General features: G+C 60.2%; 84 protein-coding genes, 1 tRNA gene, 2 rRNA genes, 1 pseudogene and 1 riboswitch (2 of these 89 running past the window's edge). Of the genes and pseudogenes, 46 read left to right on the top strand and 42 right to left on the bottom strand.

Annotated elements, in window-relative coordinates; translation table 11 throughout:
• From WE862_RS02940 to WE862_RS02930, 3 genes are all read left to right on the top strand, one after another.
• Positions 1-2423 (top strand): 23S ribosomal RNA (locus WE862_RS02940) (it extends 467 nt beyond the left edge of the window).
• Between the two features lie 117 nt (positions 2424-2540).
• Positions 2541-2655 (top strand): 5S ribosomal RNA (gene rrf / locus WE862_RS02935).
• Between the two features lie 376 nt (positions 2656-3031).
• The gene (locus tag WE862_RS02930) at positions 3032-4984 is read left to right on the top strand and encodes a ligand-gated channel protein (protein WP_042030209.1); all 1953 of its coding nucleotides are present in this window, start codon (positions 3032-3034) and stop codon (positions 4982-4984) included.
• Positions 4985-5029: 45 nt separating this feature from the next.
• On the opposite strand, the gene WE862_RS02925 is transcribed toward WE862_RS02930, so the two are convergent.
• The 3 genes from WE862_RS02925 to WE862_RS02915 all read right to left on the bottom strand — a co-directional run bounded on the left by WE862_RS02925 (position 5030) and on the right by WE862_RS02915 (position 8699).
• Positions 5030-6442 (bottom strand): transporter substrate-binding domain-containing diguanylate cyclase, encoded by a 1413-nt coding sequence (locus WE862_RS02925; protein ID WP_042030207.1) that lies wholly within the window; start codon positions 6440-6442, stop codon positions 5030-5032.
• Between the two features lie 139 nt (positions 6443-6581).
• Complete coding sequence (locus WE862_RS02920) at positions 6582-7943, bottom strand: ATP-binding protein (RefSeq protein WP_042030205.1); 1362 nt, start codon at positions 7941-7943, stop codon at positions 6582-6584.
• Positions 7944-7976: 33 nt separating this feature from the next.
• The gene (locus tag WE862_RS02915) at positions 7977-8699 is read right to left on the bottom strand and encodes a response regulator (protein ID WP_041210048.1); all 723 of its coding nucleotides are present in this window, start codon (positions 8697-8699) and stop codon (positions 7977-7979) included.
• A 198-nt stretch (positions 8700-8897) separates the two neighbouring features.
• Between WE862_RS02915 and WE862_RS02910 the strand changes: the two genes are divergently transcribed.
• Together WE862_RS02910 and WE862_RS02905 are read left to right on the top strand one after the other, a co-directional pair.
• Positions 8898-9245, top strand: a complete 348-nt coding sequence (locus tag WE862_RS02910; RefSeq protein ID WP_042030204.1) for a hypothetical protein — start codon at positions 8898-8900, stop codon at positions 9243-9245.
• Positions 9246-9450: 205 nt separating this feature from the next.
• Positions 9451-11445 (top strand): methyl-accepting chemotaxis protein, encoded by a 1995-nt coding sequence (locus tag WE862_RS02905; RefSeq protein WP_042030202.1) that lies wholly within the window; start codon positions 9451-9453, stop codon positions 11443-11445.
• A 94-nt stretch (positions 11446-11539) separates the two neighbouring features.
• Here the strand turns inward: WE862_RS02905 and WE862_RS02900 are convergent, their stop codons facing one another.
• Complete coding sequence (locus tag WE862_RS02900) at positions 11540-11959, bottom strand: hypothetical protein (protein WP_042030200.1); 420 nt, start codon at positions 11957-11959, stop codon at positions 11540-11542.
• Between the two features lie 99 nt (positions 11960-12058).
• Entirely contained in the window at positions 12059-12973 is a 915-nt protein-coding gene (locus WE862_RS02895) for a LysR family transcriptional regulator (RefSeq protein ID WP_042030198.1), read from the bottom strand.
• A gap of 258 nt (positions 12974-13231) precedes the next feature.
• Between WE862_RS02895 and WE862_RS02890 the strand changes: the two genes are divergently transcribed.
• The 8 genes from WE862_RS02890 to WE862_RS02855 all read left to right on the top strand — a co-directional run bounded on the left by WE862_RS02890 (position 13232) and on the right by WE862_RS02855 (position 26932).
• The gene (locus WE862_RS02890; RefSeq protein ID WP_339058698.1) at positions 13232-13564 is read left to right on the top strand and encodes a hypothetical protein; all 333 of its coding nucleotides are present in this window, start codon (positions 13232-13234) and stop codon (positions 13562-13564) included.
• Positions 13565-13594: 30 nt separating this feature from the next.
• A complete protein-coding gene (locus tag WE862_RS02885; RefSeq protein ID WP_041210052.1) occupies positions 13595-14281 on the top strand; it encodes a pirin family protein in 687 nt (228 codons plus the stop codon).
• Positions 14282-14320: 39 nt separating this feature from the next.
• Positions 14321-14713 carry a DoxX family protein gene (locus WE862_RS02880; protein ID WP_041210053.1) on the top strand — a complete coding sequence of 131 codons (393 nt, stop codon included), beginning with the start codon at positions 14321-14323 and terminating at the stop codon, positions 14711-14713.
• Positions 14714-14970: 257 nt separating this feature from the next.
• Positions 14971-18324 carry an exodeoxyribonuclease V subunit gamma gene (gene recC, locus WE862_RS02875; RefSeq protein WP_042030197.1) on the top strand — a complete coding sequence of 1118 codons (3354 nt, stop codon included), beginning with the start codon at positions 14971-14973 and terminating at the stop codon, positions 18322-18324.
• A complete protein-coding gene (recB, locus tag WE862_RS02870; protein ID WP_042030195.1) occupies positions 18324-21932 on the top strand; it encodes an exodeoxyribonuclease V subunit beta in 3609 nt (1202 codons plus the stop codon). The genes recC and recB overlap by 1 nt, the downstream gene beginning before the upstream one ends.
• Positions 21929-23992 carry an exodeoxyribonuclease V subunit alpha gene (gene recD, locus WE862_RS02865; RefSeq protein ID WP_042030194.1) on the top strand — a complete coding sequence of 688 codons (2064 nt, stop codon included), beginning with the start codon at positions 21929-21931 and terminating at the stop codon, positions 23990-23992. Before recB ends, recD begins: the two co-directional genes overlap by 4 nt.
• A gap of 889 nt (positions 23993-24881) precedes the next feature.
• Positions 24882-25541 (top strand): pentapeptide repeat-containing protein, encoded by a 660-nt coding sequence (locus WE862_RS02860; protein WP_339058697.1) that lies wholly within the window; start codon positions 24882-24884, stop codon positions 25539-25541.
• A gap of 392 nt (positions 25542-25933) precedes the next feature.
• A complete protein-coding gene (locus WE862_RS02855; RefSeq protein ID WP_042030193.1) occupies positions 25934-26932 on the top strand; it encodes a sensor domain-containing diguanylate cyclase in 999 nt (332 codons plus the stop codon).
• Positions 26933-27003: 71 nt separating this feature from the next.
• On the opposite strand, the gene WE862_RS02850 is transcribed toward WE862_RS02855, so the two are convergent.
• Positions 27004-27630, bottom strand: coding sequence for a porin family protein (locus tag WE862_RS02850; RefSeq protein ID WP_042030191.1), 627 nt, complete (start codon positions 27628-27630; stop codon positions 27004-27006).
• An 899-nt stretch (positions 27631-28529) separates the two neighbouring features.
• On the opposite strand from WE862_RS02850, the gene dcuC reads away from it, so the two are divergent.
• Complete coding sequence (dcuC, locus tag WE862_RS02845; protein ID WP_033115529.1) at positions 28530-29900, top strand: C4-dicarboxylate transporter DcuC; 1371 nt, start codon at positions 28530-28532, stop codon at positions 29898-29900.
• 430 nt (positions 29901-30330) lie between these two features.
• Positions 30331-31095, top strand: coding sequence for a helix-turn-helix domain-containing protein (locus WE862_RS02840; RefSeq protein WP_042030190.1), 765 nt, complete (start codon positions 30331-30333; stop codon positions 31093-31095).
• Positions 31096-31135: 40 nt separating this feature from the next.
• Here the strand turns inward: WE862_RS02840 and WE862_RS02835 are convergent, their stop codons facing one another.
• Complete coding sequence (locus WE862_RS02835; protein WP_042030189.1) at positions 31136-31948, bottom strand: UTRA domain-containing protein; 813 nt, start codon at positions 31946-31948, stop codon at positions 31136-31138.
• Positions 31949-32160: 212 nt separating this feature from the next.
• Between WE862_RS02835 and WE862_RS02830 the strand changes: the two genes are divergently transcribed.
• The 6 genes from WE862_RS02830 to WE862_RS02805 are packed head-to-tail and all read left to right on the top strand — an operon-like array spanning position 32161 to position 37432.
• Positions 32161-33207 (top strand): ABC transporter substrate-binding protein, encoded by a 1047-nt coding sequence (locus tag WE862_RS02830; protein ID WP_033115526.1) that lies wholly within the window; start codon positions 32161-32163, stop codon positions 33205-33207.
• A gap of 10 nt (positions 33208-33217) precedes the next feature.
• Positions 33218-34051 carry an alkaline phosphatase family protein gene (locus tag WE862_RS02825; RefSeq protein ID WP_042030187.1) on the top strand — a complete coding sequence of 278 codons (834 nt, stop codon included), beginning with the start codon at positions 33218-33220 and terminating at the stop codon, positions 34049-34051.
• Complete coding sequence (locus tag WE862_RS02820; RefSeq protein WP_042030186.1) at positions 34051-34950, top strand: ABC transporter permease; 900 nt, start codon at positions 34051-34053, stop codon at positions 34948-34950. The genes WE862_RS02825 and WE862_RS02820 overlap by 1 nt, the downstream gene beginning before the upstream one ends.
• A complete protein-coding gene (locus WE862_RS02815; protein ID WP_042030185.1) occupies positions 34943-35719 on the top strand; it encodes an ABC transporter permease in 777 nt (258 codons plus the stop codon). Before WE862_RS02820 ends, WE862_RS02815 begins: the two co-directional genes overlap by 8 nt.
• Before the next feature lie 6 nt (positions 35720-35725).
• The gene (locus tag WE862_RS02810) at positions 35726-36733 is read left to right on the top strand and encodes an ABC transporter ATP-binding protein (protein WP_042030184.1); all 1008 of its coding nucleotides are present in this window, start codon (positions 35726-35728) and stop codon (positions 36731-36733) included.
• A gap of 39 nt (positions 36734-36772) precedes the next feature.
• The gene (locus WE862_RS02805) at positions 36773-37432 is read left to right on the top strand and encodes an HAD family hydrolase (protein WP_042030183.1); all 660 of its coding nucleotides are present in this window, start codon (positions 36773-36775) and stop codon (positions 37430-37432) included.
• 92 nt (positions 37433-37524) lie between these two features.
• On the opposite strand, the gene WE862_RS02800 is transcribed toward WE862_RS02805, so the two are convergent.
• Positions 37525-39123: a sensor domain-containing diguanylate cyclase gene (locus tag WE862_RS02800; protein WP_225628310.1), complete on the bottom strand. Its 1599-nt coding sequence runs from the start codon at positions 39121-39123 to the stop codon at positions 37525-37527.
• Positions 39124-39251: 128 nt separating this feature from the next.
• On the opposite strand from WE862_RS02800, the gene WE862_RS02795 reads away from it, so the two are divergent.
• Positions 39252-39692 (top strand): DUF2214 family protein, encoded by a 441-nt coding sequence (locus WE862_RS02795; protein ID WP_042030217.1) that lies wholly within the window; start codon positions 39252-39254, stop codon positions 39690-39692.
• 72 nt (positions 39693-39764) lie between these two features.
• Positions 39765-40664, top strand: a complete 900-nt coding sequence (locus tag WE862_RS02790; RefSeq protein ID WP_042030180.1) for a DMT family transporter — start codon at positions 39765-39767, stop codon at positions 40662-40664.
• A gap of 66 nt (positions 40665-40730) precedes the next feature.
• Here WE862_RS02790 and WE862_RS02785 read toward each other — a convergent pair whose 3' ends face one another.
• The 3 genes from WE862_RS02785 to WE862_RS02775 form a co-directional block, all read right to left on the bottom strand.
• Complete coding sequence (locus WE862_RS02785) at positions 40731-41357, bottom strand: glutathione S-transferase family protein (protein WP_042030179.1); 627 nt, start codon at positions 41355-41357, stop codon at positions 40731-40733.
• Between the two features lie 106 nt (positions 41358-41463).
• Positions 41464-42732, bottom strand: coding sequence for an O-acetylhomoserine aminocarboxypropyltransferase/cysteine synthase family protein (locus tag WE862_RS02780; RefSeq protein WP_042030177.1), 1269 nt, complete (start codon positions 42730-42732; stop codon positions 41464-41466).
• A gap of 151 nt (positions 42733-42883) precedes the next feature.
• On the bottom strand, positions 42884-43060 hold the full coding sequence (locus WE862_RS02775) for a hypothetical protein (RefSeq protein ID WP_104015927.1): 177 nt from the start codon (positions 43058-43060) through the stop codon (positions 42884-42886).
• Between the two features lie 99 nt (positions 43061-43159).
• Here WE862_RS02775 and sgrR point away from each other — a divergent pair, with 99 nt between their 5' ends.
• Genes sgrR through WE862_RS02760 form a run of 3 tightly spaced genes read left to right on the top strand, consistent with a single transcriptional unit; the run spans position 43160 to position 46070 of the window.
• Positions 43160-44878: an HTH-type transcriptional regulator SgrR gene (gene sgrR / locus WE862_RS02770; protein ID WP_042030176.1), complete on the top strand. Its 1719-nt coding sequence runs from the start codon at positions 43160-43162 to the stop codon at positions 44876-44878.
• A 50-nt stretch (positions 44879-44928) separates the two neighbouring features.
• Complete coding sequence (locus tag WE862_RS02765; protein ID WP_042030175.1) at positions 44929-45324, top strand: acyl-CoA thioesterase; 396 nt, start codon at positions 44929-44931, stop codon at positions 45322-45324.
• Positions 45325-45356: 32 nt separating this feature from the next.
• Positions 45357-46070, top strand: a complete 714-nt coding sequence (locus tag WE862_RS02760) for a hypothetical protein (RefSeq protein WP_042030174.1) — start codon at positions 45357-45359, stop codon at positions 46068-46070.
• Positions 46071-46117: 47 nt separating this feature from the next.
• Here the strand turns inward: WE862_RS02760 and WE862_RS02755 are convergent, their stop codons facing one another.
• From WE862_RS02755 to tyrS, 3 genes are all read right to left on the bottom strand, one after another.
• A complete protein-coding gene (locus tag WE862_RS02755; protein ID WP_042030172.1) occupies positions 46118-46855 on the bottom strand; it encodes a lipase secretion chaperone in 738 nt (245 codons plus the stop codon).
• A complete protein-coding gene (locus tag WE862_RS02750) occupies positions 46852-47763 on the bottom strand; it encodes a lipase family alpha/beta hydrolase (RefSeq protein ID WP_042030171.1) in 912 nt (303 codons plus the stop codon). Before WE862_RS02750 ends, WE862_RS02755 begins: the two co-directional genes overlap by 4 nt.
• 197 nt (positions 47764-47960) lie before the next feature.
• The gene (gene tyrS, locus WE862_RS02745; protein WP_042030170.1) at positions 47961-49226 is read right to left on the bottom strand and encodes a tyrosine--tRNA ligase; all 1266 of its coding nucleotides are present in this window, start codon (positions 49224-49226) and stop codon (positions 47961-47963) included.
• Positions 49227-49406: 180 nt separating this feature from the next.
• Here tyrS and WE862_RS02740 point away from each other — a divergent pair, with 180 nt between their 5' ends.
• Positions 49407-50228 carry a helix-turn-helix transcriptional regulator gene (locus WE862_RS02740; protein ID WP_042030169.1) on the top strand — a complete coding sequence of 274 codons (822 nt, stop codon included), beginning with the start codon at positions 49407-49409 and terminating at the stop codon, positions 50226-50228.
• 38 nt (positions 50229-50266) lie between these two features.
• Here WE862_RS02740 and WE862_RS02735 read toward each other — a convergent pair whose 3' ends face one another.
• Positions 50267-51043, bottom strand: coding sequence for a substrate-binding periplasmic protein (locus tag WE862_RS02735; RefSeq protein ID WP_042030168.1), 777 nt, complete (start codon positions 51041-51043; stop codon positions 50267-50269).
• A gap of 138 nt (positions 51044-51181) precedes the next feature.
• Positions 51182-52369, bottom strand: a complete 1188-nt coding sequence (locus WE862_RS02730; RefSeq protein ID WP_042030167.1) for a hypothetical protein — start codon at positions 52367-52369, stop codon at positions 51182-51184.
• Between the two features lie 223 nt (positions 52370-52592).
• On the opposite strand from WE862_RS02730, the gene WE862_RS02725 reads away from it, so the two are divergent.
• From WE862_RS02725 to WE862_RS02710, 4 genes are all read left to right on the top strand, one after another.
• The gene (locus WE862_RS02725) at positions 52593-52910 is read left to right on the top strand and encodes a DUF1496 domain-containing protein (protein WP_052448098.1); all 318 of its coding nucleotides are present in this window, start codon (positions 52593-52595) and stop codon (positions 52908-52910) included.
• 309 nt (positions 52911-53219) lie between these two features.
• The gene (locus WE862_RS02720) at positions 53220-53735 is read left to right on the top strand and encodes a GrpB family protein (RefSeq protein ID WP_042030166.1); all 516 of its coding nucleotides are present in this window, start codon (positions 53220-53222) and stop codon (positions 53733-53735) included.
• A gap of 105 nt (positions 53736-53840) precedes the next feature.
• The gene (locus WE862_RS02715; RefSeq protein ID WP_042030164.1) at positions 53841-54338 is read left to right on the top strand and encodes a GNAT family N-acetyltransferase; all 498 of its coding nucleotides are present in this window, start codon (positions 53841-53843) and stop codon (positions 54336-54338) included.
• 4 nt (positions 54339-54342) lie between these two features.
• Positions 54343-55203: an AraC family transcriptional regulator gene (locus WE862_RS02710; protein WP_042030162.1), complete on the top strand. Its 861-nt coding sequence runs from the start codon at positions 54343-54345 to the stop codon at positions 55201-55203.
• A gap of 92 nt (positions 55204-55295) precedes the next feature.
• Here the strand turns inward: WE862_RS02710 and WE862_RS02705 are convergent, their stop codons facing one another.
• On the bottom strand, positions 55296-55883 hold the full coding sequence (locus tag WE862_RS02705) for a superinfection exclusion B family protein (protein ID WP_041210085.1): 588 nt from the start codon (positions 55881-55883) through the stop codon (positions 55296-55298).
• A gap of 172 nt (positions 55884-56055) precedes the next feature.
• Positions 56056-56163, top strand: a riboswitch (yybP-ykoY riboswitch).
• Between the two features lie 87 nt (positions 56164-56250).
• Here WE862_RS02705 and WE862_RS02700 point away from each other — a divergent pair.
• A pseudogene (locus WE862_RS02700) lies at positions 56251-57237 on the top strand (sodium:calcium antiporter).
• A gap of 67 nt (positions 57238-57304) precedes the next feature.
• On the opposite strand, the gene WE862_RS02695 reads toward WE862_RS02700, so the two are convergent.
• The 3 genes from WE862_RS02695 to pepA all read right to left on the bottom strand — a co-directional run bounded on the left by WE862_RS02695 (position 57305) and on the right by pepA (position 62362).
• On the bottom strand, positions 57305-60157 hold the full coding sequence (locus tag WE862_RS02695; RefSeq protein ID WP_041210087.1) for a valine--tRNA ligase: 2853 nt from the start codon (positions 60155-60157) through the stop codon (positions 57305-57307).
• A gap of 65 nt (positions 60158-60222) precedes the next feature.
• Positions 60223-60678 (bottom strand): DNA polymerase III subunit chi, encoded by a 456-nt coding sequence (locus tag WE862_RS02690; protein WP_042030160.1) that lies wholly within the window; start codon positions 60676-60678, stop codon positions 60223-60225.
• 175 nt (positions 60679-60853) lie between these two features.
• Positions 60854-62362 carry a leucyl aminopeptidase gene (gene pepA, locus WE862_RS02685; RefSeq protein ID WP_033115499.1) on the bottom strand — a complete coding sequence of 503 codons (1509 nt, stop codon included), beginning with the start codon at positions 62360-62362 and terminating at the stop codon, positions 60854-60856.
• A 172-nt stretch (positions 62363-62534) separates the two neighbouring features.
• Between pepA and lptF the strand changes: the two genes are divergently transcribed.
• Together lptF and lptG are read left to right on the top strand one after the other, a co-directional pair.
• The gene (lptF, locus tag WE862_RS02680; RefSeq protein ID WP_042030159.1) at positions 62535-63647 is read left to right on the top strand and encodes an LPS export ABC transporter permease LptF; all 1113 of its coding nucleotides are present in this window, start codon (positions 62535-62537) and stop codon (positions 63645-63647) included.
• A gap of 25 nt (positions 63648-63672) precedes the next feature.
• On the top strand, positions 63673-64743 hold the full coding sequence (gene lptG / locus WE862_RS02675; RefSeq protein WP_042030158.1) for an LPS export ABC transporter permease LptG: 1071 nt from the start codon (positions 63673-63675) through the stop codon (positions 64741-64743).
• A gap of 61 nt (positions 64744-64804) precedes the next feature.
• Here lptG and WE862_RS02670 read toward each other — a convergent pair whose 3' ends face one another.
• Positions 64805-65338: an RDD family protein gene (locus tag WE862_RS02670; RefSeq protein WP_042030156.1), complete on the bottom strand. Its 534-nt coding sequence runs from the start codon at positions 65336-65338 to the stop codon at positions 64805-64807.
• 143 nt (positions 65339-65481) lie between these two features.
• Between WE862_RS02670 and WE862_RS02665 the strand changes: the two genes are divergently transcribed.
• Positions 65482-65567 (top strand) — tRNA-Leu (locus tag WE862_RS02665).
• A gap of 204 nt (positions 65568-65771) precedes the next feature.
• On the opposite strand, the gene WE862_RS02660 is transcribed toward WE862_RS02665, so the two are convergent.
• From WE862_RS02660 to WE862_RS02625, 8 genes are all read right to left on the bottom strand, one after another.
• Entirely contained in the window at positions 65772-66395 is a 624-nt protein-coding gene (locus tag WE862_RS02660; RefSeq protein ID WP_042030214.1) for a PepSY-associated TM helix domain-containing protein, read from the bottom strand.
• 64 nt (positions 66396-66459) lie between these two features.
• Positions 66460-68502 carry a TonB-dependent receptor gene (locus tag WE862_RS02655; RefSeq protein ID WP_042030155.1) on the bottom strand — a complete coding sequence of 681 codons (2043 nt, stop codon included), beginning with the start codon at positions 68500-68502 and terminating at the stop codon, positions 66460-66462.
• A 216-nt stretch (positions 68503-68718) separates the two neighbouring features.
• Positions 68719-69756 (bottom strand): acyltransferase, encoded by a 1038-nt coding sequence (locus tag WE862_RS02650; RefSeq protein WP_042030153.1) that lies wholly within the window; start codon positions 69754-69756, stop codon positions 68719-68721.
• 226 nt (positions 69757-69982) lie between these two features.
• On the bottom strand, positions 69983-70885 hold the full coding sequence (locus WE862_RS02645; RefSeq protein ID WP_042030151.1) for a serine hydrolase: 903 nt from the start codon (positions 70883-70885) through the stop codon (positions 69983-69985).
• Between the two features lie 235 nt (positions 70886-71120).
• Positions 71121-72587: a glutamate/gamma-aminobutyrate family transporter YjeM gene (yjeM, locus tag WE862_RS02640; protein ID WP_041210095.1), complete on the bottom strand. Its 1467-nt coding sequence runs from the start codon at positions 72585-72587 to the stop codon at positions 71121-71123.
• A gap of 414 nt (positions 72588-73001) precedes the next feature.
• The gene (locus WE862_RS02635; RefSeq protein WP_042030150.1) at positions 73002-73841 is read right to left on the bottom strand and encodes a DMT family transporter; all 840 of its coding nucleotides are present in this window, start codon (positions 73839-73841) and stop codon (positions 73002-73004) included.
• Positions 73842-73933: 92 nt separating this feature from the next.
• Complete coding sequence (locus tag WE862_RS02630; protein ID WP_042030148.1) at positions 73934-74836, bottom strand: ABC transporter substrate-binding protein; 903 nt, start codon at positions 74834-74836, stop codon at positions 73934-73936.
• 116 nt (positions 74837-74952) lie between these two features.
• Positions 74953-76014 carry a porin gene (locus WE862_RS02625; protein ID WP_042030146.1) on the bottom strand — a complete coding sequence of 354 codons (1062 nt, stop codon included), beginning with the start codon at positions 76012-76014 and terminating at the stop codon, positions 74953-74955.
• Between the two features lie 218 nt (positions 76015-76232).
• Between WE862_RS02625 and glpX the strand changes: the two genes are divergently transcribed.
• Together glpX and WE862_RS02615 are read left to right on the top strand one after the other, a co-directional pair.
• Positions 76233-77243, top strand: coding sequence for a class II fructose-bisphosphatase (gene glpX / locus WE862_RS02620; RefSeq protein WP_041210099.1), 1011 nt, complete (start codon positions 76233-76235; stop codon positions 77241-77243).
• 260 nt (positions 77244-77503) lie between these two features.
• On the top strand, positions 77504-77755 hold the full coding sequence (locus WE862_RS02615) for a YkgJ family cysteine cluster protein (RefSeq protein ID WP_033115487.1): 252 nt from the start codon (positions 77504-77506) through the stop codon (positions 77753-77755).
• Positions 77756-77831: 76 nt separating this feature from the next.
• Here the strand turns inward: WE862_RS02615 and WE862_RS02610 are convergent, their stop codons facing one another.
• Genes WE862_RS02610 through hemC form a run of 4 tightly spaced genes read right to left on the bottom strand, consistent with a single transcriptional unit; the run spans position 77832 to position 81711 of the window.
• Entirely contained in the window at positions 77832-78995 is a 1164-nt protein-coding gene (locus WE862_RS02610; RefSeq protein ID WP_042030144.1) for a heme biosynthesis HemY N-terminal domain-containing protein, read from the bottom strand.
• A 9-nt stretch (positions 78996-79004) separates the two neighbouring features.
• The gene (locus tag WE862_RS02605; protein WP_042030143.1) at positions 79005-80054 is read right to left on the bottom strand and encodes a uroporphyrinogen-III C-methyltransferase; all 1050 of its coding nucleotides are present in this window, start codon (positions 80052-80054) and stop codon (positions 79005-79007) included.
• On the bottom strand, positions 80051-80785 hold the full coding sequence (locus tag WE862_RS02600) for a uroporphyrinogen-III synthase (protein ID WP_042030142.1): 735 nt from the start codon (positions 80783-80785) through the stop codon (positions 80051-80053). The genes WE862_RS02605 and WE862_RS02600 overlap by 4 nt, the downstream gene beginning before the upstream one ends.
• Positions 80782-81711, bottom strand: coding sequence for a hydroxymethylbilane synthase (gene hemC / locus WE862_RS02595; protein WP_156128668.1), 930 nt, complete (start codon positions 81709-81711; stop codon positions 80782-80784). The genes WE862_RS02600 and hemC overlap by 4 nt, the downstream gene beginning before the upstream one ends.
• A gap of 323 nt (positions 81712-82034) precedes the next feature.
• Here hemC and WE862_RS02590 point away from each other — a divergent pair, with 323 nt between their 5' ends.
• The gene (locus WE862_RS02590) at positions 82035-84554 is read left to right on the top strand and encodes a class I adenylate cyclase (protein ID WP_043850949.1); all 2520 of its coding nucleotides are present in this window, start codon (positions 82035-82037) and stop codon (positions 84552-84554) included.
• Positions 84555-84630: 76 nt separating this feature from the next.
• On the opposite strand, the gene WE862_RS02585 is transcribed toward WE862_RS02590, so the two are convergent.
• Together WE862_RS02585 and cyaY are read right to left on the bottom strand one after the other, a co-directional pair.
• Positions 84631-85284: an alpha/beta hydrolase gene (locus tag WE862_RS02585; RefSeq protein WP_042030137.1), complete on the bottom strand. Its 654-nt coding sequence runs from the start codon at positions 85282-85284 to the stop codon at positions 84631-84633.
• Positions 85281-85595: an iron donor protein CyaY gene (cyaY, locus tag WE862_RS02580; RefSeq protein ID WP_033115480.1), complete on the bottom strand. Its 315-nt coding sequence runs from the start codon at positions 85593-85595 to the stop codon at positions 85281-85283. The genes WE862_RS02585 and cyaY overlap by 4 nt, the downstream gene beginning before the upstream one ends.
• 73 nt (positions 85596-85668) lie before the next feature.
• On the opposite strand from cyaY, the gene lptM reads away from it, so the two are divergent.
• From lptM to WE862_RS02550, 6 genes are all read left to right on the top strand, one after another.
• Positions 85669-85845: an LPS translocon maturation chaperone LptM gene (gene lptM, locus WE862_RS02575; RefSeq protein WP_082035419.1), complete on the top strand. Its 177-nt coding sequence runs from the start codon at positions 85669-85671 to the stop codon at positions 85843-85845.
• Between the two features lie 32 nt (positions 85846-85877).
• Positions 85878-87128 (top strand): diaminopimelate decarboxylase, encoded by a 1251-nt coding sequence (gene lysA, locus WE862_RS02570; protein ID WP_042030135.1) that lies wholly within the window; start codon positions 85878-85880, stop codon positions 87126-87128.
• A 49-nt stretch (positions 87129-87177) separates the two neighbouring features.
• On the top strand, positions 87178-88008 hold the full coding sequence (dapF, locus tag WE862_RS02565; RefSeq protein ID WP_033115478.1) for a diaminopimelate epimerase: 831 nt from the start codon (positions 87178-87180) through the stop codon (positions 88006-88008).
• Positions 88009-88108: 100 nt separating this feature from the next.
• Positions 88109-88789 (top strand): DUF484 family protein, encoded by a 681-nt coding sequence (locus tag WE862_RS02560; protein ID WP_033115477.1) that lies wholly within the window; start codon positions 88109-88111, stop codon positions 88787-88789.
• Positions 88782-89747, top strand: a complete 966-nt coding sequence (gene xerC, locus WE862_RS02555) for a tyrosine recombinase XerC (RefSeq protein ID WP_042030134.1) — start codon at positions 88782-88784, stop codon at positions 89745-89747. Before WE862_RS02560 ends, xerC begins: the two co-directional genes overlap by 8 nt.
• Before the next feature lie 33 nt (positions 89748-89780).
• The gene (locus tag WE862_RS02550) at positions 89781-90491 is read left to right on the top strand and encodes an HAD-IA family hydrolase (RefSeq protein WP_042030133.1); all 711 of its coding nucleotides are present in this window, start codon (positions 89781-89783) and stop codon (positions 90489-90491) included.
• 76 nt (positions 90492-90567) lie between these two features.
• Here the strand turns inward: WE862_RS02550 and WE862_RS02545 are convergent, their stop codons facing one another.
• A complete protein-coding gene (locus tag WE862_RS02545; protein WP_339058696.1) occupies positions 90568-92094 on the bottom strand; it encodes a cyclic nucleotide-binding domain-containing protein in 1527 nt (508 codons plus the stop codon).
• Between the two features lie 143 nt (positions 92095-92237).
• On the opposite strand from WE862_RS02545, the gene WE862_RS02540 reads away from it, so the two are divergent.
• Positions 92238-92621 carry a hypothetical protein gene (locus WE862_RS02540; RefSeq protein WP_041210163.1) on the top strand — a complete coding sequence of 128 codons (384 nt, stop codon included), beginning with the start codon at positions 92238-92240 and terminating at the stop codon, positions 92619-92621.
• Here WE862_RS02540 and WE862_RS02535 read toward each other — a convergent pair whose 3' ends face one another.
• Both WE862_RS02535 and yjgA read right to left on the bottom strand, forming a co-directional pair.
• A complete protein-coding gene (locus WE862_RS02535) occupies positions 92622-93404 on the bottom strand; it encodes a gamma-glutamyl-gamma-aminobutyrate hydrolase family protein (protein WP_042030131.1) in 783 nt (260 codons plus the stop codon).
• A gap of 397 nt (positions 93405-93801) precedes the next feature.
• The gene (gene yjgA / locus WE862_RS02530; RefSeq protein ID WP_041210114.1) at positions 93802-94326 is read right to left on the bottom strand and encodes a ribosome biogenesis factor YjgA; all 525 of its coding nucleotides are present in this window, start codon (positions 94324-94326) and stop codon (positions 93802-93804) included.
• Positions 94327-94439: 113 nt separating this feature from the next.
• On the opposite strand from yjgA, the gene pmbA reads away from it, so the two are divergent.
• Positions 94440-95783, top strand: coding sequence for a metalloprotease PmbA (pmbA, locus tag WE862_RS02525; RefSeq protein ID WP_042030129.1), 1344 nt, complete (start codon positions 94440-94442; stop codon positions 95781-95783).
• An 87-nt stretch (positions 95784-95870) separates the two neighbouring features.
• On the opposite strand, the gene murA is transcribed toward pmbA, so the two are convergent.
• The 4 genes in view from murA to mlaC are tightly spaced (at most 19 nt apart) and all read right to left on the bottom strand, a layout consistent with a single transcriptional unit that may run on beyond the window.
• Positions 95871-97127: a UDP-N-acetylglucosamine 1-carboxyvinyltransferase gene (gene murA / locus WE862_RS02520; protein WP_041210116.1), complete on the bottom strand. Its 1257-nt coding sequence runs from the start codon at positions 97125-97127 to the stop codon at positions 95871-95873.
• A 19-nt stretch (positions 97128-97146) separates the two neighbouring features.
• Positions 97147-97404, bottom strand: a complete 258-nt coding sequence (ibaG, locus tag WE862_RS02515) for a BolA family iron metabolism protein IbaG (RefSeq protein ID WP_033115468.1) — start codon at positions 97402-97404, stop codon at positions 97147-97149.
• Positions 97404-97676 (bottom strand): STAS domain-containing protein, encoded by a 273-nt coding sequence (locus WE862_RS02510; RefSeq protein ID WP_042030128.1) that lies wholly within the window; start codon positions 97674-97676, stop codon positions 97404-97406. The genes ibaG and WE862_RS02510 overlap by 1 nt, the downstream gene beginning before the upstream one ends.
• On the bottom strand, positions 97673-98107 hold the 3' portion of the coding sequence (gene mlaC, locus WE862_RS02505; RefSeq protein ID WP_033115466.1) for a phospholipid-binding protein MlaC. Its footprint extends 198 nt past the window's final position; only the last 435 of its 633 coding nucleotides appear in the window; its start codon lies off the right edge, out of view — the gene reads right to left on this strand; it ends in the stop codon at positions 97673-97675. Before mlaC ends, WE862_RS02510 begins: the two co-directional genes overlap by 4 nt.

Below are 98107 nucleotides of genomic sequence, written 5' to 3'. Positions count from 1 at the left end.
GCGAAAAGAACCCCTGTGAGGGGAGTGAAATAGAACCTGAAACCGTGTACGTACAAGCAGTGGGAGCCCTTCGGGGTGACTGCGTACCTTTTGTATAATGGGTCAGCGACTTACATTTTGTAGCGAGGTTAACCGTATAGGGGAGCCGTAGGGAAACCGAGTCTTAACTGGGCGTCTAGTTGCAAGGTGTAGACCCGAAACCGGGTGATCTAGCCATGGGCAGGTTGAAGGTTGAGTAACATCAACTGGAGGACCGAACCCACTAACGTTGCAAAGTTAGGGGATGACCTGTGGCTGGGGGTGAAAGGCCAATCAAACTCGGAGATAGCTGGTTCTCCCCGAAAGCTATTTAGGTAGCGCCTCGGACGAATACTACTGGGGGTAGAGCACTGTTTGGGCTAGGGGGTCATCCCGACTTACCAACCCCATGCAAACTCCGAATACCAGTAAGTACTATCCGGGAGACACACGGCGGGTGCTAACGTCCGTCGTGAAGAGGGAAACAACCCAGACCGCCGGCTAAGGTCCCAAAGTTCTGGTTAAGTGGGAAACGATGTGGGAAGGCTCAGACAGCTAGGATGTTGGCTTAGAAGCAGCCATCATTTAAAGAAAGCGTAATAGCTCACTAGTCGAGTCGGCCTGCGCGGAAGATGTAACGGGGCTCAAACCAGGCACCGAAGCCGCGGATTTGCACTTAGTGCAAGTGGTAGGGGAGCGTTCTGTAAGTCTGCGAAGGTGTATCGAGAGGTATGCTGGAGATATCAGAAGTGCGAATGCTGACGTAAGTAACGATAAAGGGGGTGAAAAGCCTCCTCGCCGGAAGACCAAGGGTTCCTGTCCAACGTTAATCGGGGCAGGGTGAGTCGACCCCTAAGGTGAGGCCGAAAGGCGTAATCGATGGGAAGCAGGTTAATATTCCTGCACGACTTGTAATTGCGATGGGGGGACGGAGAAGGCTAGGTGGGCCAGGCGACGGTTGTCCTGGTGAAAGTGCGTAGGCGGTACCTTTAGGTAAATCCGGAGGTGCAACGCTGAGACACGAGACGAACACACTACGGTGTGGAAGCCATTGATGCCCTGCTTCCAGGAAAAGCCTCTAAGCTTCAGATTACAAGTCATCGTACCCCAAACCGACACAGGTGGTCGGGTAGAGAATACCAAGGCGCTTGAGAGAACTCGGGTGAAGGAACTAGGCAAAATAGTACCGTAACTTCGGGAGAAGGTACGCTCTTGTTGGTGAAGTCCCTTGCGGATGGAGCTGACGGGAGTCGCAGTGACCAGATGGCTGGGACTGTTTATCAAAAACACAGCACTCTGCAAACACGAAAGTGGACGTATAGGGTGTGACACCTGCCCGGTGCCGGAAGGTTAATTGATGGGGTTAGCGCAAGCGAAGCTCTTGATCGAAGCCCCGGTAAACGGCGGCCGTAACTATAACGGTCCTAAGGTAGCGAAATTCCTTGTCGGGTAAGTTCCGACCTGCACGAATGGTGTAACCATGGCCATGCTGTCTCCACCCGAGACTCAGTGAAATCGAATTCGCCGTGAAGATGCGGTGTACCCGCGGCTAGACGGAAAGACCCCGTGAACCTTTACTACAGCTTGGCACTGAACATTGAACCTACATGTGTAGGATAGGTGGGAGGCTTTGAAGGCGTGACGCCAGTTGCGCTGGAGCCGTCCTTGAAATACCACCCTTGTATGTTTGATGTTCTAACGCAGGGCCCTGAATCGGGCTCGCGGACAGTGCCTGGTGGGTAGTTTGACTGGGGCGGTCTCCTCCCAAAGAGTAACGGAGGAGCACGAAGGTTGGCTAATCCTGGTCGGACATCAGGAGGTTAGTGCAATGGCATAAGCCAGCTTAACTGCGAGACGGACAGGTCGAGCAGGTACGAAAGTAGGTCATAGTGATCCGGTGGTTCTGAATGGAAGGGCCATCGCTCAACGGATAAAAGGTACTCCGGGGATAACAGGCTGATACCGCCCAAGAGTTCATATCGACGGCGGTGTTTGGCACCTCGATGTCGGCTCATCACATCCTGGGGCTGAAGTCGGTCCCAAGGGTATGGCTGTTCGCCATTTAAAGTGGTACGCGAGCTGGGTTCAGAACGTCGTGAGACAGTTCGGTCCCTATCTGCCGTGGGCGTTGGATGATTGAAGGGAGTTGCTCCTAGTACGAGAGGACCGGAGTGAACGAACCTCTGGTGTTCGGGTTGTCACGCCAGTGGCACTGCCCGGTAGCTAAGTTCGGAATCGATAACCGCTGAAAGCATCTAAGCGGGAAGCGAGCCCTGAGATGAGTCATCCCTGACCCCTTGAGGGTCCTAAAGGGCCGTTGGAGACCACAACGTTGATAGGCGGGGTGTGTAAGTGCAGCGATGCATTGAGCTAACCCGTACTAATTACCCGTGAGGCTTAACCATACAACACCCAAGAAGTGTTCTGGGCCTTGTAGCGAATGAACGAACTACTCAAATTCAGTGATAGCGAAGCCAACAGGCATTTCGTTATTCACGTCAGCTTTCTAGATTAAGAATTTGCCTGGCGGCAATAGCGCCGTGGAACCACCTGATCCCATGCCGAACTCAGAAGTGAAACGCGGTAGCGCCGATGGTAGTGTGGCATTCGCCATGCGAGAGTAGGACACTGCCAGGCTCCCAATTTAAGAACCCCGCTCATCGAGCGGGGTTTTTTATTGCCTGAAATCCAGGCATCTGGCTGTCGTTATCAGCACAGGTTTGCAACCTGCTCCTGCCAATCTCTCCTATAAGTAAACTTATCATTACAAATCATGATGTTATAAACCATCTCGCCTTATGCTTCGCGTCTGAGCAGGTTTAACTACTATAACTCAAATGATAATGATTATTGTTTGATTGAACGTGTCCTGGTCGTTACAATCCAGACCGATTAATAAGTTGCGTTTCAAATAAGCATTTATTAATCACCGTCCCCGGCAGGAGGCCGGGTCTTGTAACGAGTGAAGTAAGGGAATACGCCACTTTCCTACTTGAAACGTTCAGGCCAAATCATGACAACAATACAACCAAGCAAGCTTGCCTTGCTGATCGGTTCTCTTCTCTCTATTCACGCCGTAGCTTCCGAACAGGAAGTGATGGTTGTCACCGCCTCGGGTTTTCAGCAAAAAATCGAGGATTCCGCAGCCTCTATCTCCGTCATTACTCGCGAACAGCTGGAGAAGCGCGCCTATCGCGATGTGACTGACGCCCTGAAGGATGTCCCCGGTGTGGTAGTGACCGGTGGTGGCAGCAGCAGTGATATCAGCATTCGCGGTATGGGCTCGAAATACACCCTGATGCTGGTTGATGGCAAAAAGGTGGATAGCCGTGGTACCCGCCCCAATAGCGATGGACCCGGTATCGAGCAGGGCTGGTTACCGCCGCTACAGGCAATCGAGCGGATTGAGGTCGTGCGTGGCCCTATGTCATCCCGTTATGGTTCAGATGCCATGGGTGGCGTGATTAACGTGATTACCCGCAAGACTACCGCTCTGGCTTGGCAGGGCTCGGTTCACGCTGATTCGACCTTTCAGGAGAACAAAGATGCCGGCAACAGCTTCCAGACCGATGCCTATACCGCAGGTTCACTGATCGATGGCGTGTTGGGGCTGCGCTTCAATGGTCAGCTGGCCCATCGTGGCGAGGATAAGTTTACCCAGGGCTTTGCCGAGCAGGAGACCCGCAGCGGTACTGCCGTGCTCAGCTTCAAGCCTGACGAGCACAACCGCTTCGATCTGGAAGCCAGCCGCAGCTTGCAGGATCGGGATCGCACGGCAGGCAACTCGCTGGATGCCAAGGCGAAGGATAGCCTTAACCGCTATGAGCGCACCAACTATGCGCTGACCCATGATGGCCAGTATGATTTCGGCTCTTCCAGCAGCTATCTGCAGCAGGAGACCAACACCAACCCCGGCCGCAAGATGGAGCTCACCAACACCATCGCCGATACCCACACCCAGTTCATTCTGGGGGATCACTACCTGAGCGTCGGTGGTCAGTATCGCTATGAGGATCTGCATGATCAGGGTAATAACCTGAAAGTGGCCAATCCGGCCACACAGCTTACCCGCTGGAGCTGGGCGATGTTTGTCGAGGATGAGTGGTCACTCACTGACAGCTTTGCCCTGACAGGGGGCGCCCGCATGGATCGGGATCAGAACTACGGCTCTCACTGGAGCCCGCGCCTCTACGGTGTCTGGCATCTGGATGATAGCTGGACCCTGAAAGGGGGTGTATCGACCGGTTATCGCTCGCCGGACTTGCGGATGTCTGCGGCCAACTGGGGTCAGGTTACCGGTGGTGGCAGTCTTGATGGGATGCTGGTCGGCAACCCGGAGCTCAAACCCGAGACCAGCGTGAGTGAAGAGATTGGCCTGCTCTGGAATGGCCATCAGGGCTTCAATGCCGGGGTGACCCTGTTCAACACCGACTTCAAGAACAAGATCTCCGAAGTTCGTCGCTGCACCAGCAAGAGCGATCCGGTCTGTACTCTCAATGGCCACAGCTATGACTTCATCAGTGATCGGGTCAACGTCGACAAGGCGAACATGCGTGGCGTAGAGAGCATGATGGATTGGGTGATCAACGACAAGTGGTCGGTCAGCGGCAGCTATACCTTTACCCAGTCCGAGCAGAAGAGTGGCCCGCTGGCGGGGAATGCCCTCAACCAGATGCCACGCCACATGGTCAACGGCAGCGTAGACTGGCAGACCACCGAGGAGCTCAACCTCTGGTCGCGGGTCAACTTCCGTGGCGAGACTTCCGAGTACCTGAGCCGGGTCAAGATGGCGGAGGGGACTCCTTCCTACACCTTCTTTGACATGGGGCTGGTCTACAAGGCCAACAAGCATCTCGAGCTGACCGCCGGGGTCTACAACCTGTTCGACAAGACGGTGGATTACAGCAGCTATGGCACAGTGCTGGATGGCCGCCGCTACAATCTGGGTGTCACCTACAACTTCTGACAGACATAATGCCTCACGGCCGCCATCATCCGATGGCGGCCGTTTTTATTGGGCATCCATCGGGTTGGCCGTTGCCTGATATGGTGCTGCCTGCCAGGTGTTGCGACCATTGGCTTTGGCTTGATACATCAGCTGGTCTGCCTGTCGCAGCAGCTGATCGGTGTCGATACTCTCCCCGGCTGAAATCCAGACTGCTCCTGTGCTGATGGAGAGGGTGACCTCACCCAGTGTGGTCTCCAGCCGCTCTTTATTGGCTTCCTGACAGAGGCATGCCGCCCACAATCCGGTCGCCTGCAGGTTATCGCTCGGCAGCAGGACGCAAAACTCCTCACCACCAATGCGTGCAAACAGACTCTGCTCCGGCAAGATGATGGCTATGCATTCGGCCAGTTTTTCCAGCAGTTTGTCGCCCACGTTGTGGCCGAATTTATCGTTGGTCTCCTTGAAATGATCCACGTCGAACAGCAGCAGAGCGCAGGGTGTGCCGCTGGTCAGCTGCTGCTCCAGTGACGGGATAAAGGCGCGCCGGTTGAGGAGGCCCGTCAGCGGATCAGTGCTGGCCAGCTTTTCGAGGCGGGCATTGGCGCGGCTCAGCTCAGCCGTGCGATTGGCGACAGCCCGGCGCAGCTGCACGATATAAGCCACCATGATGAGGCCCGCCGCCAGCAGTAGCCAGGGGCCGAGATGGATGGGGTAGACGGTCTCGACATGCATCCATTTGCGGATGATCCGCTCCCGGTCACTCTCCTTTATCTTGGCGAATCCCTCTTCGAGCTTGGCCAGCAGGGCGAGATCCCCTTTCTTGACGGCAAAGCGGATCTGGTCGGTATAGAGGTGGCGCACCGGAATAAAGCGGGTCGGATCTGCCGAGGTATAGATATAGAAGTTGGCGACCTGCAGATCGGCGATAAAGGCCTTTATATCGCCCCGAAAGGCCGCTGCCAGCAGGGTGTCGTTGTCATCGAAGGTCTGCAGTTTGGTGCCCGGGAAGTAGCGCCTGGCGTAGTACTCTTCATAACCGCCAGCGACAACGCCGACGGTCTCATGGAGCAGGTAGTAGTGGACATCAGTGCCGCGTAGCTCGTTGGAAAAGAAGAGCTGGGAGTCGAGCTGGGCGAGGGGGAGGCCATAGTCGAACAGCTTGTCGCGCTCCGGTGACCAGAGCAGCCCGGCATGTACATCGGCCTTCCCTTCGTGCAGCAGGTCGAGAGAGTGTTGCCAATCGACCAGCCGGAACTCGATCTTCTGGCCGGTGACGCGAGCATATTCGCGCCAGAGGTCGATCAGCAGGCCATCGGGTTGGCCCGACTCATTGATATAGGAGAAGGGCTGCCACGCCTTGGAGTTGGTGATGACGAGGGGCTGTTCAGGCTCTTTTCCCGAGGCGTACAGGGCAATAATGAGCAGCAGAAAACCGCACCCTGCCCTGAACGCTTGTCCAATCCGAGAAGAAGCCATCCCTGCTCCAATCCATTGCCAGCCACTGTCTGTAGACGCCGATTATTACTGCCTTCAACGAGGAAGAACAAGCGATCTGGCGATGAAGTTTACATGATGGCAGCATTGCGGTAACGAGCAGGACTCATACCGTGACGGCTTACAGCGGCAGGCTGATTTTTGCCTCCAGTCCGCCCTCAGGCCGGTTGAGCAGGGTCAGCTCGCCGCCGTGTTGATGTACCAGGGTGCGGGCGATGGAGAGGCCCAGCCCCACGCTGCCGGACTCGGTATTGCGCGCCTCGTCGAGCCGCACGAACGGCTTGAAGACATCCTCCAGTCGCGCCGGATCGATCCCCGGGCCGCGGTCGCAGACCCGGATCAACAGCTCGCTGCGAGTTCGCTCCAGCGAGACCTCGGCGCTACCGGCGTATTTGATGGCATTGCCGATCAGGTTCTGCAGTACCCGGCGCAGGGTGTTGGCGCGGCAGGCGTAGACCTCTTTCCCTTCCGCCAGACAGGTAACCGGCTGGCCGGTATCGGCATAGTCATCGCAAAGACTGACCAACAGGCTGACCAGATCCAGTTCCCGCGTTGCCTCCTGTTGCCCCTCTTCGCGGGCAAAGCTGAGGGTGGCGGCCAGCATCTGCTCCATCTGTTGCAGGGTCTGCTGGATGCGATCCTTGTCCTCGCCATCGGCCAGAAACTCGCTGCGCAGGCGCAGGCTGGTGATGGGGGTGCGCAGATCGTGGGAGATGGCGGCCAGCATCCGGGTTCTGTCCTGCACGAAGCGGTCGAGCCGGGTGTGCATCCGGTTGAAGGCCTGGATTGATTCGCGGATCTCGGTCGGCCCCTCCTCTTTCAGGGGCTCGATATCCTCCCCGCGTCCCAATCGTTCGGCGTTGCCTGCCAGTTGCTTGAGGGGGCGGGTGGCGCGACGAAACAGCAGCACCATCAGCCCGATCACCAGACTGGCGACCAGCATCAGGTTGAAGGTGGTTTGCCATGACCAGCTGCCGGCCTCCTTGTCGACCAGCGAGCTGAACTGCAGCCAGCCACCCTGTGGCAGTTCGATGGAGCCGTAGAGCCGCATGTCCCGCGGTGGCGGCGGCCCCTTGCGATCCCGCATCATGCGGGCGTGGTGCTCCCACGCCTTGCTGCGCTGGGCATCCTCTTTCAGCTCGGCGCTGATCTCGATAGTGAGCGCGGGGGGATAGCCAAGGCGCGAGCGCACCAGCTGCTCGAAGCGGGGGCTGCGGTTGTCGGGTTGCATCGGCTCGTCTTCAATTCGCAGCAGCAGGGTTTCGCTGCGGCTCGCCTTGAGGATCTCGTCGTAGAGCGAGGGGGGAGAGAGGGAGAGCAGCCGCACCACCGAGATGATCCGCTGCATCGCGTTGCGGCTATTGACGAAGCCGAGAGCCTCCTCCCGATCCGAGCGGTAGATCTGGATGCTGAGCAGCTGGATCAGGATCAAGCCCGCCAGCGCCACCAGAATGATCTGGCCGGTCAGCCCCTTGGGCCACATGCGAGCCCATAGCCGTTTCAGTGCATTCACCGCTTATACCTGCGTCACATCAGCCGAGAACATATAACCGCCACCCCAGATGGTCTTGATCAGCTCCGGATTCTTGGGATCCCGCTCCAGCTTGCGGCGCAGCCGGCTCACCAGGGTGTCGATGGCGCGATCGAAGGCGACAGCCTCGCGACCACGGGCCAGATCCAGCAGTTGATCCCGGCTCAGCACCCGCTGCGGGCGTTCGAGAAATACCTTGAGCAGATCGAACTCGGCGGTGGAGAGGCTCAGGCCCACCCCATCCTCATCGACCAGCTCGCGGCGGTTGATATCGAGCAGCCAGCGATCGAAGCGCAGATCCCGGGTCAGGGTCTCGGCGGCGGGTTGGTTATCCGCCTGGGTGCGGCGCATCACCGCCTTGATCCGCGCCAACAATTCGCGCGGGTTGAAGGGTTTGGCCAGATAGTCATCGGCTCCCATCTCCAGCCCTATGATGCGGTCGGTCTCTTCCCCCATGGCGGTGAGCATGATGATGGGCAGGCTCGATTTGGCACGTAGTTCGCGGCAGAGAGTCAGGCCATCCTCGCCCGGCATCATCAGATCCAGTACCAGCAGATCGAACTCCCGCTCCTCCAGCAGCCGTTTCATCTCCTTGCCATCCCTGGCGCAGCTGACCCGCAGGCCGTGCTGTTCCAGAAAGCGCTTCAAGAGATCGCGGATCTCGCTGTGGTCGTCGACCACCAGAATGTGGGTGCTGCCCTGATTCATGAATACCTCCCCTGCTTGGCGTTGGCACGAGTATACGAAAATACGCTGCGCGGTTTGTGTCAAAGTGTGCCAGATCCGCCTGATGCCACACTCTGCTACAAAAAAGGGCGATGCTGGCAAAGTTCAGACACCGGTCGGGTGTTTACTTGAGGGCAAGGCGAGAGAGCCGAACCCGAATCATCCGACAGGAGATAGACCATGAAAAAGCTGACCAAAACTCTGATGACCGCCACCCTGATCCTTGGCCTGCCGCTGGGCGCCTATGCAGCCACTCAGGCAGCCCCGGCTCCCGAGCCCGGTGCCATGGTGGATTGCCCGATGGATGGCGGCATGATGGGCGGCAAACACCACGGTGGCCGTCACGACAAGATGGCGCGCATGAAGAACATGACGCCGGAACAGATCGAAGCCAACCTGAAGCAACGCTATGATCGCATTGAGGATCCGGCCAAAAAAGCGGAGTTCATCAAGAACCTCAACGAGCGTGCCGACGGCATGACCAAACACGCCGAGGTGATGAAGAAGTTTGCCGAAGCGAACCAGTAACTGCTCCTGCAGTTTCACACTACAGTGACAAACCAAAGGGTGGCCGAGGCCACCCTTTTTGTGATCATATCGATCCATTTTCGCTCGAATCCTTATCAGGTTGTCGCTTATGTGAGCGGTGGCAAACGCGCCGTGAGCGAATTGCAAGATAATGCCCGCTCATATAACAAGCTGCACCGAGCAGTGGCCGTAAACAGGAGAGGGTATGGGTTGGGATCTGGGGACAATCAAGGGGCGATATACCGCCGTTTTTCTGGGATTCATGGTAGCGGTCTGTGTGCTGACCGTTATCGGCATCCAGTTATGGGTCAAGCCCGAGCTGCAGCGGGCGGGTGAGCAGAATCTGGTGCTGCGGGTCAGCGAGATTGCAACCGACATTCGCGATCAGCTCAATGGGGTGCAGAGCCAGTCACGCAGTATCACCCAGCTGGTCGCCCAGCTGCCGAGCGAGCAGATCGATACCGTTCTGCCTGCTCTGATCGATCAATATGGCAATGCCATGGTGTTTGGTGGCGGTATCTGGCCGATGCCTGAGCAGCGGGAGGCCGGTCGTATCAAATTCAGTTCCTTCTTTCATCGGGATGGTGCCAACAAGCTGATCCCCAATACCTACTGGAACTCGGCCGAGGCACCCAACTATTTCGAGCAACCCTGGCACCGCGCCGGACAGCAGGCGGCGAAAGGCATGTGTGTCTGGGCGGCGGCTTACAAGGATGGGGCCAGCCAACAGCCGCGAACCAACTGTGCCATGGGGATCTATCGTGACGGTTCCCTCTACGGGGTTTCCACCATCGACGTGACGTTAGGTTTCTTCAATGATCTGGTTGCCAAGAAAGAGCAGGAGATCGGTGGTCAGGTGATGATCGTCGAGGCCGACGGCAAGATCCTCAGCAAGAATGGCCGCTTGGCCGGGGATGTGGTGCTGGGCAACCTCTCATCTCACGGGGACTATCCCTTTGCCAGCGCCATCGCCAGCCTGCTTGGGTCGGGTAATGGCACCGCGTTGCAGCGAACTACCTTTCAGGATCTGGGTGAAGAGCAGACATTGCTGATGCAACCCATCGAAGGAACCCCTTGGCTATTGGCGGCGGCATTGCCCACCAGCACCCTGACTCACGACAGTCAGGAGGTGCTCAAGACGCTGGCAGCGATTCAGCTACCGCTGGTGGTGCTGTTGTTTGCGCTGATGTTGATGGCTATCAAACAGCTGGGCAGTCGACTCGACACCCTCAAGCAGAACATCGATGCGCTCTCAGCTGGTGATGCGGATCTGACAGCACGGATCCGGGTCAAGGGGCGCGATGAGTTGGACCATATCGCCCAATCGGTGAACCGCTTTATCGCCTATCTGCAACAGATGATGTTGCAGGTGGCCGAAACCACCGAGTTGATTACCCGTGAATTGGCGCAGCTTGACCAACAGACGGGCCAGGCCAGACGCATTCTCGGTGAGCATGCCGCCGAGACCGATCAGGTGGTCACCGCTCTGACCGAACTCAGTTCCACTGCCGACAGTGTGGCGCACCATGCGAGCGATTCAGCCAGCTTTACCGAGTCGGCCAATGGTCAGGCGATTCAGTCCCGCAAGGTGGTGGGTCAGGCCTCTGCCAGTGTGGCTGCCCTGATCGATGAAGTGGATCTTGCCGCAACCAAGGTATTGGGGATGCAGGAAGATGCCCGCCAGATCAGCAGCGTACTCAGTGTGATCGGTGATATTGCTGCCCAGACCAACCTGTTGGCACTCAATGCGGCCATCGAGGCGGCACGAGCTGGTGAGCAGGGGCGTGGTTTTGCCGTGGTTGCCGATGAAGTGCGAGCGTTGGCGGCGAGAACCCAGAACAGCACTGCCGAGGTGGGGAGCATGCTCTCCCGGTTGACTCAGGGGGTAGCCGAGGCTGTGGTGGCCATGGAGCATACCAAGCAGAGCTGTCAGGCGGCGACCGAAAATACCGAACAAGTGACAGGCGGGCTCGACAAGATGGCTGATGCCGTGGTGCAGATCAACGATCTGGGTACCCAGATCGCGACTGCGGCAGAGGAGCAGAGCCGGGTGACCGAAGAGATTAACCGCAACATGGTCACCATCCGCGACATGGTCAATCTGCTGGTGGATAACGGGCAGAATACCGAACAGAGTTCGGCCACTCTGCTGGAATCCAATCGCCAGCTGGTGGCGCTGGTGCGTCGCTTCAAGGTGTAACAAACCGATAATGAAAGAGGGGGAGCCTGATGCTCCCCCTCTTGCTATCTGCGCCGGTGCGGGCGTGTCGTCCTTGTCCACCGGACGAGCGAATTTAGCCCTGAGCCTTATCAGTCAGGTCTACTTTCTTGACGGTTTCGCCTTCGAACTTGATAACAACGTTCTTCTTGGCGGCGTCGGTATCTTTCAGCAGGGTCTTGGTGGTCTCTGCCAGCATGGGAGAGGCCTTTTTCAGGGCTTCCAGGTCATAGGTCCACACTTCCAGACCGGCTTCGGTCTTAGTAGAGGCCGGAGCGCCCAGTTTCTCTTTGACCACTTGTTTGTTGGCACCGTCTTCCTTGATATCCAGTGCCTTCTTGATGGCTCCGCTGGATGCGTTGTCCACGGCACCGGATACGGCGGTATTGGCCGCATCTTTTACGCTGCTGGTGACGCTGTCGGTCAGCGAGTCCATCAGGCCAGCATTGGCAAACAGGGGCAGGGTGGTGAGTGCTACCAGCAAAGTCTTTTTCATTTTCTACAGCTTCCATGGGATCAATAAGGCGGCTATGAAATCAGCAAAGATATTGGGTGTCAAGTGAGGCATCAAATTGACATTTCTGTTAACTGGCTCTCATTTCTCACCAGCTGCAAACAGTTTTGGTATCTCCCGCACCAGCCAGCTCTTGGCCTTGCCCATGGTATCGCGGCGCCAGGCCAGCACCACCTGCAGCTGATGGCGGTACTCGGGGCTGATCACCTTGAGCCGACCGGCCCTGATGTCCTCCTCAATCCAGCTCTGCGGCATGGTGCCGATGCCTAGCCCGGCCAGCAGGGCATCGCGCTTTTCCGCCATGGTGCTGACGGTGAGGCGTGGCTGCTTGTCGAGCAGGCGGTAGGTGAGCACCGGCTTGCGCAGGGCGGTATCGGCGACGGCGATGGCGCGATAGCGGCGCAGGGTCTCGTCGGCGAGGGGCTCCGGCTCCTGATGGAGAGGGTGGTCGGGGTGGGCGACGTAGAGCATCACCTCCTCTTTCAGTACCTGATGCTTGATGCCGGTCATCACGATATCCGGGTTGAGGGAGGAGATGAGCAGGTCGGCGCGGCCATCCTCCAGACACTCCCAGCTGCCCGCCAGCACTTCGGCGCGCAGTCTGAGCCGGGTATCGGTCTGCTCGGCCAGCCGATCTACCAGCGGGTAGAGCGCCTGCAAGGGCACCAGCGCATCGACGGCGATGGTGATGTCGGTTTCCCAGCCGCGGGCCAGCGCCCGGGTCTCGCCTACCAGATGCTCGGCTGCCTCCAGCAGCACCCGCCCGCGCTCCAGCAGCATGCGCCCCGCCGGGGTGAACTTGGTGCGGTGGCCACTGCGGTCGAACAGCATGGCATCCAGTTCATCTTCCAGCTTTTGCACCGTGTAGCTCAATGCCGAAGGTACCTTGCCCAGCTCGTCGGCCGCCGCCGCGAAGCTGCCACGGCGGTCGATGGCATCCAGCACCCGGATTGCCTCCAGGGTGAGTGCGCGTTCCTTGTTCGACTCCTTGGCCATCTTTCACCTTCAATTTTTTTGAATATGTTCGCCAGATTATCTCGCTAACAAGTTAAGCCAAGCACCTTTAATATTCAATCATCGCTTAGGCAGGAACGTCTGGCGGCCAAATATGCGGGAAGTTTCGCACTGTGACAGGCCAAATCGGCATGTCTGATGTCGGTGAAAGAACAACACACTATTTGAATGACCTCTTGCATGGATGCATTGATTCTGGCCGAGCTGGCCTTGGCAATGACATATAAAACAAGAGAGTGAATGAACATGAAAAACGTAATCAAGATGCTGGCCGTTGCAGGCCTGATGACCACAGGTTTCGCCCACGCCGCCGTACCGGCTGACTTCAACGCCACCCCGGGTGTGCTGTTTGTGAAGTGGCACTCCACCGCAGCGCTGGATGGCAAAGCCAACCCTATGCTGGAAGTGCGCGACGAGTCTGGCGATCTGCTGGCATCGGCTCACGCCAACCTGATGGGTACCCAGCAGGTGAAGATCCCGGGTCGTACCCAGGGCAACCTGACTGTCAGCCTGGCTGGCGAGAGTAGCGAGTATCGCATTCCGTTCGGTCTCGGCGGTGGTAAAGATCGCTAAACCGAACCCCGGATAGATGAGGAGCACACCATGATGAAATTGAGAGCCGCAGAGGCGCGAGGCAAGGCCAACTTCGGCTGGCTGGACGCACGCCACAGCTTCTCCTTCGGTCACTACTACGACCCGGAGTGGATGGGACACTCGGTGCTGCGGGTGATCAATCAGGATCTGGTTGCGCCGGGTGGCGGATTCGCCACCCATCCTCACGCCAATATGGAGATCCTCACTTGCGTGCTGCAAGGCACCATAGAGCACAAGGACAGCCTCGGCCATGTCGAGCAGATCCCGGCAGGGGATTTCCAGCTGATGAGCGCAGGCAGCGGGATCCGTCACAGCGAGTACAACCCCTCGCAGACGGAACCCCTCTCCCTGTTGCAGATCTGGATCGAGCCGAATGAAGTCGGCACGCCACCCGGATATCAGCAGAAGAAAATTGAGTCCAGACCGGGTATGACGCTGGTGGCGTCACCGGATGGCGAGGCGGGATCCTTCGTGATCCGCCAGCAGGCCCGCGTATGGCGGCTGGAGCTGGCCCCGGGCGAAACGCTCGACTGGGCACTGGCTGGCCGACATGGTTACCTGCAGATGATTTCAGGGGAGCTGACCGCCAACGGTCTGGCTGCCCGACCCGGCGACGGGGTGCTCAGTCGTGATGAATACCGGTGGGAGCTGGTTGCGACCAGTGCCACCCAAGCCCTGTTATTTGACCTACCCTGAAGCAGTCAGCGGTGATGTGACACAAACGAGGAAGATGAAATGGACAAGATGAAAGATGTAGCGCTGCTGGCGGGTCGTGTACTGCTGGCGCTGATGTTCGTGATTGCGGGCTGGGGCAAGATCGGTGGTTACGCCGGCACCCAGGGCTATATGGAAGCGATGGGGGTGCCGGGTTTTATCCTGCCGTTGGTGATCCTGCTTGAGCTGGGTGGTGGCCTCGCCATCATGCTGGGTCTCTTTACCCGCAGCCTGTCGGTGCTGATGGCCGGTTTCACCCTGATGGCCGCCTTTATTTTCCACTATCAGCCTGCCGAACAGATGCAGATGCTGATGTTTATGAAGAACGTCTCCGTCGCCGGTGGTTTCCTGGCGCTGGCGGCAGCCGGAGCAGGGGCTTTCAGTGTGGATGCCCGTCTTGGCAAAAACTGGTAACAGCCAGTCAGTTTGAGTTTTCCAATGCCTTTTGGCCGGTGCCCTGCACCGGCTTTTTTCTGTCTGCGTTTTCCGGGTCGGTAAGGCAGCTGCACAAATCTGCGGCCCCCCTCATGGTTCGGCGGTTTGCCCGCCTGCTGGCCACAAGTGCCTTTTGCATCTTATCCCCCGATCCCCGACAATTCCCTCTCTTGTGAAGTGACGGAAATGGCTCGCCTTTTCCCTCGCCCCCTCTCATCCACAGGCGGGAATTGCTCATGTTTACCCTCTACCACTCCAATCAGCTGGATCTGCTCAAAGAGCTGCTGGTGAGCCGCATCCGGCAGGCCCCTCTCTCTCACCCCTTCGATCGGGAGCAGATCCTGGTGCAGAGCCCGGGCATGGCCCAGTGGCTCAAGCTGGAGCTGGCCAAAGCGTTCGGTATCGCCGCCAATATCGACTTTCCGCTGCCCGCCAGCTTTATCTGGGAGATGTTCACCCGGGTGCTGGCAGATGTGCCGCGCCAGAGCCCCTACAACAAGGGCTCCATGAGCTGGCAGCTGATGACCATTCTGCCTGCCTTGCTGGATCGCTCCGCCTTTGCCCCGCTCGCCGCCTATCTGGGCGGTGGAGAGGACGAGGATCCCGCCAGGGATCCCGAGCAGGTGCGGCTGTGGCAGCTCTGCCAGAAGGTGGCGGATCTCTTTGACCAGTATCTGGTCTATCGGCCGGACTGGATCGCCCGCTGGGAAGAGGGGGAAGGATTGAGTCAGGAGCTGGCCGGGGTGAGCGGTCAGGATTGGCAGCCCGAGCTGTGGCGCGAGCTGGTGGCCCGCACGCTGGCGCTCTCTCCGAGCGGCTACCACCGCGCCAACCTCTACGAGGAGTTTATCCACGAGCTGGAGCGTACCGCCGATCTGCCGGGCAAGCTGCCGCAGCGGGTATTCGTATTTGGCATCTCGGCGTTGCCGCCGCGCTATGTGGAGGCGCTGCTGGCCCTCGGCAGCCGACCGGAGGTGGAGGTGCACCTGTTCGTCACCAACCCCTGCCGCTACTACTGGGGGGATCTGCTGGATCGCAAGACCCTGGCGCGCCTCGAAAACAAGCTCAAACCCGGCACCGATATCGAGACATTGCAGGGCCCCGCCAACCCGCTGCTCGCCTCCATGGGCAAGCTGGGGCGCGACTACCTGCATCAGCTGATGGAGCTGGAGGTGCCGCAAATCGAGGCCTTCGTCGATATCGACGAGGTGGATGGCAAGGGCAATATCAAGCTGCTGCATGCCATCCAAAAGGATGTGCTGGAGCTGGCCGAGCGAGGCGCCGGTCAGTTCGATCTCGACAGCAGCCACCACAAGAGCCCCATCGATCCGGCGGATGGATCCTTGCAGATCCACGCCTGCCACGGCCCGATGCGCGAACTCGAGGTGCTGCACGATCGGCTGCTGGCGCTGTTCGAGCAGGATCCGACCCTCACCCCGAAAGATGTGGTGGTGATGATGCCGGATGTGAACAGCTACGGCCCCTACATTCAGGCGGTGTTTGGCGCGCGCGGCCAGATCCCGTTTGCGGTCTCGGATCGGGCTGCGAGTCAGGAGAGCCCGCTGCTGCAAAGCTTCCTCGCCCTGCTCCGACTGCCCAACGCCCGTTTCGGGGCAGGGGAGCTGCTCGCCATTCTCGAGGTGCCCGCCGTGCTGCGCCGTTTCGAGCTGGATGACGACGAGTTCAACCAGCTGCGGGTCTGGGTGCAGGAGACCGGTATCCGCTGGGGGCTGGACGACAGCTACCCTGTCCGTTTCGATCTGCCGCCCATGTCCGGTAACAGCTGGCTGTTCGGCCTGCGCCGCATGCTACTCGGGTTCGCCATGGGGGATGGCGAGCCGGTGGCGGGCATTCTGCCCTATGCCGATATCGAGGGTCAGCAGGGGCTGGCACTCGGCAAGCTCGCCTGGTTTGTCGATTCGCTGGCAGAATTCCTACCCCGCCTGCAACAGGCCCAGCCGCTAGCCGAGTGGAACGCCTGCCTGCTGGCGCTGCTGGAGCGCTTCTATCTGGCCGACGAGGATGAAGAGCGTCAGCTCCAGCTCATTCGCAGCCAGCTGGCCGAGTGGCAGACCCGGCTTGGCGAGGCCCGCTTCGAGCAGCCCATCACCGCCGATCTGTTGCAGGATTACCTCGGCAGCGTGCTGGGGGAGTCCCGCTCCAGCCAGCGATTCCTCGCCGGTCAGGTCAACTTCTGCACCCTGATGCCGATGCGCTCCATCCCCTTCAAGCAGGTCTGCCTGCTCGGCATGAACGACGGCGTCTACCCGCGCACTCTGGCCCCCATGGGGTTCGACCTGATGGCGGTGGCGGGCCGGCGTGGGGATCGCTCCCGTCGCGATGATGACCGCTACCTCTTCCTCGAGGCGCTGCTCAGCGCCCAGCAGGGGCTCTATATCAGCTATCAGGGCTTCAGCGCGCAGGACAACAGCGACAAGGTGCCGTCGGTGCTGCTGGCGGAGCTGATCGACTATGTGCGGCAGGGTTTTGTGCTGGCGGGGGATGAGGATCTCGATGACGAAACCTCCGGCAAGCGGCTGCTCAACCACCTGATGGTGGCGCATCCGCTCACCCCCTACAGCCGCAACTACTTCTACCCGGAGGCGGGTTCGCGCCTCTTTACCTATGCCGCCGACTGGCTGCCCGCCCTCAATCCGGTGCGCGGCGCGGCCAACTTCCAGAGCGGCGAGCTGCCTTTGCCCCCCGAATGGGGCAAGGAGCAGGGGCTGGAGCTGGCGGAGCTGCTGCGCTTCTATCGCCAGCCCACCAAATATTTCCTCAACCGCCGCCTCAAGGTGTGGTTTGAACTGAACGAGGCCAACATCGAGGACAGCGAGCCGTTCGAGCTGGATGGCCTGCAACATTATCAGCTGAAAGATCTGCTGCTTGATGCCCATCTGGCGGAAGGTGAAAGTACCGAGCGTCGCGAGCGGTTGCAGCTCACCGGCCTGCTGCCGCAAGGGTGGTTCGGCAGCCTGCTGCTGGACGATCTGGATGCCGAGATGGGCAAGCTGGCGGATCGGCTGCGGCCATGGGTTGTTGCCAATGAGTCAGAAAAGCAGGCGGTGGAGATCGATATCTCCCTCACTCAGGGCCAGCTGCAAGGGTGGATCGACACCCAGAAGGGGCGTTTGCTGGTGGTCAAACCCGGCAGCTTCAACGGCAAGGATCTGCTGCTGGGCTGGATCCAGCACCTCTGCCTCTCATTGAGCGGCGCCCCCGGCGACACTCTGCTGTTCGATGCCAAGCAGAGTCTGCGCCTGCCTGCGCTGTCGGCCGACGAGGCGCGGCCCAAGCTGGCGGCGCTGGTGGCGTGCTGGGCGCAGGGGATGAAGCGGCCGCTGCCCTTCTTCCCCAACACCGCATGGGATTGGCTCAAGGCGATCGAGAAGGATCCCGACAAGCCGGAGGCGGCCGACAAGGCGGCTCTCACCCGTTTCAACGGCGGCTGGATGATCAATGGGGAGGGGCAAGATCCTTACGTTGCCCGCTGCTTCCCCGAACTCGATGACGAGGTGCTTGGTCAGTTGCAGGCGCTGGCCCGCGAACACCTGACCCCGCTGCTCAAGACCCTGGAGGAGCTGAAATAATGGCTAACCCGCTCAATACATTGCGTTTTCCCCTCCATGGTGAACGACTGATCGAAGCCTCCGCCGGTACCGGCAAGACCTACACCATCGCTGGTCTCTACCTGCGCCTGCTGCTGGGCCATGGCCCGCTCATCGAAGAGGGCGCCGATGTGGGTCAGCCGAGCGCCCATGAACGGCCGCTCTCGGTGACCGAAATTCTGGTGGTGACCTTTACCGAAGCGGCCACCGCCGAGCTGCGCGGGCGGATCCGCGGTCGCATCCACGAGGCGCGGCTCGCCTTTATGCGCGGCCATAGCAATGATGCCCTGCTGGCCCAATTGCTGGCAGAGGTGGTGGATCACGAGCTGGCTGCCCGCCGCCTGCTGGCCGCCGAGCGCCAGATGGACGAGGCAGCGGTCTTTACCATCCACGGCTTCTGCCAGCGGATGCTCAAGCAGAACGCCTTCGAGTCGGGCGCACTCTTTGAAACCGAATTTCTTACCGACGACAGCCAGCTTCGGCTGCAGGCGGTGAGCGACTACTGGCGATCCGAGTTCTATCCGGTGGATAAAGCCCTCGCCAGCGCGGTGCGCGCGCTCTGGCCGAGCCCCGCCGCCCTGCTGCGGGAGATGGGCAGCTGGCTCGACAACAGCGAGCTGGAGATCCACCCCGCGCTGGGGGACGAGACCCTCGCCGCCCGCCATCAGGCGGCCATGAGTCGCATCGCGGCGGTGAAGAGCGAATGGCTGGCGCAGACGGACGAGATCCGCCGCCAGACCGACGGCCAGATCAGCCGCTACACCGGCAAGAACTACGAAGGCTGGCTTGCCAAGATAGCTGACTGGGCACAGGACGAAGGCAGTGGCTACGCCATTCCCAAGGAGCTGGAGCGCTTCGGCCAGACGGTGCTGGAGGAGAACCTCAAGAAGGGGGGCGTGGTGCCGACCCTGCCGCTGTTCAGCCAGATCGATGAACTGCTGGCGAGCCGTCCCGGTATTCGGGACCTTATCCTGCAACGGGCCGCCAAAGTAGTGCGCAGCCGGATGCAGGCGAGCAAGCGGCAGGCTCATCAGCTCTCGTTCGATGACCTGCTCAAAGACCTCGATGGGGCGCTTGGCTCAAACCTTGGCGAGCGGCTGTGCGAGCGCATTCGCGCCACCTATCGGGTGGCGATGATCGACGAATTTCAGGATACCGACCCCCAGCAGTACCGCATCTTCCATCGCCTTTACGGCGGTCACACCGACACGGCGCTATTGATGATCGGTGACCCCAAGCAGGCCATCTACGGCTTTCGCGGCGCCGACATCTTTACCTACATTCAGGCGCGGCGAAATGTGAGCGCCCACTACACCCTCGGGCGCAACTGGCGCTCCAGCAGTGCGCTGGTGGGGGCGGTCAACGGCCTGTTCGAGCGGGCGAAAGATCCTTTTATCTACGAGGCGGATATCCCCTTCCTGCCGGTGGAGGCGCAGGGCAAGAGCAAGGCGCTGCTGCTCGATGGCACCACCGCGCCCGTGCTCCAGTGCTGGCAGCTGACCGGCCAGCCCACCTTCAACCGGGGGGATTACCAGAGCAAGATGGCCCGCGCCACCGCCGCCGAGATCCACCGCCTGCTGACGCTGGCCCGCGAGGGCAAGGCAAAGATAGGTGATCAGGCGGTGAAGGCCGGAGATATCGCCGTGCTGGTGCGCACCGGCGCCGAGGGCAAGCTGGTGCAGCAGGAGCTGGCGCGCCTCGCCATCGCCTCCGTCTATCTGTCGAACCGCGAGAGCGTGCTGGAGCAGACGGAGGCGCGGGAGATTTTGCTGATTCTGCACGCCTGCCAGAACCCGAGCGAAGAGCGCAGCCTGCGGGCGGCGCTCGCCACCGGGCTGTTTGATCTCGACGCCAAGGCGCTCGATGGGCTGGCCAGCGATGAGCGGGCGTGGGAGAGCGCGGTGCAGGAGTTTATGGAGTACCGCAAGATCTGGCACCGCCGTGGCGTGCTGGCCATGCTGCGGGCCCTGCTGCACCGGCGCAATCTCGCCTCTTCGCTGTTGGCGAGCCCCTATGGCGAGCGGCGGCTGACCAACTTCCTCCATCTTGGCGAGCTGCTGCAACAGGTGAGCAGCGAGCTGGATGGCGAATATGCCCTGCTGCGCTGGCTGGGGGAGGCGGTGAGCCGCCCCAACGGCCAAGATGCGGAGCAGGTACTGCGCCTCGAATCCGAGCGCAAGCTGGTGCAGATCGTCACCATCCACAAATCCAAGGGACTGGAGTACCCGCTGGTATTCCTGCCCTTTATCTGCAGCCACAGAACCGCCGAGACCCCGCTCTATCACGAGGCCGACGAGGCGGGCAATCGCACCATTCTCGATCTCACCGGCGCCGACTCGTCGCTCGCCGAAGCGGACAGGGAGCGCCTTGCCGAAGATCTGCGACTGCTCTATGTGGCGCTGACCCGGGGCGTCTACGCCACCTGGCTGGGGTTGGCGCCGGTGCGGGCGGGAGCGGGCAAGTCGGAGAAGACTGACCTGCACCACACCGCCATCGGCTACCTGCTGCAAAAGGGCGAAGAGGGGGATGCGCAGACGCTGGCGACAGCTCTGACCGAGCTGGCACAGGCGCTGCCCGGAGTGGCCGTCGGTGAGCCCTCGCTCACCCGTCCGGCCCCGCTGCCACCAGAGGAGGAGCAGTTGGGCGAGCCGCAGGTGCGCCACTTTACAGGTTCCCTTGAGCGAGACTGGTGGATCAGCTCCTACTCCGGGCTGGCAGCGCAGGGTCACGGTCACAGCAAGGGGGTCTTGGCCAACCCCGGCTTCGATGACGAGGTCGTCACCGAGGCGGCCGCGCTGGCTTCCGAGCAACCGGAGGAGGCGCCCCAGCCCTCCATCTTCACCTTCCCGAAAGGGGCGCGCCCCGGCACCCTGCTGCACAGCCTGTTCGAGACCATCGACTTTCAGAGCGCCGCGGGCGAGCCGTTGGCAGAGCATATCGCCGCGCTGTTGGCGCAGGATGGCTTCGACGAGAGCTGGGCCCAAGTGCTGCAACAGCAGGTGGAGGCGGTGCTGGATACCCCGCTGGAAACAGGTTTTGGCGAGCCGGTGCGGCTGCGGGATCTGGCCCCCGACCGCAAGCAGGTGGAGCTGGAGTTCTTCCTGCCCATGGGACGGGTGACGGCACCGGCGCTGACCGCGCTCTGCCAACGGCACGACCCGCTGTCGCGGGGCAACAAGCCGCTCAGCTTTGCCACCGTGCAGGGGATGCTCAAGGGCTTTATCGACCTGGTGTTCGAGTGGCAGGGGCGCTGGTATCTGCTCGACTACAAATCGAACCACCTCGGCATGAGCCCCGCCGATTACAGCCGTCCGGCGCTGGAGCGGGCGATGGCCGAGCACCGTTACGACCTGCAATACCAGCTCTACTCGCTGGCGCTGCACCGGCTGCTCACCCTGCGCCTGCCGGGCTACGACTTCGAGCAGCATTTTGGCGGCGTTTTCTATCTGTTCCTGCGCGGCATGCCGCAGGGGGGCATTTTCCATACCCGCCCGAGCCGTGAACTGGTGTTGGGGTTGGATGAGTTGTTTAGAAATGGTGATCGCTCTGGCGGTGTTTCATCAGCAGAATTAAACGAGGTAGAGGCATGAGCGGCACCATGATCAGCACCGCAGCCAGCGCAATGATGGTTGAACGGTTGAAAACACTGGCGCTGGCTGGCCGCATCCGCCAGCTGGATCTGCAATTTGCCCGGCTGGTGGCAGACCTTGGCGGCAGCCCCGAGCTGGTGCTGGGGGCGGCGCTCACCTGCTTCGAGCTGGGGCGTGGCCATGTCTGCCTGCCGCTTGAAATGTTGACTGCCGGATCCCTGCGCCCGTTCGGGCTGGATCCCCAGCAGAGCCGGGATCTGCTGGTGGATCTGGCGGATCCTGCCCGCTGGCCCGCCCTGTTTGCGGCAAGCCCCTTGGTTGGAACCGAGCAGGATGAGGGGCTCGCCCCGCGCTGGCCGCTGCGGCTGTGGCACGGGCGGCTCTACCTCACCCGCTACCACGATTTTGAACTTGGGGTGGCCCGCCATCTGCGCGCTTTGAGCGAACGCGCCGAATGGCCGGAGATTTCACCGGCTCTGTCGCGGCTGTTTGCCCGCGACTACGGGTTGGTGTTCGCGGCGCTGCTCAAGGCCCGCCTCGCCCCCGATTTCTCGGCCCGCCACTTTATCGAGAAGTATCTGGATCTGGTGTTCCCGAACGAAGTTGATTGGCCCGCCATCGAAGGGCTGCTGGCCAGCGCGCAGGCGGCGAGCGACCTGAGCAAGCTGGATACGCTGGTGCCCGAGGCGCTCTGTTGCAACGGCCAGAAGCTGGCTGCGGCCACCGCGGCGGCGCGCCCCTTTGCGGTGATCTCCGGTGGCCCCGGCACCGGCAAGACCACGACTGTGGCCAAACTGCTCGCCATTCTGGTGGAGACCGGCCTGCAAGCAGGCAAGGCACCGGCGATCCGGCTGGTGGCCCCCACCGGCAAGGCGGCGGCGCGCCTCACCGAGAGTATCGGCTCTGCCCTGCAGGCCCTCGATCTGCCCCCCGAGTGGGTGGAGGCGATCCCCACCGAAGCGGGCACCCTGCACCGGTTGCTCGGGGTCATTCCGGGGCGCAGCCAGTTCCGCCACCACGCGGGCAACCCGCTGCACCTCGACTTGCTGGTGGTGGATGAGGCCTCCATGGTCGACTTGCCGATGATGGCGCGCCTGCTCGATGCGCTGCCCAGCCACGCCCGCCTGATCTTGCTCGGCGACAAGGATCAGCTCGCCTCGGTGGAGGCGGGGGCCGTGCTCGGCGATATCTGCAGCTTTATCGAACAGGGCATCAGCCCGGCGCAGGCGGACTGGCTCTCCCGCCAGACCGGCTACCGTTTGCAGGGCACGCCCGCGGGGGCGCCGGTGCGCGACAGCCTCTGTTTGCTGGCCAAGAGCTGGCGCTTTGATCAGCACTCCGGCATCGGCCAGCTGGCGCGCGCCTGCAACAGCGGCGATGCCACGGCGGTGGAATCAGTCTGGGGCGCAGGATTCGCCGATATCAGCCTGCACCCCTGGGCGGGGGAGGCCTACGACGACCTGATTGCCCAGGGGGTCGCTGGTTACGGCAGCTATCTGAAGGCGGCCCGCGCGGGGGAAGCGCCCGCCGCCGTGTTCAAGGCATTCAACAGCTTCCAGATCCTCTGCGCCCTGCGCGATGGCCCGTTCGGGGTGCTGGGGCTAAACGAGCGGCTCGAACTGGCCCTGTCACGGGCTGGCCTGATTGCCCGCGATGGCGACTGGTATGCCGGTCGCCCGGTGATGGTGGTACGCAACGATCACGGGGTCGGCCTCTACAACGGCGATATGGGGCTCTGCCTGCCCGACGAAACTGGCCGGTTAAAGGTATGGTTTGAGCAGCCGGACGGCACATTGCGCGCCCTGTTGCCCAGTCGGCTGCCGCCCCACGAGACGGTCTACGCCATGACCATCCACAAATCTCAGGGCTCGGAGTTTGCCCATACCGTGCTGGTGCTGCCCGATAGCCCCAGCCCGCTGCTGACCCGCGAGCTGGTCTATACCGGCATCACCCGCGCCAAGGCGCGCCTCGATCTCTATGGCGATCGCGCCCTGCTGGCCCAGGCGGTACGGAAAAAGACCGAGCGTTATTCCGGATTGGCGGAGAGGTTGGGGGAGTGAACTATTGGACAGCGGTAAAGGGATTTACCGCTTTTTATTTAGCTATTAGAGTATAAACATGTTGAATCGAAGTAAGAATACATCAAAAGAAGCGACCTCAGGTGATGAGGCTAATTTTGTAAAAATTTTCACAACGTATTGCTTAGTGCAGGTATTTATTTTACTGAATTTATTTTCTATTTCCGATGCGCATTTATTAATGCGCTCAAAAGATTTTAATATACCTATAATAAATGCGCAAACGTCAGTTGTAGGATTTTTGATATTCAGCTCTTTTGTTATATCTATAATCTCAATTTACATATCAAGAGAATATTATCTTATGGAATGGAGGTGCAAAGTTGCACGTTCGCCATCAAAGTCTATTTTTTCTTTTAATACGAGAAATGACATAAACACTATTATATCGAGATGTGTTGTCATTTTTTCAGTTTTCTTTAGTGGGCCACTCACAACTTACTTGCTATTAATTAGGCTGTCAGACTATCAAAGTAAAGTGTATTTTTTGCTACAGCTTATGGCATTTGTTGTCTGTTTATATTCATGTGGGAAAAATTACAAATCTACATTGAATTTATATAGGGATGATTATAGTAAAAGTTTTCATAAATTACTTTTAGTGTGCATGACATTACATTTGTATATCTGTGTAGACACAATATTCATCAGCTCAAGTTTCTCTCCGATTTTTTATATAAAGCAAAATTCAGCATTGTTAGATGATGAAGATGGGGGGACAGTATGGTTTATCCCGCATATTAAAATAGATTGAACAGAGAAAATTTATACTCCTGATGAGAATGCTAATAGCTTTGCACGTATGACTGGATATCATGAGGATGTATATAATATATCACGTTCTATTTCATTGGATTTAAGGTCAAGAAGTTTGAAGTATTTGGATTTATGGGGCCAGTCTATACCTAGAATTTGGGCTCATGATTCAGATTTATCTGGTGCAAATCTTAGTTTTGCAAGATTGATGGGAACAAATTTTGTCAACACAAACCTGCATGGAGTTAATTTTTCCATGTCTGTTCTGGATGGTAGTTCATTCTTCAACTCCAATATTGAATCTGTTATCTTTAATAATACTCATCTAATCGGTTCTATTTTTAGTGATACACAAATTAGAAACAGTATAATAATTGGAAGTACTTTTCTTGGCTCTCAATTCTATGGTTCAAAAATAGAACGCTCAAAGCTTTATGATAATGACTTCAATGCTATTGGTCTTTTCGATTCCAGTTTTAGTATGAATAATGTTTTCAATCAAAAAATATCATATATTTTTACTTCTGGGGAAGCAAATGATAACACTGATATAGTTTTCAAAAAGGATGAGCTTACCGCAAAAGAAAAACTTTCAAAGTATTTTTGCACAGGTCATAAATTATCTATAACAAAGAAGTTTAGTCTGTATTCAATATTGTCTGGATATAACTTAACGAATGAGCTCTACGCAGAGAGTATTCATGACTATTTTAATAAGGATGGCTGTGGGTACGTTCGTCAATTTACATCTAAAATTATGGATAATTCTATGTGAAAATATTGTGAAGCCTTCTCTCTGAAAGCGGGTAGGGTGCAAAGAACGAAGTGAATTGCACCGCTTCTATTGAGCTGGCAAAAGGTGTAATGCGCTTCGCTTATTACACCCTACGTAGATGCTCTGCCTATTTCCCTTCTGTCTACTCCCCATCACGGCTGCCTCTGGGTATTGGTCAGCAAATGGGCTGCACTTGAGCCACACTTGCTGACGCCCTGAACGGCCCATTTATCATGCAGAGCGAGCAGCCGATAACCGGATAGCAGGGGGAGAGTGGCATTCTGGCTGACAGGATTTTCGCCGTGTGCCAAGGTAGCGCTTCACGCCGACTCGACAACGCCGTTTGGTGGGCAGACAAGAGTGACGCAGGCAAGAAGAGAGGATGAGTTCATATGCGCAAAGAGAGTGATCCGGTCAGGATCTCCGACCTCAGCGAGTCTGTGGTACACGGGATTCTGGAGGTGATCAGCGACGGCATCTGGGATTGGAATGCCAATACCGGCTTTGTCTATCGCAATCCCGGCTGGTATCAGATGCTGGGCTATGAACCGCACTCCCTCGGCAATACCGTCTTTACCTGGGAGAGCGTGATCCATCCCGACGATATGGCGGCGGTGATGGCGAAGTTCGATCTCTGCCTCAATGGCAGCGCCCATGAGTATCGCGCCGAGTATCGTTGCCGCACCCGCGATGGCGATTACCTCTGGATTGAGGATTGTGGCCACATTATTGCCCGCAATCCCGATGGCTCGGTGGCGCGGATGATCGGCGCCCATCGCAATATCCACGCCAGCAAGCTGCTGCAAGAGCAACTGGAGCGGCGCAACCACTCGCTGGAGCAGCTGATCGCCGAGCGCACCGCCGAGCTGGCGCGGCTCAACGAGGAGTTGCAACGCAAAGTGGACGAGAATCGCCTGCTGGCAGAGACCGATGCGCTGACCGGCGCCGCCAGCCGTTATCGGCTGGAGCGGGCGTTGCAGCTGGAGTGCGAGCGGGCACGGCGCTTCCATCAGCCCTTCACGGTGATCGCCATGGATGTGGACAACTTCAAGCAGATCAACGACAGCTATGGCCACCACACCGGGGATCAGACACTGATCAACATAGTGGCGCTGATCCGCCGCCATATTCGCGAGATCGATCTGCTGGCCCGCTGGGGCGGTGACGAGTTTATGGTGGTGCTGCCCAATACCCGTCATGCCGAGGCGCAACTGGTGGCGAGCAAGTTCCAGCTGCTGTTGCAGCGCGAGACGATCTGCCCGCACGGCCCGGCGACCCTGAGTTTCGGGCTGGCGGAGTATGAGCAGGATGAGCAGAAGGAGAGCCTGATGGTGCGTGCCGATCGGGCGCTCTATCAGGCCAAGCTGCAGGGCAAGAACCGGATCTGCTGAGCGCGGGACGGCAAATGGAAAGGGCCGCAGGCGTGAAACCTGCGGCCCTTTTGCATGGGATCGCGGCCGCCTTAGAAGTGGTAGCGAATGCCCAGCTTGAGGGTGTCGAGGGAGTAGTGATCGTCACCCAGGGTCATGGCGTTGAACTGGCGCTCGTAACCAATCCCGGCGGAGATATGGTCGTTGAAGGCGTAGTCGATGCCCACTTCCAGATTGGGGTGAACGGTGCCCTTGGTCTCGCTGCGGCGACCCTGAACACTCATGCCGAGGATGGTGCCGTTGCCGATCATCTCGACTTCGGTGCTGGTGTAGGCCACACCCGGCTTGGCGTAGGCGCTGAAGCCCCAGGCCAGCGGCTGGCTCAGCTTGGCGGCCAGGCTGATGCTGCGGGTGTCGATGGTGGTGTCGGTGAAGCCGGTCAGGCCCGGGCTGGTGATCCACATCAGCTGGCTCATGCGCTGGGCATGCAGACCGCTTTCGATGGCCAGCCAGTCGTTGAGGTGGTAGCCGACGATCAGGCTGCCACCGTCGAGCTGGTCGTCGATGATGTTGGCGTCGTGCGCTCGCTGGGCCACGCCATCCAGATCCATTTTGGAGGTGGTGAGATCCAGACCGAGATACCAGCCCTCGGCACACGCGGCGCCGCTGAGGGTGAGACCGAGCAGGGAGAGGGCAACTGCACTGTTAAACTTGTTCATGGATTATCTGTCCTGATGTGTGAACTGCGTGTGATTGAACTCTTTCATCCATGAAAGTTATTAATATTTCCTGCACTCCTGTATTCGAGGCGGCGCAGTATAGTCAGCTCGTTTTTCAATAACAACCCGTGTGCAGGCTGTGATTTTCTGCAAATAAAAATCAGCACAAACAATAATTGGGTAATTAATGATTAATTTAGAGTTATCACTTTATTTATAAATTACCAAAATAAACGAAATAACCGTAACCGGACTATTTGCTGGCCGATCGGCCGGAGGGGGTTGATATCCCTTGGGTTTCTTTTTCGCTCCGCAAGGAGCATCTGATTGCAAACTGAATGATGATTAATCAGTTGTAAATGAGGTCGATTGCCAACTTTTTGTTGTTATTTTGACCGGTCGAATCTCGTCGCCGGTGGCCAAAATTTTTTGGCTGGCTGCATTTTTTATCTGCAAAAGGCGATGTTTGACTCTCTTTGTTGCTGTCTTTTTGCTCGCCAATGGTCACTTTTGCTACGTGTCGTTCATCTGCGCTCTGGCTGCCCCGGGAGGAACAAGGGCCGAGCGGGCTGAACCCGACCGGCCGGTTGGCCACGGCGCCGTTTGCCGATGGGTGAGACGAAAAAGGGGGCGGGCAGGGTGAGTCGCTATTTTATGAGGGCGCGCACAGCGGCCTGACGACAACTTTGAAGGGCTCCACATTCTGATTATCCGGAGTGTGTTAGGGCAATATTTTGCCGAGTGTTTCGCTATTGATTAAATCTTTATTATTGCGGCGCTGGTCACATTGACCAATTCAATTTGCCGGGGGCGACTGATACGCTGCCGAATCCCGATTATGAGAAATAACAATCAGATGTAATCGGGTCGTCACGGGTGCTGCAACAAGGATAATAAATATGTCGACAATATTGATTCTGGTGGTAGTGGGGCTGGTCGCCTACGCCATGCTCAAGCGGTTCAATCCTCAGGCGACCTTGCTGACCGCGGGTCTGGTGCTGCTGGCGTATGCCCAGTGGGCGGGGATCAACCCGATCCTGCCGGCCGAGAACAGTCAGGGCTTCTGGTTCTTCGATCTGTGGGAGAAGTTCGCCATGGTGACCAACTCCCGCCTCGCCTCCACCGGTCTGACCCTGGTGGCGATTGCCGGGGTGGCTACCTACCTCAACCAGATCGGCGCTTCGGCGGCGCTGGTGAAGGCCACTTCCCGCCCCATCATGGCGCTGAAGAACCCCTATGTGCTGCTGGCGATCATCCTGCTGCTGGTCTCCATCCTCTATGTCTTTATCACCGGGGCGACCTCGCTCTCCCTGCTGCTGATGGGCACCCTCTATCCGCTGCTGCGCAACGCCGGGATCAGTGCCAAGACGGCGGTGGCGACCATCGTCATCCCCACCGCGTGGGAGTTTGGCCCCGGCCAAATCAATGCGGTGATCGGTGCCAAGGCGATCAATATCGAGGTGATGCCGTTTGTGGTGAACCATCAGCTGCTGTTCCAGATCGCGCTGCTGGTGATCATCCCCTTCGTCAATATCGCGTGGCAGCGCTACTGCGACCGCAAGGATGGCCATGATACCGCCGCCGAGCGGGGCAAATATCTGCACGAGCTGGAGGCAAAGCACGAGAACACCCCGGGTTACTACGCCCTGCTGCCGGTGATCCCCTTCGTCTTTCTGTTCGGCTTCTCCGAGCTGTTTGTCAGCGCCATCAAGATGACCATTCCGGTGGCCATGATGTCGACCATGACCCTCTGCATCATCATCGAGGCGCTGCGCTACCGCTCCCTCAACAAGGCGTTCGCCAACTTCGAGGCCTGGCTGACCGGCACCGGGATGATCTTCGGCAGCGTGCTGACCCTGATGCTGGCGGCCGAGTTCTTCTCCGCCGGTCTCACCAATATCGGTGCCATCACCCAGCTGATCGATCTGGCCAAGTCGTTCGAGCTCAACCCGCTCGGGCTGTCGCTGGTCTTCTCGCTCTTTATCCTGCTGACCGCCTTTATCACCGGTTCGGGCAACGCCCCCGTGATGGCGTTTATTCCCATCGTGCCGCTGGTCTCCAGCCAGTTCGACATCAACCCGCTGTTGCTGCTGGTGCCGATCCTGTTCGCGGCCGGCATTGGCCGCACCATCTCGCCGGTGGCGGGGGTGATCATCACTGTCTCCGGCATCGCCAACCTGAGCCCGGTGGATGTGGTGAAGCGCACCTTCGTCCCCATGATGGCGAGCATGGCGGTGGTGATGGCGCTGACGGCCATTCGCTATATCTGATTGGATTGCCATCTGCTGACGCCTGCCCTGTGGCAGGCGTTTTTCATGGCGCAAAAAAGAGTAGAGCGGTGCTTTTGCAAGCGCCGCTCAAGATCAGGAAAAAGGAAAAACCTTGCGGTTTAAAAAATACAAATTTGGAAGCAAACAATCGATTTCTAAACCAGGAAGGGTCTTGAATTCGATACGACAAAAGTATGCGTGATGAGCTATGCAGCACTAGCAAAATGTTTTCCGGTTCAAGGATATGCGCTGGCAGGTATCAGATTTTGCGACCGCTGGCCGGAACTGGTCAGGCCTCGGCGCCATTTCAGCCGGTTACGGGCGACCACCATCTTTTTGGTGTCAATATCTGAGCCTTGGCGGTAAAAATAGAGGCGACCCCGCTGCGGCATAACCATGCAGTCATGATGCAACTACAAGGATGAGTCCCGTGAGCTACAGCCAGACCCTGGCCACCCAGATCCTCGATACCCTGAAGAAGACCCTGACCGACAAGGGGATTCGCTATCAGACGCTGGCGGAGGCGATGGGGGTCTCCATTGCCACCATCAAGCGGATGATGAACAAGCCCTCCCTGCCGTTCGATACCCTGCTGGAGATCTGCCATCTGGTGGGGCTCTCGTTCGAGGAGCTGCTGGAGCGCACCCAGGATGCCCAGAGCCGGCGCGCCGTATTCACTCAGGAGCAGGACGAGGCGTTTCACAACGAGCCGGGCCTCTACGCCTTTCTGGCCAACATCTTCTGGCGCGACAAGACGTTGATCGATCTCAAGCGGGAGTACGGCCTGACCGATGCCTCCTGCTACCTCTATCTGCGCAAGCTGGAGAAGCTCGGCATCCTGCAGCTTGGCATCGACAACAGCTATCACTTCCTCATCAGCGAGCGGATCAGCTTCGAGCAGCACAGCCGCTTCGCCCGCCAGCAGGCGCGCCAGGCGATGTCGATGCTGGGGGAGTATCTGGTGGAGAACATGCACAAGTCGAACAACTATCTGGCGCTCTGCCAGCTCCATCTCAACGAGAGCGAGGCGATGGGGTTGATCGAGCGGATGAAGGAGTACTGGCATCAGGAGCTCAAGCTCAACCGCCCCGCCATCGGCCCGCAGGAGCACCGCAAGACCTACACCATGTCGCTGCAACTGGCCGACTGCGGCTATCAGAGCTTTGACGACATGATCCCCAATATCGACAACTGATCCCGGCGGATCCTGCGGGATCCGCTCTGTTGGTGTCTGGTTATTCCGTGAATTGAACGGTCTGCGATCTGCTTGTGGCCGGTTGCAGCGCCCGGGTATCGAGGCAGATACGGATCGCATCTGGCCGCCAGTGTTCGATATCGCAATCCACCAGCGCGCCCCGTTCGTCATAGTTGACCCGCACCAGCCGCAGCACGGCGCTCCCCTCCGCCAGATTGAGGGCGCGGGCGATGGCGCCGCGCGCCGCCGAGGGGGTGATCTCGAGACTCGCCCCACCCTGGCCTATGCCATAGCGCTGCTGATAGAGCTCGGTGAGGGAGCTGGCCAGCGGTGCGCTGGCGATATCGGGAAAGCGACTCGCCAGCAGATGGTGGCTGACATGGAGCACCGGGCGACCGTCGATCAGGCGCAGGCGGCGAATTTCATACAGCGGCGTAAAAGGATCCAGCCCCATCCAGCGGCACAGCTCGCTGCTGGCGAGCTCGCCGCCGTGGGCCAGCACCCGGGTTTCGGCGGTGCGCTGCTGCTCGCCGATCCACTGGTGAAAGTGGGTGTGGATGGCGGGATCGTAGGTGAGGCGGGGCGGCGCCACGAACCAGCCGCGCCGCTCGGCCCGGTAGATAAGACCATCCGCCTCGAGGCTGGAGAGCGCCTCCTTGATGGTGATGCGGGTGGTGGCAAAACGCTCGCTCAGGGCCCGCTCGGCTGGCAACTGCTGCCCCGCCGCCAGCTGGCCGCTGCCGATATAGCGGCGCAGGGTCTGGCAAATCTGTTCACACTTGGAGGCGCGGCCATCTGCCGCTACTCGTTCGCTCAATCTCGGTTCAATCACGCTCATGTCCCTGTCGCTCATTCTGGCTGCGCGGGCTGGCCTGGCCCCTGTTGGTTCAGCCCTTGCTGGAGTAGTCCAGCTTCACTTGGGTTCAGAGTTGTAACCGCTGTGGATGACAGCGACATGACAGGGCAATTGTCATCAAACTGCCATCAAAGCGCCCCGCGACCGTCATATTTCCCCTCTAGCATCCCTCTCGAACCTTAACTGACCTAGTCCAGAGGGATGGGATGATGAAAAGCGTGATCGCAAGTGCACTGGCTCTGGTGGCCATCAGTCAGCCACTGTTTGCCGCCGAGAACATCGCGGATCTTGAGAAGGCCGCTCGCGGCGAAGGGCAACTCAGCAGTATTGGCATGCCCGACAGCTGGGCCAACTGGAAGGATACCTGGCAGCAGCTGGGCAACATCTACGGCATCAAGCATCAGGATACCGACATGAGCTCGGCGCAGGAGATCGCCAAGTTCGCCGCCGAGAAGGCCAACGCCACCGCCGACATCGGCGACGTGGGCGGCGCCTTCGGCCCGGTGGCGGTCAAGCAGGGGGTCACCCAGCCCTACAAGCCCTCCACCTGGGCCGACATTCCCAACTGGGCCAAGGATGCGGATGGTCACTGGATGCTGGCCTATACCGGCACCATCGCCTTCCTGATCAACAAGGATCTGGTCAAGGCCGCCCCCACCAGCTGGCAATCCCTGCTGGGCGGCAACTACAAGGTGACCCTGGGCGATGTGGGCGTTGCCTCGCAAGCCAACAACGGCGTGCTGGCGGCGGCCTATGCCACCGGTGGCAGCGAGAAGAATCTCAAGCCCGCCCTGGAGTTGTTCGGCAAGCTGGCCCAGCAGGGTCGCCTGTCGCTGAACGACCCGACCATCGCCAACATCGAGAAGGGCGAGGTGGAAGTGGGGGTGCTGTGGGACTTCAACGCCCTCAACTACCGCGACCAGATCGACCCCAAGAAGTTTGAAGTGGTGATCCCGAGCGACGGCTCCGTCATCGCCGGTTACACCACCATCATCAACAAGTGGGCCAAGAACCCCAACGCCGCCAAGCTGGCGCGGGAATACATCCTCTCCGATGCCGGTCAGATCAACCTGGCCCGCGGCTATGCCCGCCCGATCCGCAGCAACGTTGCGCTGCCGGATGACGTGAAGGCCAAGCTGCTGCCGGCCGAGCAGTATGCCAAGGCCAAGCCGGTCCAGGATCACGCCGCCTGGGAACAGAGCTCCAAGGCCCTGCCGCGTCAGTGGCAAGAGAACGTCATGATCTACATGCAGTAAGGAGCGGCCAGTGCAACACAAGGTGATAGTGGTACTTGTGGATGGCCTCTCTGCCGGGGTAGCCCATGGGATGGGCTACCTCGCAGGCATGGTGGAGGCGGAGCGCGGCCTCTATACGACCCTCAGCTGCGCCCTGCCATCCCTCTCCCGGCCTCTCTACGAGTGCATCCTGACCGGCGTTCCGCCGGTAGCGAGCGGCATCACCCACAACGGGGTGAGTCGTCTCAGTCTGCATGACTCCATTTTCCATCTGGCCCGCGCCGCGGGTAAACGCACCGCAGCGGCGGCCTACTACTGGGTGAGCGAGCTCTACAACAAGAGCCCCTGGCTGGCGGCCCGCGATCGCTTTACTCACGATGAGCAGCTGCCGATCCAGCACGGCAGCTTCTACTGGGATGACAACTACCCCGACAGCCATCTGCTGATGGATGGCGAGTGGCTGCGCAGCCAGTACGATCCCGATTTTCTGCTGATCCACCCGATGGGGGTGGACGATGCGGGCCACAAGTTTGGCTTCGATTCCCGCCAGTACCGCAATCAGGCGCGCCGGATGGACAGCCTGTTGGCCGACCTGCTGCCCCAGTGGCTGGCGGAGGGGTATCAGGTGGTGATCACCTCGGATCACGGCATGAACAACGACCTGAGCCACGGCGGCACCCTGCCTGAAGAGCGCACTGTGCCGCTCTGGCTGTTTGGCGATGCTTTCGTCGAGCGCTGGCCGGATGGGGTGGCGATTGCCCAGACCCAGCTCTGCGCCCTGATGGCGGATCTGCTGGGGGTTTCCCACGACAAGCCGGCAGCGCCACCGCTGCTCAAGGCCGCCTTTATGCGCGAGGTGCACTGATGATGCCTGCAACCACCGAGATCCTGGTGGATCAACCCGTGGCAACCAAGCAGAAGGTGCGCCGCCACTGGCTGCCCGCGCTGGTGCTGCTGCCCTTTATCCTCTTGATGATCCTGTTCCAGCTTGCCCCCATAGTGTGGGTGCTGGTGGGCAGTTTCCAAACCCCGGATGGCTGGGGCATCGACTACTACCGGGAGATTTTGAGCTCCCCCTTCTACCTGCAATCGTTCGGCAACTCGTTGCGCATCGCCGGTATCGCCAGTCTGGCGGGGCTTGCCATCGGCACCCTCGGGGCGGCGGCGCTGCGTCACAGCGGCGAGCGGGTCAAGCGGGTGCTGCTGGCCTTTGTCACCATGACCGGCAACTTCAGCGGGGTGCCGCTGGCGTTCGCCTTCATCATCATTCTCGGCATCAACGGTGCGGTGACCCTGCTGCTGAAATCCTGGGGATTGATCGACGGCTTCAACCTCTACTCGGGGTCGGGCCTTATCCTCATTTACACCTACTTCCAGATCCCGCTCGCCCTGCTGCTGCTCTATCCGGCCTTCGATGCGCTGCAGGATGAGTGGCCGCAAGCGGCCGCGCTGCTGGGGGCGAGCAAGGGGCAGTATGTGTGGCACGTGGCGCTGCCGGTGCTAACGCCTGCGCTGCTTGGCACCCTGATCATCCTGTTTGCCAACGCGGTGGGGGCCTATGCCTCCGCCTACGCCCTCACCACCGGCAACTTCAATCTGGTGACCATCCGGGTGGCCAGTCTGGTCTCCGGCGACATCTTCCTCGAGCCCAATATGGCGGCGGCGCTGGCGGTGATCCTGATGGTGCTGCTGGGAGTGGTGACGGCCGCCAACCAGTGGCTGCTGAAAAAGAGCTATGTGAACAAGGGGCAATCCCATGCATGATTTGACGCCGCGCTGGCCCAAGTGGGTGCTGGGTGGGCTGGTCGCCACCCTGCTGCTGCCGCTGTTGGCCACGTTTCTCTACTCCATCTCCACCCGCTGGGGGGCGACCCTGCTGCCGGATGGCTTCACTCTCGACTGGTATCTCAAACTGTGGGGCGATCCGCGCTTTCTCGCGGCGTTTGGCCGCAGCCTCCTGGTCTGTTTCGCCACCCTGCTGCTGGGGACGCTGGTGCTGGTACCCACCGTGCTGGTGGTGGCCTACTACTTCCCCAAGCTGGATCCCTGGATGAACCTGTTGATCCTGCTCCCCTTTGCGGTGCCACCGGTGGTCTCCTCAGTCGGGCTGCTGCAGGTCTACGCCGACGGCGTGCTGCCCATCATCGGCACGCCGTGGATCTTGATCGGCACCTGGTTCACCGTGGTGCTCCCCTTTATGTACCGGGCGCTGGCCAACAGTTTGCAGGGTGTGCCGCTGAAAGATCTGATGGATGCCGCCCACCTGCTGGGGGCGAGCAGCCGCCGCGCCTTTCTGCTGGTGGTGATCCCCTGCCTGCGCAAGGGATTGCTGGCTGCGCTGTTTCTCTCGCTCTCCTTCCTGCTCGGCGAGTTCGTGTTTGCCAACATGCTGGTGGGCACCCGTTACGAGACCCTGCAGGTCTACCTCTACAACATGCGCGCGACTTCGGGCCACTTCACCAGTGCGCTGGTGATGAGCTACTTCCTGCTGACCCTGCTGCTCACCTGGGCGGCCAACAGATTTCATCGGTGAATCAACATGTTCCATCTAGAAGTGAATCAACTGCACAAATCCTACGGCGATACCAGAGTGTTCGAGGGGATCGAATTCGGCATTCGCAAGGGGGAGCTGGTGACCCTGCTCGGCCCCTCCGGCTGCGGCAAATCCACCCTGCTGCGGGCGCTGGCCGGGCTCACTCCGGTGGATGGCGGTCAGGTGCGGGTGGCCGGTGAAGATATCACCTGGCAGGAGCCCCAGAAGCGCGGCATCGGCATGGTGTTCCAGAGCTATGCGCTCTTCCCCAACATGACGGTGTGGGACAACGTCGCCTTTGGCCTCAAGATGAAACCCCAGCCGGGACGGGATCTCGCCGCCAGCGTGCAGGAGGCGCTTGAGCTGGTGGAGCTGACCGGTTTCGAGCGCCGCTATCCGGCCGAGCTCTCCGGTGGCCAGCGTCAGCGGGTCGCGCTGGCCCGGGCTCTGGTGGTGCAGCCGCGGATCCTGCTGCTGGACGAGCCGCTCTCGGCGCTGGATGCCCGCATCCGCCGCAGCCTGCGCCAGCAGATCCGCGAGATCCAGCAGCGCCTCGAGCTCACCACCATCTTCGTGACTCACGATCAGGAGGAGGCGCTGACCATGTCGGACAGGATCTTCCTGATGAACAAGGGATCCATCGTCCAGAGCGGTACGCCGGAGGAGATCTATACCCGTCCCGCCAGCGAGTTTGTAGCGAGCTTTATCGGCAACTACAACCTGCTTGGCGTCGAGCAGGGCAAGTCGCTGTTTGGCCCCCGTTTTCAGGGCAAGCTGGCGCTGCGACCCGAATCCCTCTCCCTGCTGCCGGCTGGCGCTCACAGCGACGAACCGAACCTGCCGGGGGTGATCAGCGGGCAACAGCTGCTTGGCAACGTCATCCGCTATCAGGTGACCTGCGAGGCAGGCGTACTGACGGTGGATTGCCTCAACCGCTCGGCCCGCGAACTGCTGCCGGTGGGGCGCGCCGTGACCCTGGTAGTGGCCCGGGATCAACTCTGTGAGGTAGCATGAGGCCGCATTTCATTTCCATTTTTACTGCGAGGAGCGCCCATGGCACTGGCACTGTTTGATCTGGATGAGACCCTGATTGCCGGGGATTCCGCCAGCCTCTGGTTGGAGTACATGGTGGCCGAGGAGCTGGCCCCCACCAGCATGATTGCCGAGGAGCAGGGGATGATGTCCCTCTACCATCAGGGCAAAATGGACATGCACCAGTACATGGCCTTCACCCTGCAACCGCTGGCGGGCAAGACACGCCAGTGGCTCGACTCGCTCTGTAGCCGCTTTGCCGAGCAGGTGCTGCGCGAGCGCATCTACCCCGAGGGGCTGGCACGTATCGAGTGGCACCGCCAGCGTGGCGACGAGCTGGTGCTCATCTCCGCCTCCGGCGAACATCTGGTTGCTCCCATGGCTCGGATGCTGGGGATGGAGCACTGCGTTGCCATCCAGCTCGATGAAGAGTCCGGCATGCTGACCGGCCAGACCCGCGGCACCCTCAGTTTTCGCGAAGGCAAGGTGGCCCGCATCAACCAGCTCTTTGCCGGAAGGGACAACCTCTGGCAGGGAAGCTTTGGTTACAGCGATTCTCACAACGATCTGCCCATGCTGCGGGCGGTGAGCCATCCCCATGCGGTCAATCCGGCCCCCGCGCTGCGTCAGCAGGCCGAGGAGCTGGGCTGGCCCGTGCTGGAGTGGCAGCGCCAGCTTTGAGTACCGGTTGGTGGCGATGAAAAAGTGGTGATGAAAAAAGAGAGAGGCTGGAAGGCCTCTCTCTCTTTTTATCTGAGCGCAGCTGTTGGCTGTCATGCCTCGTTGGCGCGTAGCGGCTCCTCATCAGACGCCTTGTCCGCGGGACGCGGTTCATCCGGCTGTGTTGTCTGTTCGCCGTTTTGCGGGAAGCAGATGCGGTTTTTCCCCTCCCGCTTGGCGCGATAAACGGCGTTGTCTGCCAGCTCAATCAGATCTTTGCCAGACATACCGGGTTTGCTGAAGGCGACGCCGCCGCTGATGGTGATGGTGAGATCCACCTCGCGCCACTCCAGCTGCTCCACTCCGATCCGGAAGGTCTCCAGCAGGGAGGGGAGCATGGGTTGATCCTCGCCGTAGCGGAAGATGAGCACCAGCTCCTCGCCACCATAGCGGCAGAACCAGCCCCAGTCGTGGAACAGTCGCATGCCGAGTTTGCCCACCCGCTTGAGCACCACATCACCGGTCTGGTGGCCGAAGGTGTCGTTGACCCGTTTGAAGTTGTCGAGATCGAACATCACCAGCCCGAAGGGGTGGCCCTGCTTGATCTGCTGTTGCAGGCACTCGTCGAAGAAGCGGCGGTTGTAGAGGCCGGTGAGCTTGTCCTGATTGGCTTGCAGCCGGATCTGGGCGAAGTCCTGGCTGGCGGCATCCATCTCTTCGTAGACCTTGGCCAGCTCCAGCATGCGGCGACCGTTGTAGGCGATACCGCCGGAGCGGCTGGCCCGGATCAGCAGGGTGATTTCGCCCAGCATGCGGCGGAAGTAGCGGGACCAGAGCATGGCGAGCAGCAGATAGAGTACGCAGGCTACGCCGATCATCAGCTGCACGTTGACGGAGACGCTGTCGATCACCCGTTGCATGCTGGCGGTAGGCTCGACGCTGAGCAGGATCCAGCGCTGCTCGGGAATGCGGTTGTAGGCGACCATCTGGCCGCTTGCCTTATCGAGGAAGAAGCCCTGATCGCCCTTCATCCGTGTCAGCCATGTAGGGTCGGTCAGCGGCTTGAAGACGCGGGCGCGGTCCGGGTGAGCCAGTACCAGCCCCTCGTGGTTGATCAGCATCTGATAACCCTGCCCGTTGTGATAATCCACACCGCGTTTGTTGTTGAGCCAGCTGGCGAGCGGAGTGAGCTGGGTATCGAGGGAGAGCACACCGACCCGTTTGCCGTCCGGGGTCAGGATGACCCGTGCCAGCGCCATGGTGAGGGTACCGAGGGTGTAGTCGTAGTAGGGGTCGGTAAAGACAATCTGGCCGGGGTGGCTGGCCGCCAGCTTGTACCAGGGGCGAACCCGGGGATCGAACCTTTCGTCAGCTTGCCATGCAGGGTGGATCAGCATCTTGCGATACTCGGTGCCGACATAGACATAGTCGAGCTCCATTACCTTGTGATAGGCCCGCCACGACTGCAGATAGTGTTCGCCGTTGCGAATGGTCGGCTCAATGAAGTCCTGATAATTTACCTGCTGGTAAATCAGCGTAAACTGGCGTTTGAGCGTCTCCAGATAGGGTTCGAGCAGGGTGTGCAGATATTGGGTATTGCGGGCCACCAGATTTTGTTCCTGCTCGTGGCGCAGGGTGCGCTCCATATGCAGGTAGTAGATGCTGCCCAGCAGCAAAACAGGGATAAAGAGCAGGAGGAGGCCCAACCGCATGCGGGAGATTAATGACCACGTATTCCTGGACGTACCGCGGGGCATGAAGAGATCCTTTTCAGCTCGAGTGAGACCAGCATATATGATGGCGTTCGGCGCGTCTAAAGGCAGGATGTGAGAATTTGCTGATGCTCAATCATTCTCTGCTCTGCCATCTCCATGACGGCAGTATTATTCTGCTGCTGCTCGCCCTGTGCATCGAATACCTCATTTTTCGCCGCGGGCTCAACATGGTGCGAGTGCGCCGTCTGCTGGTGGTGGACGGGGTTTCGGCACTGGCCCTGTTCGGCATCTTTGCCACCGGTTGTCTGCTGGCGCTCGAACATGCCGGCTCGCTGGCTGCTCTCTTTGCCCACCCGGCTCACGGCATGCAGACCCTGCTCTTTCTGGTGATCGTGGGATCGCTCGATTACCCCAGCCGTCTCTTCTACCGCTGGCGCCGCTCCCTGCGGCTGGGTCGCGCGCCGATGATCTCCATCCAGCAGCAATTCCGGGTGATCTGGATCCTGCGTGGCAACATGTTGCTGGTGCTGATCTTCGCCCTGCTGGTAAAACATCCACTGCCATAAAGACAAGAGGGTGGGGAGACGGGTATCTTGGATCAGATAACCCGCAAAACGCTGATTTAAGGATGAATTATCATGCGTTCCAATCTGATGTTGCTGATGGCTGCCACCATCTGGGGCATGGGCTTTGTCGCCCAGCGCCTCGGGATGGATCATATGGGGCCATACACCTTCAATGGCCTGCGCTTTCTGCTCGGCGCCTTCTCTCTGCTACCGCTGCTGTGGTGGCTCAAATCCCGACAACCTGTTGCCGTCACGGACGATCATCGCCAGTTGCTGACCGGTGGTGTGCTGGCCGGACTGGTGCTGTTCTGCGCCGCCTCCCTGCAACAGGTGGGGCTGCTCTACACCACAGCCGCCAAGGCCGGTTTTATCACCGGGCTCTACATCATTCTGGTGCCTGTGCTGGGTTTGCTGCTGCACCACAAGACCGGCACCAACACCTGGATTGGCGCGCTTATCGCGCTGGCCGGTCTCTATCTGCTGAGCGTGACGGATGACTTTTCCATCGGCTTTGGCGATCTGCTGCAGGTGATTGGCGCGCTGTTCTGGGCGATCCATCTGCTGCTGGTGGATCACTACTCCAACCGGGTGGCCCCTATCAAGCTGGCTTGCGTGCAGTTTGTGGTGTGCGGTCTGCTCAGCCTCGTTACCGCCTTCATCATCGAGATGCCGACGGTGGCCGGGGCGGTTGCCGGTTGGCAGGCGCTGCTCTACGCCGGTCTGGTCTCGGTGGGGGTTGGCTATACCCTGCAGGTGCTGGGGCAGCGCGGTGCCCATCCGGCCCATGCTGCCATCATTCTCAGTCTGGAGACCGTCTTCGCCGCCGTGGGGGGCGTATTGCTGCTGGATGAGACGCTGGATGAGCAGACGGTGGCGGGCTGTTCGCTGATGCTGGCGGGGATGCTGATCTCCCAGATCCGGCTGCGCTGGTGGTGGAAGTCGCGCCGCGACAAGGTGCCGCTGGCCAAGTAAACCGCGCTCTGCCAGCATAACAAAAACGCCCCGACTGTCGGGGCGTTTTGCATGGTAGCGGTTCGGTCAGGGGCGCTGATCCAGCTTGCGTTCCAGCTCCATGGCCTTCTGGCGAGCCGGATGGGTATTGAGGCGCTGCCAGTAGGCTTGCAGGTGTGGAAAGTGGGCCAGCTGACCGCTTTGCGCCAGCAGATCCACCAGGAAGGAGTTCATGATGTCAGCGCCGGAGAGGCGATCCCCCACCAGATAGTGGCGATTCGCCATCACATCGTTGAGGTAGCCCAGCACCTTGGCACACTCCGCCTTGGCATAGTCCGGCAGGAAGCGCATCGGGCTGCCATCTTTGCGCACAAACATATCCAGCAGCAGCGGCAGGATGCCCGAGCTCTCGGCAAAGTGAAGCCACTGCAGGTATTCGGGATACTCCAGGCTATCTGGTGCAGGAGCCAGCCGATCGGCGGCATAGCGGGCAATCAGGTACTCGGTGATGGCGCCCGATTCTGCCAGCACCCGGCCGTCGAACTCGATGACCGGCGACTTGCCGAGTGGATGGATGGCTTTTAGCTCGGGCGGTGCCAGAAAGGTGGTGGCATCGCGCTGATACGCCTTGATTTCATAGGGCTGACCCAGCTCTTCGAGCAGCCAGATGATGCGTTGGGAGCGGGATTTGTTCAGGTGGTGCAGGACTATCATAACGACCTCGATTCGGTGGCAGGGTGGGGTATACGAGCGGGCGAGGGGGGCGGTTCACCGGCAGTAAAAAAAGAGCGGGCTGATGCCCGCTCGCTCAACACCTGACTTATGCCTCCAGCGCCTGATCCAGATCCGCCAGTATGTCCTCGATCGCCTCGATCCCGACCGACAGCCGGATCATCTCGGGTTTGACTCCAGCCTTGGCCTGCTCCTCCTCGCTCAGCTGGCGATGAGTGGTGGAGGCGGGGTGGCAGGCCAGCGACTTGGCGTCACCGATATTGACCAGCCGCTTGAAGATCTTGAGCGCATCGTAGAAACGCACCCCCGCCTCGTAGCCATCCTTCAGGCCGAACGAGAGAATCGCCGAGGGGCGACCGGCCATGTACTTCTCTGCCAGCAAGTAGTGCGGGTGACCCGGCAGACCGGCGTAGCTGACCCATGCCACTTTGGGGTGATGCTTGAGGTGGTTGGCGACCCGCAGGGCGTTGTCGACGTGGCGCTCCATGCGCAGGCTCAGGGTCTCCAACCCCTGCAGCAGCAGGAAGGCGTTCATCGGCGCCAGCGCTGCGCCGGTATTGCGCAGCGGCACTGTGCGTACCCGTCCGATAAAGGCGGCCGGGCCAAAGGCCTCGGTATAGACCACCCCGTGGTAGGAGGGCTCGGGTTTGGTCAGCTGGGGGAAGCGCTCGGCGTGATCCGCCCAGGGGAACTTGCCCGAGTCGACGATGACGCCACCCAGCGAGTTGCCGTGGCCGCCGACATATTTGGTCAGGCTGTGGACGACGATGTCAGCGCCATGTTCGATGGGTTTGCACAAGACCGGTGTGGCGACCGTGTTGTCGACGATAAGCGGCACGCCGCGGGCATGGGCTGCCTTGGCCAGTGCGGCCAGATCGACGATGTTGCCCGCCGGATTGCCGATGCTCTCGCAGTAGACCGCCTTGGTCTTGTCGTCGATGAGGGCGGCGATGGCCTCGGCACTGTCATCCTTGGCGAAGCGCACTTCAACGCCGAAACTCGGCAGCATGTGGGCGAACAATGTGTAGGTGCCGCCATAGAGCTGGGGAGTGGAGACGATGTTGTCACCGGCTGCGGTCAGCGCCTGAATGGCATAGGTGATGGCGGCAGAACCTGCCGAGACTACCAGTGCGGCGATCCCCCCTTCCAGCGCGGCCATCCGCTGCTCCAGCACATCATTGGTGGGGTTCATGATGCGGGTGTAGATATTGCCCGGCACCGCCAGATTGAACAGATCCGCCCCGTGCTGGGCGCTCTCGAACTCGTAGGCCACCGTCTGGTAGATGGGCACGGCAACGGCCTTGGTGGTGGGGTCGTTGGTAAAGCCGTGGTGCAGGGCCAGGGTCGCATCTTTCATCACACACTCCTTGTTGGATGTTGCTTATGGCAGTTATAGATGGATAGACGTCCAATCTATCAGGCCCGTGGCCGATGTAAACAGCAAGATCCGGCAAAGCAATTGCTCCCGCAGGGGGATGCGCGTCCCGAGTGGCTGGCACGGCTCGCACTCAGAGGCGGCGGCGATACTCCTTGTCGTCGATCTGGTTCATATCCCACTGCATCAGGCGGTTGAGCTGCTGCATGGGATCTTCGATAAGTGGCAGCGGGCGCGGCAGGATCCGCTTGAAGTAACGGCGCAGGATCTGCTGGATCCGGTTCGGTTTGGGCTCGATGTGATGGTTCATGGTGAGGCTCCTTATGTTGTTGCTCAGCGTCATCGTCAGTATTGAGTTAAAATGCGGAAGTAAAAACTGATGACTTTTGAACGAAGGATTTCCTCTTTTATGCCGACCGGTCGCCTCTACCAGCAATTTCAACGGCTCGCCCAGCAGCTTGGCTGCGATGAGCGGGAGATCAGCCTCGCCGAGGTGGCGGATCTGCTCTGCTGCACCCCGCGCAACGCCCGTCTGTTGCTGCGGCGGATGCAGGATCAGGGCTGGCTCAACTGGACAGCGGAAGCGGGGCGGGGGCGGCGCTCCCGGCTCACTCTGCTCGACAGTCAGGAGAGCCTGACCCGGCGCCGCTTGCGGGATCTGCTCAGTGAGGGCCAGCTGGCGCAGGCGGTGCGGCTGGCCGAAGATCGCCTCGATCTGCTCACCCCGCTGCTGCTCGAGCAGCTCGGTCAGGCCACCCGCGAGGGGCGCCAGATCCTGCGGGTGCCCTACTACCGGCCGTTGCCGCAGCTGCTGCCTACCGGCCCGATGCGCCGCTCGGAGGTGCATCTGAGCCGCCAGATCTTCAACGGCCTCACCCGGCGAAATGAGGAAAATGGGGAAATCGAGGGCGATCTGGCTCACCACTGGGAACAGGTCGGCCCCTGCCACTGGCGTTTCTACCTGCGCCCGGCGGTGCGCTTTCACCACGGTCGTGAGCTGGTGGTGGAGGATGTGATGGAGAGTCTGCTGGCCCTGCGGGATCGCCCGCTGTTCGCCCATCTGGCGCGACTGGATAGCCCCTGGCCGCGCACTCTGGATCTCTATCTCGACAGCCCGGATCCTCTGCTGCCCGATCTGCTGGCCGAGCCGGTGGCGGCCATTTTGCCGTGCGAGCTCAAGGGGGAGGCGGGCTTTGCCCTGCAACCGGTGGGCACCGGCCCCTATCGGGTGATCGCCAACGACCCGCTGCAACTGCGCCTCGCCGCCTTTGACGACTATTTCGGTCTGCGCGCCCTGCTCGACGAGATCGACATCTGGATGTTGCCGGAGCTGGCGGAGCGGCTGGAGAGCCACCTGCAGCTGGGACGCGACAGCCCCGAGCTTGGCACCATGCGCGGCGAGTCGGAGCTCGAATCGGGCTGCTACTTCCTGCTGCAGGATGAGCGCTCCCGTGCCTTGCAGGATCCTGCTCTGCGCTACTGGATCATTCAGCTGCTCAGTCCGGTTGCCCTGATGGCACGGGTTGCCCCCGAGCTGCAACGGGGCTGGACCAGCGCCCTCGGCATGCTGCCCCACTGGCGCGAGGCGCTGCCACCGCCGCAGCCCCGGCCACAGAGCCTGCCACAGCGGCTGGTGCTCGCCTGTTTCAACCAGCATATCGAGTTCAACGAGTGTGCCGGTGCCATGGCCGATCTGCTCGGGTCGCAGGGAATTGAGCTGGAGGTGCGCACCCTTGATTACGGTCGCTGGGTGAGCGGTGAGGACGAGGATGTGGATCTCTGGCTTGGTACCCTCAACCTTGAACATGAGGGGCCCTTTGCCCCCTACGGCTGGTTGCAGGGCACTCCGCTGCTGCGCCGGGTGTGGGCCAGCCAGCTGCCGTTGTGGCAGGGGTTGACGCAGTGGCGCGCCAGCGGCGCCGAACCCGGCCCGCGCGCCCTGATGGCCAGGGTGCAGCAGCAGGGCTGGTTTGTGCCGCTGTTTCACCACTGGCTTGAGCTGGAGAGCCGTACCGGCGTGCATGGGGTGCGGATGACGGCGCTCGGCTGGTTCGATTTTCGCAGCGCCTGGCTGCGACCCGAGCTGGTTGGTCAGGCAGAGGCTGATGGCGGGGAGCTTGAGTCCTGATGCGGGGCGCGTTAGCCTGAGCGCGGTTCAATGACAAGGAGTCACCAGCCATGCTGGAAATACAGATCCAACCCCGCTTTCAGGAGACAGATGCCCTCGGTCACATCAACAATACGGTGCCGGCGGTCTGGTTTGAGTCGGCGCGGGATCCCCTGTTCCGGATCTTTTCGCCCGAGCTGGATGTGCATGACTGGCACCTGATCATCGCGGGCTACACGGTGCAGTTCAAACGGGAGCTGTTCTACGGCCAGCCGGTCACCATCAAGACCGGTGTGCGCCGCATTGGCAGCAGCTCCTTCACCATCTGGCAGGAAGCCTGGCAGCAGGGGGAGCTGGCCGTCACCGGCGAGACGACCCTGATCCATTTTGACTATCGGGCACGCCAATCCATCCCTCTGAGCGAGACTCACCGGGAGGGGCTGCGGGCCTGGTTGATAGAGAGTTAACCCGGGCCTTTCGGCCAACATACAGGACACATATGCGCAATACCGTGATCGCACTGAGCCTCGGCTTGGGGCTGGGGCTCTGCTCCCTGCCGTCTCTGGCGGCAACTCTTGCCGAACAGTTCTCCCTGATGGAAAAGGGGGCTGCCAGTGCCCTCGATACCCGTCTCTTCAGCCACGACGGCGTCGACATCAAGGCCTGGGTCGATGGCGCCCCCGTCATCATCGCCGTGCCCATCATGAACGAGCAGGGCAAGCTGGAGGGGGAGAGCCGCTACTACTTCAAAGGGGGCAAGCTGTTCGGGGTCAAAGAGCCCGCCGCCCAGTTCGCCTTTGACGACAGCGGCAAACTGACCCAATGGCTGGACGAAAAGGGTCTGCCAGCCGAGTTCGTCAGCAAGATGAGCATGCAGCAGCGTCAGGAGTGGCTCACCAAACGGGCCGCCGAGCTGAGCAAGCTCTTTGCTCCCGGTGCGGCCGAACAGAAGGCCGCCAAGGGCAGCGTCAAGCTCAAGGGGGCGGAGCTCGCCCACTGGCTCTGCAACGGCAAGCTGATGGAGTTGGCTGGTGGCGACAAGGTGATCTTCGAGCAGGAGAAGCTGAAGATTGGCGAGCAGGGCATTGCGGGCGATGTATCCTTGCGTCAGGAGAAGGGGTGGCAGGAGCTGAGCCTCAAGTGCGAGGTGCAGGGCCATCAGGTGACTCGCCTCACCTGGCAGCCGCTGCCGGTGACCAACAAGCCGCAATAAGCGCACCACAACAAGGGGCCCATCGCGGGCCCCTTGTCATTGGCTTACTACTCCCCCAGCTTCATCCGGGTGAGCGCTTCGACCCGTCGCCACTGCTGTGGCTCGAACCAGCGGGCCAGCAGCTCCTGCTGCTGTTCGGTTCTGGCGCTGGCGGGTAACTGCCCCAGCTCGGCCAGATAGCCATTGAGCTGCTCCTTGAATCCCTGCCGATCCTGTTCGAGCTGATGCAGCCGATCTACTGCCTCCGGCCCCGCCTTCTCCAGCAGCATGGCATCCCGTCTGGCTGGCTCCATCTGCTCCAGCGCCTGCAGCTCGCCCAGCAGACGGCCGTTGGCTTCGGCCTCCTGAAACCACCGGGGCTGCGCCGCCAGCCAGAGCTCCAGCTCGCTGGCCAACTCCTGCTTGTCGGCATCGCTTGCTTCGGCCAGCGCCTTGCGGCGCAGGGTCCACTGCTCCATCAGACGATCTTCGGCAAACAGCCGCTCCTGTTCGGCCGGAGTGAAGCTCTGCTGGCGCAGTTGCTCCCGCTCGTCGAAGAGGATTTGCAGGCTGGCGAGGGTGATATCGGTGGGCACGGTCAGGCTGCTCTGGGCCGAGATAAAGGTGCGATAACGCTCCTGCAGCTCATCGGCAGCCTCCTGCACGGGATCGTGGTGATGGTTGCTGGCGGCAGGTACGCCTTGCTGACGAGCCACCTGCGCAGTCGGTGCTGCCGGCCAGAGCAGCACGCCGCCGAGCAGCAGGGCGATGGCGCAGGGGACGGCGAGCAGGGTGACGATCCTCATAGTCCCAACTCCTTGAGGCGGTGGGCATGGTCGCGATAGAGGGTGACCGGGTCGGTTTCAAACAGGTGGTGGATGCCGAAGGACTGGTTCACCTCATCCAGATGGTTCATCCGGTAGTCGGTGCCGATCACCTTGCCGAGGTGGCTGCTGCAGACGCCGACCAGCCCGTCATTGGGCTCCTTGAAGAAGGTACCGGTCAGCGCCAGCGCCGGATCCACCGGATCCAGAATATTGGTCATGTTGCCGCGTCCGCTCCAGGAGAAGTAGTAGACGCCGTTGGTCGCCCGCATCGGGCCCTCGCCACAATACTGGCTGGGCAGCCCTTCCGGATAGCGCTGGTTGAACTGGCTGGCTCCCTTGCTGGTGAGGGCATCGAGCGCGGCGACCGGATCCTGCGGCAGCTGACTTCCGCCCGAGAGGAGAGAGATGACGCCGGAGAGTGCGTGGGCAGCGGCGGCCGCCAACTTCTCGGCGGCCGAGCCGGGCGCCGCATTGGTGCGCACCAGATCGGCGATGTCGGAGCCGTAGTTCACTCCGCCCACGCTGGTAGCGGAGGCGACCAGCTCGGGGGCGACCGAGGCGACATAACGAATGGTGGGGCCGCCGTGGGAGTGGCCGATCAGATTGACCTTCTCGGCGCCGGTGGCGGCCAGCAGCAGTTCGATCTGGGCGAGCAGCTGCTCCCCCCGCTGCTCGGAGCTGGCGGTAGCCGATACCTGAGCCACGTAGACCTTGGCGCCATCGCGGCTCAGGGCCTGCGGAATGCCGTAGAAGTAGTCGACCCCGAGCAGCTTGTCGAAGCCGAACAGGCCGTGCACCAGCACTATGGGGTAGCGGGTCTGGGTATATCCGCTGGCGTGCGCCAGCATGGGCAGGGTGCAGAGTAGCACCAGAAGCCATCTCTTCATCATCAGCATCCTTGTCGATTGGTAAGGGGTTGTGAGGTGGGGCGGACTCCATGTTCGCCGGTGCCAGTATGGTGGCTGCTTGAGAAACGGGCTGTGAGGGGGATCGCAAGTTGGGATTCAAAAGAGGTTGTGGCCATCCCTGGCCAGCGGTTGAGGCGGGGAGGCGACCTTGTGATGCCTCCCCAACCAAGCGGGAATCAGCGCCACATCACCAGCCGGTACTGCTTCTTGCCCCGGCGCAACAGCAGGTAGCGGCCGAACAGCCGATCGTCGGCCGTCAGCTGCTCATCCCGGCGGATCTCGCCGTTGAGGCTGATGGCCCCCGCCGCCAGCAGCTCGCGGGCGATCCGCTTGGAGTTGGCCAGACCGCTCTCTACCAGCAGGGTCACCAGATCGGTTTCCCCCTCGATACGGCAGCTTGGCATGCCATCCTGCGCCAACTGGGCCAGATCGCTCTCGCCAAGGCGGGCCACCTCGCCACTGAACAGCAGTTCGCTGATGCGCTGCGCCGCTGCCAGCGCCCCCTTGCCGTGCACCAGCTCCGTCAGCTCGTCGGCCAGCACCTGCTGGGCCAGCTTGCGCCCCTGCCGCTTCGCATCTTCCGCCTCCAGCGCCTCAATCTCGGCCAGCGGCATAAAGCTGTAGTAGCGCAGGAAGCGATAGACATCCTCGTCCGCGGTGCCGAGCCAGAACTGGTAGAAGGCGTAGGGTGAGGTGAGCGCCGGATCGAGCCAGATTGCGCCACCCTCGGTCTTGCCGAATTTGGTGCCGTCATCCTTGGTGATGAGCGGCAGCGTCATGCCATAGACATGGGCCTGATTGAGGCGACGGGTGAGATCCATGCCGCTGGTGATGTTGCCCCACTGGTCGTTGCCGCCGATCTGCAGGGTACAGCCGAGGCGCTGGTTGAGCACCGCGAAGTCCTGGGATTGCAGCAGGGCGTAGGAGAACTCGGTGAACGAGATACCCTGATCCGGGCGGGCCAGCCGCTGGCGCACCGATTCGCGGGCCAGCATGGCGTTGACCGAGAAGTGTTTGCCGATGTCGCGCAGAAAATCGAGGGCGGACATCTGCCCCATCCAGTCGGCGTTGTTGACCAGCAGCGGCGCCGACAGCCCTTCGCTCGCTGGCAATAGCGCTTTTATCTGGGCCGACAGGCTGGCTACCCAGCCCTGCACCGTCTCGGCGCTGTTGAGGTTGCGCTCGGTCGCCTTGAAGCTGGGATCGCCGATAAGGCCGGTGGCACCGCCCACCAGCGCTACCGGGGTGTGACCCGCCAGCTGGAAGCGGCGCAGCATCAACAGCGGCACCAGATGGCCGATATGCAGGCTGCCGGCAGTGGGATCGAACCCGCAGTAGACGGTGCGCGGGGTGGCAAGATGGTCGGCCAGCGCTGCCGGGTCGGAATTCTGGGCCACCAGGCCGCGTCGGGTCAGCTCATCGAGCAGGTGGGGGTTGATCATGGGTTCTCCAACAACAAGGGGAAAGGGCCACATCCTCGCCGCTCCGGCTCGCGCCGAATATGTCCCCCAGGGGACAGTTTTGCCACTCTCGTGCTAGCATCCGGCTATCGTGTGACCATTACACGACCATTACGGGGAACCAATCCGCCATCCGGAAGCCATCGCCATGACCCAGCGCCCATGAACCAGACTCTTGCCACAGGTGGCATGACCCGCAGCATGACCGAGGTGGTCGATGCCCTGCACGGCAGCGCCTTTCCGGCGGCGCTGGTGCGTCTTATCCAGCAGCAGGTAGCGTTCGATTGCGCCCTGCTGCTCGGGGTGGGGCAGCGCCCCGTTTACCTCTACGACAACCTGCACCACCAGCGGGCGCTGCTGTTCGATCGCTACCTCACCCGCCACTTCAGTCAGGATCCCTTTATGCAGGCGCTGGAGCAGGGCTTGCCTGCCGGCGTCTGGACGCTGGCGCAGGTCTCCCAAGGGCGGCTCGATCCCGAGTATCGCCACCACTTCTATCAGGCCACCGGCTGGCAGGAGGAGGTTGGATTGATTCTGCCGGTGCGGGACGGGCTGACCCTGATGCTGTTTCTGGGCCGCCTCGACAAGCGCAGCACCCTCAGCCGTGACGAGCTGGCCAGGCTGGAGTTACTGTTTCCGCTGGTGCATTCGCTGTGCCGCCAGCACTGGCGGGAGGGTGCCGCGTTGTTGGCACAGAGTCCGGTACTGCCGGGTGGCTCCGATCTCAAGGCGACCGTGGAGCAGGCCATCGCCAGCGTAGGGGGCGCAAGCCTCACCCGCCGCGAGCGTCAGGTGGCGGGATTGCTGTTGCAGGGGTTGGATACCGAGGGCATTGCCGGTGCGCTCGGCATCGGCAGCGGCACGGTGAAGAATCACCGCAAGCACCTCTATGCCAAGCTGCACCTGCGCTCACGGGCCGAGCTGTTCCGCTTCTTCCTCAATCACCTCATTACGGCGCCTGCGGCTGTTAGCGAGGAGGGGTAACAGTAAATAAAGAGCCCGCCAGGTGGCGGGCTGCGGGGTTATTCGATGTGGATAGGCTGGCTGTCGGCGCTGTGCGGGGGGTTAAGGTGTTCATAGCGGGCAATCAGCCGCTTGAACTCATCCCCCTGTCTGACCTTGTCGAGCGCCTGCTGGATTCTGGCAACCTCGTTTTTGTCGGCCTGCGGGTTGAAGGCAAAGCAGTTGTCCTGCTCTTCCAGTACCGCTACGGTGACAAAATCATCGGGTTTGAAGCCCAGCTCTTTCAGCTGGTGAAACAGCATCACCTCGTTGCCGGCCACCAGATCGGTACGGGCCATGATGAGCTGGCGCACCACCTGATCCATCCGCTCTACCGACATCAGATTGAGCGGGCTGACTCCCCGGTTGAGCAGCAGCTGTTCACCTACATCCGCCTGCATCACCCCAATCTGCAGCTTGGCGAGATCCGCCTTGCCGGTCACTTTGGGGGCATCCTTCTTGCGGCCGAGCAGCGCTACCCGGGAGTAGCTGATGGGGCAGACCCAGAGGAAGTGGGGATCCCGCTCTTTGGTGTGAGCCGTGGTGAAAAGAACCGCCTCCGGCTGCTGGGTCAGCAGATACCAGCCCCGTGCCCAGGGCATAAAATGGATCGGCTGAACAGGTTCGCCCAGCTCGCGCCAGATGAGACGAAGCAGTTCGACAGCCATCCCCACCGGTTGGCCATTTTTATCCTGCCCGTTGAGGGGCATGTTCTGCTCCGAGTAGTAGATAAAGGCATGGGCAGGGAGCGCGACAAGCAGGGCAAAACCGAGCAGAGCAGAGAGCAGACAACGCATTACACACTCCTTGTGCGGATAAGACCGTGATTAACTAACAGTCTATGTGGCCTTTGCCACAACTTCATGATCAGATTGCACGATATTGCCACCCGGTATGGCGGAAAGTAACAGACCACCTTGCGGTGGCCTGTGGCATTACTTGAGCAGGGCTTCCATTTCGGCTTCTGCCTTGGCGCGGGCTTTGGCCTCTGCCTCTTTGGCGGCATCGGCTACGCTCTCGCCCGCCGTATGGCTGGCGGCACTCACCTGCTGCGTGGCGGTAGCAACAGCGCTGCTGACTGCTTGCTTGACGGGTTCGACGGCGGCCTTGGTTGCTGCTGGTGCTACGGTAGCCACTGCACTGCTGACGGCCTGTTTGGCTGGTTCGACGACGGCCTTGGTGGCTGCCGGTGCAGCGGTCGCGACTGCACTGCTGGCTGCCTGCTTGGCGGGTTCGACGGCAGCCTTGGCTGCTGCCGGTGTTGCGGTAGCGACAGCGCTGCTGACGGCCTGCTTGGCGGGCTCGACAGCGGCGTTGGTGGCTGCTGGTACTGTGGTGGCCGCGGCACTGCTCGCAGCCTGACTGGTTTGGGCTACCGCTGCTTTGGTGTCCTGAACGGTTGCAGTGGTGTTGGCGACAGCCTGTTTGGCCGGAGCAACCGCGGTCGTGGCACTCTTGGCTGCACTGGTGGCGCCAGTGGTTACGGCCTGAGTGGCTTGTCCGGTCAGCTTGCTGGTGGTGCCGCTGATCGCTTGCGTGGCGCTATTGGTCAGGGAGCCGGTGACGCTGCGGGTGGCGTTGCCGATCGCACTGCCCAGCGAGAAGGGGGCGGCGGCACTCGAGCTGGTACTGCTATCCGTCAGTGCGTTACTGGTGGTGGCAAGGGGTGTAGCTGCTGCCTGCCAGCCTTGCATGGCGGTTGGCCAGACCGGAGTGGTACCCGCCAGATTCTCGCCGAAGGTCTGGGTGGTGCCATCCCCTTTTTGCAGCAGCACGGACATCTGGTTGGTCTGCGAGTTCCAGACCATACCCGCCTGTTTGGCGATGTCGGGTACGGGGGCATACTCGGAGAGCACGTAGAAGAGCGGCCCCTCCTGCTGCAGCTTGTTGGCAGTCTTGAGCAGCTGCATGGTGGTGTCGTAGTTGGGGCCAAGGATGGCAGTCATCCGATCCTTGACGAGAGGCTGTTCGAACAGGTTCGCCTCATTGGGATCGAAGCCGACCAGTGGCTTGAGCAGGGCCCACATCAACTGGCTGGTGGGGCTCATCATCAGCAGAGGGGCAACACAGGCGGACAACATCAGGCTCAGGCAGGCCGCCTTGAGCAACGGCATGATACGCATTGGGATAATATCCAAATAACGATTTGATAAATAAGGTTATATTTTGTCTTGAACGGACAAATTCACCGGAATTTGACGGCTGACGACAAGAGATAGTCAGCGGGCGCAGGCAGGCTACCATATTGGTTCCGGAATACCAGTCAGCCTTGCATTTGCCGGTAAAGTAAACACGCGGTATGGTCGCTCCCTATTGGCTGAGCTCACCGAAGTAAAGGAAGAGTCCATGAAAAATAGAGTTCTTTGGCTGCTGGCATCCTGCTGGCTGTTGCCCGTTCATGCAGCTACCGATACCAGGGTGGCAGGCGAGGGGAGCAGTACCCAGCTGGTATTGCCGCTTGGCTCCTTGCCGGAGCGGGTCTGCTGGTTTCAGGATCAGAAGTACTCGCAGGGCGCCCGTATTCTGCAGGGGGATATCTGGCTGGAGTGTGGCCCGCAGAACGATCTGGAGAGCAATGGCCCGCTGGTCTGGCGTTCGGCGGCGACCGTATTGCCGGCGACCCGCGATGATCGACAACAAAAAACGATTTCGGTTGGTCAGTGACCCATTTCTTGATCCAGCTAAAGACAAGGGCGTGATCCCTGTCGCATAATGCAGCTCCTTCTTCTCATGGCTGGAACCTAAGAAATGGCTCGTCGCTCTTCCAATGCACAACGTCGTCGCAGTAGCTGGTGGTACAAACGCCTGTTGGCAAGGGAGCGGCAAGAGCGCGAAGCGCGTTCTGTCCGTGATTGATACAGAAGTGAAAAAACGGAGCCTCGGCTCCGTTTTTGTTATGTGTTGCCGTCAAATCCAGCCAGTTTGCCCCATTGCCAATGGCTTGATGCCACGTATCCCCAAGGAGCAGATACCGTGAAAGTCGAAGTTGTTCCCTACCGTCCCCAATGGCCAGCCCTCTTCCAGGCAGAAGCAGACCAACTGCGCAGCCTGCTGGATGAGTGTCTGCTCACAGTGCACCATATCGGCAGTACCTCGGTCAGCGGGCTGGCGGCCAAGCCCATCATAGATATCCTGCTGGAGGTCTCCTCGCTGGAGCGGCTGGATCAGCAAAACGGTCTGCTGGAAGTCATGGGGTACGAAGCGATGGGAGAGTGCGGCATCTCGCGGCGTCGCTATTTTCGCAAGGGCGGTGATGAGAGGACTCATCAGATTCATGCCTTCTTGCAGGGGGATCCCCATGTCGTTCGTCATCTGGCTTTTCGTGATTATCTCAGGGTTCATCCTGCCATCTGCCGGGAGTATGCTGCTCTGAAAGAGTCGGTTGCAGCGCAGTGTGAGAACCGGATCGAGCGCTATTGCGAGGGCAAGAACGACTTTGTGAAAGAGCACGAGGCGAGAGCGCTGAGCTGGCTGGCCAGCAGGCGATAGAAACCCGGTGCCTTACCTCAGCCACGGCCAGGCGAATAAGTGGGCTGGGGGGATGTGCAAATCAGCCGGATATTGCATGATGGGGGTTTCGAGAAGGAGCCTCATATGTCGATTACCATCCGTCATGCCGAACCCGCCGATGCCCCCGCCTTGCGGGATCTCTACGCCATGCCCAATGCCCAGGCGGGCACTCTGCACCTGCCCACACCTCCCCTTAGCCAGTGGCAAAAGCGGTTGGAGAACGGTGATGTGGTCGCCTTGGTGGCAGAGGCCGATGGGAGGCTGGTGGGTCAGATCTCATTGCATGTGGAGCCCAATCCCAGACGCAAGCATGTGGCCGGGATTGGCATGGGTGTGCGGGATGACTGGGCCGGCAAGGGGGTTGGCTCTGCCCTGATGGCTGCGGCGCTGGATCTGGCCGATAACTGGCTCAACCTGCACCGGATTGAACTGACGGTTTTTGTCGATAACGAAGCGGCGCTGGCGCTCTATCGCAAGTTCGGCTTTGTGGAGGAGGGGCTGGCCCGCGATTATGCCTTCCGCCAGGGGCGCTATGTGGATGTGTTCTATATGGCCAGAGTCGCGGGGGGCGCCAGTCGCTAACGGCATGGTCGATTATCAGGCCAGATTGCGCCCGGTGATCCGGGCGCTGGAGCAGAATCCCGATCTCTCCATCGAAACGCTGGCAAGCAGTGCCTGCTTGTCTTTCTACCATTTTCACCGGGTGTTTACGGCTGTGGCGGGGGAGACGCCCGGGGAGATGTGTCGTCGTCTGCGCATCCAGCGGGCTGCTTGGCAGCTCTGCTATACCGATGCCAGTGTCACGGCCATTGCGTTGGGGGCGGGGCTCGCCAGCTCCCAGGCGTTTGCCAAGGTATTTCGCCGTTACTATGGTTGCACGCCGGGAGAGTTTCGCCGCGACAAGAGCAAGAATGGACACTTGATGAGCAAGGATGGACACGCATTTGTGCAGCCGAATCCTTATGCTGAGGGTCACTCATCTGCAAGGAGCAATACCATGAAAATCATCGAGATGGACGCCCGTACTCTGGCCTATATGCGTGTCACCGGCCCCTATGGCGAGGGGTATGACCCCGTCTGCAGCCAGCTGCATCAGTGGGCCAGCGCCCGCGGTCTGGAAGGTGGGGAGTGGATCTTCATCTATCACGATAACCCCGAGGTGACTCCGCCAGCTCAGTGTCGCACTGACATCGGGGTGACGGTGCCTGCGGGGACGGTGGGGATGGGAGCGGTCGAGATCCAGCTTATTCCCGCCGGTCGTTACGCCCAGTCCCGTTATCTTATTACCGACCGCAGTCAGTATGGCCCTCGTTGGCAGGAGCATATCGGCGACATCGTTGCTGCCGGGCTGGAGTTTGGCAATGGTCCCTGCTTCGAGCTCTATCACAGCATGAGCGATGATCCTGTGCAGGACGATGTCAGCTTTTGCTCCAGCCTAAAGGGGTAGGGCGCAGCAAGACGGAAGGGATGGTACAGAACGTCGCGCAGAAACGAGAGAGCCGGACAGTGTCCGGCTCTTTTTATATCAGCGGGCGCTGATTAGCGCTGCAGGCTCTTCTGGGCGAACTTGGGTCTGGCATTCATGATCTGCTCCACCTGCTCGTCGCTCATCTTGCCACGCGACAGCCCCAGCACCTTGTAGGTGAGCAGCGGTCGGGCGGGCAAGGCGATCATCAGGGCGCGGATCTGGTTCTCGTCCTCTTTCTCGCGCGTCGGTTTGCCGTAGGCGTAGGTGAGGACGCCGGCATCCATCAGGTTTTTGACGGCGGGCTCGGTGATCGGCAGGTTTATGACGCTTTTGCGCTGTAGTACGAACTCGCGCAGCACCGCCTTCTCGTTGAAATCGAGGAAGCTGATCATCTGGGCCAGCTGATCCTGTTGGCGGCGTGCCTGCCACTCATCACAGGCCCACTCCCAGGCGATCAGGAAGCCCTGACTGCAGAAGTAGGAGATGGCGATCAGCATGCCGACACCCAGCCAGGCCGCGTGGGTCGTGGCCCACTGGCTGACGGCCCCCTTCATCAGTCCGGCCGGAAACAGCAAAATGATGCTGCAACAGAGCAACAACCAGACCATCATCCAGTTGAGGCGGTTCAGTTGATAGAAATGTTGGATCCACCGTTTCATTGTTCATCCTTCCCAAACTGTTGTGGATAGTGAACTACCTACAGCAATCGGTGTGCCAACAGCGCAATGACGGCGGGGAGGGGAGGCTGGCGAGGTTACATTCCCTTACAACTTATTGAATGAGTTGTCATTAATTTGCCTTGTGAGGCGGCGGTCGAGTTGGTAAAACGTCCCCTCAGTCATTGGGGAGTAGCAACCCGCCCGCATTCCGGGCCGGGCCCATGTCAACACTCTTGGATCCTCGTATCCATGGCATGGGCGGCGATAGGCACTATCGCTCTGCAAGACCTTTGGCCTCGATATGCACGCCAGCCGGGCGAGCCATGTCGGGTCCATCGGTTATTCTGCTCGCCTGGCGGTATCTATTATGTTGATTACCCTGCTGTTATTTCTCGTCTCTGCGGTCACCATCTACCTTGCTTGCGAATACTTCGTCAACGGCATCGAGTGAACCGGCCACCACTTCAAACTCTCCCAAAGCGCCACCGGCTCCCTGCTGGCGGCACTGGGTACGGCGCTGCCCGAGTGTATCGTGACCCTGACCGCCCTGCTGATGGGCAACACGACCGCCCAGCAGGAGATCGGCATTGGCGCCGCCCTTGGCGGGCCGCTGGTGCTGGCCACCATCGGCTATGCGGCGGTTGGCCTCACCCTGCTGCTTTGCATGGGGCGTACCAAACGCGCCATCGATGGCGAGGTGCAGCGTGAGATTGGTCGGGATCAGCGCTGGTTTATGGGGATCTTTCTGGTGGCGACCGCGCTGGGGTTGGTCGCTTTCACCGGCAAGAGCTGGCTGGCCCCGCTCTTCCTGCTGGTCTACCTCGTCTATGTAAGGCGTGAGCTGAAACTGGCTGACAGCCACGAAGTCGAATTGCCGGAGCCCCTCAAGCTGGCTCCAAATGCCGGGATCCCGCCCCTTGGCAAGGTGTTGCTGCAGACGCTGGCCGCGTTGGTGGTGGTAGCGCTGGCGGCCCAGCTGTTTGTCCATCAGCTGGAGAGCATGGGCGAGCTGTTTGGTCTCTCGCCGGTGCTGGCGGCCCTGTTGCTGAGTCCGGTGGCGACCGAGATGCCGGAGCTGATGAACGTGCTGATCTGGGTGCGACAGGGCAAGAACCGGTTGGCGCTGGCCAATATCTCCGGGGCCATGATGATCCAGGGCACTATTCCCAAGGCGTTCTGTTTGCTCTTTACCCCCTGGCTGCTGGATGGTGCCATGATGGCCTCCTCGCTGGTGACGTTGCTGGCGGTGGGGTTGCTCTGGTGGGGATTCAGAAAAGGAACCATGACCGCCGGACGGCTGGCGCTGGTCGGTCTGCTCTATCTCGGTTTTTGCGGCTGGCTGCTGGTGAGCTGAAGCGGGAAGCGCGGATATGAAAAAGCCCCCTTGGCAGGGGGCTTTGTTGTATCGGTTGGGGCGGTGCTTACAGCGCGGCGATCTCGGCCTGCTGGGCTTCCAGCTTGGTCAGCTGGAGACGGTAATCTTCCAGCTTCTCGCGCTCTTTGGCGATGACCGCTTCCGGCGCCTTGGCGACGAAGGCTTCGTTGCCGAGCTTGCCTTCGATACGGCCGCACTCGCCCACCAGGCGGGCAACCTCTTTGGCCAGACGGGCCAGTTCGGCGTCCTTGTCGATGAGACCAGCCATCGGGATCATCAGCTCGGTAGCGCCGATCAGCTTCTTCACTGACAGCGGGGCAGTTTCACCGTCCGCCAGTACGCGGATGGATTCCAGACGGGCCAGGGACTTGAGGAAGGCCTCGTTGTCAGCGGCGCGCTGGGCATCCTTGGCATCGCACTGGAGCAGCACGTTGAGGGGCACGCTCGGCGCCACGTTCATCTCGGCACGGATGTTGCGGATACTGACGATGAACTCCTTCACCCACTCCTGATCCGCCATCGCGGCTTCGTCCACCTTGGCGGCGTCGAACTCCGGGAAGGCCTGAATCATGATGGTATCGGCGTGTACGCCAGCCAGCGGGGCGACCGATTTCCAGATGGTCTCGGTGATGAACGGGATGATCGGGTGCGCCAGACGCAGCAGGGTTTCCAGCACGGTCACCAAGGTGTGGCGGGCAGCGCGCTGCTCGGCCTCGGAACCCTTGGTCAGTACCGGCTTGGTCAGCTCCAGATACCAGTCACAGAACTGGTTCCAGATAAATTCGTACAGCACGCCAGCCGCGATGTCGAAGCGGTAGGTATCGAGGGCGGTACGGAAGTCACGGATAGCCACCTGCAGCTGGGACTGGATCCAGCGATCCGCCAGACTGAACTGCATCTCGCCGCCGTTGAAGCCACAATCCTGATCTTCGGTGTTCATCAGCACATAGCGGGAGGCGTTCCACAACTTGTTGCAGAAGTTGTTGTAGCCATCCAGGCGCTTCATGTCCCAGTTGATGTCACGACCGGTAGAGGCCAGCGCCGCCAGCGTGAAGCGCAGGGCGTCGGTGCCGTGGGCATCGATCCCTTCCGGGAACTGCTTGGCGGTACGCTTGGCGATCTTCTCGGCCATCTGCGGCTGCATCATGTTGCCGGTGCGCTTCTCCAGCAGATCTTCCAGCGAGATGCCGTCGATCATGTCGAGAGGGTCCAGCACGTTGCCCTTGGACTTGGACATCTTCTGGCCCTCTTCGTCACGGATCAGACCAGTGATGTAGACGGTCTTGAACGGGACTTGCGGCTGGCCGTTTTCGTCCTTGATGAAGTGCATGGTCATCATGATCATCCGGGCAATCCAGAAGAAGATGATGTCGAAGCCGCTCATCAGCACGTCGGTCGGGTGGAAGGTCTTGAGTGCCTCGGTGTTGTTCGGCCAGCCCAGAGTAGAGAAGGTCCACAGGGCGGAGCTGAACCAGGTGTCGAGCACGTCTTCGTCCTGACGCAGGGTAGTCACGGACGGGATGCTGTGCTTGGCACGCACTTCATCTTCGCTGCGGCCAACGTAGACGTTGCCGGCGTCGTCATACCATGCCGGGATGCGGTGACCCCACCACAGCTGACGGGAGACGCACCAGTCCTGAATGTCGCGCATCCAGGAGAAGTACATGTTTTCGTACTGCTTCGGCACGAACTGGATGCGGCCATCTTCCACCGCCTCGATGGCGGTCTTGGCCATCGGTGCCACGCGCACGTACCACTGGTCGGTCAGCATCGGCTCGATGGGCACGCCACCGCGATCGCCGTAAGGCTGTTGCAGCACGTGATCCTTGATCTCGTCCAGCAGACCCAGCTCTTCCAGCTTGGCCAGAATCGCCTTACGAGCGGCGAAGCGCTCCAGACCGGCGAACTCGGCTGGCAGGGCGGCATCGTAGGCGGTGCTCGGGTTGCCGTTGGTGTCGACCACTTCAGCCTCGGCACGCACGTGGGCGTCCAGAGTGAAGATGTTGATCATCGGCAGGCTGTGGCGCTTGCCCACTTCGTTATCGTTGAAATCGTGGGCCGGGGTGATCTTCACGCAACCGGTGCCCTTCTCCATGTCGGCGTGTTCGTCGGCGACGATGGGGATCAGACGGTTCACCAGCGGCAGCAGGATGTGCTGGCCGATCAGTGCCTTGTAGCGCGGGTCTTCCGGGTTCACGGCCACGGCGGTATCGCCCAGCATGGTCTCCGGACGAGTGGTGGCGACGATCAGGTAATCCTTGCCTTCAGCGGTCTTGGCGCCGTTGGCCAGCGGATAGCGCAGGTGCCACATGTGGCCCTTGATCTCGCGGTTTTCCACTTCCAGATCGGAGATGGCGGTGTTGAGTTTCGGATCCCAGTTCACCAGACGCTTGCCGCGGTACATCAGGCCATCTTCGTAGAGACGGACGAACACTTCCTGCACGGCGGCGGAGAGACCCTCATCCATGGTGAAGCGCTCGCGCTCCCAATCCACGGAGTCGCCCAGACGGCGCATCTGGCGGGTGATGGTACCGCCGGACTCTTCCTTCCACTGCCAAATCTTGTCGATGAAGGCATCACGGCCGTAATCGTGGCGCGTCTTGCCCTCTTCTGCAGCGATCTTGCGCTCAACTACCATCTGGGTGGCGATACCGGCGTGGTCGGTACCTGCCTGCCACAGGGTGTTTTTGCCCTGCATGCGGTTGTATCGGATCAGGGTATCCATAAGGGTTTGCTGGAAGGCGTGACCCATGTGCAGGCTGCCGGTGACGTTCGGCGGCGGGATCATGATGCAGAAGGAGTCTTTGCTGGTGTCGCCGTGGGGCTTGAAGTAGCCCTGAGCTTCCCAGTGCTGGTAGAGCGCCTGTTCGATGGCGTTGTGATTAAAAGTCTTTTCCATGGTCTCGCCGTAATCTGGATGGATGGATTCTGGTGTTGATTCGTCGTGGATCACAGGCGGCGCAGTCAGGGCTGCGCCGGATCCGGTGCGGCAAGGACGGGCTGATCCCTCATCTCGAGGGCATGGCCTGCCTGGCGATAGTGCTTGTAGCGCTCGCGGGCTTGCTGCTTTTGTGTTTCGTCAGTGGGGACAAAATCTACCACTTGAGCGAAGTGTCCTGCAAACAAAGGTGTCTGTTTGGCCAGATTGATGAGGCGGGCGTAGCGCCGGCGCGGCGGCTGGTGGCCGATCTCCACCGGCGCCTGACCGCTTTCACCCTGCAGCTGGTGCGGCACGAAGCGCTCCGGCGGCAGCTGCCACAGCAGCTCGTCGAGGCGCAGAGCCTGAGCCTCATCGTCGCAGAACAGGTAGATATGGCCCGCACCCCAGCTATCAGCTACGAGCTGGCAGGCGAGCCGTTCGATGGCCGAGGCCTGCGCGTCATCCTGTTCGCTCATCAGGTAAAAGGTCACTTGGCTCATCAGGTTGATCCCGTGTTGCAGTGACGGACTATTGACCGCCTCATGAGGCTCGCGGGGTGTTTCTCCGCTTGCAACTCACTGATTCAAGAATGAAACAAGGAAGAGGCGGGCCTCTTCCTTGTGATTCAGGGTAACGCCAACCCCGTTGATGCACGCATCAGACAGGGCGAAAGGGTTACTCTTTCTCTTCGATATCCACGCCAGCCCGGTTCAGCAGGAACTGGGTCAGCAGGGGTACCGGACGACCGGTGGAGCCTTTATCCTTGCCACTCTTCCAGGCGGTCCCGGCGATATCCAGGTGGGCCCAGTTGTACTTCTTGGTGAAGCGTGACAGGAAGGCGGCCGCAGTAATGGTACCGGCCGGACGACCGCCGATGTTGGCCATGTCGGCGAACGGGCTGTCGATCTGCTCCTGATACTCGTCGAACAGCGGCAGACGCCAGGCGCGATCACCCGCCTGCTCGGAGGCGTTGAGCAGCTCGTGGGCCAGCGGGTTGTGGTTGGCCAGCAGACCCGATGTGTGGTGACCCAGCGCGATGACGCAGGCTCCGGTCAGGGTCGCCACGTCGATCACGGTATCCGGCTCGAAGCGGTCCACATAGGTCAGCGCATCGCACAGCACCAGACGACCTTCCGCATCGGTGTTGAGCACTTCGATGGTCTGGCCGGACATGGAGGTGAGGATGTCACCCGGACGATAAGCGTTGCCACCCGGCATGTTCTCGCAGCCTGCCAGCACGCCAACCACGTTGATTGGCAATTGCAACAGGGCCAGCGCATGCATGGTACCGAGCACGGAGGCGGCGCCACCCATGTCGTACTTCATCTCGTCCATGCCGTCGGCCGGCTTGATGGAGATACCGCCGGAATCAAAGGTCAGACCCTTGCCGACCAAGACGATGGGCTTGGCATCAGGATGACCCTTGTACTCGATGATGGCCATCATGGCTTCGTTGTCGGAGCCGCGAGCCACTGCCAGATAGGAGTTCATGCCGAGCTCGGCCATCTCCTGCTCGCCCACCACCTTGGTAGTGATGTTGTCGTAGGCATCGGCCAGACGACGGGCCTGAGAGGCGAGATAGGCCGGATTGCAGACGTTGGGCGGCATGTTCGCCACGTCGCGGCAGACCCGCACACCCTTGGCCACGGCCAAGCCGTGAGCGATGGCTTTTTCACCAATGGTCAGTTCCCGACGCGTCGGCACGTTGAATACCAGCTTGCGCAGCGGGCGACGTGGCTCGGCCTTGTTGGTCTTGAACTGATCAAAGCTGTAGAGGCCCGCCTTGGTGGTTTCTACCGCCTGACGCACCTTCCAATAGGTATCCCGACCCTTGACGTGCAGCTCGGTCAGGAAGCAGACCGCTTCCATGGAGCCGGTTTCGTTCAGGGTGGTGATGGTCTTGTTGATGATCTGCTTGTACTGGCGTTCGTCGAGTTCCCGCTCCTTGCCGCATCCGACCAGCAGTACGCGCTCGCTGAGCACGCCCGGTACTTGATGCAGCAGCAGCATCTGGCCTGGTTTCCCTTCCAGGTCGCCACGGCGCAGCAGCGAACTGATATAGCCATCGCTGATCTTGTCCAGTTGTTCGGCAACCGGAGAGAGGCGACGAGGCTCAAATACGCCGACTACGACGCAGGCGCTCCGTTGCTTCTCAGGACTGCCACTCTTTACACTGAACTCCATGGAATCTCCTACATCCTAAAGACAAAAGGCACCTTTTATTGAATAATGCGGTGCTTGTTGGGGTATCAGAGGCGGAGCGAACAGCCACTGGCTCCGCAGTTTAAACTGGTAAAAATCCAATATACGGCCCTATTTTTCAGGCATTCGACTAAAAACACAAGTTTACTTGGGAATGACTGTGATCGTTTTCCGATATTTGTTCAGGGAAACCCTGAAAACCCAGCTGGCAGTGTTATTCGTGTTGCTGCTTATCTTTGTCAGCCAGCAATTTATCCAAATTATTGGCGACGCTGCCGACGGCGAGGTACCGACACGTCTGGTCTCCACCCTGCTGCTGCTCAACCTGCCCAACATGGCGCTGTTGATGCTGCCAATCAGCCTGTTTTTGGCCATCTTGTTTGCTCACGGGCGCCTCTATGCCGAAAGCGAGATGACGGTGATGCATGCGGTTGGTTTCAGCCACCGTTTCGTGATGCGCAATGCCATGTTTCTGGCGCTGCTCACCGCCGCTGTCGCTGCCTTCAATACCGGCTGGATCGCCCCGCAGGCGAAGGAGCGCGAGTATCAGGTGATCGACGAGTTCAAGGCTGATCCCGGTATCTCCTTCCTGCAGGCGGGTCGCTTTATGGAGCTCGACAAGGGGCGTCTGGTTGCCTACATCCAGGATTTGAATGATAACGGCTCCAAACTGCACAAAATCTTCGTGCTGCAGCGACCCGAAGGGAACAATCCTCCCTCTGTGGTGGTGGCATCCGAAGGGGTGGTGACGGTGGATGCCAACGGTTTGCAGTGGCTGACCCTGATCGATGGGTCCCGCTACGAGGGCAACTTCTCCGGCAAGCAGTTCCAGGTCTCCGATTTTCGCGAGTACGGCTTGATCATTCGCCAGCAGGAGATGGAGCGCTCCAACCGCAAGGCGGCAGCCAAGCCGACCATGGAGCTGTTCGGTACCCAAGACAACTCCATGATGGCGGAGCTGCAGTGGCGCCTCTCGTTGCCGCTTTCGATTCCGGTGCTGACCCTGCTGGTGGTGCCGCTGGCGCGGGTCAATCCCCGTCAGGGCCGTTACGCCAAGCTGCTGCCTGCCATCATGCTCTACCTCTCTTACTTCCTGCTGCTCAGTGCCGCCCGTTCGGCCATCGACAGCGGCCGGTTACCCTACTGGCCGGGGATGTTCCTGGTTCCGCTCGGTTACCTGCTTTTCATCGGTTTGCCCCTCAACCTGCAGGGCACCAGCTGGTGGAACGGGGTGAAAGGGCGTTATTTCAACAGAAAATCAGCATGATGCTGCAACATAGGAACTTCTGCTGATGTTTGGCATTCTCGACAGATATATCGGCCGGGTCATCTTTATGTCGATCCTGCTGTGTGAGATCACGCTGGTTGGCCTTGCTGCCCTCATCAAGTACGTGGAGCAGTTGCGCTCGGTCGGTGAGGGCAACTACGACATGATCAATGCCCTCTACTATGTGCTGCTTTCGATGCCGAAAGAGGCGGTACTCTTCTTCCCGCTGGCGGCTCTCTTGGGCGGTCTGATCGGTCTGGGTCAGCTGGCGACCAGCTCCGAGCTGGTGGTGATGCAGGCGGCGGGCCGCTCCAAGATCAGTATCGTGATGGCCGCGCTCAAGACGGCGATCCCGCTGATGATTCTGGTATTGCTGATGGGGGAGTATGTGGCCCCTGTCGCCAAGCGGATGGCGGATGATATCCGTGCCGGCGCAATCTCCGAAGGGCGGTTGACCGTCTCCGCCTACGGGGTGTGGGCTCGCGATGGCAACAACTTCGTCAATATCAACGGGGTGCGCAATGATGGCGCGCTGACCGGTATCACCCTCTACCGCTTTACCCCCGAGCGCAAGATGATCGATGTGGTTCAGGCGCAGGAGGGGACGTTTGAACAGCACCACTGGCTGCTCAAGCAGGTACAGGTCACCCGCTTTGATGATCCGACCCGGGTGCAGAGCGAACAGCATGCCCAGATGGAGTGGAGCTCAGAACTGACACCCAAGCAGCTTGGGGTGGTGAGTATCGATCCGGAGAACCTCTCGATATCCGGCCTGCGCGACTACATCGGCTATCTGGATGCCAACAAGCAGGATGCCGGCCGCTACAAGCTGGAGATGTGGCGCAAGTTGCTGGCCCCCCTCTCGGTGGTGGCCATGATCCTGCTGGCATCCTCGTTTATTTTTGGCCCGCTGCGCTCGGTGAGCATGGGGGCGCGGATGCTGATGGGGATCATGACCGGTTTTGCCGTCTACGTGAGTGATCGGGTATTTGGCCCCGTTACGCTGGTCTACTCGGTTCCCCCGATCCTGGCGGCGATTGCCCCCAGCCTGCTTTTTGGCGGCATATCGCTCTATATCCTCGGCCGCAAACAGTAGCGGTTCTGGAATGTAAAAAGGGCACCTTTCGGTGCCCTTTTTCGTTCCTGTCGAGCAAGGTTTACTTGTTCAGCAGTTCCAGATTTTCCTGTTTGCTCAATACCACGACCTGGCACTCTGCCCAGATATCCTGAAACGCGCGCGGTGCCTTGCGGTTGAAGAGACACATCAGATTGCCAAGGCCGAAGGCGGCAGTGGCGAGCCGGATCAGCGCCTGAGTGATGCGGATATTGCTGCCATCTTCGTTCTGGATGCGCAGCCGCCAGGCCCGCATGCCGATCGTTTGGCCGGCGCGAGTCCAGAACCAGGTGTAGAAACCGCAGATGACAAAGGCGAGCCACAGGGTATAGATCAGGCTCAGGGGATGGCGGGTCAGCAACCAGACGGTATCTTCACCCGCCGGCACGCTGGCTATGCCTGTGACCAGCTGCAGTTTGGCGACGCCCATGCCGATAAAACCGGCAATGACGAGCAGCGAAGTGACGACCAGATAGTCGTAGATGAGGGCTCCCAGCCGACGCAGCAGACCTGCTGACGGGTGTTGCACTGCCGCAGGCTTGGAGGGGGTTTGTTGGACTTTTTTATGCTTGGCCATCGTTTTTATTCCATTAAAAGGATGGCGGCATTCTATGTAACTGATCCGGTGTCGGCAAGGCGTTGAATAAATGAACAAACAGGAGTGTTCAATCGAAAAACACCTTGCATGGCATCCAGCCATTCGTATAATCCCTCGCAGTTGCCCGGGTGGCGAAATCGGTAGACGCAGCGGATTCAAAATCCGCCGGTGAATAACCGTGTCGGTTCGAGTCCGACCCCGGGCACCATCAAATTCATGACAAAAGGCCATCAGCAATGATGGCCTTTTGTTTTTTCCGCTTTTTATTTCTCGGCGCTCTGCATGGCTGGAGCGGCTTTTTTTCCTCTTTTAACTCGCCCGCGTATCCCTCTCTTTTCTTGCCGCCAGAAAGCTGCTTTTTCTGCCAGTATTCCGCCCGTTCGAGTGTAATAACTTGTTCTGGCGAAGATATTTATCCCCACAGGGCAAATAGCAAGGTGCCAAAAGCGCCGCCAAAGAGCATCAGGGCGACGGCTTTGGGTGAGCCGTGCAGCTTGGTCCACATAAAGAGGCTGGTGAGGGCAAGCAGCAGCAGTGCCAGCGCGGCGAGATCGCCAAACAGTTGCCAACCAAGGCCAGTTCCCATGCCGCGATGCAGCCGGTTGAGGCTGGCGGCAAAGTTCGCCTGCTGCAAGTCGGTGCGTACCAGCAGGGTGCCTTCCACATAGCTGGCGGCCACGCTGTGGGTGAGGGTGACGCCACGCATCTCCCAGCGGGCGGGCAGGGTGAGTTCACCGGATGGTGTCGGCAGTCGCTGGGCCGGGGTGATCATGGCGCGCCCCTCCTCGAATCCGTCCGCGTAGCGTTGCTGCAGCAGACTCTTCAGCTCATCGGGGCTGGCCAGTGGTGCGGTCAGCTCTATCTCTTCGCTCGACTTGACGGTATGGGGGCCGGGTAGCGGCAATACGGCCCTGTGCTGCAACCAGAGCCCGGTGATGCCGTACATCAGCATCAGGGCGAGGGTAAAAAAACCGGCCCAGGCATGGAGGCGGCGCACCCATTTGTTGTTGTGAAGGGGAATTCTTCTGCGTTTCATCATCTGTGTTTCATAAAAAACTGGCCAGCAAGGGCTGGCCAGTGAGGATGGTCGGTTACAGGGTTCAGAAGCGGTAGCTGCCGGTCAGCATCAGCTGACGGGGCGTTCCCGGCATGATCTGGGTGGCGCCGGTGGCGCTGACGAAATATTCATGGTCGGTCAGGTTCTCCGCGCTCAGCTCGGCTTCCCACTGCTGCCAGCGGTAACCGGCACGGGCATCGAAGCGAGCGTAGCCGGGCAACACTGTGGTGTTGGCGTTGTCGGCAAAGCGATCACCCACTGCTGTCATCCCAGCCTCGCCAAACCAGCCCAGTTTGCCGCTCTGGTAACCCGCGAACAGCTGGCCATTCTGGCGAGAGACGTTCATCGGCCGTTTGCCCTGCAGATCGGCATCCGCCTTAACCTGCTCGGCATCCTGAATGGCGATACCGCCACGCAGATAGAGCTCGTCGGTCAGCTGGGCGCGGGCGCTCAGCTCGATCCCGTCGGTACGCTGCAATCCGGTCAGGATCACCTTGGTGGGATCCAGCGGATCCTTGCTGCGTTTGTTGTACATCTCCAGCCGGTAGACAGAGATAGTGGTCGCCAGCCGGCCATTCAGCCAGTCGCTCTTGACGCCCCCTTCGTAGAGACGGGTGTGCTGCGGTTCCAGATGGTTGTTGGGGTCTCCCGGAGTGAACCCGATCAGCTCGCCGCCCACCGGGGTAAAGGTCTTGCTGTAGGAGGCGTAGAACGCATGCTCCTCAAGGGGATTCCATACCAGGCCCAGGCGCGGACTCAGGCTGGTGACCGAAAGGGTCTCCTCCTTGTTGAGGTCGTTGCGGCGGCTGGTGACGGTGAAGTCATCGCGACGCAGCCCACCCACCAGATGCCAGTCGCCCAGGCTGAGCTGATCCTGCAGATAGATGCCGTTGCCACGCACCTTGTGGTTGGCATCGCTGGAGAGCTTCATCGGGCCGTTGTAGCTGGGCAGCGAGCCCGGGTCATAGAGGTTGCCGGGTGCAATGGGGTCGGCATTCTGATAGAGCTTGGGCGTGCGTGCCTGCCAATCCTGCTCCAGACCGATCAGCAGACGATGCTCGACGGGGCCGCTTTGCAGCTGGCCTTCTACCTCGGTGTTGCTAATCAGGTTTTTGGCCTTCAAATCCTGCTGCCAGCGAGAGCGGGTCACCTTATCCCCTTTGACGCTGGTGACATAGGTGTTGTCGAACTGGCTGTCGAGGGTGGTGTAAGCGAGTTGCTGGCGCAGTTGCCACTGATCGTTGATATCCCAGGAGAGGCGGGAGCGGGTCGACTGTGCCACATCGTCGATGAAGTCGCGGCTGGTGTCGCTGTAAACATACTCTTGTGGCACATCTGCCGGTCGGCCATTGACGCCGGGAATACCGCGATCCGGCGTGCGGTTGTGCTCGTTGCGCTCGAACTGCACCAGCCAGTTGAGGTTGTCGCTGATCTCCCAGTTGGCTGACGGTGCCAGCAGGGTGCGCTTGCCGGTTACTCCGTTGCGGAAACTATCTTTATCCTCCTGCGCCATGTTGAGGCGCAGTTGCAGCTGCTCGCTCGCTTCACCATTGAGGTCTGCGGCCAACCGCTGAGTGTCGAAACTGCCAACCCGGGCTGTGACGCTGGAGGCTTGTCCCTTTTGCGGTGTCTTGCTGACCCGGTTCACTATGCCGCCCGTGCTGCCACGGCCGTAGAGCACGGCTGCCGGCCCTTTCAATACCTCGACCCGCTCGATATTGCCGAGATCGCGGGTGTACTGCATGTCATCGCGAAATCCGTCGAGATAGAAGTCGTTGCTGGCGCTGAAGCCACGGATATTGACCCCGTCGAAGCGGGTATCACCGCTGGCGTTGACCCCGGGAATGCCGGCCAGAGCTTCGCTCAGGGTGGGTTGGCCGAAGGCGGTCAGCTCGCTTGCCTTGACGCTGTCGATGGCTTGCGGCACCAGTTTTGCCGGCGTGCTGGTGCGGGTCGCTGTCGCGACCTCCTCGTGCTGGCTGCGCTTGCCGACGACCGTCATGGTTTCATCGGCTGCCTGGGCATGAAGGGTTGTACCGAACAGTGCCAGCGAGATGAGGGTTCTGCGAAAGTGAGAGTGCTGCATATTCAATTTGACTCTTGAAGGTGCGGCCTGATGGCCTGAACTTGTTGATTTAATTGTAATTAGTATCTATCCCGAAAAATCGGGATGCCAATGATATTGATTTTCATTTCTATGACAAGGTGAAAATGGAAGTGTGTAGAGGGAGATAAGCGCGGGCGATGGGGTGGCGAGTTGTGCGAGGAGACTGGCCCGCAAGGTGCGGGCCGGAGAACGGAATTACTGGGTACGCAGCAACCAGCGGGTCGCAGGCAAGGTAGCCAGCAGGCGATAAGCAAGCAGTGAGGCACCCAGCAGCAGTGGCACCTTGACCAACTCCCATAAAATGGAAGCGCCCTGCGGGCCAAAGGTGAAGAGCCAGACCACCAGCATCATGTGCAGACAGTAAAGGCCCAGCACCTTGGGGGATTGGCGGGCGAGCCAGCTTCCCTTGCCCCAGTCAGGATGGGCCAGCAACAGGCCAAAGAGGCCGACGGCCCAGGGTACGGAACCGAGCAGAAAATCGTGGCGAGTCAGCGGGATACCGGCAAAAGCGCGCAGAATGCAGGCTTCCAGCGCATAGAGCGCGAGTCCACCCAGCAGTAGCCACCATCCGCTGCGGGCCGACGGTTGCCACTGCTGCTGGCGCAAGCGGGCCCCCATTGCCACAAACAACAGGGAGAAGAAGGGGCCGTTACGGGTGAGCAATAGCCACTCCTCTCCCAGCAATGGCTTGGCATAGGAACCACCGAGCAGTGCCAACAGGTAGAGCCCGGCACCCAGCATGAGTGCGAATCCCGGCTTGCCAAGCCACTGGCAAAACGCCTGCAGGGTGACCGCCAGGATCAGTGCCGGCAGAAACCAGAGGTGGATCATGCCGCCGACCAGCCAGCGATTGACCGAATCTCCGAGCTGGAACTGCCACTGTGCGTTGAGGGAGTTCAGATAACCCTGTTCGATGGCATTCAGCGGATTGAAGGGCACCAGCAGGTAGACGAGGCTCCAGACCAGCCAGAGCTGGAGCAGGGGGCGGCAGTAACGCCATGCCACGCTCATCGGTGCTCCAGCACTCAGCTTGGGTTGCAGAAAGTAGCCCGCACAGATAAAAAACAGCGGTACAGCAAAGCGGCAGAGCTGGTTGATAATGCCGCTGAGCCAGAGGTAGCTCTCGCTACCCCACAGCGTGGGGTCGAAGGGGTGAGCGAAAGGGGATACGTGAATGGTCATCACGGCCAATATGGCGATTACCCGCCCACACTCGATACTGGATATGCGCATATTGCTTGCTCGAGGTTACAGGGTTGAGCCAGCACGCTAAAAGTGTGGTGTTTGATTTACAACTCATTGATTCCGTTAATGTGAATCACGCTATTGAACGGTTACATTTCGTAACGGGGTGGTGGAGAGGGTTACTTGGGGTGTGATCTGGCCCCCGTTTGCGATGGCCATGGCCGGCATGAAAAAAGCGAGGCAGGAGCCTCGCTTTTTGAGTTTGCAGGATCGATTACTCGCGCAACATGGCGCTCTGGTTGGCTGCCAGGGTTGTTCTGCCAGAGCTCTCCAGCCAGGTTTTGATCCGCTTGGCATCGGCCACCCGGTCGTTGGTGGTTTCGGCATTCAGCAGCACCATGATCACTGGCTCGTTGTTCACCCTGGTACCCAGCACCAGACAACGACCCGCTTCGCGGATATAGCCGGTTTTGGAGAGGGTAAATTCCCACTGACCCTCACGTACCAGCCGGTTGGAGTTGCGATAGTGGAGCTGGCTCTTGTTGGTTCGCACATAGCTCTGATCGTCGGTGGAGTATTGACGGATCAGCGGATAGGCAGCGGCTGCTGCCGCAAGCTTGGCCAAGTCCTGAGCGGTCGATACGTTGCGCGGGTTGAGGCCAGTGCTGTCGGCATAGTGGGTGTTCCACATCCCCAGCATGCGAGCCTTGGCATTCATCGCCTCGACGAAGGCGCGCAGACCGCCCGGGTAGTTGCGTCCCAGCGCTGAGGCGGCACGGTTTTCCGACGACATCAGGGCGATATGGAGCATCTCGGCCCGGCTCAGTTTCGAACCGATGGCCAGACGTGACCCTGTGCCCTTGATACGATCAACATCCGCATTGGTGACGGTGAGGGTTTCATTGAGACGCTGGTTGGCGTCCAGCACCACCAGCGCGGTCATCAGCTTGGTGAGAGAGGCGATGGGCATCACCCGACTGCCGTTGTGTTCGGAGAGCACTTCGCCGGTTCTGTGGTTGGCGACCACGAAAGCGGCCGAATTGAGGTTGGGAATATCCCTTCGCTCCAGAAAGCTGTGATTGCTGCTGGCGGAAAAGGGGTTGGCGTGGGCACTGTCCATAGCGGCCGGCAGCATTACTGCGCCAAGCAACAGGGGAAGAAGGGAACGCATCATCATGATCTGCTCTACCGGACAAAAAACAGGGATATCTCGGTAAGTTATATGTCGTGAATTGGCGCTTCACAATGATTCTCACCTTGATATTGATAATTTGCTGCGTTGTAACCGTTAAGGCCCTGATTTAAGTATCCAAAGAGGTCTCTCCGAGGTCTTTTAACAGGCCGTTTTAGCTGATGTTAAAGGAAAAAACGGGGCCCGAAGGCCCCGCTGACTATCAGGATGAAATAGCCGATCAGTGGGCATCCTCCTGCTTGATTTTGAACCGCATGGCGATGATGACGAACAGTACCGGACCTATGATGGTCCAGACGCCGGTCGAGATGTCACCGGAGATAAAGGGGGCGACTACGGTAAAGACGTTGCCGAATGCCACCAGGATCAGGCTGACAATGGTGGCCAGCAGTACCGAGCCCGAGCTCTTGAAGAAGATCAGGTCCTTCTCCAGTGCCGGATTGTGACGATAGCGATACCAGGCGTAGATGAGGAACATGTAGGGAAGGGTCATGCCGACGTTGGTCATGGTGATGATCAGTTCATAGAGGGCGGCTGCCCCTTCCGGATTGATCAGGGTGAAGATGGATTTGGCCGCGATGAAGATGCAGACCACCCAGGCCTGAACCTTGAGGGCCTCGACGCGAACGCCATTCTGGTTTTCACGCTGGAAGCGCTCCGGCCAGAAGTAGCTGGGGGTGCCGGTGATAAACTGGCGCAGCGGTGCGTAGGAGAGGGCGATGAAGGCCCCCAGATAGCTCAGGAACATGCCAAGGCCGGCAAAGCGCATGAAGATCTGGCCCAGCCACTCGCCACCCAGATGACGACCCAGCTCCAGCATGATGATGAAGAGAGCTGAGAGGGAGGTGATCCCCTCGGCCGGGAAATCGCTCCAGCGCATGATGGAGCCGACCGCCAGAAAGCCGATGATGTAGCAGAGCACGATGAAGGCGCCAGAGAGGAAGATGCCGCGCTTGAGGTCGCGCTCGGGATCTTCCAGTTCGTCAGCCACACCGGCCATCGCTTCGACGCCGCCGTAGGCGAAGATGGCGAATACCATGAAGCCGAGGAAAGGGATGATGTCGTTGAAGGCGGCATTGGGAGAAGAGGTTAGCGATGCCTCGGTGAAGGGCTCCTGCAGGGTCATGCCGCTCACGGCGAAGGTCAAAACGCCGCCAACCAGCAACAGCACGTTGAGGGCTACGACGGAGAGGCCGCCGATGGCCGCTACCTTGGCAAAACGGGCGCTACCGAAGGTGATGAGTTTGGTCACAATGGCCACCAGTGCGATGGCGACGACGCCCAGAATGAAGGGGCCAAAGTCGATACCGGTGCCCAGGGTGACCGGGATAACGGTGATGTCGCGGCCAAACAGCATGAAGGAGAGGGGCACCCACATGGAGAGCGCCTTGCCGAACATCCAGATGACGTAGGAGGCGAACCACATGGTCAGCCCGATAAAGGCGTAGCGGGTCGAGACCGAGTGGCGCATCCAGGTAAAGATGCCGCCAGCCTCTTTGCGAAAACCGGTACCGAACTCAATCATCATCAAGATGAAGGGGATGAAAAAGAACAGACCACCGACCACGAACATCGGAATGGCGGCATATCCCATGCGGTAGAAACCGATCCCGATATTAGTAACGCCAAATACCGATGTGAGTATCATCAATATAAAGGCACCCAATTTCAGCTTTTTTGCTGACATATAAAACTCCCTGCTGGTGCAGCATTTTAAATAATCAAAAATTAAACATATCAAGCTGGATAAATTAATTATCCGGAGTGCATCAGCCTGTCGCGGTGCGACAGGCACAAACGTTCAGCCACGGATCGTTTGGTGGCCGCAAATCACTGTTTGACGAACCTGCATGGCGAATGCCATGGAGAGAGGGGGTGGTGCTGCCAAGCATTGAATGGGCGCGATTTTACCATTAACGGCATCGACTTGGTAAGTTAGCCATATGGTTCTCAATCAGTTCGAAATAGCAATGCCAGTTAATTAATACGTTGCGGATGTAATCATTTACGATTCTGGCTCATCTATTTTCCGCTCGATATCCGTGAATAGATAAATGCATAGTTTGTCGACAGATTTAAAAGCAAATGAAAATTGATTCCCTTATCCAAGACGAGTCAACAGCACGCCACCGGTAATAATGGCGGCTGCGGTCAGGCGGGCTCTCCCCAGCGGTTCTTTCAGCAGCCAGACCGAGAGCAGCATGGCAAACAACACGCTGCTTTCGCGTAGGGCGGCAACCACGCCGATGGGAGCCTGGGTCATGGCCCAGATGACGATGCCGTAGGCGATCAGGGACATGGCTCCTCCTGTCGCGCCTGCTGCAGCATGCTGGCGGATCTGGCGCCAGGTGTTGCGCTTCTGATGGGCGATTAGTACCAGCAATATCACCAGACCGGTGCAGGCGAACAACCAGAGGGTATAGCGCACCGGCTCGCCGCCAGCCCGGGCGCCGGCCCCATCCGAGAGGGTATAAGTCGCGGTAAACATGGCGGTGAGCAGCGCGGCCCGAACGGCTTTGCTGCCAAGCCGTTGCTGCCCCCCTCGCCAGGCCATCAGCAGGACTCCCATGATCAGCACGCAGGCGCCGACGATACCGCCGTAGCCCGGGTAGTCACCGAGCAGCATGGCACTTAACAGCATGGCGAGCAGCGGGGCGCTGCCGCGGGCGAGCGGATAGATCTGGCCAAAATCGCCCTGATTGTAGGCATGACTGAGAAAGAGGCAGTAACCGGTATGAAGCAAAATCGAGAGACCTAGCCAGGGCAGTTCAGCCTGTGATGGCAACCCCATTGGCAGCAGGGCGACTGCGGCAATCAACCCGGAGAAGAGGGCGACCAGCGAAATGCCGACCAGTCGCTCCTCACCGATTTTGACAAGGGCATTCCAGCTGGCATGGAGCAGGGCTGCCAGCAGCACGGCAAAGAAGACGGTGGTACTCATGGGAGGTGCCTCGAATCCGGGAGCCGATATCATACCCGACCGGCACTTGTCGTGCCGGGATCTCCATCAAGGGATTGGTTGGGCGGGCTCTGTTATTGCCCGCTTTGGCGCAGTTTACCGAGGGGGCCCAGTACCAGCTTGGGATTGGCATCGAACTTCAGCGCGATATCCTGCAGCGGGATGCCCTGCTGGTTGAGGTGGATGATGTCGGCGGCCATCTTGCCGAGCAGCTTGTAACTGCTGATGGTACCGACCGTGCAGCCGTGCTGGACGAAGAGCTCGGCGCTGCAGATGGTGGGGATGCCCGCGTCGTTCAGGGTGCTCAGCAGACGGGGAGCGATGGAGAGCAGGTAGCTGTCTGCCGCCAGAAAGACGATGTCGTTGCTGGCATCCTGCTGCAGTCGCTTCAGCTCGCTATCGAGCCGCTTGGGATCCGGGGCAATCCGCCAGGGCACTACTTGCCAGTTGTAGCGTCTGGCCTCGGAGATGAGCATGTCGGTGACGAGGCGGGTGTTCTGCTCCCGCGGGTTGAAGGGGACGAGGAGCCGTTTGCCGGCGGGCAGGTACTTGCTGGCATTGGCCAGCTGCAGCGCCATCGGCACCATGTTGCTTGTGCCTGCCACCATCTTGTTCAGGTTTTTATCCTTTGCCAGAAAACCGGCACCTGCCGGATCCGAGACCACGCTGAAGATGAGGGGCTTACGATCGGCCAGCAGACTCTTGGTCATGGCGGTGGCAGTGGTGCCGAAGGTGTAGATGTAGTCGTAGCTGGCCAGCTTGGGCTCAATTTGCTGGCGCAGCATGGCCGCCAGCGTGGCGCGATCCTGCGCTGCATCGAAGGTGGTGAAGGTGGGCTGATAGCCAAGGCGCAGCAGCTCTTCGCGAAAACCGGTCTCTGCCGCAGTCTCGCCGCGCCAGAGCACCATGGCGATCGAGAGTGCATGTGCCGGCAGAGCCAGCAAAAGCAGGAGTGCAGCAAGCTGTTTCAACATCATCCAGCCTCGTGTCGTACAAACATCACCTGTTGAGCCTAGGCCAGTTTGCCGCTGCGTGAACAAAGCAAAAAGCGCGATGGCATGCCATCGCGCTTTTGGTATCCATCCTGACCCGATTAGAAGTCGTAACGGGCCGCCAGCTGGAAGTCATCCTTGTTGGCGGTCGCAGTTCCGGCCACGCTGTCCAGATTGTTGATGCGGTACTCGCCGATAACGCGCAGGTTCTTGTTGAACTTGTACTGGGCGCCCAGGGTGTAGTAGTCCACGTTGTCCTTCTTGACGCCCGCCTTGTCCTGCTCCTGCTTGTTCCACAGCGCCATCAGGCCGAAGCCGTTCTCGAAGTTGTAGCCCAGCGCGGCTTCCCAGCCGGTGTGGTCGGTGCCGGTGGCCAGGAAGTCGCTGCCGTCGGCATAGCTCAGGGCGGCGTAGGCGGCCTTGTTGTCGTACTTGGCAGAGATGATCCACAGCTTGGCATCACTCTCGCCGCTCTTGTCGCGGATGCCCACGTTGTAGGCAGTACCCAGCGACAGATTGAACGGGAAGGTATAGGCCACGGCAGCACCGTAGGCGGCATCGCTATCCTTGCTGGTGGTCTGTTCGGTGTCGCCGCCGTCGAACTTGTAGCTGGTATCGAGCTGGAAGCCGTTGAAGAGACCGGAGTATTTCAGCACGGAGCCGGCACGGTTGGTGGCGAAGGTATCGGTCTTGGCACCCAGCGCATCGTTGCCGTAGCCATCGGAAAGGGCGACATCAGTCCAGTCAGCCAGGAAGCCGGGAGCCCCTTTCTGACGGCCGAAAGTGACGCTACCCCAGTCTGCGCCCACACCGGCAAACGCCAGACGGGTACGCATGTTGTCGGAGTTCTCGCTGATGGTCTTCTCGCTGTCGTTGATATACATCTGCACTTCGTACTGGGCCAGCGCTTTCAGACCGCTCTGGATCTGGGTCTCGGCTTTGGCTCCGAAGCGGACAAACTGGTTGGCGCCCTGCTTGGCACTGTAATCCTGAGTGCCGTTCGGGTGGGTGGCATCGACGCCTTCTTTCTTGTCACCGAAGAACTGACCGGCATAGATGCGGCCATAGAGATCCAGCAAAGAGGTGTCGTTTTTATACACTTCAACGGCTTGAGCCTGGAAGGCGGCAGTCAGCGCCAGTGCCACTACAGTCAGCTTTTTCATCTTAATCCCTTGTGTTGCAAGCTTTTGTTTGGAAGACGGGGCCATCCTAGGGAGGGAGGATGACAGCGGGGTGACAGTTGGATGAAGAGTCGATGGCAGTTGGGTTGCAATTGGATGAATTGGCTACATTTATGCGCCTGTCAGCTACTTTTGTGCGCAAAGGTTTGCCCTTGTGGTAGAATGCCGCCCGTTTTCGAGCTCCATAGGTTGGATATGCGATGAGACGTGAACTGGCAATCGAGTTTTCCCGAGTGACGGAAGCGGCTGCACTGGCTGGCTACAAGTGGCTCGGACGTGGTGACAAGAATATCGCCGATGGGGCGGCCGTTGCGGCCATGCGCCACATTCTCAACCAGATCGAGATCGATGGTGAGATTGTGATCGGCGAAGGTGAAATTGATGAAGCGCCGATGCTCTACATCGGCGAGAAGGTCGGTACCGGGCATGGCGACGCGGTGGATATCGCGGTCGATCCCATCGAGGGTACCCGCATGACTGCCATGGGTCAGGCCAATGCGCTGGCTGTGCTGGCGGTGGGCGACAAGGGTTCCTTCCTGAAAGCGCCTGACATGTACATGGAAAAGCTGATCGTCGGCCCCAGGGCCAAAGGCGCCATCGACCTGAATCAGGCTCTCGAGCTGAACCTCAAGGCTGTGGCCAAGGCGCTGGGCAAGCCGCTCTCCCGTCTGACCGTCATTACCCTGGCCAAGCCGCGTCATGACAAGGCGATCAAGGAGATGCAGGGGCTGGGCGTGCGGGTGTTTGCCATTCCCGATGGTGACGTCGCAGCCTCCATCCTCACCTGTCTGCCGGACAGCGAAGTGGACATGCTGTACGGCATCGGCGGCGCACCGGAAGGGGTGATCTCCGCTGCGGTGATCCGCGCGCTGGATGGCGATATGCAGGCCCGTCTGGTGCCGCGTCACCGGGTCAAGGGCGACAGCCCCGAGGTGATCGCGCTGGGTGAGCAGGAGATTGCCCGCTGCGAAGCGCTCGGCATCGACGTCAACAAGGTGCTCAAGCTGGAAGACATGGCGAAGAATGACAACGTCATCTTCTCCGCCACCGGTATCACCAAGGGTGATCTGCTTGACGGCATCACCAGCGATGGCGTGATGGCGACCACCGAGACCCTGCTGATCCGTGGCAAATCGCGCACCATCCGCCGTATCAAGTCGATCCATTACCTTGAGCGCAAAGACAGCGTAGTGCGCGACATTATTCTGTGATGTAGTGAATACTGGTCGGCGGCAAGTCCCGTACTATGTGCCGTCGCATCAAGTCGATCCATTATCTGGAACGCAAAGACAGCGTGGTTCGCGACATCATCCTGTGATGATGGCTCTGCCCGCCATGCGGTAGTGAATCAAGCCCGATCGCCTCGCGGTCGGGCTTTTTGCTGCCTGCCCTCTACGTTTGTGAGATGGCCTGGGCTATGGTGGCAGAGAGTCCGACAGTGCAGGTTGATCCTGTGACAGGAGTGGGTTGTATGGAGTGTCGTTCCGGTTGCGGTGCCTGTTGCATCGCTCCCAGTATCAGCAGTGCCATCCCTGGCATGCCCGATGGCAAACCGGCTGGCGTCCCCTGCATCCAGCTTGATGCGCGCCTTGGCTGCAAGATCTTCGGCCAGCCAGAGCGGCCGGCGGTATGTGGCGGCTTTCGTCCGATGGCAGATGTGTGCGGTAGCCACCGCGCCGAGGCCATCTGGCTGATTGGCGAGCTGGAGCGGCTCACCACCTGACGAGAGCAGAACAAAGAGATAAAAAAGAGGCCGCATTGTGCGGCCTCTTCTCTTTTTGCTGTTTGCAGTTTCAGGATCAAATCCCCGCCAGATCCAGCGCCTGACGGTAGTACTCGTTGGCCTTGTTGGTAAGGCGGCGCTTGTCCATCACCTGACCGAGCGCGTGGTAGACGGCGGCACTGGGCGCCTTCTCCACCTGCTGTTCCAGCAACTTCTGGGCCTCGTCCAGCTGGCCGGCCAGCAGATAGAGTTGGGCCAGCGCGTTGTCGACCTCCGGCTGCCCCTGCTGTTTTTGCAGCAGTGCCAGCAGCGGCTGGTAGTTGTCGAGTTTCAGTTTGGGCAGACGGCTCAGCAGCTGCGGTATGACCTGCTTGCGCAGCGCCTCCTGCCAGAGGCTGGCCGCTTCGCTGTCGGCACCCAGCCCGCGCAGCAGATCGCCGTAGCTGGCCAGCAGCTCAGGTTCAAGGCGCAGCTTGCGCGGCAGCTCCTGCCACACCGCCTTGAGGGTCTCCAGATTGCTTGCCGCCTGCTGCAGACGGCCATTCCACGCCTGTTGCAGCAGCTCCTCTTCCTGTTTCGGGGTCAGCTTGCCCACCTTGTGCAGGGTGGGGATAAGGTCGCACAGGGCCGCCCAGTCGTGGCGGGCCAGATGCACCTGGCGCAGCTGATCCAGCACCATGGGATGGCGCGGGTTGAGAGCGTAGACCGACTCCAGCATCGCCAGCGCCGTGTCGTACTGGCCCTGCTCGATCTGCAGCTGGGTCTGGGTCAGGGTGAGCGCCAGCTCGGCTTTGGGGTTCTCCTCCTGCGCCTTTTGCAGGTATTGATCCCGGCGGACATCGTCACCGCGCGCCTGGGCCGCCTTGGCGGCGCTCAGATAGTTGAGCAGCGGGGTGTCGCTGTTGCTGGCACCCTTGAGCATCAGCTTTTCAGCCTGGCTGTAGTGGCCTTCGGCCATCGCCAAGGTTGCGGCCACGGTCTGCTGATTGGCCTTGCGGCGGCGACGGGAGCCGTACCAGCCGAGGGTCTTGCGGCGCAGGCCGAACACCCGGCCCAGCAGCCACTCGACGATCAGCAGAGCGCCATAGAACAGCACGGCCAGGATCACCGCGCTGGTGACGGAAGATTCGATAGTGTAGTTGCCGAGCGCAATCAGGACATAGCCCTTGTTGCCTGATGCCTGCGGGCCAAAGATCAGCCCTGCGACCATGACGGCAACCAGAATGATAATGCGGATCATGGTGCCCCCTTAGCTGCTGGCCAGAATGCGTTGCAGGCGCTCGGTCAGCACCTGCTCCAGCATCGCCTGGGTCTTGAATTGCTCCGGATAGCTGATCTGGATCTGCTCGCCCTTGAGCTTGTCGAGCTCACCCTGCATGTAGTGGGTGGCGCTGTTGTCGGTATCGAAATATTGGGTCAGCCAGCGCTGCGCCTTGTCGATGCTGTCTTCATAGAGGGACTGCTGTTCGCGATAGACGGCGAGTTGTGCCTGCAGCAGCTTGGTCTTGAGGTTTTCGCGCAGGAAAAATTCCTGCTGTGGCGAGAGCAGCGCCTCCACGGCGCCATCACGGCGACGGATGGTGATGAAGTTTTCGGTGAACTTGACCCAGTTCTTCTTCAGGTTGCTTTCCCACTCGTCAGGATTGGTGCTGACCGCCTGATCTTGCTCTTGTTTGGCTTCCGGCATGTTGACGGCGGAGAGCGGGAGCAGCTCGATCTGGTCTTCGAGGGCGGCCAGCTTGAGGGTCAGTCCTTCGCGGTCGATGCGCGGCATCCCTTTGAGCTTGGTGATATCTTCGGCCAGCGCCTTGCGGATCGGCATCAGGCTGGGGTCGTTGAGGGCGGCAATGCGCTCGTCGGCGTTGCCGAGCAATGTGATGGCAGAGACAAGGTCATGCTCCAGCCACAGCTTGCGGCCCGCCATCCGAACCAGATACTCGGATTCGGCCAGCATCCAGTCGTTGGGGCGCTTGTCGTTGAGATCCAGTACCCGGTTCTGCAGCCCCTGCATCTCGCCCTGCAGCCGTTGCTGGGTCTGGCCCAGCGCGGCCAGTTGTTCGGCATCCTTGCTGTTGCTCTGGTCAATCTTGCTCACGGCGCTGGCCAGCTGCTGCTTGAGCTGGGCCAGTTCGGCCTGCTGGGCTACCGCATTCTTGTGGCCATGCAGATAGAGACCACCGGTCAGGCCAAGGGCCAGCAGGATGGCGACCCCTCCCAGAACGGCACCGGAGCGGCTCTTGCTGCCATTGACCACGGCGGTCGGCTGGGGTGTGACCTGGGATTCTTGTTGTGCTGTCATTCCATCTTCCTCAGTTCCAGTGCGGCCATCAGGGCCTGGTTGGATGCACCTTGGGCAATCGTGATATGGATAAAGCCCGCAGCGCTGGCCATCTCGGCCACGCGCGGGCTGGGGACCACCAGCAGGCGGTCAAAAAGCCAGGGCTGCTGGCTGGTGGGAACCAGCTCCAGCAGGCGTTGCAACAGTTCACCACTGGTGACAAGCAGGCTGTCGAGCCCGGCAGCCTGCCAGTGGCTGGTCAATGCTTCCCCGTCAAACTCGGGGTAGTGGCGCTCGTAGGCGGCACAATAGTGCACCAGAGCACCGCGTGAGGCCAGCGTGCTGGCGATGAGATCCCGCCCGCCATTGCCGCGCAGGATCACCACCCGCTTGCCGCTCACTTGCTGCAGTTCGGGCAGGGCCAGCAGTCCCTCGCTGCGCGGGTCGTCCGGGCAGATCGCCCGCACGCCCACTTCGGCAAAGGCATCGGCACTCGCCTGACCCACTGCGAAGTACTCAATATGTGGCCAGGTCAGACCAGTTTGCAACAGAAAATCGTGTGCAAAATGAACGGCATGGATGCTGACGACGATAACTATGTCAGCCTCTTGCAGCATGTCGGCCAGGCGGGGGAGGTCGCTGCCCGCGACCGTTGCCAGCAGCGGGCAGCAGAGTGGTACATGACCGTGCCGGCGCAGAAACTGCGCCAGCTCGGTGGCCTGGGCGGCCGGACGCACCACCAGCGGGATCATGCGCGGTAGACCTCGGCCAGGATCTCGTCGGCGCCAGCCGCCAGCAGGCGCTGTGCCAACGTCTCTCCCAGCGTTTCGCCTTCGCTCACCGGGCCGCGGATTTCGTCGCGGATGACGCGGGTGCCATCCGGGCTGCCCACCAGACCGCGCAGCCAGATCTGCTGGCCCTCGACCAGTGCATAGGCACCGATAGGCACCTGACATCCACCTTGCAGGGCGCGGTTCATGGCTCGCTCGGTCAGCACCCGGGCGCGGGTCTCGGCGTGCTCCAGCGGCGCCAGCAGGGCGTGCAGCTCAACATCGTCGAGGCGGCATTCGATGCCGACAGCCCCCTGACCGTTGGCCGGCAGGCTCTGCTCCGGCTCGATAAAGGCGGTGATGCGGTGCGCCATCTCCAGTCGTTTCAGACCGGCGGCTGCCAGAATGATGGCGTCATATTCACCGGCATCCAGCTTGGCGAGGCGAGTGTTGACGTTGCCGCGCAGATCCCGGATCACCAGGTCGGGGCGGGCTGCACGCAGCTGGCACTGGCGACGCAGGCTGGAGGTGCCGACCACGGCCCCCTGCGGCAGCTCGGCAATGGCCTTGAAGCGATTGGAGACGAAGGCATCGCGCGGATCTTCCCGCACGCAGATGGTGTGCAGACCGAGCCCCTCGGGAAACTCCACCGGCACGTCTTTCATGGAGTGGACGGCGATGTCGGCGCGCCCTTCCAGCATGGCGGTCTCCAGCTCCTTGACGAACAACCCCTTGCCGCCCACTTTGGCCAGCGGGGTATCGAGGATCTTGTCACCCTGAGTGCTCATCGGTACCAGTTCGACCTGCAACTCTGGATGCAGGGCTTCAAGCTGGTCTTTTACAAAGTTGGCCTGCCACAGGGCCAGCGGGCTCTTGCGAGTGGCAATTTTCAGGGTTCGGGCTGCCATATCAATCAGTTGTTTCATTTTTAGAAGGAAATCGATATTACCACCCTTTGCCCGGGCTTTCATGGCGGAGCCGGCAAAAGCGGGCTCAAGCTCAAAAATGGAGGCTGAAAATGATTTTCATTAAGTTGAGGTGACTGATTAATTCATTGAAATTATTGAAATTTAACCGTTTCCCCTGATACTTGTTGTGGTCGTACCAGAAATAATCCGGTGATTCGCTGTCGGCTTGTTTACCACTGCTGTTTGCATTGTTAACATGATCACACTTTTTTGACGTATCCCGCTTTTGGTGCGTCATTTTCACCTTGGTGATAGGCAGGGCATTGCTGGAAAAACTCGACACGCTGGTTGCGCGTTATGACGGGATTACCCGTCTCAAGACGCAACGGGCGCTGGGCCTCATGAGTCGCTACGGGCAGCAGGTATTTCAACTGCTGCCGGTCATGCTGCACTTCAATCATCCCCTGTTGCCTGGCTATGTTTCCGGGGATGTCCCTCATGGCATCTGGAGTTTCAGCACCACCCCGGAACAGCAAGCCTTCATCGATGACCTCTGCCAGAATGCCAATTGCCTCAACGGGCTTGCCACCCATGACCGAGCCATTCAAGGGCTCTACTCCATGGGCAGCACCTCCTCCATCGGCCAGTGCTGTCACTCGGATCTCGATATCTGGGTCTGCCACGTGGCCGGCTTGTCGCAGACGCGGCTCGATCTGCTGGAGCAGAAGTGCCAGCAACTCTCCAAGTGGGCGGAACAGCGCGGGGTTGATCTCAACTTCTTCCTGATCCCCGAAGACAAGTTCCGCCAGACCAATGATGCCGAGATGCAGGGGGAGAGCTGTGGCAGCGCCCAGCATCTGCTGCTGCTCGACGAGTTCTACCGCAGCGCCATGCATATCGCCGGCAAGCGGCTTATCTGGTATCTGGTGCCTGTCGAATATGACGACCACTACGACGAGTATGTGAACGGGCTGTTCGAGAGCGGCCAGCTCGATCAGGATGACTGGCTCGATCTGGGCAGTTTTAACCGGATCCCGGCTGAGGAGTATTTCGGCTCGGCACTGTGGCAGCTCTACAAGGGGATCGACTCTCCCTATAAAGCCGTGCTCAAGTCGGTACTGATGGAAGCCTACTCCCACGAGTACCCCAATACCCGCCTGCTCTCGATGATTGGCCGCGACTGGTTCCAGCACAACGAGGGGATGCACTACCGGCTCGACAACTACTGCCTGATGCTGGACAAGGTGACCAACTACCTCAAGTCCATCGGTGACATGGCGCGACTCGATCTGGTGCGCCGCTGCTTCTACCTCAAGGTGTGCGATGGCCTCAGCCATCCCAAGGACGATCACTCTCCCGAGTGGCGTCGCGAGCAGATGAGCCAGCTGGTCTCTTACTGGGGCTGGAGTCAGGAAAAGCTGTACCATCTCGATCACCGCCACGAGTGGAAGGTCGAGGAGGTGAAGATTGCCCATGCCGAGTTGCTGGAAGCCCTGATGCAGAGCTACCGCAACCTGATCCAGTTCGCCCGCCGCAACAACATCAGCGAGTCGATCAACCCGGAAGATATCGGCATCTTGTCGCGCAAGCTCTATGCTGCCTTCGAGAGCCTGCCGGGCAAGGTACAGCGGGTGAACCTCAAGATAGCGCCGGATCTGAGCGAGCCGGATCTCAGCTTCGTGCAGGTGCCGCACGGTCGCCTCAACCGCGCCGGCTGGTATCTCTACAAGCATTCGCTGGAGCCGGTGGACATCATTGGCCGCGCGCCGCTCGAGTTCAACGGCTACATCAGCAAGCTGGTCTCCTGGGCCTATTTCAACGATCTGCTGACGCCCCAGTCACGGGTGCACCTCTTCAATCAGGGATCGGATCTGCACATCGACAATCTGCACCAGTTCTGTCGCGATCTCTCCGGCTGCTTCCCCGAGAAGTACCCGCTCGCCACCAATCTGGCGCTCAGTCGGCCGTGCGAGATCCGTCAGCTTTCCATCTTCCTCAACCTGGAGATGGATCCGACCAGCCACTGGGTCGGGCAGGTAATCGAGTTCGACGCCAATACCGTGGATGTATTTTCGTTTGGTCGCAACCAGGAGTGTCTAGTTGGTTCGGTGGATCTGGTCTATCGCAACTCCTGGAGCGAGATCCGTACCCTCCATTTTCAGGGGGACGAGGCGGTGGTCGATGCCCTCACCACTATCCTCGGCAAGATGCATCAGGATGCCGCCGCCCCCGAGATGATCGAGGTGTTCTGCTACAGCCAGCACTTCCGCTCTCTGGTACGCTCCCGCTTCCAGACGCTGGTGGCCGAGTGTATCGACCTGCGCCTTGCCCGCGACAAGCAGCAGCTGGTCAAGACCATGGCGCTCGGTAAGGAGAAGTACGGCATCTTCTTCGAGCGGCGCGGGGTGTCGGTGAAGAAGCTGGAAAACGCCATCGATTTTTACCGCCACATCTCCCACAACAAGCTGGATCACCTGCCGCTGCGGCTCGACAAGACCCACAGCCAACATCTGCCGAGCATCGTTGATGCCTATGCCAGCGAGGGGCTGGTGCAGTTCTTCTTCGATACCCGGGATGCGGGCACCAACATCTATATCCTCGATGAGGCGAACCGGGTCGAGATCTACCAGCATTTTGCCGGCAACAAGGATGAGCTGGTCTCCGGCGTAAACCGCTTCTACACCTCGAATCACGAGCGCTTCAGCGATGACGGTCAGTTCATCAACTTCAACCTGCCCCAGTACTACGAGATAGTGCAGCACAATGGCGAGCTGGCGGTTATTCCCTACCGCAGCCAGGGGGCGGGGCGTGAACAGGTGCCGCCGACCCGAGATGTGGGTTAGCCGCTGCGGATACGCATCCTGAGAGCCCAGCAATAAAAACGGCCTGCAGTTGCAGGCCGTTTGCGTTTGCGGTTGCTCAGGCGCCGAGACGGGTCAGCAGCCAGCTGCGAATGTCGCCCAGCTGAGGGCGGCAAATCTCGTGGCGCATCGGGTATTCGTGCCACTCCGGGGCAAGCCCTATCTCTTCCAGCCGGTTCTTGGCATCCCAACCGAGCGACAGGCTCACCACATCGTCGTAGATGCCGTGCATGTAGCAGATGGGCAGGGAGCGAGCGGCTTCGCTCATTTCGTCTGCCAGCTTGTCTGGCGCGGCCAGATAGGTGGACATGCAGAGCAGGCCCGCCAGCGTTGCCTGATAGCGCAGCGCGGTGAAGGAGGCAATCACCCCGCCTTGGGAGAAGCCCGCCAGCACGATCTGTTCGGGGGCAAACCCTTCGGCGACCAGCTGATCCAGCAGGGCGCTGATCTGGCTGGCCGATTCACGGACATGGGACTCCACGGCCCGCTCGGCGGGATCCTCGAAGCTCTTGATGTCGTACCAGCCGCGCATCTTGTAGCCCATGTTGATGGTGATGGGGCGCTCGGGGGCATCCGGCAACAGGTGACGCACTGGCAAGTCAGCGGGCAGATCCAGCGCATCCACCAGCGGGGCCAGGCCGGCGCCTGAATCACCCAGCCCGTGCAGCCAGATCACCGCATAGCGGGCGCCCTGCGGATGGCGGTCAATCATGGGAATACCACGGGTTCACCAGCCTGAGCGGTGCAGGACTTGCTCAGCAGAGCCTTGAGCTCATGGCCGAAACGGTTGTCGATCCAGGTTTCACCCTGCAGTTCGAAGTGGAAGCCGTTCTCGCGGGTGGCGACCCAAATCTGGTGCAGCGGCTCCTGCTTGTTGATGATGACCTTGGTCTTGTTCTCGAACACGAGGGTCAGGACACCCCCGTTGCGCTCGCAGTCGATATCCGGATACCCCTCGTCGAGCGTGTCCTCCACGTACTGGAAAAAGGCGTCGGTCAGGGCGTGATACTCGTGATCCTTCATCGGTTTATCCTGTTGCTTTTAACAATGTGAGTGCGATTATAGAGGGCCAAAATTTTTTTCGCAGCGAACCATTATGATTACCCAGTTCACCAAGTGTCTGCTTGCTACTCTTCTTTCCCTCGGGTTGGCCGCCTGCGGTCTGAAGGGGCCGCTTTATATGCCGCCTCCCGAGCAACCCCAGAGCCAGAGTACACCGCAAGCGGCACAGCCTGCGACCCCTGCGGCAACCAACGAGGCCGCGCCGCAATAATGCCGCACCCATTCTAGGAAGGAACCGCCCCTTTGGATCACTTTAACTACGATGCCGCTGGCCAGCTTCAGGCCGAGCAAACCTCGCTGCAACAGCTTGCCGAGCAGTACGGTACTCCGCTTTATGTCTACTCCCGTGCCACCCTCGAACGTCACTGGCACGCCTTTGACAAGGCCGCGGGCGATATTCCCCACCTGATCTGCTATGCGGTCAAGGCCAACTCCAACCTGGCGCTGCTCAACCTGCTGGCCCGACTGGGGTCAGGGTTTGACATTGTCTCCGGTGGCGAGTTGTCACGGGTGCTGGCGGCGGGTGGCGACCCGCGCAAAGTGGTCTTCTCCGGGGTGGCCAAGAGCGAGGCCGAGATGCGCCTCGCGCTGGATAAAGAGATCCTCTGCTTCAATCTGGAGTCGGAAGCCGAGCTGGAGCGCCTCAACCGGGTGGCGGGCAGCATGGGCAAGAAGGCACCGGTGTCGGTGCGGGTCAATCCGGATATCGATGCAGGTACCCATCCTTATATTTCCACTGGCCTCAAGCAGAACAAGTTCGGCATCCCCATCGAGCTGGCCCCCGCCATCTATCGCAAGGCGGCGGCGATGGAACATATCGAGATCGTCGGGGTGGATTGCCATATCGGCTCGCAACTCACTGAATTGAATCCCTTTATGGAGGCGGCGGACAAGCTGCTGCGGCTGATCGATGGGCTGGCGGCGGAAGGTATTCATATCCACCATCTGGATGTGGGTGGCGGCCTGGGGGTCAACTATGGTTCCGAGCAGCCACCGCACCCGACCGAGTATGCCGAAGCGCTCAAGCAGAAGCTGGCGGGCCGGGATCTGACCCTGCTGTTCGAACCGGGCCGCGCCATCGTCGCCAATGCCGGCGTGCTGTTGACCCGGGTCGAGTATCTGAAGCCGGGTGAGACCCGCAACTTCGCGCTGATCGATGCCGGCATGAACGACATGCTGCGCCCCTCGCTCTATGGCGCCTGGATGAACATCATCGAAGTGGATAGCCGTGCCGGCCATACCCCTGCGCTCTATGACGTGGTGGGTCCGGTGTGCGAGACCGGTGATTTCCTCGGCAAGGAGCGAACCCTGGCCATCGCCGAGGGGTCGCTGCTGGCGGTGCGCTCGGCCGGTGCCTACGGCTTTACCATGTCATCCAACTACAACACCCGTCCCCGTGCCGCCGAAGTGCTGGTGGACGGTACGCAATCGTTCCTCATCAGAGAGCGCGAGCAGTTGACCGATCTCTGGCGCGGTGAGCACTTGCTGCCTTAAGCTGCCTTTAAAAGTGCCTTGAGCGCGCGCCCAAAAACAGGAACGCACGATGTTGATAGATTTTTCCAAGATGCACGGGCTGGGAAACGACTTCATGGTGGTGGACGGTGTCACCCAGAAGATCTTTTTCAGCAACGACGTCATCAAGAAGCTGGCTGATCGCCACTTCGGGGTCGGTTTCGACCAGCTGCTGCTGGTGGAGCCCCCCTATGACCCCGAGCTCGATTTTCATTACCGTATCTTCAATGCCGATGGCAGCGAGGTGGAGCAGTGCGGCAATGGCGCCCGATGTTTCGCCCGCTTCGTGCGTCTCAAGGGGTTGATCAACCGTGATCGCATCGCGGTCAGCACGGCGCGCGGTCGCATCGTGTTGCAGCTGGAAGGGGAGAATCAGGTCACGGTCAACATGGGAGTGCCCCAGTTCGAGCCGGGCAAGATCCCGTTTCGGGCCCAGAAGGCAGAGAAGACCTATCTGCTGCGGGCGCAGGAACATACCGTGATGTGCGGTGCCGTCTCCATGGGCAACCCCCACTGCGTCATCGAGGTGCCGTCGGTGGCCGATGCGCCGGTGGCTACTCTGGGGCCCATCATGGAGCGTCACGAGCGTTTTCCCGAGCGGGTCAATGTCGGCTTCATGGAGATGGTCAACGCCACCGAGATCAAGCTGCGGGTGTTCGAGCGCGGGGTGGGGGAGACCCTCGCCTGCGGTACCGGCGCCTGTGCGGCCGCGGTCATCGGCATGAGTCAGGGCAAGCTCAAGGAGCGGGTCACCGTCAGCCTGCCGGGCGGCAAACTGACCATCGCCTGGAAAGGGCCGGGCCAGCCGGTCTACATGACCGGGCCGGCCGAGCATGTCTTTGACGGCCAGATCGACGTATAAAGCAGTTATTCCGATTGATAGCGGTTCGGCTGCAGGAGCCATGCTCCCGCTGCCCATGATGTCGGGGCCAGTCCCCTTTCTCTGATGGATCAACCAAGTTATGAGTGAACTCAAACGGCAGGAGCAACTGGTGGACGAAGCCGCCGTGCTGGAGTACCTGGCCCGTTACCCCGAGTTTTTCCAGCGCCACGGTGCCGTGCTGGACAGGATCCGCATTCCCCACGAGCGCAAGGGATCGGTCTCGCTGGTCGAACGCCAGCTGGATCGCCAGCGCGAGCGGATCGAACAGCTGGAGCAGGAGATCACCGAACTGATGGGGATCGCCAGCGAGAACGAGCGGATCTTCCGGGTCTATGCCGATCTCTATGGCGAGCTCTATGGCTGCCAGACCCTGTTCGAGGTGAGTGCCGTGATGGGCAAGGCCTTCGTCCAGCGGCTGCGGCTGACAGGTCTGCGGCTCTGGCTTAATCCGAAAAAGTTCCAGTTAAGCGGCCCCGAGGCGCGCTTTCTGGCCGAGGGCAAACAGTTGGAGCAACTGCTGGGTCAACGTTTGCCGGGGCAGGATTACTACTTCGGCCGCCTGAACCAGAGCGAGAAGCAGGCGCTGTTTGGTCACGACGTGCTGGTCAACTCGGTCGCCCTGATGCGGCTTGGCGATCTCGGCGTGTTGGCCTTTGCCAGTTCGGATCCCAGCCACTTCACCCCGCACAACGACACCCTGTTGCTGGGCCAGCTGGGCCGACTGCTGCAACTGCGGCTGCCAGAGCTGGCGCATGGCTAGGGCGCCCGCCAAGGCGCCTCCTGTTGCCGAGCCACTGCCGTCCGGATTGGCTGACGATCTGGCGGCATTCATCGAATATCTGAGGGTCGAGCGCCAGCTCAGCCCTCACACCCGCAGCAACTATCAGGCCCATCTGGAGGCGATGACCGCCGCGCTGGTGAAGCTGGGGCTCGAAACGTGGAGCCGGCTTGAGGCGAGTCAGGTTCGGACTCTGGTGACCCGGATGCACAAAGAGGGGCTGGCGCCCCGTTCGCTCGCTACCAAGGTCTCCGCCCTGCGCAGCTTCTGTGACTGGCAGGTGCGCCAGGGCCGGCTGGTGGCCAATCCGGCCCGCGGTATTGTGACCCCCAAGCAGGGGCGGCCACTGCCAAAGAACCTCGATGTGGACGAGATGCACCAGCTGCTCAACATCACCGACGAGCAGGATCCGCTGGCGGTGCGGGATCGCGCCATCATGGAGCTGATGTACTCCTCCGGTTTGCGCCTGGCCGAGCTGGTGGGGCTCAATCTGGTGGATGTGAAACTCGACGATCGTCAGCTCAGGGTGACCGGCAAGGGCTCCCGCGAGCGGGTGTTACCCATCGGCCGGATGGCGGTGGAGTGGCTGCACAAATGGCTCAAGGTGCGACCGCTGCTGGCGGGCACCGAGAGTGAGGCGCTGTTTGTATCCAGCCGCCAGCAGCGGCTGTCGGCCCGTTCGGTACAGGCCCGCCTCGATGGCTGGGGCAACAAGCAGGCGCTCAATGCCCATGTCCATCCCCACAAGCTGCGCCACAGCTTTGCCACCCACATGCTGGAGTCCTCCGGCGATCTGCGGGCGGTGCAGGAGCTGCTGGGCCATGCCGACCTGTCAACTACCCAGATTTATACCCACCTCGACTTCCAGCATCTGGCCAAGGTCTACGACAGCGCTCACCCGAGGGCCAAGCGGGATCCTGAATCGCAGGAAGATGAATAACGGGCCGTGCGCCCCCGTTGCAGAGGAGAGTCCATGCACTTCTATCGCCGCTGGCAGCCGGTTGCCGCCATCTCGTTTGATCTCGACGATACCCTCTATGACAACGGCCCTGCCATCGAGCGGGCCGAACAGTGGATGTTGAGCCACCTGCGCAGCGAATATCTGGCCACTGCCATGCTCGACAAGCCGCGTTGGCTGGAGCTCAAACGCGCTGTGCTGCTGGCTCGGCCAGAGCTGCGCCACGATGTCAGTCTGGCGCGCCAGCAGACCATCTGCACCGCCATGATGGAGGGGGGGATGCCGGCGGCGCAGGCCGGGCGCGTGGCCGAAGAGGTATTTGCAGCGTTTCTGGCCGAGCGCTCGAAAATCGAGGTGAGCGATGCGACTCATGACCTGCTGGCCCGGCTGGCGGCACGCTATCCGCTGGTGGTCATCACCAACGGCAATCTCGATTTGGTGCAGGCAGGGCTTGAACCCTATTTTACTCTGGTCTGCAAGGCGGGGATGAATGCCAGAATGAAGCCGGCCCCGGATATGTTTGAGCAGACCCGCAGTGCTCTCAAGCTGCCTGCGGAGCGGATCCTCCATGTGGGGGATCATCCCGAGACCGATGTACTGGGGGCTCGCCTCCACGGTTTTCGCGCCGCCTGGCTCAATGAGCGGCAGCAGCCATGGCAGCAGTTGCAGCAACTGCCGGATGTAGAGCTGAGCGCGTTGGGAGAGCTGGCCGAGCTGCTGTTGTGAAGGTTGCCGTGCTGGTGAAGTGATGAAGGGGAAGTAGTATGGCGGAGCTGTCGTCACAACTCCGCCCGAGGTTGCCTTATCTGCCGCCAAACAGCTTCATCAGCTTGTCGAGCAGATCCAGCTGTTGTGGTGGATGCTTCATGGACTCCGCCTCGCGATCCAGCAGTGCCTGCTGCTCCTGCTGACGATCGCTCAGCACCCGATAAAGGGGCTCGACCAGCGATTCGCGCTGGGCAACCAGCGCCTGGAACATCGCCTGGTTGATGCGATAGGTCTCGACCGTGGCGAGCGCCCGTACCGTGAAGGTGCTGGGCTCGCCGGTGAGCAGGCTCAGCTCGCCAAAGAAGTCACCGGCCCCGAGCGTGCCGAGTTTCAACTCTTTTCCATCCGCATTGACCAGCATCTCGGCCTCGCCCTTGACCAGCACGAAGAGCCAGCTTGATACCTCCCCCTGCTCCAGCATTACGTCACCGCTGACGAAGGGGGCGAATTTCACCTGATCGGCCAGCTGAAGCAGCTCGTTCTCCTGCAACATGGCAAACAGTGGCAGCTTGCGCAACGTGTCGGTACGCTCGGCGGTATGGCGTTTGTGGCGCGCATCCAGATGTTGCTTCTCCTTGGCCATAAAGACGTTGAAGATCGGCGGAGTGAGGCGCCTGTCATTGCGACGCAGGGCGGCATCGATGAGGCTGCGTACCATGGAGTCGGTGGGATCATCGCGCGCCAGATCGGTCAGCCAGTAGCGCACCGCATAGCGGGCGATCCCCCCTTCGACGTTCATCAGCAGACAGTCAGGTTGCGGGTGCTTGGCGACGCAGGGCAGTTTGGTCTCCCGCAGGGACTTCTCGATCAGGGCGATGATCTGGGTCGGCAGGGTATCCAGCGTCAGATCGAACCAGACCCAGCGTCGCCACTGGAGCGGTTCGCCACGGCGACGGCCAAGCACGGTGAAACGCTGCTTGAGCAGGTGACTGTTGGGGATGACCACTGTCTCCCAGTTGCGGGTCTCGATGGTGGTGGCGCGCCAGTTGATCTCGACGACGCGCCCCTGGGTGGTGTCTACCTGCAGCCAGTCACCGATGGAGATGGAGCTGTCGAGCTGGATCGATACGCCAGCTAGCAGGTTGCCAAGGGTGTCCTGCATGGCAAAGGCGATGACGGCGGTGATCACCGCCGAGGTGGTGACTATCTCCCCGAGCGCCATGCCGGAAGCGTAGAGGCGAAACAGCCCCCAGCCGATGTAGCCGATGGTGATGACGATGTCGGCGATGATCCGCGGGATCTTCACGTGGCAGAGCGGCAGCAGGAATTCGAACAGCAGGATCCCCCAGATCTTCACCATCACCAGCCCTGCCAGCAGGGTGGAGATCTCAACCAGCAGATGGTGGGGGAGCGGCAGTTTGAACCAGCCCCCTTCCAGCTGGATCAGGACGATGACCACTATGCTCATCATCACGAAACCAAGCTCGGAGAGCAGCTCCCGTCGTTCGCCGGGGCGGCGCCAGAAGTGCACCAGCATCAGGGAGAGGGTGAGCAGGGGCCAGAACGGGTGTTCACCGATCCAGATCAGGGTCGGTAGTGCAGTGAGATTATCGCCAAACATAGCAGCCCCTTGGCATTGTTTACCTCCAGCATAGCTGTTCCATGGCGGAGAAATGGTGTGCCGATGCGCCATTTTATTTATGCTGCACTCAATAGCTTCAGGGAGGGCTTCCAGTGCAATTTTCAAAGAAAATCATCTGCTTGATGGCGCTCTTGCCGTTGGCTGGCTGTGACCTGCTGGTGGATCGCTATCGGGTCGAGTTCAGGGATGGATCCTGGCGCGAGATCGCCATTACCCCCTTCTCCAGCGAGGCACGCTGGCGCGAGGGATGTGCGACTGGCGAGGTGCTGAGCGACATGACGGTACCCATCAAGCGTGGCGACAAGGTGAATGGCCGTGAGCAGCTGTTGATTGGAGGGGAGAAGTTCGAGCTGGATGACAACAATCTCTATCGCAGCAATGGCATGGTCTTCGGCCAGTCGCCGGATCATATCCAGCGCGGCTTGAAAGGACTGGATGCTTGTCGTGGCTTGCGCCTCGAGCGAGGGGGAATGCCCAAGCTCAAGGCGCGCGGGTTTGGTGAGTAATTAGGTCTTGCTGGTGACCGCCTGGCGCTTGCGGCAGGCATCGCCAAATGCCTGGAAGATCTTGATGGAGTAGGGGTTTTCCCTCGCTTTCCACTCCGGATGCCACTGCACAGCCAGCAGGAAGGGGGAGATGACAGGGGCGTGGATCGCCTCGATCAGGCCATCCTCGGCGCGGGCCAGCGGTTCCAGCCCGCTGCCCAGCGTCTTGATCCCCTGTCCGTGCAACGAGTTGACCGCAATGCTCTCTTCGCCCATCAGGTCGGCAAACCAGCTGCCGGAGACCAGATGAATCTGGTGGCTCTCGCCATACTGCTCGTCTACTGAGTCGTCCGAATCTTCCCGATGATCGTCATATCCCGGCTCGCTATAGACCTTCTGGTGGATATCCCCACCCAGCGCCACGTTGATCTCCTGCATGCCGCGGCAGATGCCGAGGATCGGTAGTCCGCGCGCCAGCGCCCCCTTGATGAGCGGCAAATCGAACAGATCGCGATCCCGATCCTGCTGCTTCTCCGGAGTTAGATTTTCCTGACCATAGAGGGCGGGGTCTATGTTGGAGCCCGCGCCGCTCAGGTAGACGCCATCCGCCAGATCCAGATACTGCTCCAGATCGGCGGTGCCACAGCAGGTGGGCACCAAGAGCGGGATGCAGTGGCTGATTTCCACCAGCGGTGTGATGTATTTGTGGGTCATCACCTGATAGGCGTGGCCGTTGCGGGGCTGGGCGCCCATGGTCATCAATACGACGGGTTTACGGTTGGGAGGGAGTGAAGGCGTTGACATAGGGCACCTGAGTTATCCTTGGCGTTGAATTCGCATCCTGCGCCTTGGGCAGACCCTTGCACATAAACCGGACAAGGGCATGCCTCAAAGCATGGTCAAGGGATCCCGTGTCGGCCCGGGGGCAGAATCGTCGGTCAGCCTCGGCAACGACAGCCTGGATCCTGCTTCCAGTCTGCCAAGGCCGTTCAATATGTCAAACAAAATGATGCAAAAATGTTAATGGTTGTGGCTTGCATCTTCGCAAAACAGCCTGTTTGTGGTCATTTCAAGCCATCGCTTTGCATAAAACTGCTGCTTTGTGGTGGATATATTAAACGAGGTGGGTGTTGTGATGCGGGCGGGACTGGCGGGGCGTGCATAAAAAAACGCCTCTGCAAGGGGAGGCGTTTTTCGGGGATCACAGCAGGTCTTCAATCTCGCCGCGCAGATACTGGTACATCTCGCGATAGGCGACCGGCGGCTTGTTCAGCTCCCGCTCCTTGTTGGCGCTGCGGATCAGCTGGCGCAGCTTCTGGCGATCCAGTTCGTGGAACTGGGACATCAGCTCGTTGAGGGCGCTATCTCCCTCGCTGATCAGCCGCTCGCGCCACTGCTCCAGCCGGTGCAGGCGGGCATTCACGGTGGAGTGGCGGTTCTTGATGATGGAGAGCGCTTCGGCGATCGGCTCTACATCCCGGCTGCGCATCAGGCGGCCGATGAACTGCAGGTGACGGCGGAAGGACTCATCCTTCTTCGGCTTGAGCTTGCGGCCCAGCTCGACCGCTTCTGCCAGCTCTTCATCCAGCGGGATCTTCTCCAGCTCGCTGTGGCTGAGGGAGACAATCTCTTCCCCCATCTTCTGCAGGGCTTCGGCATCACGCTTGAGCTGGCTCTTGCTGGGGCCCCAATCTTCCCACTCGTTGTCGTCTTGATGGTGACTCATCGGTCTCTTGATTCCTGTCATTCACATTTGGTGGATATGTTACCAGCTTCTCCCGCTGGGCGCAGGGGTCTGATATGCTTAGCCCCTTTCCTTCCTTCATACAGATGTGAGTTATGGATCAGCAAGACCAAATCCGCCAGGATCAAGCCCATCTCGAGGCCGTGGTTGCCGAGGCTCTGGATATTGCCAAAGGACTGGGCGCTTCGCTGGCCGAAGTCTCCATCAGCAAGCAGACCGGACTGTCGGTCAACACCCGCGGTTGTGAACTGGAAAGCATTGAATTCAACAAGGACGGCGCGCTCGGTATCGCCGTCTATCGCGATGGCTGCAAAGGCTCCTCTTCCACTACCGACCTGAGCCGTCCCGCCATCCGCGCCGCCGTTGAAGCGGCGATGGAGATTGCCCGCCACACCTCACCGGATGCCTGTGCCGGTCTGGCGGATGCCGAACTGCTGGCCTGGGATGCGCCCGACCTGCAGCTGTGCCACCCGGTGGCGCTGGATCCCCAATACGGGATCGAGCTGGCTACCGAGTGCGAGCGCCTGGCGCTGGGGCGCGATGCCCGCATCAAGCACTCCGACGGGGCTGGTTTCTCCAGCCACCTCGGCATCAAGGTCTATGGCAACAGCCACGGCTTCGTCAAAGGCTATGCAGCCTCGCGCAACTCCCTCAGCTGCGTGCTGATCGGCGAGCAGGATGGCGACATGCAGCGCGATTATGGCTACTCCTCCAGCCGAACTCTTGAAGGGATCTGGAGCCCGCAACGCATCGCCGATGAAGCGGTGGAGCGTACCCTCTCCCGCCTTGGCGCCCGCAAGATTGCGACCTGTCAGGCTCCGGTCATGTTCCATCCCGATACCGCCTCCGGTCTGTGGGGTCATCTGGTGATGGCGATCAGCGGGGGCAATCTCTATCGTAAGTCGAGCTTCCTGCTGGACAAGCTGGGCAAGCAGATCCTGCCCGAGTGGCTGACCATCCAGGAGTTCCCCCACCTGCTGGGCGGTCTGGCCAGTACCCCGTTTGATGGCGAAGGGGTGCGTACCCGCGATATGGACATAGTGCGCAATGGCGAGCTGATGAGCTGGCTGCTCACCTCCTACTCCGCCCGCAAACTGGGGTTGACCAGCACCGGTCACGCCGGTGGTATCCACAACTGGCAGGTCTCCAGCACAGGTCAGGACTTCAATGGCATGCTCAAGGAGATGGGCACCGGTCTGCTGGTGACCGAGCTGATGGGGCAGGGGGTCAACATCGTCAATGGCGACTACTCCCGCGGTGCCGCCGGTTTCTGGGTCGAGAATGGCGAGATCGCCTATCCGGTCGAGGAGATCACCATTGCCGGCAATCTGGCCGAGATGTTCAGCCACATAGTGGCGGTGGGTAGCGATGAAGATGAGCGCTCCAGCCTCAAGACCGGCTCGGTACTGGTGGAGAGCATGAAGCTGGCGGGTCACTGATCCCCCGGTTCTGCCGAGCAGAAAGAATGCAAAAGGCCCCTCGCAGTGCGAGGGGCCTTTTTGTTAGCCAGTGCTCAGGGGCGGCAATCAGCCCTTGATGCGCTCGATGCGGCCACCCAGACCTTGCAGCTTCTGCTCGATGTTCTCGTAGCCACGGTCGATGTGGTAGATGCGGTCGACGATGGTGGAGCCTTCAGCAACGAAGCCGGCCAGTACCAGGCTGGCAGAGGCGCGCAGATCGGTCGCCATCACCTGGGCACCCTTGAGCTGGGCGGTGTCGCGGCAGATGGCCACGTTGCCCTGCAACTCGATGTCGGCGCCCATCCGAACCAGCTCGGGAACGTGCATGAAGCGGTTCTCGAAGATGGTCTCGGTGATCATGCCGGTGCCTTGGGCCACCGCGTTCAGCACGGTGAACTGGGCCTGCATGTCGGTCGGGAATGCCGGGTAGGGGGCAGTCTTGATGGTGACCGGCTTGAGCGTGCGGCCAGTCATGTCGAGGGTGATCCAGTCTTCACCCTTCTCAATCAGGGCGCCAGCCTCTTCCAGCTTGACCAGTACCGCTTCCAGTAGGGTCGGGTCGGTGTTGCGGCAGGTGATCTTGCCGCCGGTAACCGCTGCGCCCACCAGGAAGGTACCGGTTTCGATACGGTCAGGCTGGACGCTATAGCTGCCGCCGTGCAGACGCTCGACGCCGTCGATGATCAGGGTGTCGGTGCCTGCGCCCTGGATCTTGGCACCCAGCGCGTTGAGGAAGTGGGCCAAATCGACCACTTCCGGCTCGCGCGCGGCGTTTTCGATCACGGTACGGCCTTCAGCCAGGGTGGCGGCCATCATCAGGTTTTCGGTACCGGTGACGGAGACCATATCCATCAGGATGTGGGCACCCTTCAGGCGACCATCGACGCGGGCCTTGATGTAGCCATCCTCGATGGTGATCTTGGCGCCCATCAGCTCCAGACCGTGGACGTGCAGGTTTACCGGACGGGCACCGATGGCGCAGCCGCCGGGCAGGGAGACATCGGCAGCACCGAAGCGGGCGGCCAACGGGCCCAGCGCCAGAATGGAGGCGCGCATGGTCTTCACCAGCTCGTAGGGGGCAACGTGGTTGTTCACGGCACCGGTCAGCACGGTCACATTGCCGTTGACCTTGGTGGTGGCGCCCAGCATTTCCAGCAGCTTGATGGTGGTGCCCACGTCTTTCAGGCGCGGTACGTTGGAGAGGTGAACCTCTTCATCACAGAGCAGGGTTGCGAACAGGATCGGCAGCGCGGCGTTTTTGGCGCCGGAGATGGTCACTTCGCCGTTGAGAGTACAACGACCATCGATTTTGAATTTGTCCATTTTCTACTTGGTTACCAAATCAGGAGGGCATTAGGAATTTACGTTCGCGTTTCCACTCGGCGTCGGTGAACGCCTTGATGGAGAGGGCGTGAATGGCGTTGCTGGCGATCTTGTCCATCAGCGGGGCATAGATGGCCTGCTGTTTCTTGACCCGGCTCATGCCGTCAAACATGTCACCAACGGCGATCACCTGATAGTGACTACCGTCCCCTTTGACATGGACTTCGGACAATGGCAGAGCCTCGAGGAGTATCGCTTCAATTTCAGAGACTTGCATTATGCGTCCTCAGTTGTGAGCGGAGTTGACTGAAACAAACCGGCCACCCCGTAGAGGTTGGCCAGGGTATAGAAATCACTGGAGGCGCCCACCAGTTGCGGTGTGACGCCTCGTGCGAGAGCGGCTTTAGCCCATTTGACCAGCAGTGCCAGCCCGGCGGAGTCGAGGGTGGCGACCCCGCCCAGCTCGAGCCGGTCATCATGCCACCACTCGTCGCGGCGTTGCCACAGGTCCTTGACCTGTGGCGCTTGCAGATCACCGCTCAGGATCATTTCTTGAGTACCAGCGGCTTGGCATTGTGTTCGTTGAGCTGCTTGATCACGGCATCGATGCCATTCTGGCGGATGAGGCCGCCCAGCTCGCTCTGCTTGGCGGAGAGCAGGCTGATCCCCTCTGCCACCATGTCGAAAGCTTTCCACTCGCCGGTCTTGTTGTTCTTGCGCAGCTTGAACTCGAGGAAGATGTCCGGCTTGCCGGCTTCTTTCACACTGACGTTGACTGCGGTGATGTTGCTGGTGCCCGGCGCCTTGCCCGGCTCGACCTTGACGGTCTGCTTGTCGAAGTGGGCCAGCGCGTCGGCGTAGGAGCTCACCATGTACTCGGTAAAGGCGGCGACGAAGGCGTCACGCTGGGCTGGAGTGGTCTCCTTGATCTGGTTGCCCAGTACCTTGTAGGCAGCGAAGCGGTTGTCCACATAGGGCAG

This window comes from Aeromonas jandaei, from assembly GCF_037890695.1.
GTDB classification, from domain to species: Bacteria; Pseudomonadota; Gammaproteobacteria; order Enterobacterales; family Aeromonadaceae; genus Aeromonas; species Aeromonas jandaei.
The sequence above is the reverse complement of the archived record's forward strand: the minus strand, read 5'-3'. Positions and strand labels throughout refer to the sequence as shown.

Excerpts from the sequence above, each read along its gene's own strand:
- WE862_RS02880 (WP_041210053.1), top strand. The coding sequence starts at position 14,321 with ATGGACAAGATGAAAGATGTAGCGCTGCTGGCGGGTCGTGTACTGCTG.
- lptF (WP_042030159.1), top strand. The coding sequence starts at position 62,535 with ATGACTGTGATCGTTTTCCGATATTTGTTCAGGGAAACCCTGAAAACC.
- WE862_RS02855 (WP_042030193.1), top strand. The coding sequence starts at position 25,934 with ATGCGCAAAGAGAGTGATCCGGTCAGGATCTCCGACCTCAGCGAGTCT.
- WE862_RS02920 (WP_042030205.1), bottom strand. The coding sequence starts at position 7,943 with ATGTGGCCCAAGGGGCTGACCGGCCAGATCATTCTGGTGGCGCTGGCG.
- WE862_RS02710 (WP_042030162.1), top strand. The coding sequence starts at position 54,343 with ATGGTCGATTATCAGGCCAGATTGCGCCCGGTGATCCGGGCGCTGGAG.
- WE862_RS02725 (WP_052448098.1), top strand. The coding sequence starts at position 52,593 with ATGAAAAATAGAGTTCTTTGGCTGCTGGCATCCTGCTGGCTGTTGCCC.
- murA (WP_041210116.1), bottom strand. The coding sequence starts at position 97,127 with ATGGACAAATTCAAAATCGATGGTCGTTGTACTCTCAACGGCGAAGTG.
- WE862_RS02795 (WP_042030217.1), top strand. The coding sequence starts at position 39,252 with ATGCTCAATCATTCTCTGCTCTGCCATCTCCATGACGGCAGTATTATT.
- WE862_RS02690 (WP_042030160.1), bottom strand. The coding sequence starts at position 60,678 with ATGAGCCAAGTGACCTTTTACCTGATGAGCGAACAGGATGACGCGCAG.
- recD (WP_042030194.1), top strand. The coding sequence starts at position 21,929 with ATGAGCGGCACCATGATCAGCACCGCAGCCAGCGCAATGATGGTTGAA.
- WE862_RS02730 (WP_042030167.1), bottom strand. The coding sequence starts at position 52,369 with ATGCGTATCATGCCGTTGCTCAAGGCGGCCTGCCTGAGCCTGATGTTG.
- WE862_RS02835 (WP_042030189.1), bottom strand. The coding sequence starts at position 31,948 with ATGAGCGACAGGGACATGAGCGTGATTGAACCGAGATTGAGCGAACGA.
- WE862_RS02775 (WP_104015927.1), bottom strand. The coding sequence starts at position 43,060 with ATGAACCATCACATCGAGCCCAAACCGAACCGGATCCAGCAGATCCTG.
- pmbA (WP_042030129.1), top strand. The coding sequence starts at position 94,440 with ATGGATCAGCAAGACCAAATCCGCCAGGATCAAGCCCATCTCGAGGCC.
- WE862_RS02735 (WP_042030168.1), bottom strand. The coding sequence starts at position 51,043 with ATGCGTTGTCTGCTCTCTGCTCTGCTCGGTTTTGCCCTGCTTGTCGCG.
- WE862_RS02750 (WP_042030171.1), bottom strand. The coding sequence starts at position 47,763 with ATGAAGAGATGGCTTCTGGTGCTACTCTGCACCCTGCCCATGCTGGCG.
- WE862_RS02545 (WP_339058696.1), bottom strand. The coding sequence starts at position 92,094 with ATGTTTGGCGATAATCTCACTGCACTACCGACCCTGATCTGGATCGGT.
- WE862_RS02910 (WP_042030204.1), top strand. The coding sequence starts at position 8,898 with ATGAAAAAGCTGACCAAAACTCTGATGACCGCCACCCTGATCCTTGGC.
- WE862_RS02695 (WP_041210087.1), bottom strand. The coding sequence starts at position 60,157 with ATGGAAAAGACTTTTAATCACAACGCCATCGAACAGGCGCTCTACCAG.
- WE862_RS02635 (WP_042030150.1), bottom strand. The coding sequence starts at position 73,841 with ATGAGTACCACCGTCTTCTTTGCCGTGCTGCTGGCAGCCCTGCTCCAT.
- pepA (WP_033115499.1), bottom strand. The coding sequence starts at position 62,362 with ATGGAGTTCAGTGTAAAGAGTGGCAGTCCTGAGAAGCAACGGAGCGCC.
- dapF (WP_033115478.1), top strand. The coding sequence starts at position 87,178 with ATGTTGATAGATTTTTCCAAGATGCACGGGCTGGGAAACGACTTCATG.
- WE862_RS02535 (WP_042030131.1), bottom strand. The coding sequence starts at position 93,404 with ATGTCAACGCCTTCACTCCCTCCCAACCGTAAACCCGTCGTATTGATG.
- lptG (WP_042030158.1), top strand. The coding sequence starts at position 63,673 with ATGTTTGGCATTCTCGACAGATATATCGGCCGGGTCATCTTTATGTCG.
- dcuC (WP_033115529.1), top strand. The coding sequence starts at position 28,530 with ATGTCGACAATATTGATTCTGGTGGTAGTGGGGCTGGTCGCCTACGCC.
- sgrR (WP_042030176.1), top strand. The coding sequence starts at position 43,160 with ATGCCGACCGGTCGCCTCTACCAGCAATTTCAACGGCTCGCCCAGCAG.
- WE862_RS02760 (WP_042030174.1), top strand. The coding sequence starts at position 45,357 with ATGCGCAATACCGTGATCGCACTGAGCCTCGGCTTGGGGCTGGGGCTC.
- WE862_RS02600 (WP_042030142.1), bottom strand. The coding sequence starts at position 80,785 with ATGATCCCGCTGGTGGTGCGTCCGGCCGCCCAGGCCACCGAGCTGGCG.
- WE862_RS02805 (WP_042030183.1), top strand. The coding sequence starts at position 36,773 with ATGGCACTGGCACTGTTTGATCTGGATGAGACCCTGATTGCCGGGGAT.
- WE862_RS02800 (WP_225628310.1), bottom strand. The coding sequence starts at position 39,123 with ATGCGGTTGGGCCTCCTCCTGCTCTTTATCCCTGTTTTGCTGCTGGGC.
- recC (WP_042030197.1), top strand. The coding sequence starts at position 14,971 with ATGTTTACCCTCTACCACTCCAATCAGCTGGATCTGCTCAAAGAGCTG.
- WE862_RS02765 (WP_042030175.1), top strand. The coding sequence starts at position 44,929 with ATGCTGGAAATACAGATCCAACCCCGCTTTCAGGAGACAGATGCCCTC.
- WE862_RS02780 (WP_042030177.1), bottom strand. The coding sequence starts at position 42,732 with ATGAAAGATGCGACCCTGGCCCTGCACCACGGCTTTACCAACGACCCC.
- WE862_RS02715 (WP_042030164.1), top strand. The coding sequence starts at position 53,841 with ATGTCGATTACCATCCGTCATGCCGAACCCGCCGATGCCCCCGCCTTG.
- yjeM (WP_041210095.1), bottom strand. The coding sequence starts at position 72,587 with ATGTCAGCAAAAAAGCTGAAATTGGGTGCCTTTATATTGATGATACTC.
- WE862_RS02510 (WP_042030128.1), bottom strand. The coding sequence starts at position 97,676 with ATGATCCTGAGCGGTGATCTGCAAGCGCCACAGGTCAAGGACCTGTGG.
- WE862_RS02655 (WP_042030155.1), bottom strand. The coding sequence starts at position 68,502 with ATGCAGCACTCTCACTTTCGCAGAACCCTCATCTCGCTGGCACTGTTC.
- WE862_RS02830 (WP_033115526.1), top strand. The coding sequence starts at position 32,161 with ATGAAAAGCGTGATCGCAAGTGCACTGGCTCTGGTGGCCATCAGTCAG.
- WE862_RS02740 (WP_042030169.1), top strand. The coding sequence starts at position 49,407 with ATGAACCAGACTCTTGCCACAGGTGGCATGACCCGCAGCATGACCGAG.
- WE862_RS02900 (WP_042030200.1), bottom strand. The coding sequence starts at position 11,959 with ATGAAAAAGACTTTGCTGGTAGCACTCACCACCCTGCCCCTGTTTGCC.
- WE862_RS02930 (WP_042030209.1), top strand. The coding sequence starts at position 3,032 with ATGACAACAATACAACCAAGCAAGCTTGCCTTGCTGATCGGTTCTCTT.
- WE862_RS02850 (WP_042030191.1), bottom strand. The coding sequence starts at position 27,630 with ATGAACAAGTTTAACAGTGCAGTTGCCCTCTCCCTGCTCGGTCTCACC.
- WE862_RS02815 (WP_042030185.1), top strand. The coding sequence starts at position 34,943 with ATGCATGATTTGACGCCGCGCTGGCCCAAGTGGGTGCTGGGTGGGCTG.
- WE862_RS02790 (WP_042030180.1), top strand. The coding sequence starts at position 39,765 with ATGCGTTCCAATCTGATGTTGCTGATGGCTGCCACCATCTGGGGCATG.
- WE862_RS02585 (WP_042030137.1), bottom strand. The coding sequence starts at position 85,284 with ATGATTGACCGCCATCCGCAGGGCGCCCGCTATGCGGTGATCTGGCTG.
- WE862_RS02615 (WP_033115487.1), top strand. The coding sequence starts at position 77,504 with ATGGAGTGTCGTTCCGGTTGCGGTGCCTGTTGCATCGCTCCCAGTATC.
- WE862_RS02915 (WP_041210048.1), bottom strand. The coding sequence starts at position 8,699 with ATGAATCAGGGCAGCACCCACATTCTGGTGGTCGACGACCACAGCGAG.
- tyrS (WP_042030170.1), bottom strand. The coding sequence starts at position 49,226 with ATGATCAACCCCCACCTGCTCGATGAGCTGACCCGACGCGGCCTGGTG.
- WE862_RS02925 (WP_042030207.1), bottom strand. The coding sequence starts at position 6,442 with ATGGCTTCTTCTCGGATTGGACAAGCGTTCAGGGCAGGGTGCGGTTTT.
- recB (WP_042030195.1), top strand. The coding sequence starts at position 18,324 with ATGGCTAACCCGCTCAATACATTGCGTTTTCCCCTCCATGGTGAACGA.
- WE862_RS02890 (WP_339058698.1), top strand. The coding sequence starts at position 13,232 with ATGAACATGAAAAACGTAATCAAGATGCTGGCCGTTGCAGGCCTGATG.
- lptM (WP_082035419.1), top strand. The coding sequence starts at position 85,669 with ATGATTACCCAGTTCACCAAGTGTCTGCTTGCTACTCTTCTTTCCCTC.
- xerC (WP_042030134.1), top strand. The coding sequence starts at position 88,782 with ATGGCTAGGGCGCCCGCCAAGGCGCCTCCTGTTGCCGAGCCACTGCCG.
- glpX (WP_041210099.1), top strand. The coding sequence starts at position 76,233 with ATGAGACGTGAACTGGCAATCGAGTTTTCCCGAGTGACGGAAGCGGCT.
- WE862_RS02820 (WP_042030186.1), top strand. The coding sequence starts at position 34,051 with ATGATGCCTGCAACCACCGAGATCCTGGTGGATCAACCCGTGGCAACC.
- WE862_RS02660 (WP_042030214.1), bottom strand. The coding sequence starts at position 66,395 with ATGAAACGCAGAAGAATTCCCCTTCACAACAACAAATGGGTGCGCCGC.
- cyaY (WP_033115480.1), bottom strand. The coding sequence starts at position 85,595 with ATGAAGGATCACGAGTATCACGCCCTGACCGACGCCTTTTTCCAGTAC.
- WE862_RS02905 (WP_042030202.1), top strand. The coding sequence starts at position 9,451 with ATGGGTTGGGATCTGGGGACAATCAAGGGGCGATATACCGCCGTTTTT.
- WE862_RS02885 (WP_041210052.1), top strand. The coding sequence starts at position 13,595 with ATGATGAAATTGAGAGCCGCAGAGGCGCGAGGCAAGGCCAACTTCGGC.
- WE862_RS02630 (WP_042030148.1), bottom strand. The coding sequence starts at position 74,836 with ATGATGTTGAAACAGCTTGCTGCACTCCTGCTTTTGCTGGCTCTGCCG.
- WE862_RS02755 (WP_042030172.1), bottom strand. The coding sequence starts at position 46,855 with ATGAGGATCGTCACCCTGCTCGCCGTCCCCTGCGCCATCGCCCTGCTG.
- hemC (WP_156128668.1), bottom strand. The coding sequence starts at position 81,711 with ATGGCAGCCCGAACCCTGAAAATTGCCACTCGCAAGAGCCCGCTGGCC.
- WE862_RS02550 (WP_042030133.1), top strand. The coding sequence starts at position 89,781 with ATGCACTTCTATCGCCGCTGGCAGCCGGTTGCCGCCATCTCGTTTGAT.
- WE862_RS02645 (WP_042030151.1), bottom strand. The coding sequence starts at position 70,885 with ATGATGATGCGTTCCCTTCTTCCCCTGTTGCTTGGCGCAGTAATGCTG.
- yjgA (WP_041210114.1), bottom strand. The coding sequence starts at position 94,326 with ATGAGTCACCATCAAGACGACAACGAGTGGGAAGATTGGGGCCCCAGC.
- WE862_RS02610 (WP_042030144.1), bottom strand. The coding sequence starts at position 78,995 with ATGATCCGCATTATCATTCTGGTTGCCGTCATGGTCGCAGGGCTGATC.
- ibaG (WP_033115468.1), bottom strand. The coding sequence starts at position 97,404 with ATGCAAGTCTCTGAAATTGAAGCGATACTCCTCGAGGCTCTGCCATTG.
- WE862_RS02810 (WP_042030184.1), top strand. The coding sequence starts at position 35,726 with ATGTTCCATCTAGAAGTGAATCAACTGCACAAATCCTACGGCGATACC.
- WE862_RS02605 (WP_042030143.1), bottom strand. The coding sequence starts at position 80,054 with ATGACAGCACAACAAGAATCCCAGGTCACACCCCAGCCGACCGCCGTG.
- WE862_RS02895 (WP_042030198.1), bottom strand. The coding sequence starts at position 12,973 with ATGGCCAAGGAGTCGAACAAGGAACGCGCACTCACCCTGGAGGCAATC.
- WE862_RS02705 (WP_041210085.1), bottom strand. The coding sequence starts at position 55,883 with ATGAAACGGTGGATCCAACATTTCTATCAACTGAACCGCCTCAACTGG.
- WE862_RS02670 (WP_042030156.1), bottom strand. The coding sequence starts at position 65,338 with ATGGCCAAGCATAAAAAAGTCCAACAAACCCCCTCCAAGCCTGCGGCA.
- WE862_RS02625 (WP_042030146.1), bottom strand. The coding sequence starts at position 76,014 with ATGAAAAAGCTGACTGTAGTGGCACTGGCGCTGACTGCCGCCTTCCAG.
- WE862_RS02540 (WP_041210163.1), top strand. The coding sequence starts at position 92,238 with ATGGCGCTCTTGCCGTTGGCTGGCTGTGACCTGCTGGTGGATCGCTAT.
- WE862_RS02785 (WP_042030179.1), bottom strand. The coding sequence starts at position 41,357 with ATGATAGTCCTGCACCACCTGAACAAATCCCGCTCCCAACGCATCATC.
- WE862_RS02650 (WP_042030153.1), bottom strand. The coding sequence starts at position 69,756 with ATGCGCATATCCAGTATCGAGTGTGGGCGGGTAATCGCCATATTGGCC.
- WE862_RS02560 (WP_033115477.1), top strand. The coding sequence starts at position 88,109 with ATGAGTGAACTCAAACGGCAGGAGCAACTGGTGGACGAAGCCGCCGTG.